Source organism: Streptomyces sp. NBC_01017, from assembly GCF_045162795.1.
In the GTDB taxonomy this organism is placed as follows: Bacteria; Actinomycetota; Actinomycetes; order Streptomycetales; family Streptomycetaceae; genus Streptomyces; species Streptomyces machairae.
This window is the reverse complement of sequence record NZ_CP108683.1, coordinates 171,231-285,985: the sequence shown is the minus strand read 5'-3', so window position 1 is coordinate 285,985 and position 114,755 is coordinate 171,231. Positions and strand designations below refer to the sequence as shown.

The 114,755-nt window shown below is 66.9% G+C and carries 97 protein-coding genes, 1 tRNA gene and 22 pseudogenes (1 of these 120 only partly in view); 49 read left to right on the top strand and 71 right to left on the bottom strand.

The features are described from left to right. Positions 1-369 carry the 5' portion of a PolC-type DNA polymerase III gene (locus OG331_RS01490; protein WP_406190851.1) on the bottom strand. 33 nt of this gene lie to the left of the window's left edge, so 369 of the gene's 402 nt are visible here — the first part of the coding sequence; its start codon is at positions 367-369; its stop codon lies beyond the left edge, outside the window. Positions 370-516: 147 nt separating this feature from the next. On the opposite strand from OG331_RS01490, the pseudogene OG331_RS01485 reads away from it, so the two are divergent. Beyond that, positions 517-1,722 (top strand): annotated as a pseudogene (locus OG331_RS01485) (IS256 family transposase); the annotation flags it as partial. 630 nt (positions 1,723-2,352) lie between these two features. On the opposite strand, the gene OG331_RS01480 reads toward OG331_RS01485, so the two are convergent. From OG331_RS01480 to OG331_RS01445, 8 genes are all read right to left on the bottom strand, one after another. After that, positions 2,353-3,396, bottom strand: a complete 1,044-nt coding sequence (locus OG331_RS01480) for a hypothetical protein (protein ID WP_406190848.1) — start codon at positions 3,394-3,396, stop codon at positions 2,353-2,355. Between the two features lie 121 nt (positions 3,397-3,517). Beyond that, positions 3,518-4,348 carry a thiopeptide-type bacteriocin biosynthesis protein gene (locus OG331_RS01475; RefSeq protein WP_406190845.1) on the bottom strand — a complete coding sequence of 277 codons (831 nt, stop codon included), beginning with the start codon at positions 4,346-4,348 and terminating at the stop codon, positions 3,518-3,520. A 21-nt stretch (positions 4,349-4,369) separates the two neighbouring features. Then, on the bottom strand, positions 4,370-5,614 hold the full coding sequence (locus OG331_RS01470) for a lanthionine synthetase C family protein (RefSeq protein ID WP_406190841.1): 1,245 nt from the start codon (positions 5,612-5,614) through the stop codon (positions 4,370-4,372). Further along, complete coding sequence (locus OG331_RS01465; RefSeq protein WP_406190838.1) at positions 5,611-8,514, bottom strand: lantibiotic dehydratase; 2,904 nt, start codon at positions 8,512-8,514, stop codon at positions 5,611-5,613. The genes OG331_RS01470 and OG331_RS01465 overlap by 4 nt, the downstream gene beginning before the upstream one ends. Positions 8,515-8,598: 84 nt before the next feature. Continuing rightward, positions 8,599-8,781 carry an FxLD family lanthipeptide gene (locus tag OG331_RS01460; protein ID WP_406190835.1) on the bottom strand — a complete coding sequence of 61 codons (183 nt, stop codon included), beginning with the start codon at positions 8,779-8,781 and terminating at the stop codon, positions 8,599-8,601. A gap of 61 nt (positions 8,782-8,842) precedes the next feature. After that, positions 8,843-10,051: a methyltransferase, FxLD system gene (fxlM, locus tag OG331_RS01455; protein ID WP_406190832.1), complete on the bottom strand. Its 1,209-nt coding sequence runs from the start codon at positions 10,049-10,051 to the stop codon at positions 8,843-8,845. Positions 10,052-10,333: 282 nt separating this feature from the next. After that, positions 10,334-10,921 (bottom strand): hypothetical protein, encoded by a 588-nt coding sequence (locus OG331_RS01450; RefSeq protein WP_406190829.1) that lies wholly within the window; start codon positions 10,919-10,921, stop codon positions 10,334-10,336. Between the two features lie 102 nt (positions 10,922-11,023). Continuing rightward, the gene (locus OG331_RS01445; protein WP_406190826.1) at positions 11,024-12,208 is read right to left on the bottom strand and encodes a helix-turn-helix domain-containing protein; all 1,185 of its coding nucleotides are present in this window, start codon (positions 12,206-12,208) and stop codon (positions 11,024-11,026) included. A gap of 116 nt (positions 12,209-12,324) precedes the next feature. Between OG331_RS01445 and OG331_RS01440 the strand changes: the two genes are divergently transcribed. Beyond that, positions 12,325-12,870 carry a flavoprotein gene (locus OG331_RS01440; protein ID WP_406190823.1) on the top strand — a complete coding sequence of 182 codons (546 nt, stop codon included), beginning with the start codon at positions 12,325-12,327 and terminating at the stop codon, positions 12,868-12,870. Between the two features lie 255 nt (positions 12,871-13,125). On the opposite strand, the gene OG331_RS01435 is transcribed toward OG331_RS01440, so the two are convergent. The 4 genes from OG331_RS01435 to OG331_RS01420 all read right to left on the bottom strand — a co-directional run bounded on the left by OG331_RS01435 (position 13,126) and on the right by OG331_RS01420 (position 15,563). Beyond that, entirely contained in the window at positions 13,126-14,040 is a 915-nt protein-coding gene (locus OG331_RS01435; RefSeq protein ID WP_406190820.1) for a replication-relaxation family protein, read from the bottom strand. A gap of 342 nt (positions 14,041-14,382) precedes the next feature. Beyond that, entirely contained in the window at positions 14,383-15,096 is a 714-nt protein-coding gene (locus OG331_RS01430) for a hypothetical protein (protein ID WP_406190818.1), read from the bottom strand. A 132-nt stretch (positions 15,097-15,228) separates the two neighbouring features. Then, a complete protein-coding gene (locus OG331_RS01425) occupies positions 15,229-15,375 on the bottom strand; it encodes a hypothetical protein (protein ID WP_406190815.1) in 147 nt (48 codons plus the stop codon). 23 nt (positions 15,376-15,398) lie between these two features. Further along, positions 15,399-15,563 (bottom strand): hypothetical protein, encoded by a 165-nt coding sequence (locus OG331_RS01420; RefSeq protein WP_406190813.1) that lies wholly within the window; start codon positions 15,561-15,563, stop codon positions 15,399-15,401. A gap of 426 nt (positions 15,564-15,989) precedes the next feature. On the opposite strand from OG331_RS01420, the gene OG331_RS01415 reads away from it, so the two are divergent. After that, the gene (locus OG331_RS01415; RefSeq protein WP_406190810.1) at positions 15,990-16,760 is read left to right on the top strand and encodes a class I SAM-dependent methyltransferase; all 771 of its coding nucleotides are present in this window, start codon (positions 15,990-15,992) and stop codon (positions 16,758-16,760) included. A gap of 694 nt (positions 16,761-17,454) precedes the next feature. On the opposite strand, the pseudogene OG331_RS01410 reads toward OG331_RS01415, so the two are convergent. From OG331_RS01410 to OG331_RS01380, 7 genes and pseudogenes are all read right to left on the bottom strand, one after another. Beyond that, a pseudogene (locus OG331_RS01410) lies at positions 17,455-17,938 on the bottom strand (transposase); the annotation flags it as partial. 75 nt (positions 17,939-18,013) lie between these two features. Then, complete coding sequence (locus OG331_RS01405; RefSeq protein WP_406190807.1) at positions 18,014-18,181, bottom strand: hypothetical protein; 168 nt, start codon at positions 18,179-18,181, stop codon at positions 18,014-18,016. Beyond that, entirely contained in the window at positions 18,178-18,345 is a 168-nt protein-coding gene (locus OG331_RS01400; RefSeq protein ID WP_406190804.1) for a hypothetical protein, read from the bottom strand. The genes OG331_RS01405 and OG331_RS01400 overlap by 4 nt, the downstream gene beginning before the upstream one ends. Beyond that, the gene (locus OG331_RS01395) at positions 18,342-18,533 is read right to left on the bottom strand and encodes a hypothetical protein (RefSeq protein ID WP_406190340.1); all 192 of its coding nucleotides are present in this window, start codon (positions 18,531-18,533) and stop codon (positions 18,342-18,344) included. The genes OG331_RS01400 and OG331_RS01395 overlap by 4 nt, the downstream gene beginning before the upstream one ends. A gap of 741 nt (positions 18,534-19,274) precedes the next feature. Continuing rightward, positions 19,275-19,481, bottom strand: coding sequence for a transposase family protein (locus OG331_RS01390; RefSeq protein ID WP_406190801.1), 207 nt, complete (start codon positions 19,479-19,481; stop codon positions 19,275-19,277). Beyond that, positions 19,478-19,933, bottom strand: coding sequence for a transposase family protein (locus OG331_RS01385; RefSeq protein ID WP_406190798.1), 456 nt, complete (start codon positions 19,931-19,933; stop codon positions 19,478-19,480). Before OG331_RS01385 ends, OG331_RS01390 begins: the two co-directional genes overlap by 4 nt. Positions 19,934-20,030: 97 nt before the next feature. After that, positions 20,031-21,155, bottom strand: a complete 1,125-nt coding sequence (locus tag OG331_RS01380) for a Fic family protein (protein WP_406190795.1) — start codon at positions 21,153-21,155, stop codon at positions 20,031-20,033. Between the two features lie 52 nt (positions 21,156-21,207). Here OG331_RS01380 and OG331_RS01375 point away from each other — a divergent pair. Both OG331_RS01375 and OG331_RS01370 read left to right on the top strand, forming a co-directional pair. Beyond that, positions 21,208-21,306 (top strand): annotated as a pseudogene (locus OG331_RS01375) (IS6 family transposase); the annotation flags it as partial. 72 nt (positions 21,307-21,378) lie between these two features. Beyond that, positions 21,379-22,075, top strand: a pseudogene (locus tag OG331_RS01370) (IS6 family transposase); the annotation flags it as partial. Positions 22,076-22,424: 349 nt separating this feature from the next. On the opposite strand, the gene OG331_RS01365 reads toward OG331_RS01370, so the two are convergent. Continuing rightward, complete coding sequence (locus OG331_RS01365; RefSeq protein WP_406209584.1) at positions 22,425-23,633, bottom strand: PP2C family protein-serine/threonine phosphatase; 1,209 nt, start codon at positions 23,631-23,633, stop codon at positions 22,425-22,427. Positions 23,634-24,121: 488 nt separating this feature from the next. Between OG331_RS01365 and OG331_RS01360 the strand changes: the two genes are divergently transcribed. After that, on the top strand, positions 24,122-24,808 hold the full coding sequence (locus OG331_RS01360; protein ID WP_406190792.1) for a transposase family protein: 687 nt from the start codon (positions 24,122-24,124) through the stop codon (positions 24,806-24,808). Between the two features lie 94 nt (positions 24,809-24,902). Here the strand turns inward: OG331_RS01360 and OG331_RS01355 are convergent, their stop codons facing one another. Then, positions 24,903-25,319, bottom strand: coding sequence for a helicase associated domain-containing protein (locus OG331_RS01355; protein ID WP_406190790.1), 417 nt, complete (start codon positions 25,317-25,319; stop codon positions 24,903-24,905). A 452-nt stretch (positions 25,320-25,771) separates the two neighbouring features. Between OG331_RS01355 and OG331_RS01350 the strand changes: the two genes are divergently transcribed. Both OG331_RS01350 and OG331_RS01345 read left to right on the top strand, forming a co-directional pair. After that, positions 25,772-26,281 (top strand): hypothetical protein, encoded by a 510-nt coding sequence (locus OG331_RS01350; protein WP_406190787.1) that lies wholly within the window; start codon positions 25,772-25,774, stop codon positions 26,279-26,281. A 123-nt stretch (positions 26,282-26,404) separates the two neighbouring features. Further along, positions 26,405-27,100, top strand: coding sequence for a class F sortase (locus OG331_RS01345; RefSeq protein ID WP_406209581.1), 696 nt, complete (start codon positions 26,405-26,407; stop codon positions 27,098-27,100). Positions 27,101-27,164: 64 nt separating this feature from the next. Here the strand turns inward: OG331_RS01345 and OG331_RS01340 are convergent, their stop codons facing one another. Further along, positions 27,165-27,392 (bottom strand): helicase associated domain-containing protein, encoded by a 228-nt coding sequence (locus OG331_RS01340; RefSeq protein ID WP_406190784.1) that lies wholly within the window; start codon positions 27,390-27,392, stop codon positions 27,165-27,167. A gap of 225 nt (positions 27,393-27,617) precedes the next feature. Between OG331_RS01340 and OG331_RS01335 the strand changes: the two are divergent. Next, positions 27,618-28,199: pseudogene (locus OG331_RS01335) on the top strand (IS6 family transposase); the annotation flags it as partial. Positions 28,200-28,301: 102 nt separating this feature from the next. Here OG331_RS01335 and OG331_RS01330 read toward each other — a convergent pair. From OG331_RS01330 to OG331_RS01320, 3 genes are all read right to left on the bottom strand, one after another. Then, positions 28,302-30,938, bottom strand: coding sequence for a hypothetical protein (locus OG331_RS01330; RefSeq protein ID WP_406190781.1), 2,637 nt, complete (start codon positions 30,936-30,938; stop codon positions 28,302-28,304). 36 nt (positions 30,939-30,974) lie between these two features. Further along, positions 30,975-31,922 carry an ISAs1 family transposase gene (locus OG331_RS01325; protein WP_406190779.1) on the bottom strand — a complete coding sequence of 316 codons (948 nt, stop codon included), beginning with the start codon at positions 31,920-31,922 and terminating at the stop codon, positions 30,975-30,977. 559 nt (positions 31,923-32,481) lie between these two features. Further along, on the bottom strand, positions 32,482-32,676 hold the full coding sequence (locus OG331_RS01320) for a hypothetical protein (RefSeq protein WP_274817529.1): 195 nt from the start codon (positions 32,674-32,676) through the stop codon (positions 32,482-32,484). 212 nt (positions 32,677-32,888) lie between these two features. Here OG331_RS01320 and OG331_RS01315 point away from each other — a divergent pair, with 212 nt between their 5' ends. The 4 genes and pseudogenes from OG331_RS01315 to OG331_RS01300 all read left to right on the top strand — a co-directional run. Beyond that, positions 32,889-34,028, top strand: a complete 1,140-nt coding sequence (locus tag OG331_RS01315; RefSeq protein ID WP_406190775.1) for a glutathione-independent formaldehyde dehydrogenase — start codon at positions 32,889-32,891, stop codon at positions 34,026-34,028. Positions 34,029-34,458: 430 nt separating this feature from the next. After that, the gene (locus OG331_RS01310) at positions 34,459-34,965 is read left to right on the top strand and encodes a transposase (protein ID WP_406190772.1); all 507 of its coding nucleotides are present in this window, start codon (positions 34,459-34,461) and stop codon (positions 34,963-34,965) included. Positions 34,966-35,299: 334 nt separating this feature from the next. After that, complete coding sequence (locus OG331_RS01305) at positions 35,300-35,695, top strand: type II toxin-antitoxin system VapB family antitoxin (protein ID WP_406209578.1); 396 nt, start codon at positions 35,300-35,302, stop codon at positions 35,693-35,695. A gap of 94 nt (positions 35,696-35,789) precedes the next feature. Beyond that, positions 35,790-35,918, top strand: a pseudogene (locus OG331_RS01300) (IS6 family transposase); the annotation flags it as partial. A gap of 743 nt (positions 35,919-36,661) precedes the next feature. On the opposite strand, the gene OG331_RS01295 reads toward OG331_RS01300, so the two are convergent. The 3 genes from OG331_RS01295 to OG331_RS01285 all read right to left on the bottom strand — a co-directional run bounded on the left by OG331_RS01295 (position 36,662) and on the right by OG331_RS01285 (position 39,484). Next, positions 36,662-37,861, bottom strand: a complete 1,200-nt coding sequence (locus OG331_RS01295; protein WP_406190769.1) for a S8 family peptidase — start codon at positions 37,859-37,861, stop codon at positions 36,662-36,664. A 541-nt stretch (positions 37,862-38,402) separates the two neighbouring features. Further along, on the bottom strand, positions 38,403-38,714 hold the full coding sequence (locus OG331_RS01290) for a transposase (RefSeq protein ID WP_406209575.1): 312 nt from the start codon (positions 38,712-38,714) through the stop codon (positions 38,403-38,405). Next, entirely contained in the window at positions 38,714-39,484 is a 771-nt protein-coding gene (locus tag OG331_RS01285) for a transposase (protein WP_406190767.1), read from the bottom strand. Before OG331_RS01285 ends, OG331_RS01290 begins: the two co-directional genes overlap by 1 nt. A gap of 534 nt (positions 39,485-40,018) precedes the next feature. On the opposite strand from OG331_RS01285, the gene OG331_RS01280 reads away from it, so the two are divergent. Then, positions 40,019-41,272, top strand: coding sequence for an IS110 family transposase (locus tag OG331_RS01280; protein WP_406209572.1), 1,254 nt, complete (start codon positions 40,019-40,021; stop codon positions 41,270-41,272). Then, complete coding sequence (locus OG331_RS01275; RefSeq protein WP_406190765.1) at positions 41,226-42,005, top strand: IS630 family transposase; 780 nt, start codon at positions 41,226-41,228, stop codon at positions 42,003-42,005. The genes OG331_RS01280 and OG331_RS01275 overlap by 47 nt, the downstream gene beginning before the upstream one ends. Positions 42,006-42,295: 290 nt before the next feature. Here OG331_RS01275 and OG331_RS01270 read toward each other — a convergent pair. After that, positions 42,296-42,579, bottom strand: a pseudogene (locus OG331_RS01270) (DDE-type integrase/transposase/recombinase); the annotation flags it as partial. A gap of 115 nt (positions 42,580-42,694) precedes the next feature. Here OG331_RS01270 and OG331_RS01265 point away from each other — a divergent pair. Beyond that, entirely contained in the window at positions 42,695-43,261 is a 567-nt protein-coding gene (locus tag OG331_RS01265) for a hypothetical protein (protein WP_406190762.1), read from the top strand. Between the two features lie 208 nt (positions 43,262-43,469). Here the strand turns inward: OG331_RS01265 and OG331_RS01260 are convergent. Next, positions 43,470-44,269, bottom strand: a pseudogene (locus tag OG331_RS01260) (transposase family protein). Between the two features lie 230 nt (positions 44,270-44,499). Between OG331_RS01260 and OG331_RS01255 the strand changes: the two are divergent. The 3 genes from OG331_RS01255 to OG331_RS01245 all read left to right on the top strand — a co-directional run bounded on the left by OG331_RS01255 (position 44,500) and on the right by OG331_RS01245 (position 45,961). Continuing rightward, positions 44,500-45,246, top strand: a complete 747-nt coding sequence (locus OG331_RS01255; RefSeq protein ID WP_406209570.1) for a transposase family protein — start codon at positions 44,500-44,502, stop codon at positions 45,244-45,246. Between the two features lie 86 nt (positions 45,247-45,332). Beyond that, positions 45,333-45,554, top strand: a complete 222-nt coding sequence (locus tag OG331_RS01250; protein ID WP_406190760.1) for a type II toxin-antitoxin system VapB family antitoxin — start codon at positions 45,333-45,335, stop codon at positions 45,552-45,554. Further along, positions 45,551-45,961, top strand: coding sequence for a PIN domain-containing protein (locus OG331_RS01245; RefSeq protein ID WP_406190757.1), 411 nt, complete (start codon positions 45,551-45,553; stop codon positions 45,959-45,961). Before OG331_RS01250 ends, OG331_RS01245 begins: the two co-directional genes overlap by 4 nt. Before the next feature lie 250 nt (positions 45,962-46,211). Here OG331_RS01245 and OG331_RS01240 read toward each other — a convergent pair whose 3' ends face one another. The 6 genes and pseudogenes from OG331_RS01240 to OG331_RS01215 form a co-directional block, all read right to left on the bottom strand. Next, a complete protein-coding gene (locus OG331_RS01240) occupies positions 46,212-46,754 on the bottom strand; it encodes a tyrosine-type recombinase/integrase (protein ID WP_406190754.1) in 543 nt (180 codons plus the stop codon). A gap of 221 nt (positions 46,755-46,975) precedes the next feature. Continuing rightward, a pseudogene (locus tag OG331_RS01235) lies at positions 46,976-47,200 on the bottom strand (site-specific integrase); the annotation flags it as partial. Further along, positions 47,197-48,126 (bottom strand): tyrosine-type recombinase/integrase, encoded by a 930-nt coding sequence (locus tag OG331_RS01230; protein ID WP_406190751.1) that lies wholly within the window; start codon positions 48,124-48,126, stop codon positions 47,197-47,199. The gene OG331_RS01230 and the pseudogene OG331_RS01235, both read right to left, overlap by 4 nt. Then, positions 48,123-49,337: a site-specific integrase gene (locus OG331_RS01225; RefSeq protein ID WP_406190748.1), complete on the bottom strand. Its 1,215-nt coding sequence runs from the start codon at positions 49,335-49,337 to the stop codon at positions 48,123-48,125. The genes OG331_RS01230 and OG331_RS01225 overlap by 4 nt, the downstream gene beginning before the upstream one ends. A gap of 149 nt (positions 49,338-49,486) precedes the next feature. Then, positions 49,487-49,573 (bottom strand): annotated as a pseudogene (locus OG331_RS01220) (IS5/IS1182 family transposase); the annotation flags it as partial. A gap of 48 nt (positions 49,574-49,621) precedes the next feature. Further along, a complete protein-coding gene (locus OG331_RS01215; protein ID WP_406209567.1) occupies positions 49,622-50,422 on the bottom strand; it encodes a transposase family protein in 801 nt (266 codons plus the stop codon). 314 nt (positions 50,423-50,736) lie between these two features. On the opposite strand from OG331_RS01215, the gene OG331_RS01210 reads away from it, so the two are divergent. After that, positions 50,737-51,681 (top strand): RNA-guided endonuclease TnpB family protein, encoded by a 945-nt coding sequence (locus OG331_RS01210; RefSeq protein ID WP_406190745.1) that lies wholly within the window; start codon positions 50,737-50,739, stop codon positions 51,679-51,681. Between the two features lie 401 nt (positions 51,682-52,082). On the opposite strand, the gene OG331_RS01205 is transcribed toward OG331_RS01210, so the two are convergent. Together OG331_RS01205 and OG331_RS01200 are read right to left on the bottom strand one after the other, a co-directional pair. After that, positions 52,083-53,258: a PP2C family protein-serine/threonine phosphatase gene (locus OG331_RS01205; protein ID WP_406190742.1), complete on the bottom strand. Its 1,176-nt coding sequence runs from the start codon at positions 53,256-53,258 to the stop codon at positions 52,083-52,085. Between the two features lie 739 nt (positions 53,259-53,997). Beyond that, positions 53,998-54,387 carry an ATP-binding protein gene (locus tag OG331_RS01200; protein ID WP_406190739.1) on the bottom strand — a complete coding sequence of 130 codons (390 nt, stop codon included), beginning with the start codon at positions 54,385-54,387 and terminating at the stop codon, positions 53,998-54,000. Positions 54,388-55,263: 876 nt separating this feature from the next. Between OG331_RS01200 and OG331_RS01195 the strand changes: the two genes are divergently transcribed. Beyond that, on the top strand, positions 55,264-55,602 hold the full coding sequence (locus tag OG331_RS01195; protein ID WP_406190736.1) for a MerR family transcriptional regulator: 339 nt from the start codon (positions 55,264-55,266) through the stop codon (positions 55,600-55,602). 827 nt (positions 55,603-56,429) lie between these two features. Here OG331_RS01195 and OG331_RS01190 read toward each other — a convergent pair. Together OG331_RS01190 and OG331_RS01185 are read right to left on the bottom strand one after the other, a co-directional pair. After that, positions 56,430-56,846, bottom strand: a complete 417-nt coding sequence (locus OG331_RS01190) for a hypothetical protein (RefSeq protein WP_406190734.1) — start codon at positions 56,844-56,846, stop codon at positions 56,430-56,432. Positions 56,847-57,254: 408 nt separating this feature from the next. Next, positions 57,255-57,410: a DUF6131 family protein gene (locus OG331_RS01185; RefSeq protein WP_406190732.1), complete on the bottom strand. Its 156-nt coding sequence runs from the start codon at positions 57,408-57,410 to the stop codon at positions 57,255-57,257. Positions 57,411-57,724: 314 nt separating this feature from the next. Between OG331_RS01185 and OG331_RS01180 the strand changes: the two genes are divergently transcribed. Both OG331_RS01180 and OG331_RS01175 read left to right on the top strand, forming a co-directional pair. Next, positions 57,725-58,261, top strand: a complete 537-nt coding sequence (locus OG331_RS01180) for a winged helix-turn-helix domain-containing protein (RefSeq protein WP_406190729.1) — start codon at positions 57,725-57,727, stop codon at positions 58,259-58,261. Beyond that, entirely contained in the window at positions 58,165-58,776 is a 612-nt protein-coding gene (locus tag OG331_RS01175) for an IS630 family transposase (protein WP_406190727.1), read from the top strand. The genes OG331_RS01180 and OG331_RS01175 overlap by 97 nt, the downstream gene beginning before the upstream one ends. Before the next feature lie 7 nt (positions 58,777-58,783). Here OG331_RS01175 and tnpA (OG331_RS01170) read toward each other — a convergent pair whose 3' ends face one another. Further along, entirely contained in the window at positions 58,784-59,188 is a 405-nt protein-coding gene (gene tnpA / locus OG331_RS01170) for an IS200/IS605 family transposase (protein WP_406190724.1), read from the bottom strand. A 25-nt stretch (positions 59,189-59,213) separates the two neighbouring features. Between tnpA (OG331_RS01170) and OG331_RS01165 the strand changes: the two are divergent. Continuing rightward, a pseudogene (locus OG331_RS01165) lies at positions 59,214-60,438 on the top strand (RNA-guided endonuclease InsQ/TnpB family protein). 12 nt (positions 60,439-60,450) lie between these two features. Here the strand turns inward: OG331_RS01165 and OG331_RS01160 are convergent. From OG331_RS01160 to OG331_RS01150, 3 genes are all read right to left on the bottom strand, one after another. Then, complete coding sequence (locus tag OG331_RS01160; protein ID WP_406190588.1) at positions 60,451-61,671, bottom strand: ISAs1 family transposase; 1,221 nt, start codon at positions 61,669-61,671, stop codon at positions 60,451-60,453. 179 nt (positions 61,672-61,850) lie between these two features. Further along, positions 61,851-62,237: a hypothetical protein gene (locus OG331_RS01155; protein ID WP_406190721.1), complete on the bottom strand. Its 387-nt coding sequence runs from the start codon at positions 62,235-62,237 to the stop codon at positions 61,851-61,853. Between the two features lie 200 nt (positions 62,238-62,437). Then, on the bottom strand, positions 62,438-62,914 hold the full coding sequence (locus OG331_RS01150; RefSeq protein WP_406190718.1) for a DUF5994 family protein: 477 nt from the start codon (positions 62,912-62,914) through the stop codon (positions 62,438-62,440). Between the two features lie 285 nt (positions 62,915-63,199). Between OG331_RS01150 and OG331_RS01145 the strand changes: the two genes are divergently transcribed. Then, positions 63,200-63,775, top strand: a complete 576-nt coding sequence (locus OG331_RS01145) for a DUF5994 family protein (RefSeq protein WP_406190715.1) — start codon at positions 63,200-63,202, stop codon at positions 63,773-63,775. Between the two features lie 1,534 nt (positions 63,776-65,309). Beyond that, positions 65,310-66,056: an FkbM family methyltransferase gene (locus OG331_RS01140; protein WP_406190713.1), complete on the top strand. Its 747-nt coding sequence runs from the start codon at positions 65,310-65,312 to the stop codon at positions 66,054-66,056. 78 nt (positions 66,057-66,134) lie between these two features. Here OG331_RS01140 and OG331_RS01135 read toward each other — a convergent pair. Further along, positions 66,135-67,112, bottom strand: a pseudogene (locus tag OG331_RS01135) (transposase); the annotation flags it as partial. 465 nt (positions 67,113-67,577) lie between these two features. On the opposite strand from OG331_RS01135, the gene OG331_RS01130 reads away from it, so the two are divergent. Then, positions 67,578-68,150 (top strand): hypothetical protein, encoded by a 573-nt coding sequence (locus OG331_RS01130; RefSeq protein WP_406190711.1) that lies wholly within the window; start codon positions 67,578-67,580, stop codon positions 68,148-68,150. Here the strand turns inward: OG331_RS01130 and OG331_RS01125 are convergent. Then, complete coding sequence (locus OG331_RS01125) at positions 68,141-68,536, bottom strand: hypothetical protein (protein WP_406190709.1); 396 nt, start codon at positions 68,534-68,536, stop codon at positions 68,141-68,143. The two genes, OG331_RS01130 and OG331_RS01125, sit on opposite strands and share 10 nt — an antisense overlap. A gap of 84 nt (positions 68,537-68,620) precedes the next feature. On the opposite strand from OG331_RS01125, the pseudogene OG331_RS01120 reads away from it, so the two are divergent. Together OG331_RS01120 and OG331_RS01115 are read left to right on the top strand one after the other, a co-directional pair. Continuing rightward, a pseudogene (locus OG331_RS01120) lies at positions 68,621-70,242 on the top strand (ISAzo13 family transposase). 60 nt (positions 70,243-70,302) lie between these two features. Then, positions 70,303-71,070: pseudogene (locus OG331_RS01115) on the top strand (transposase). A gap of 201 nt (positions 71,071-71,271) precedes the next feature. On the opposite strand, the gene OG331_RS01110 reads toward OG331_RS01115, so the two are convergent. After that, positions 71,272-72,546: an ABC transporter substrate-binding protein gene (locus tag OG331_RS01110; protein ID WP_406190706.1), complete on the bottom strand. Its 1,275-nt coding sequence runs from the start codon at positions 72,544-72,546 to the stop codon at positions 71,272-71,274. A 166-nt stretch (positions 72,547-72,712) separates the two neighbouring features. On the opposite strand from OG331_RS01110, the gene OG331_RS01105 reads away from it, so the two are divergent. The 3 genes from OG331_RS01105 to OG331_RS01095 are packed head-to-tail and all read left to right on the top strand — an operon-like array spanning position 72,713 to position 76,332. Further along, complete coding sequence (locus OG331_RS01105) at positions 72,713-73,219, top strand: helix-turn-helix transcriptional regulator (RefSeq protein ID WP_406190703.1); 507 nt, start codon at positions 72,713-72,715, stop codon at positions 73,217-73,219. Then, positions 73,216-74,022, top strand: a complete 807-nt coding sequence (locus tag OG331_RS01100; RefSeq protein ID WP_406190700.1) for an ABC transporter ATP-binding protein — start codon at positions 73,216-73,218, stop codon at positions 74,020-74,022. The genes OG331_RS01105 and OG331_RS01100 overlap by 4 nt, the downstream gene beginning before the upstream one ends. Positions 74,023-74,025: 3 nt before the next feature. Further along, the gene (locus OG331_RS01095) at positions 74,026-76,332 is read left to right on the top strand and encodes an ABC transporter permease (protein WP_406190697.1); all 2,307 of its coding nucleotides are present in this window, start codon (positions 74,026-74,028) and stop codon (positions 76,330-76,332) included. 32 nt (positions 76,333-76,364) lie between these two features. Here the strand turns inward: OG331_RS01095 and OG331_RS01090 are convergent, their stop codons facing one another. Beyond that, on the bottom strand, positions 76,365-76,802 hold the full coding sequence (locus tag OG331_RS01090) for an ATP-binding protein (RefSeq protein ID WP_406190695.1): 438 nt from the start codon (positions 76,800-76,802) through the stop codon (positions 76,365-76,367). Between the two features lie 432 nt (positions 76,803-77,234). Then, positions 77,235-77,387: pseudogene (locus OG331_RS01085) on the bottom strand (IS6 family transposase); the annotation flags it as partial. Positions 77,388-77,493: 106 nt separating this feature from the next. Between OG331_RS01085 and OG331_RS01080 the strand changes: the two are divergent. After that, positions 77,494-77,747: pseudogene (locus tag OG331_RS01080) on the top strand (IS5/IS1182 family transposase); the annotation flags it as partial. 109 nt (positions 77,748-77,856) lie between these two features. Here OG331_RS01080 and OG331_RS01075 read toward each other — a convergent pair. After that, positions 77,857-80,427 (bottom strand): CehA/McbA family metallohydrolase, encoded by a 2,571-nt coding sequence (locus tag OG331_RS01075; RefSeq protein ID WP_406190693.1) that lies wholly within the window; start codon positions 80,425-80,427, stop codon positions 77,857-77,859. A 359-nt stretch (positions 80,428-80,786) separates the two neighbouring features. Between OG331_RS01075 and OG331_RS01070 the strand changes: the two are divergent. Next, positions 80,787-80,975: pseudogene (locus OG331_RS01070) on the top strand (hypothetical protein); the annotation flags it as partial. A gap of 66 nt (positions 80,976-81,041) precedes the next feature. Here the strand turns inward: OG331_RS01070 and OG331_RS01065 are convergent. From OG331_RS01065 to OG331_RS01055, 3 genes and pseudogenes are all read right to left on the bottom strand, one after another. Beyond that, positions 81,042-81,648: pseudogene (locus tag OG331_RS01065) on the bottom strand (IS200/IS605 family accessory protein TnpB-related protein); the annotation flags it as partial. Beyond that, positions 81,632-82,429, bottom strand: a complete 798-nt coding sequence (gene tnpB / locus OG331_RS01060) for an IS607 family element RNA-guided endonuclease TnpB (RefSeq protein ID WP_406190690.1) — start codon at positions 82,427-82,429, stop codon at positions 81,632-81,634. The gene tnpB and the pseudogene OG331_RS01065, both read right to left, overlap by 17 nt. Before the next feature lie 397 nt (positions 82,430-82,826). Then, on the bottom strand, positions 82,827-84,104 hold the full coding sequence (locus OG331_RS01055) for an IS701 family transposase (protein WP_406190343.1): 1,278 nt from the start codon (positions 84,102-84,104) through the stop codon (positions 82,827-82,829). A 145-nt stretch (positions 84,105-84,249) separates the two neighbouring features. Between OG331_RS01055 and OG331_RS01050 the strand changes: the two genes are divergently transcribed. Continuing rightward, positions 84,250-85,383, top strand: a complete 1,134-nt coding sequence (locus OG331_RS01050; protein ID WP_406190614.1) for an IS630 family transposase — start codon at positions 84,250-84,252, stop codon at positions 85,381-85,383. Positions 85,384-85,493: 110 nt separating this feature from the next. Here the strand turns inward: OG331_RS01050 and OG331_RS01045 are convergent, their stop codons facing one another. From OG331_RS01045 to OG331_RS01035, 3 genes and pseudogenes are all read right to left on the bottom strand, one after another. Further along, positions 85,494-86,771: an IS701 family transposase gene (locus OG331_RS01045; protein WP_406190687.1), complete on the bottom strand. Its 1,278-nt coding sequence runs from the start codon at positions 86,769-86,771 to the stop codon at positions 85,494-85,496. A gap of 69 nt (positions 86,772-86,840) precedes the next feature. Then, positions 86,841-87,497, bottom strand: coding sequence for an IS630 family transposase (locus OG331_RS01040; RefSeq protein ID WP_406209564.1), 657 nt, complete (start codon positions 87,495-87,497; stop codon positions 86,841-86,843). Positions 87,498-87,597: 100 nt separating this feature from the next. Continuing rightward, a pseudogene (locus OG331_RS01035) lies at positions 87,598-87,786 on the bottom strand (helix-turn-helix domain-containing protein); the annotation flags it as partial. On the opposite strand from OG331_RS01035, the gene OG331_RS01030 reads away from it, so the two are divergent. Further along, complete coding sequence (locus OG331_RS01030) at positions 87,739-87,930, top strand: hypothetical protein (protein ID WP_406190685.1); 192 nt, start codon at positions 87,739-87,741, stop codon at positions 87,928-87,930. The pseudogene OG331_RS01035 and the gene OG331_RS01030 sit on opposite strands and share 48 nt — an antisense overlap. A 198-nt stretch (positions 87,931-88,128) precedes the next feature. Next, positions 88,129-89,196 carry an IS110 family transposase gene (locus tag OG331_RS01025; RefSeq protein WP_406190682.1) on the top strand — a complete coding sequence of 356 codons (1,068 nt, stop codon included), beginning with the start codon at positions 88,129-88,131 and terminating at the stop codon, positions 89,194-89,196. Between the two features lie 566 nt (positions 89,197-89,762). On the opposite strand, the gene OG331_RS01020 is transcribed toward OG331_RS01025, so the two are convergent. From OG331_RS01020 to OG331_RS01010, 3 genes are all read right to left on the bottom strand, one after another. Further along, complete coding sequence (locus OG331_RS01020; RefSeq protein ID WP_406190679.1) at positions 89,763-90,473, bottom strand: IS630 family transposase; 711 nt, start codon at positions 90,471-90,473, stop codon at positions 89,763-89,765. Between the two features lie 215 nt (positions 90,474-90,688). Then, positions 90,689-91,291, bottom strand: a complete 603-nt coding sequence (locus OG331_RS01015; protein ID WP_406190677.1) for a transposase — start codon at positions 91,289-91,291, stop codon at positions 90,689-90,691. After that, on the bottom strand, positions 91,216-91,758 hold the full coding sequence (locus OG331_RS01010; RefSeq protein WP_406190674.1) for a winged helix-turn-helix domain-containing protein: 543 nt from the start codon (positions 91,756-91,758) through the stop codon (positions 91,216-91,218). The genes OG331_RS01015 and OG331_RS01010 overlap by 76 nt, the downstream gene beginning before the upstream one ends. A gap of 377 nt (positions 91,759-92,135) precedes the next feature. Between OG331_RS01010 and OG331_RS01005 the strand changes: the two genes are divergently transcribed. The 3 genes from OG331_RS01005 (at position 92,136) to OG331_RS00995 (ending at position 97,041) form a co-directional block, all read left to right on the top strand. Beyond that, positions 92,136-93,638, top strand: a complete 1,503-nt coding sequence (locus OG331_RS01005; RefSeq protein WP_406190671.1) for a helix-turn-helix transcriptional regulator — start codon at positions 92,136-92,138, stop codon at positions 93,636-93,638. Positions 93,639-93,832: 194 nt separating this feature from the next. Then, a complete protein-coding gene (locus tag OG331_RS01000) occupies positions 93,833-95,179 on the top strand; it encodes an IS701 family transposase (RefSeq protein ID WP_406190669.1) in 1,347 nt (448 codons plus the stop codon). Positions 95,180-95,535: 356 nt separating this feature from the next. After that, positions 95,536-97,041, top strand: a complete 1,506-nt coding sequence (locus OG331_RS00995) for an ISL3 family transposase (protein WP_406209561.1) — start codon at positions 95,536-95,538, stop codon at positions 97,039-97,041. 92 nt (positions 97,042-97,133) lie between these two features. Here the strand turns inward: OG331_RS00995 and OG331_RS00990 are convergent, their stop codons facing one another. The 3 genes from OG331_RS00990 to OG331_RS00980 all read right to left on the bottom strand — a co-directional run bounded on the left by OG331_RS00990 (position 97,134) and on the right by OG331_RS00980 (position 100,675). Beyond that, positions 97,134-98,648 carry an ISL3 family transposase gene (locus tag OG331_RS00990; RefSeq protein ID WP_406190666.1) on the bottom strand — a complete coding sequence of 505 codons (1,515 nt, stop codon included), beginning with the start codon at positions 98,646-98,648 and terminating at the stop codon, positions 97,134-97,136. Between the two features lie 807 nt (positions 98,649-99,455). Continuing rightward, entirely contained in the window at positions 99,456-100,415 is a 960-nt protein-coding gene (locus OG331_RS00985; RefSeq protein WP_406190664.1) for an ISAs1 family transposase, read from the bottom strand. Next, on the bottom strand, positions 100,412-100,675 hold the full coding sequence (locus tag OG331_RS00980) for a transposase family protein (RefSeq protein WP_406190661.1): 264 nt from the start codon (positions 100,673-100,675) through the stop codon (positions 100,412-100,414). The genes OG331_RS00985 and OG331_RS00980 overlap by 4 nt, the downstream gene beginning before the upstream one ends. Positions 100,676-100,900: 225 nt before the next feature. On the opposite strand from OG331_RS00980, the gene OG331_RS00975 reads away from it, so the two are divergent. From OG331_RS00975 to OG331_RS00950, 6 genes are all read left to right on the top strand, one after another. Further along, positions 100,901-101,170, top strand: coding sequence for a type II toxin-antitoxin system Phd/YefM family antitoxin (locus OG331_RS00975; protein ID WP_406190658.1), 270 nt, complete (start codon positions 100,901-100,903; stop codon positions 101,168-101,170). 1,233 nt (positions 101,171-102,403) lie between these two features. Continuing rightward, entirely contained in the window at positions 102,404-102,571 is a 168-nt protein-coding gene (locus OG331_RS00970) for a hypothetical protein (RefSeq protein WP_406190655.1), read from the top strand. After that, a complete protein-coding gene (locus OG331_RS00965) occupies positions 102,568-103,005 on the top strand; it encodes a transposase (RefSeq protein WP_406190652.1) in 438 nt (145 codons plus the stop codon). The genes OG331_RS00970 and OG331_RS00965 overlap by 4 nt, the downstream gene beginning before the upstream one ends. Beyond that, entirely contained in the window at positions 103,002-103,634 is a 633-nt protein-coding gene (locus OG331_RS00960) for a transposase (protein WP_406190649.1), read from the top strand. Before OG331_RS00965 ends, OG331_RS00960 begins: the two co-directional genes overlap by 4 nt. A gap of 41 nt (positions 103,635-103,675) precedes the next feature. After that, positions 103,676-103,921 carry an IS3 family transposase gene (locus tag OG331_RS00955; RefSeq protein ID WP_406190647.1) on the top strand — a complete coding sequence of 82 codons (246 nt, stop codon included), beginning with the start codon at positions 103,676-103,678 and terminating at the stop codon, positions 103,919-103,921. 476 nt (positions 103,922-104,397) lie between these two features. Next, a complete protein-coding gene (locus tag OG331_RS00950; RefSeq protein ID WP_406209558.1) occupies positions 104,398-106,860 on the top strand; it encodes a SpoIIE family protein phosphatase in 2,463 nt (820 codons plus the stop codon). Between the two features lie 356 nt (positions 106,861-107,216). Here OG331_RS00950 and OG331_RS00945 read toward each other — a convergent pair. From OG331_RS00945 to OG331_RS00935, 3 genes are all read right to left on the bottom strand, one after another. Next, a tRNA-Met gene (locus OG331_RS00945) sits at positions 107,217-107,290 on the bottom strand. 1,326 nt (positions 107,291-108,616) lie between these two features. Beyond that, positions 108,617-108,754: a hypothetical protein gene (locus tag OG331_RS00940; RefSeq protein ID WP_406190644.1), complete on the bottom strand. Its 138-nt coding sequence runs from the start codon at positions 108,752-108,754 to the stop codon at positions 108,617-108,619. A 64-nt stretch (positions 108,755-108,818) separates the two neighbouring features. Beyond that, entirely contained in the window at positions 108,819-109,031 is a 213-nt protein-coding gene (locus tag OG331_RS00935; protein WP_406190641.1) for a hypothetical protein, read from the bottom strand. A 79-nt stretch (positions 109,032-109,110) separates the two neighbouring features. Here OG331_RS00935 and OG331_RS00930 point away from each other — a divergent pair, with 79 nt between their 5' ends. Further along, complete coding sequence (locus OG331_RS00930) at positions 109,111-109,581, top strand: single-stranded DNA-binding protein (RefSeq protein ID WP_406190638.1); 471 nt, start codon at positions 109,111-109,113, stop codon at positions 109,579-109,581. A gap of 837 nt (positions 109,582-110,418) precedes the next feature. On the opposite strand, the pseudogene tnpA (OG331_RS00925) reads toward OG331_RS00930, so the two are convergent. From tnpA (OG331_RS00925) to idi, 3 genes and pseudogenes are all read right to left on the bottom strand, one after another. Beyond that, positions 110,419-110,670 (bottom strand): annotated as a pseudogene (tnpA, locus tag OG331_RS00925) (IS200/IS605 family transposase); the annotation flags it as partial. 99 nt (positions 110,671-110,769) lie between these two features. Beyond that, a pseudogene (locus OG331_RS00920) lies at positions 110,770-111,036 on the bottom strand (transposase); the annotation flags it as partial. Positions 111,037-111,293: 257 nt separating this feature from the next. Further along, complete coding sequence (gene idi / locus OG331_RS00915; RefSeq protein WP_406190635.1) at positions 111,294-111,839, bottom strand: isopentenyl-diphosphate Delta-isomerase; 546 nt, start codon at positions 111,837-111,839, stop codon at positions 111,294-111,296. Between the two features lie 259 nt (positions 111,840-112,098). On the opposite strand from idi, the gene OG331_RS00910 reads away from it, so the two are divergent. Together OG331_RS00910 and OG331_RS00905 are read left to right on the top strand one after the other, a co-directional pair. Further along, on the top strand, positions 112,099-112,518 hold the full coding sequence (locus OG331_RS00910) for an ACT domain-containing protein (protein ID WP_406190633.1): 420 nt from the start codon (positions 112,099-112,101) through the stop codon (positions 112,516-112,518). Between the two features lie 286 nt (positions 112,519-112,804). Further along, positions 112,805-114,007 carry an IS110 family transposase gene (locus tag OG331_RS00905; RefSeq protein WP_406190631.1) on the top strand — a complete coding sequence of 401 codons (1,203 nt, stop codon included), beginning with the start codon at positions 112,805-112,807 and terminating at the stop codon, positions 114,005-114,007. 83 nt (positions 114,008-114,090) lie between these two features. On the opposite strand, the pseudogene OG331_RS00900 reads toward OG331_RS00905, so the two are convergent. Both OG331_RS00900 and OG331_RS00895 read right to left on the bottom strand, forming a co-directional pair. Beyond that, a pseudogene (locus tag OG331_RS00900) lies at positions 114,091-114,417 on the bottom strand (transposase); the annotation flags it as partial. A gap of 32 nt (positions 114,418-114,449) precedes the next feature. Then, complete coding sequence (locus OG331_RS00895; RefSeq protein WP_406209556.1) at positions 114,450-114,713, bottom strand: integrase core domain-containing protein; 264 nt, start codon at positions 114,711-114,713, stop codon at positions 114,450-114,452. Between the last annotated feature and the right edge of the window lie 42 nt (positions 114,714-114,755).

Sequence of the window (114,755 nt, the reverse complement as noted above, 5' to 3'; positions counted from 1 at the left end):
GGCGCCGGGCAGGCCGGGCGGCACGGCCGCTGCGACCAGTTGGCCCCAGGTCTCGTAACGGGAGGCCATGGCGATGAGGAGCTGTGCCGTGGCGAAGGCGTCGAACGTGGCCCGATGCCGCTGCGCGGGGGCCTCGCTCAGGTCGGGCCTCACGTGCTCGATGAGAGCGTCCAAGCTGTACCTGTCCAGGTCCGGATAGGTGGCCTTGGCGAGCCGGAGAGTGTCCAGCACGCCGACGGGCTGCCAGCTCGGGAGGTGCGCGCTCAGCACGCGGTAGTCGGTATGGGCGCTGTGCGCGCAGATCCATGCCGTGCCCATGAAGGTATGCACCTGGCCCGCGATCTCCGCCCACGCTGGCTTGTCTGCCAAGTCAGATGGCGTCCCTTGTTGTGGTGTAGCCGATCAATGTGAGGGTGTGCGCCTGGGGGCGTACGGCCGCCTGGATTGCGCTCCCTGCCTGGCAGACGGCCACCATGCAATTCTCCCTGGTAGAAGGCCAATTCGACCAGGAGGTGCATGGTGGCCCTGTCCCAGCATGACTTACTTCGGCTGCTGGAGTCACTGCGTTCGGCGGACGGGCTCGAACTCGTCCGTTCCGTGGCCGAGCGGATGCTGCAGGAGCTGATCGAGGCCGAGGCGACGTCGAGGATCGGTGCGCAGTGGAACGAGCAGACCGAGACACGCACCGCGCTGCGCAATGGGCACCGCGACAAGACGCTGACCACGCAGGCCGGTGACCTGGACCTGGCGATACCTAAGCTACGCGCGGGCAGCTTCTTCCCGAGCCTGCTGGAACGACGCCGCCGCATCGACCAGGCCCTCTTCGCGGTCATCATGGAGGCGTACGTTCACGGCGTGTCCACACGATCGGTCGACGAGCTGGTCAAGGCGCTTGGTGCGGACAGCGGGATCTCCAAGAGCGAGGTCTCCCGGATCTGCTCCGACCTGGACATTCAGCTGACGGCGTTCCGTGGCCGGCCCCTGGACCACGTCCGCTTCCCCTACATCTACCTGGACGCCACCTACTGCAAGGCGCGGGTCGCCCACCAGATCGTCTCGCGTGCCGTGGTGATCGCCACCGGCATCACCGAGGACGGCGGCCGCGAGGTACTGGGCGTGATGGTCGGCGACAGCGAGACCGAAGTGTTCTGGACCCAGTTCCTGCGTTCCTTGCGTGAACGCGGCCTGGGCGGTGTCCGGCTCGTGCTCGGTGACCACCACGCGGGCCTGGTCAAGGCGATCCGCAAGGTCATGCTCGGCGCGGCCTACCAGCGCTGCCGGGTCCATTTCCTGCGCAACGTGTTCAGCGTGATCAGCAAGGACTCAGCGGAGATGGTTGCTGCGACCATTCGCACCATCTTCGCCCAGCCCACCGCCGATGCGGTCCGCACCCAGCTGGACACCGTCGCCGACATGCTCGGCACACAGTTCCCCAAGGTCAAGGAGATGCTGCTGGAGGCGAAGAGCGACCTGACCGCCTTCGCCGTATTCCCCGAACGACATTGGAAGAAGATCCAGTCCACCAACCCGCTGGAGCGGATCAACCGCGAAATCAAACGCCGCACCGACGTCGTCCAGGTCTTCCCGAACGACGACGCACTCCTGCGACTGGTCACCGCCGTGCTCTTCGAACTCCACGACGAATGGATCGCCTTCCCCCGCCGCTACCTGCCCGAGGGAAGCATGGACACGATCTACCCCGCCGAGCGCCCCGAAAGCGCCCCGCACTACCCAACACCACCAACACGACCACCGGATGATCGGCTACACCACAAGAAGGGACACGACCCCAAGTCATCGTTGGACAGGCCGTGCACCCGGGTCGCGAAGGAGGTGACCGGGCGGTTCGGGCGCGTCAGCCACGCCTTCGCGGTGCTCTTGTCGGGGTGGCCGTCCCTGATGGGCAGTGCGGCCACCTCGACGAGGTCGGGCGGAGCGGTTCCGTTGCCTTCGACGTCGACGACGAGCAGCGCAGGCCAGGTGCTGAAGTTCATGCGGGGTCGGGTCCGTTCTCCGCCTCCCAGCCGATCCGGGCTCGGCCGTGCTGGCGGTAGTGGTGGGGCTTGGCGCGGTCGTGGCACTGGTAGCCGAACCCGTGCTGCAGGTAGTAGCGGGGCGGCTCGTCCAGTCCCTTAACGACGATGGCACGGTCGTTCACCTCAACATCGCCGACCGCCCCGAGGGCGCGCCTCGCGCTCGACGACCGTCAAGTCCGGCTTCACCCAGGCTTTTCTTACAAGGACATCCCCGCAGGACGGGGAGCAGGAAGGGGGGCAAGGTTTCACGACGGCCGGTCACGTGTGGAGGGCCCGTCGCGGATCACTGCTGGGTTGGCCTGAGTGATCACTCTGTTCACAGTGCGGAGCGTGGCCGGGCGGTCAGTTGTGACACCTTCTGTTCAAGATCGCTCTGCTTCGTTCGTGTGATCCCGCTCCGGGTGGCGAGGCTCCGGCGTATCGTGCGGTCACTCATACGCAAGGCCGCCGCGAGTTGGGCACTCAGTTCCCCAGGAAGCTCCCCCGCTTCGAGTGCGCAGTCGCGCAGAAGGGCATAGCAGTCTTCTGCCTCTCGGTCGGTGGCGAGTGCCGTGAAGAGCGGGTGTGCCAGGGTTTCTCGGGCGGCGTAGCCGTCGGCGGTTTTCATCGTCCGACGGTGCAGTTCTGCAGCCACCAGGCGCGCCGCTGGGTCTTCGGCTGAATCGATCAGCTCCAACGCCGTGAGTCCGAGCCGCGTGTTGAAGACGGCCATGCCGTCCGGGTCCAGGCGTTCGAGGTAGGCGGCCACCAGGTCCTGGAGCGCGCGCCGCCAGGGACGCCCCGATATGCGCTGGCATAGGACGGTCAGGCAGTGCGTGACAGCCTTCTCCCATGACTCTCCGGGCACTGTATGTGCCAGGAGGCTGCTGGCGTGGAGGGTGTTTCCGCTTGTGAGTGCGGCGAGGACGGCAACTTGGCGGCCGTCGAGCATGCGCTGTCCGACACCGTGGTGCATTTCGGCGTGGGCGAGCGCTTCGGCCCACCGGCCAGCACTGGTCAGGGCGCGTGTGCCGTCGGCGAGGAGGACGCTCCACAGCCAGGCGCGGACCTCGTGGCGGTCTTCGGCCGTCTTGGTGAGGCCGGCCGGTATGGAGATGTCCTCGACGTGAGTGGGGGAGTCGGTACTGACCGCGTCGAACAATGTCAGGAGGAGTTGATGACCCTCGTGGGCCTGGCCGGCGCGGATGTGTAGGCGCGCGAGGTTAACGGCCGGTTCAAGTGCGCGGATCGCGGCCCTGCCGGTTAAGGGGGCGGCCTGTAGGTAGGCGGCGGCGTGCTGGTGGCACATGGCGCGGGCGGTGTCCGGCTCTCCGGCATCGGAGGCTATCAATGCGGCCTGGTTGTAGACCACGGAGGCCATGGTCGAGTCGTTCCGCCTTGCTGCGATGTCGGCGGCTTCGGCCAGGTCACGTACTCGTTGGTGCAGGGAGCGGCAGGCCGGACGAGGACGAGCAACGAGGGGGAAGCGCTGGGCAACGGAGTCAGGGAGTTTCCACACGGTCTGTGGCGCTCCTCTCGGCGGTGGGGTCGGGGCCGAAGATGACGGACTTGGTGGCGGCCACGAGGGTGGCCTGCGTGGCGTAGGGCAGGCCGATCCGGTTCCAGGCGAAGAGCACGTGATGGGCCAGGACGTCACGCAGGCCGCGGCGCAGCTGCCCCGAGTTGGCGAGGTGGGCCAGTTCTTTTCCGGCGTCTGTATAGGCGCTTGCCCATTCGGCGGCGTGGGCCAGCGGTCCACCCGCGCGCGTCATGTCCTCTCCGTTCACGGAGAGCAGTCGGTGCACGGCGCGGTGCAGGCGGTGTTGGTTGGCTTGTCCGGTATCGGCGGGCAGTGCGCGGTGCGCGCCGACGCGTGCCCAGACGTCGCCCTGCTCGTACCAGTCCAGTCCGGCGGAACGCATCATGAGGCTGCACAGCATCAGGGAGGTCTCGCGTCGATGTTCGCCGGCGTCGCTCCGGAGAAAATCGACGAGGCACCGGCTGTCGCGGTGGAAGAGACGGTGGGCGGACGCCATGGCTTCGGCTCCGCCGAAGGCGTGGACCTCGGGTTCGTAGATGCTCTCCGTCCACGCTGTGATGTCCCCCTCGGCGATCAGCACGCCAAGGCCCTGGCCGATGCGGTCCAGCCCGCCGGCAGCGGACGCGTAGCGCACGCGCCAACAGGGGCGCTTACGGATGATGAACCACGAGGTGAGGGCGCCTTCGTCCTCGGCCGTGAGCAGGAGCGGGGCGAGTCGGGCCAAGGCTATGGTCTCGGCGCGTTCCCAGTTTGGGAACGCCACGTTGGCCTGGCACCAGGTCGATGAGTTCATGAGGCGGGTCTCCGTGATGTTTTACGCCAGGGCGAGGAAGGTGTCCCAGTGCGGTGCCGGCGCGCTGCCTGTGCCGACGGTGTGCAGGGCGAGGGCCGCTCCGGCAGCTCCGTCGAGGAGTTCCGGGTCGTGGTCGTCCTTGCCGAGCGCGGTGATCAGACGGTCGGCCAGATGGTGCAGCTCCGCAGTGATCTCGGAGTTACCCGTCTCGGTGGCCATCCGCCACCCGGCCTGCAGCAGGCCGGCCATGCCGTGGCACAGCCCGATCTCGGGGAGTCTGTCCAGCTGAAGCGGGTCGCGTAGGGTCGCCAGTATCGCGTTCTCCGCAGCCCACACGCGGGCTGAGTCCTCGAGGGCAAGTCCCGCCAGTTGCTGGGCGCGAGCCGTACCGCTGACTCCGTAGCACCAGGAGGAGCGGGGACGAAGGGCGGAATGGACGTGGTTGTCGGCCGCCTGTTGCCTTGAGATATAGCCCGGCCACCAAGAGGTGGTCTCGTCGCCTTGACGCCATTGGTCTGTCCAAGCACAGATCCGTTCAACCGCATCGACCGTGCCGGGCACGGCCAGGTCGCGCAGCAGTGCCAGGGACAGAACGGACAGGGCGGAGCCGATGCCGTGGGAGAGGCCGAAGTTCCCGTGCCCGCCGGGGTAGTCGGCGTGGGGTGAACCAGTGGGTGCGACGTTCATCCACCATGGCGGTAGTCCGGCCGGATCGCGCCGGGGCTCGGTCAGGCGCACGAGGTAAGTCAGGACGTCCCGGGTGATCTCAGTGTGGGGGTGCCGACTCAGGTGATACGCGCCCAGCCCTGACAGGCCCTGGATCAGGTCGAATTCCTCCATGGGAGGCCGCTCAGCGCGGTCGATGCGCCGGTGAGCCTCAGTCAGGCGGTTCCGGGTGACGGTGAGGGTCGCTTGGTCCAGCTTCTGCAGAAGGCGCAGGTACCGGCTCGATGCGCTGGCCGCGCGGTGCGTGATGAACGCGAGGGCGGGAGCGCCGAAGTACAGGTTCGCGTTGGCCGCTGCGCTGACTTCGCCGTGCACGGCCGTGGCCAGCCAGGTGTGCGCGGTCTCCCAGTCGCCGCGGCCGGTCCGGGCACGCTCGACGTGCAGCAGGGCGATCCCCGAGGCTCCGCCGGCGAGCGACTGCGGCCAAGCCCGCACGCCTTCGGGCCGGCCACCGGGCCACACAGCGCTCGGGGCGGATAGTGCGCCGGCCAGCTCGTCGGCGGTCGCCAGCACAGTCGGGATGGGGGCTGTCGTGGTCACGCTGTCCTCCTTGCTTGTGCCGTCCAGCTCAGGGCGGCAGCTCGAGCCAGGTGCAGGTGCGTGCGTTCCTCGGGCAGTCCGGGCCCGCTCATCCGCACGTGGTGGAGATGCAGCAAATCCGGCAACACGTCGTGGGGGTGTGTGGCCGTGACGGTGAGCGTGTGGGCGTAGGCAGCCAGTGCCGCGCGCCGGGCGGACCAGGCCGCGGTGACACGCTCGTCCAGGACCGGAGGGTCGGAGTTCATCAGGTCGACGGCTTGCCGGTAGATGGCGCGGGGCGGAGCGGCCCGATCGGTGCGTGTGTGGTCTATGAGCCACTGCATCGCCGCGGCGTCGTCGCCGAGCAGGCCGATCGCGATGTCCACTATGCTCGCGGCGGTCACCGCGCGGACGTCCGGGGCGTCCCTTCCGGCTTGGGCGGCGAGTTGGGCCAGAGCGGCCGCGGAGTCGGCGGCGAAATACTGCTCGGCCGCGTCGATCGCTGCGGGGCCGCCGAACCGCGCGGTCTCCGGGTGGTAGGTCTCCACGCCTGCGTGGGTGATCAGGCCGCTGTGCCGAAGCTGCTGGGTCCACTCCCCGATGCGCTCGATGGCCGAGCCGACGGTGCCGGGCGCGCAGATCAGACGGAGGCGAAGGTGGTCGTCGGGGTCCAGGTAGCGGACGAACCACCAGCGGGGGTGGCCCAGTTCTTTGAGCAGGGTCGGCAGGTGCCGGGTCAGGAGAGGGTTCTGCCAGCCGCGGTGTCCGTGGAGCTGGAGGTAGATGCGGTTGCCGCAGCCGGGCAGGTGGCCGTGCTCTCGGCTGACAACGTGGCCCCCTGCCTGGACGGGGACCACGTTTTGCTCTGTGGCCAGGGGGATGACGACCTCGTGGGCGTGACCGCTGGTCCAGCCCAGATCCTCGGGGGCCGGCGCGGGGCGCAGCGTTACCGTGCCGTCGCGGTCCAGGTGCGTGCGCAGGAGGGCCCGGTGTGAGGGCTCCATCAGGTCGAGGGCCATGCACTGGTCGGCCTCACTCAGGTACACCCGCTCAGGCAGCTGCACGTCGCGGCGCCATTGGGCCAGGGCTTCGTCCCACTGCGGCCAGGGTGTCGGCGCGGCGGGGAGGTCGTCACTGGCGAGGAGCCAGCGGGCCGGGGACAGGATCGTGCGTCCGTAGCGCAGCGCGGGCAGGAACGGCAGGTTGGAGGCGGCGGTGCCCCACACGAACCCGGTGCACGGGACGGCCAGTGCGACGGGTGCCTCGGTCAAGAACCGGGCCAGCGGATGCGAGTGGTAGCCCAGGTCTACGGCGTTCAGCAGCAGCGTGTGCACCGGGCGCCGGCGGGAGAGCGAGACCAGGTGAAGCCGTTCGGTGTCGGCGGTCACCGCGAGGTCTGTTACCGGGATGAGGTTGGTGTCCGAGCCGTGGTAGTCACCGAGTGAGATCACCAACTCGGTCGCCTGCAGGGCACGCGCGACGTTCTCAGCACGCACGGACAGCGGGGTGGAGCTGATCTGCGCGACGAGCGCACCTTTGTGTACACCGGGCAGTCCGGCGCTCACCTTGGTCATGCGGCGGAGGTCCTCGTCGTCCAGCAGGCCCAGGAAGCGGCCGGTGGTCGCGCCAGCCGAGCGTGCCACCCCGACGACGTGAAGCGTGAACTCCCCCTGCTCCAGCATCGGAACGCTCGCTGCGTCGATGCGGACGGTCACCTCTGTGCTCGGTTGGACGGCGTGGCCGGGATCTGTGGTGGCCAGCTCCTCGATCGCGGCATCGTCGAGTTCGACTTCAAGGCGGCGTTGCATCCCGGCGGCATGGGCGAGCTTGATAAGTCGTCTGTCACGGTCGGGCAGGGGGGAAGGTGCTGGCGTGGAGGTGGAACCGAGATACCCGGAGGGGTACCCGAGCGCGTCAATGGCGTCCACGACGGGGACGGCCGCCCTTGGCCCGTACCGCTCGAGGAACTGGCCGTGCCACTCGGCCCATCCGGTCAGCGCCGGGCGGGGCGCGAGACGGGTGAGCGCCTTGGCTGCCGCTGCCGCCTCCTGGGCCACCGTTTCCGGGACGACCAGGTCCCAGTCCATCCGCAGGTCGAGCGCGGTCTTTGGGGCCTCGCGTAAATTTGCTGTCTCATCGGGCGCGAGACGCCGTGTGTGGGTGAGGAGGGTGGCGAGCGGGTCGGTGTCCGTCATTGCCGGGCGGAGGCTGGTGATCAGGAATCGTTGCCTGACCAAGCCCCCGAGGAGCTTTTCGATCGTGGCGAGCGGCGTGGTCGGGAAACTGGCGGAGAGTTTGGCGACGAGGTCGCTCCAGAGGATCGGAGTCCGCGCGCTGTTCAGGGCTTCGAGGACCGGTGCTGTCACCCGTAGCTGCACGTGTTCCGGAACGCCGTCGCGTGTGCCGCTGGGACGATGCTCGATCACCACGCACTCGTCGCGCTCGACGATGAGGCTGGAGGCGAGCAGCATTAGGTGGGGCCGCAGTCCGCTGTGCTCCTCGAACTGGTCGACGAGGGCCGTGATCCATGTCGCGTCGGGTCGGGTAGATGCCTGGTGCTCGGTTCCCATGCGTAGCGCGGTGGTGGTGCCTATTCGTGCGGCTGCAACCCCGGCGAAGAGACCGAACGGGGTGGCGCGCGTGTGGGCCCGCAGCAGGTAGCGGAGGGCCGCGAGCACGGTGCGGCGTACAGAAGAGCCCGCCAGCGGCTGGCCGGCACAGATCTGGCCCACTCGCCTCGCAAGGTCGGGGCTTGCGGCTTCGACGGCGGTCGCGAAGTCGGCGATTTGCCAGGTCTGTTGCAGCCACGCCCGCCACGTCTCCGTGTTCGCCGACGGGCCGGTCAGCTCCGGCCAGACCACCGGATGGTCGTAGTTCCACGCAGCCGCCCGGATCACTGCTGCATCAACGAAGCGATACACACACCCTCCTGTGGGTGAGCGGTGCCCGGCCTCGCCCATGACTGAGGCGCGGCCGGGCACCGCGAGAATCGCGGTCTGGTGCTGTTACGGGCAGCTCGTGCATGCGGACGCGCACGTCGAGCCGCAGCCGTCGTTGGTCAGACGGATGAGCTGGTCAGCGGCGGGGCCGCCTTCGACGATCGTGATGTCCAGCTCGAAGGGGTCTGGTCCGGGCGCTATCTGTCCGGCGACCGGCGGAGCAATCGGGTGGTCCAGTTGAACGGTCATGCATGCCTCCTCGGCATTAGGGGATGGTGCGTGCCGGGGCCCGGGAGTGGGCCCCGGAGGCTTAGTGCCAGGACACCGCGAGGATGCCGTGCCGCTTCTGCACGGTGACCTGGAGCGGAGATGACGGGGCAGGACCCGGCAGGTACCTGATCGTGGCTGCTCCCCGACGGCGGTGGTTCTTGGCCCAGCACCGGAGTAGGCCTGTGTACTGGGCCGCGAGAGCTTCGGCCTGCGGGCCGTGGGCGACCACGCCGCTCTCGAAGCCCCCGGTGTCCTGGTTCTCGCGGCGGGTGCGGTACGCGATGCTGTCCTGGCTGACCAGGGCTGGCACACCGAGCAGGGCTGATGCGTCGACGAGCCCGCTGTCGACGACGTCCTTGGACGCGTGCAGCCGGGCGGTGCTCGACAGGTTGAGCGTGAGGTACAGCTCCAGCTCGTCGGGCAGGTCGTAGGCCGCGCCCGACCAGTGCTCCAGCCTGGGAGTGTCCAGGGCGCGGTTCAGTGCCTGCGTGTTGAGGAGTACCTGCTCGTCGTCGGTCTGGACGGCGACGCCGTCCCGCAGCATTGCTTTGCGTTCTTCCTTGGCGGCTCCTTCACCCTGCATGGGTACGAAGCGCGCCAGACGGTAGGAGTGGCTGATCAGGTCCTTGCCGTCGCGGTCGAACGCGATCGAGCGGGTGGTGCCGCGTACGGTCAGCGGGACGACGAGCCGGCCGTTGTCCTTGAGCTCGCTGATCCACGACGGAGGGATGTCCCACGCTGCCGCGGTGACGATGATCCGGTCATACGGGGCGCCGTCCGGCACCCCGGTCTCGCCGTCGGCGAGGACCGTCTTCACTTGGCCGTACCCGGCGTCGTCCAGGCACAGGCGGGCGCGGTCGACGATGTCATGGTCGATGTCGACTGTGGTGACCACGCCGTCGCTGCCTACGAGTTCCTCGATGAGCGCGGCGTTGTAGCCGCCGGAACCGATCTCCAGGACCTTCATGCCGGGCTCGATGCCGGCCTGCTCCAGCATCACGGCCTGGAGATGAGCGGCGGACATGACGCTGATGTCCAGGCCGTGTTCGTCCTTCTTGACCGCAACGGTGCTGTGGAGGTCGTAGGCGAGGCCGAGGGGCGCGGCCGGTGCGAACAGGTGCCGGGGAACCACGGCGAAGGCGGCGGCGACAGGCTCGGACGTGATCGCGTCCTGGTCACGGAGCGCCCGGACCATGTCCGCACGTAGTGCGTCGGGCTCGCGAACAGTCGAGTCGTCAATCGCAGTCATTCGATTACCTGGATTCTGTTGGGGTTTTGGGGCTCGTCGGTGGCAGCCTCGGTCACATCGAGGCCGGTGGGAGTGGCGTATAGACGCCTGCGCTGCATGGCACAGCGGCTGAGCTGTCACAACCAACTCGTCTTGGTGTACGTGTGCCAGTGCGGGTGGCCCTCGTGGCCAGGTGGCTGCGTGCACCGCAATGGCTCGGTCGGTTGCTCCGCCCAGCAGTAGCCCGCGGTCCGTCCAGCGGACTGTTCGGTGCGCACCGTGTGGCGCTCGCCGTAGGGCGGTTCATGCGTCCAGCCCCTCGTCGAGCTTCTCCCGGCCTGCGCCGATCAGACGGCCGACGAGGAGCGGCCGGCACAGCACTGAGGCCGATTCCATCGGCACCGACCAGTACGAGGCGCGGGTGGCAGCGTCCAACTCTTCAGCATCGACGGGTGGTACGCCGAGCAGTGTGCCGCTGCCGAGGACGTCGACGTCCATGGCGCGCCAGTCGTCGAAGTCTGCCTTCTCGCGGTACGTGCGGGGTGTGCTGGCGGGCACGAGCGCGTAGTAGCGGGGGTTGCGCGGGTCGCAGATGACCGGGCCGCCGTCGAGCGCGCTGTTGAGGAAGGCGTCGATTTCGTGGGGCACGACGGTGTTGGCGAGGGCCATGACGAGGGGGCCCGGGAGTCGGACGGCTGAGAAAAGGCATCCGAGCGGCAGCATGGCGACGCCCTGCTCTCGCCATGCCACACGGGCTCGAGCGCGGCCGGTGGCGGGGAGCGTGGAAAGCAGCCAGTGTTCGACCGCGAGGCGTCGGTCTGATGCAGGGTGAACGAGGATCCCGGGCGCGGTCTGTACCGGCCGTAACGCCTGCTCGCTGTGGTCGCTCATGCGCACGTCTCCCCGGTCACGCGTGGTCTGTCTCAACATCTGTGACCGTAGGGGCTGGCATGGGGCACAACGCCTACACATATGTAGGCGTTGTAGGCGCACCTACAAACCGATCCAGGCAGCCATGTGGTGGAGCGTGTCCGGCGTCCGCCGGGACAGATGCACCAGGCCGCTGATCGTCTCGCGGGCGCCGGGGTGATAGCGGGTCTGCTCCGGTGCCGCATGCCGGGCGTCTACAAGGGACCGCAGCGCGGCCTCCGCATGTCCGGTCTCCATCTCCGTGCGCGCCCGGTCGATGAAGAAGTGGGCGCGCCGGCTGGTGGCGAGCGACGGCGGAAGCTTGATCTTCCGGGACTGCTTCAGTGCGGCGTCGTAGTGGCGCATCTCCACCGCGGCAGACATCCTGTGCAGCGCGACGTTCGTCGGGCCGAAGCTGAGCCAGTGGACGTCGGAGGAGTCGCCGATCCGCGTCGCGATCTGCCGGGCCTCCGAGATGTGGTCGACGACGGTGCTCGTCTGCCGGGCCCGCGCCGCGATGACGGACGCTCCGAGGTGCAGTTGGCCGGTGACGGCGAGCGCCTCGCGGGTGGGGTCCGCGGCACCGACGATGCATTGGCCTGAGGAGATCAGGCGCTGCCCGATCGTGTACTCGCCCTCCCGGAAGTAGACGAGCGCGCGCATGTACTGGCGGACCGCGCCCAGGCAGGGATCGGATGCGCGTTCGGCGGCCCACGCCATCCGGTCCAGGGCGACGGCAGATAGGTCGTAGTAGCCGAGCTTGACGGTGATGTCGTGGGCGGTGCGGTACGTCGACGCGAGAGCTTGCCACAGTTCCGTGGACGGCTGCGCCCAGGCGGTGTAGGTGAGTTCGGCGATCGTTCCCGGCAGTGCTCGTGCGGCGTTGCGCAGATGTGTGGCCCGAACTTCGGAGCACAGCCGGTCCGCCTCCTTAATGAGCGCGGGCGTCGGCCGGGTGCTCAGGTCTGGGTTCACTCCGAGGTCGTACAGGTCGAGGGCTTCACGAATCGGCCGGACGAGCTCGGCGAGCCGGTCGCGCTGCAATTCGGTCACGTAGGGCTGCCCCGTGAGGGTGGTGACGTCGATCTTGAGGGCGTGAGCGACGGCGGCAACGAAGTCGCTGGTTGCTGGGCGCAGGCCGCACTCGACCGAGTTGAGCAGGCCATACGAATAGGGGATGCGGTCGGCGAGTTCGCGCTGCGTGAGCCTGGCCAGTTTCCGCTGTTCGCGGATGCGGGCGCCCGTGCTGTCGTCGTCCCGGTTGGGCATACTCGTCTCCGTTCCTAAGGCCACTTGGAACGGTACCCGCGCAGCAGGGCGCGGGGCAGGCGTCCGCCCTCGACTCCATCTGGATCGGGGGCGGTTGCATGTGATCCACTGCCCGCATGACCTCACGGACTCTGTACCTGTTCGGCTCGGCTGCGCCCCCCGTCTTCGACGTGGCGAAGGTTGTCGAGGACGCTCAGCGTCGCGGCTTCGACGTGTGCCTCGGATTGACGCCGACCGCGGCGAGCTGGCTGGACGAGAGCCTCGACGGGCTGGCCGCTCTGACGGGGAACCCGGTGCGGTGGGAGTACAAGCAGCCTGGTGAGCCGGACGTGTGGCCGAAGGCGGACGTGATCCTGGTGGCGCCGGCCACCTTCAACACCGTCAACGCGTGGGCGCTCGGCATCACTCGAGACTTCGTCGTCGGGGTTGTCGCCGAGGGGATCGGCAAGGGCATCCCGATGGTGGCGATGCCGTGTGTGAATGCCGCTTACGTGCAGCACCGTCGTTTCGAGCGGAGCGTCGCCGAGCTGCGGGAGATGGGCGTCGAAGTCCTGTTCGGGGAGGGCGGGTTCGTGCCGAACCAGCCGGGCTCGGGGAAGCCGAATGCGTACCCGTGGCACCTGGCGCTGGACGCCGCCGAACGGATTGCGGAAAGGCCATGACAGCCGTAAGTGATCCGGTGCCCGGGGCGAGAGCCTTGTGCCATGTCCCCCTCCTCTCAGCGCCCGGGCGTCTTGCGCTCTGCTGCGGCTGTGAACGAGGACGTTCGCGCGCTCTGGCCGCATCCGGGCGGGCGGCTTACGGATGAGGAGCGGGCGGCGTGGGGAGTGGCTGTTGCAGGACGAGTCGTCGTCTCCCGAGCAGGAGTGAGGCATATCCGAAACCGTCGGTGGCCTTCTTGGCGTGGGGCCTTGTGATCACAAGTGGGTCCAGGGGCGGGGCTGGCCCCCAGCTAACGGTACCCATATCTTCGCCGAGGGGCCGTGGTGTTCGATGTCTTCGAGGACGGTGGCTCCGAGTGGGACTTCGCGGGCGAGGGCGGCGACGAGTGGGTGCTGAGCGGTCATCGCCTGTAGATCGCTGATCCGGTTCCTCAGTCTGGGCCGGGGGGCGCCGGTGAGTATGAAGAGGACGCGGGGGTAGACGGGGTACCAGCGCAGCCACGCCGGGCCGGCGGAAGCCTGCCTGTGGCGGCCGACGGGTTGGGCTTCGTACCGGAACAGTCTGGCGTACTCGATCAGTTTCACGGCCAGGCGTTCGCTGCTCATGGTGGTGCGGTCGACCTCTACGAACGCGCGCAGTTTCAGCCGGTGTTCGCTGCCGGTGACGGTGTAGTGCATGACGGCGTCGGCTACGAGCCGTTCTCCTTCGCCGATGGGGTGAGCTACTTCCGGGGTCCAGTCCCACGGGCCGTGTTCGTGTCCGAGTCTGCGGGCGTCTGCTGCAAAGGGCAGATGGGTGCGGACCACGGTGAGCGTGTGGGGCGTCTTCAGCGATGCTGCGGTGGTTGAGGTGATGGGGTAGGGCGGGCGGCCCCGCAGGGCAGGGAGGTCGCGGGTCAGGCGTGCCCCTTCGGGGGTGAGGTACCAGGCGTGCGTACGTGAACGGTCCTTGCCCGACAGCGGGGTGAGGTCGACGAAGCCCGCATCCCGCAGCTTGTTCAGCACGCGGGAGAACAGCTGGCGGGAGCTGTCCGGCCGGAGCATCTGGCGCAGCTGGCTGGTCGTGGCCATGCGGTGCAGGGCGAGCGCGGTCAGGACCTGCAGGCGCAACGGTTCGGCAGGGCTGGGGGCCAACTCTGCGGCCGGGGCACGTGATGGGGAACGAGTCATGGGAAGCAGGCAACCCGTCCACTGCGACCCGAGCCCCGACCAAGAGACCCCGACCACGGTTACGACACAAGAACGATCGCGTGGTCGGGGCGGTGGTCGGGCGTGCCCACCGCCGGCCACGAGAGTGCGCGATGGGACATCGTGACCGCGGCGGATGCGCCCACGGAGGCGATGTCGGAAGTTTGGCGATGGCCGGTCCGCAGCAGCTGATGCTGCTGCGGGGCGTGGTGGCGAGCCACGCCATGCCGGCCATCGTGCGACATCCGGCCCGCAAGGGACCAACTCCCCAAACCGGCTGCCGCGTATCTGGGGCGGTGAGCGCAGGCGCGTTCACCGCAGGTTCTACTTCCTGGACCGCTGGGCGGCCTGCTGGAGGATGCGCCGGCGTGTCCACCGCCGGCGTCCCTTCTGGCGCCCTGCTTCGGTGACACCGTCCGTGGTCTTCAACAGCGGAAGGTTGCCCTGGGACAGGCTGCTGGAGAAGGAGCCGATGCTCTTGAACCCCAGCAGGGCGGCCGCCTGGCTCGCTCCCAGGAGTTCGTCGGGGTCGCCGTCGACGGGAACGTCGGGCAGGGGCGGCGACTGTTTGGCCCCGGCGCGTCTTCCGCGGCCGGGCCGGGTGGCCATCCACTCCTTGAGGGTCTGCACCTTCCACAGCTGCCGGCGGTAGGGGTTCTCGGCCGTGCCCTTCACTTCGACGACGTCTGGTTCGGGGAAGTAGCCGGGGTGGTCGCGCACGAAGGTGGTGACCTGGTTGGAGTTCTTGTAGCCGAGATACCTCGAGGCGTCCGCGGCGTTCAGCAGCGTCTCCGGGTCCAGAGAGGGCGGTGTGTGTTCAGCGAGCCGTGCCGGCGCGCGGTGCGCGAACCACTCGGTGACCTCCGCGTGGTCCCACAGGCGAGCGCGGCCGCGCTTGTCGACGGGCTCGGGGAAGGTCTCGCCGGCCGCGTTCTGCTCCTGCCCGGTGTAGAGGCCGCTGATCCTGGAGGGAGTCAGGCCCTGTTCAGCCGCGATCTCGGCAGCGTCAGCCAGGCGAGGCTCATCGCCCGAGGTCACGGCAGAACCGTCCGTCCTGTCAGCAGCGAGCCGGCCAGCCCGACCCGCAAAGCAAATAATGGCAGGAGTTCAGGTTGGGCGTCCAGCCCGCGGCTCAAGGTCGTTGCCGTGGGGCTGCGCTCGCGGCTCGCCTTACTCCTCGGGGATCAAGCAGATACCGCGGCGCGCGGCGTCCTTGGCCATCTCCGCGTAGGCGATGGCGGCCGGTGTCATCTCCCACTCGACCAGGGCCAGCAGCAGGATTACCTCGTCGCGGTCCTGCGAGGCATCACACGGCATGCCGGCTGTCTGCGCGGCGAGCATTAGATCCGTGGTGGGCAGCCGGCGAGACGCGCTGCCACATCCTGGTGCAGATCCTCAAGGCCGCGCTGGTACAACTCGTTCGCCTCGCTCAGGAGCCGCACCAGATCCTCGTCCTGGCTGGCCGGTGCCGCCGCAGCGAGGTCAAGGATGCGCTGGCTCGTCATCAGCAGCAGTATGCCTTTCAGGTAAGGCCCGAGGCGCCCCGAATGCGCAGGGGAAGCGGGCGTGGCCGTTGCGGTTACCGGCGGTCGTGGTGCGCTATGTCGGCCTCACTGCGACGCTCCGTCTTCAGGGCGCCCGGACTGCTCCTGCAAAGCGGTGAATCGCGGTCCGTCGTCGGCAGACGATGCCGGGCTCGAGTGGCCCGCAGGCTGCGGACTGCCGGATCAGGGCGGTGATCCACCAGGCAGCTCAGAGGCTACTCGCCCTGGACTGCTCGTCCTCGGCTGCAGGTCGCCGGCTAGCAGTTGCAGGTGGTAGCGGCTTTCGTTGTCCTCGATAGGGTTGCCGTTTGCCATCGGGGCGTCGAAGGGGCGTGGATGACTGTGCAGTGTGGGGTCGACATGGCACGTAGTCAGGTATTTGGCGAGGTGGCTGAGCTCTACGATGCTGCTCGCCCTGGATATTCGGATGCTCTGGTTGCGGAGGTGCTGTCGTACGCGGCTTTGGGTGACCGTGCGGCGGTGGAGGTCGGCGCGGGGACCGGCAAGGCGACGGTGCTGTTCGCAGCGGCGGGCACGCCGCTGGTGTGCATCGAGCCTGACCCACGTATGGCAGAGGTACTGCGCCGCAACACCGTGAATTGTCCCGGGGTGCGGCTGCATGTCGGCGCTTTCGAGGACTGGCAGCCGGAACAGCGTGGTTTCGGGCTGGTCTTCGCTGCTACGTCCTGGCACTGGACAGATCCGGAGCGGCGTTGGGGCTTGGTGCACGATGCCCTTGCGCCGGGCGGCGCGGTGGCGTTGTTCTGGAACCCGCAGGGGGTCCACGACACGGATCTGCACGCTGCGCTGGCCGATGTCGACGGTCGCCACGGGATTGCCGGTGCACCGCACAGTGAGCTGGCGTCCTCCTTCGGCGAGGTGCCCGGGAGGTGGGGTGGGCTGCCGTCCGGCTGGCCGGAGGACGAGTGCCGCCGCGACGGCCGTTTCACGGACTTTCGTGCCGTCCGGTACCGGCAGGACCAGTACTACGACACTGACCACTACCTGGGATATCTGGCCTCGCTCTCGCGCTATCGCGTCCTGCCCTCCGGCCGGCGTGAGCAGGCCCTCGCTGAGACTGCCCAGGTCCTGAACGCCCACGGGGGCGGCATCTCCATGGCCCTGTTCAGTGACCTCTTCCTCTCCCGGGGGCGGTGAGCCGTGCCCCAGCACCGGGCCGGAGCGCCACGGAACCAACGTCCGCGCCACCGTGACCGCGAGCTGATCCGCCACCAGCTCGGACAGTGTGGCCGCGCACGCCAACAGTCCAACCCAGCTCGAAGAACGGCCGGACCTGGCCAACTGCACGGGCGACACCCGCAGTGCGCCGGTTCTGTGGGAACCCCTGTTGCGCTGGAAGTTGCGCTAGATGTTGCGCCAGGGGGTTGCGGTAGGGGTTGCGTTAGATGTTGCGTGGCCTCGAAGCCGGCTTCCACATCACCCCAGATCAACCCAACAATCAGCCCTGGTACGCCTGTTGACATCCCCTCTGCCGCCGCTCTCCCTGCCCGAATGAGAGAAAGGGTGGGGGCGGGGCTGGGACGGCGCGGCGTGCTTCGGGGATCGGGGGCGATGTGGGTGGTTGTTGCGCGTCGGCCGGTCGGCCGCCGCGCTGGGAGTGTGGGGGCCTGTCCGGCCTGAGCTGGGGGCGGTGAAAGGCAGTGAGAGGCAGGCCACGCCCTCACCCTCGCCTCGATCTTTCGTGACGGTCTGCCGACGGAGTCGGCAGACCGTCACGCGTTCCATGGCTGCTGGTGGGCAGGCCAGTAGCCCGACTGACGTGTCGGGTGGGCGCCGGGTTCCACTGTTCCGGAGACGATGGTGCTGCTCGCAGGGACGGGAAAACTACTGGTCAGACTGGGTTGGGCAGTTTGTGGAGCCGTTCGAGGGCGCTGGTGACGACATTGGTCCAGGGCCAGTGGCGGGCGAGGCGGAGGATCTGGCGGCGGCCGGTGGTGACGAGCTGGCCGGGCCGGGCTGAACAGGCGGAGCCGCAGGCGACGGGGCTCCCAGAGCCGGGGCCTTCACGTTCAGCGCAAGCATCGGCATCCAGGCCAGCAGCTCGAGTGCGATCTGGACGATCTCCAGCCAGACCCTGTTCTACGCGGTGTCGTGCAGGGGCAGGTTCCGCAGGCCGGTGGCGCGGGCAGCCCGGATGCGGTCCTCGGCCCGTGCCCGCAGGCGGTGGCGGAGTTCGAGTGCGGCGATGGGCCGGCCGGTCGTGTTGGTGGCGAAGCACGCGATCCGCATGCCATCGGCGTCCGTGATCCTCAGCTGGGCCCGGGGTGCGGTCGTTCCTTCCGAACGATCTGTCGCATGCCCTTTGGCCGGCCGTCCCTTTTGCAGGCGGGGTGATTGGGCCACGGCCCTTGGTAGCAGAAGCCTGATATGAACGGTGTCTTCAACGGCGCTCAGCCGCAGCCATGGCAGCCTTCCATCCGTTGAGGTACGAAGCCTTCTTCTCGACGGCGGACGGCATGGCCCGCCGCATCCTGTCGATACAGCTCCTCGACGGCGCGGGCGATACACTCGCTCTCCGCGTTGCGCCTGTCTCTGTACTGGCAGTCGCAGTCGGTCATGATTCCTCCACCCTCACGTCCGTGGCGCGCACTGTGCCCCGCACCCCTTTGTCGAAGTCGACGACGCAGACAGCCATGAAGTTGCCCTGGGCGGGGATGAACTTCACTACCGTCCCCTTGTCGCCCTGGTACCGCACGCGGTCCTCTGCTTTGAACTCGGTCATTCGTCTCTCCTCAGTAGTGCGTCACAGGCGGCCACCCCGAAATTGTCGGGGTCCTTATTGAAGGCCTCGGCGATTTCATCGGCCAGGCGGTTGGCGTAGACGTCAAGCATGGCCTCCCACTTCATCCCGTTGGCGTGCAACAGGGCCATTTCGCCCGCTAGTTTCTTTCTCATTTTATCCTTGCCCATCGCTCGGGGTTCTTGGCGGCCATCTCGGCGGTGCGGCTGCTGCACTTACCGAGACCCGCTCCGAGATTTTCTTGGTCCCTCGAACTCGTATGTCCCGTCCAGGTCGCCGTACTTGCCGATGCCTCGCCTGGACGTACGCATGCTGACAAGCTGGTCAGCCACCTAGCCCACTCCGCACCCCTCCAATACTTACTCCATCCCGGTGGGATTTCGCAGGTCAAAGGGAACGATCGGGTCGTGTCCCGCAACGTGGTGTAAGGGATCAAGCGCTGGGCGCTCCGGGTTCGAGGTCCAGGGAGATCTGTGTGGAGGTGGCATTCCACGAAGCCTCCTGGTAGGGCGATTTGGGTGCCCGGTCGGGCCGAGTCACCGTCCCTGGCCTGCGGATTCCAGTGCCTTGATCCCCTACACCTCGTCCTGGCGGGACGCCATCAACGATCGGCGACCCTGCGATCTGACGAAGCCAATCGAGCACATCGGCAGGCTTTGGCGTGCCAGGGCCATTCAAGGATGCCGCAAGCGTATCGACGCCCTCTGTCGCGGCTCCCCGCTACTGCTCCCAGTTATTCAAGAAGCGCCATCTCGTTTCGTCCAAGATTTCCATGCTGTGCCTGCTCTCGAGGCGGAATGCATGTTCATCTCATGCTAGTCAGCTGCCTCCTCATCGCTGTGCCCATTCGGGTGCGTCAGTGGGCAGAATGGCACTGCCAATTGGTGCCGCCGCACACGCCAGGAGCCTTTTCACGTGTAGATCATGAGGGTGAGAATCGCGGTAGCTGCTGACGCGAGTCTGTTCGGGCTGATGCGGGCGTGCCGGCAGATCCGCCATTGCTTGATCCGGGAGATGGGCCGCTCGACGGGAGCGCGCAGTGCTGCGTGGACCTTGTTCGAGGCTTGGTGCTTGTCGGGCAGTTCCGCCTTCGGGCGGCGGTTGACCGGGGTGATCACAGTGCCGTCGGCACGACGTATCCCTTGTCCGCGAGGACCTCGAGGTCCTGTTGCGCGCAGGTGTTGACGATAGCGTGCTTGCGGGCGGCCGTTACGGCGTGGGTGCCGGCGGGCAGAGCGGGCGAGATCCACAGCAGTTTTCCGTCTTCCGCGGTGATGACCTGCAGATTCATGCCCTCGCGGTGGACTTTGCCGCAGTAGTGGCCGGCAGCTGCCACCCGGTCGGACTCCGCCACGGTGCCGTCCAGCAGCAGGTACCCGTCCGCATGATGGCTGGTGAGCGCCTCGGTCAACGAGGGTGCGTGGATAGCGAGTTGCTCGATCGTGTGGTTCACGTAGCGCCAGGCAGTGGCCGTGCTGATGCCGAAGCTTGCGGCGATCTGTTCGAGGGTGTCGTGCTTGCGCAGGTAGACCAGGTGCACCGGGCCCGGTCGTACGGACGTAGTCGGCACTGTCGGCCAGCTTCACAGGACGCGATCACCATGACCAAGCTCTGTAAATCCTGATAGACCGGCACCTCACGGCTGACGGTAAGGCTCGCGGTACAGATCAGTGTGGACCTCCGCATGCACCTTGCCGCGGATCTCCCGGAGAACAGAGCCGCCGGTGTACCGCTGGGTGCGGGCGTGGCCGACAGACTCGATGAGGTCCAGGCGGCGCAGGGTACGGAGGTCGGCCAGAGCCTGGTCGCGGGTGAGGGATTCCAGTTTGGTAGGTGGTGCGCCGCAGGTGCCCCTGGGTGGCGGCGTACAGGGCGGAGACGGTGCGTTCGTCGAGTCGGTGCTGCTCGGCGAGGCGCTCCAGGAGGAACCAGAGCCGGGCCGCCGCTTCGAAACGGCGCTGCACTTCTTGGGCCTGGAGGTGGTGGGCGGTGAGGCAGAACCTGATCCAGGAGGCGGCATCACGCTCCGGCTGCCACGAGGTACGGACATCGCGCAGGGCTGCGTGGTACTCGCGGGTGTTGTACTCGTCCGTGCCGAGCCACTCCTCGATGCTAGAGAACTCGGGGGCGAGGATGCCCTCGCGCGCCAGGACCAGGGTGTGGACGGCGCGGGACATCCGGCCGTTACCGTCGCGCCAGGGGTGGATGGAGACAAGGTTGAAGTGCGCCATGGAGGCCCGTACGAGGGCCGGGGCGTCCAGGTCCCCTTCGGCGAGCCAGTGGACGAGCTCGCCCATCAATTCGGGGACCTGCTCGGGGTCCGGGGCGGTGTAGACCGGTGGACGGCCCGGACCGCCGGAGACCCAGACGCCGCTGGTGCGGTACTCGCCGGGGCGCACGTCGCGGTCGACGCCCCTGGCGATCATGAAGTGCAGGGCCGAGAGCAGGGTGTGGTCCCAGGCGAAGATCTGGAATTCCGCGGCGTGCTGGACGTAGGTGAGGGCGTCGCGGTAGCCGATGACGGCGTTACGGGTGGCCTCGTTGGTCTCGGGGGAGATGTCCCCGCCGGCGATCAGAGTTTCGGCGTCCTCGGAACTGATCGTGTAGCCCTCGATATGGGTTGACCCCCGGACCGCGGCCGCGGTGAGCGACGGAGCTGCCCCTCCCAGCGGCGGGGCTGGGCGAGCCGGTGACGGAACTCGGTACGGAGTGCCTCGATCTCGTCGATGACACGGCGGTCGTCCGAGGTGAGGGGAGGTGTGGTGAACAGCACGCTCGATGCTACGACACACGTAGCATCGGAGTTTCATCCTTTCGGTGGTACAGCGGTAAGAAATCTTTACTGAGCTGATGCTGGAGCGCGGCGTGATCGTCTCCTGCGAGATGGTCCGGCGGTGGTGTCTGAAGTTCGGGCAGGCCCACGCCAGCAGCCTGCGCCGGCGGGGCACTGTCACGTTGTCGGTGACGGGGTTGGGATGACCTTCGGGTTGATGCCTTGGGGGAGGGGAGCCGGCCGTGCCGGATGTGCCGCCGTCGTACAGCAACCACCGGTACCCGGTGGAGGTGATCTCGCACTGTGTGTGGTTGTACTTCCGGTTCCCGCTCAGCTTCCGCGAGGTGGAGGAGCTCATGGTCGAGCGCGGGGTGTCGTCGTCTCCTACGAGACCGTGCGCCGCTGGTGTCTGAAGTTCGGCCAGGTCTACGCCGACTCGCTGCGCCGATGGCGTCCGCAGCCCGGTGACACGTGGCACTTGGACGAGGTGTTCATCAAGGTCAACGGTGTGCAGAAGTACCTGTGGCGGGCCGTCGACCAGAACGGCAGCGTGCTCGGCATCCTTGTTCAGAGCCGGCGTGACAAGGCTGCGGCCGGGCGTTTCTTCCGCCGGCTCCTGAAGACGACCGGGCAGGTGCCGAGGGTGCTCGTTAGCGGCAGGCTCCGCTCCTACGATGCCGCTCACCGTGAGGTGATGCCCTCGGTGGAGCACCGCTTGCACAAGGGCTTGAACAATCGGGCGGAGAACTCCCACCAGCCCACCCGGCAGCGTGAACGCGTGATGAAAGGCTTCCGGTCCGTCGGATCAGCACAACGGTATCCGGACCGCGTCCACCGGGATCTCACCCCACTTCCGACCCCACCGCCACCTGACGACAGCCGGGCCGCCACCGCCTCGAAATGACCATCTGCTTCACCATCTGGAACCACATCACCGGCGGGGCACGAGCCTGCCCGCCACAGCCTGAACAACGGAGCCCTCCCGGCCCAACACATCCTGGCGCATCGTCAACCGATCGCGCCGCCGACAATGTGACAACGCCCTGGGAGTGCATCGGCGGGAGTGGAGCCCAACGGGGCAGTGATCCTGGGTCCCCTCGGGCCGTGTCCCGGACTGGCATGGGTCGTGAGGGGCCCGGCTTCGCGTGTGGCTCGGTCAGGGAGTGCCCATGGCGGTCCGTGGTGAGTGGACCGCCATGGCCGGGCAGCGGGAGCTGCGTGCCGTGGACTTCGTCAATTGTGGTGCGGCGCTCGGCTGCGGCGGGGGCGAAGTGTCTTGGGCTTCGGCTCAGTCCAGGGTGGCGAGGTGGTCGGCAGCGCCCCCGCGCCACTCGATGAGGAAGAGGGTTGCGTCGTCGCTGGTCGTGCCGCCCCGTTCCTCCAGCAAGGCGTGGGAGAGAGAGCGCGCCACCGCCCGCACTCCCTTCTCGGCTCGCTCGATGCTGTTGACCCAGTCGATGAGTTGTTCCACGCCGAACTGCTCCCCGCCGGCTTCGTGCTCCTCGATCAGGCCATCGGTGAAGCACAGCACCCGGTCGCCACGCTGCAGGGTCTGCTCGCTGATCCGGGGCTGTTCACCGCCTAAGCCGACCGGCAAGGTGGTCGCACTCTCCAGCTGCCGGACGACTTGGTGATCGCGGATCAGCAGCGGTGCCGGGTGGCCCGCATTGACCCGTTGAAGGTGGCCGGTTGCGACATTCAGGCGCATCATCTGCGCGGTGACGAAGTGGTCGGGCCCGAACTGGTCGGAGATGGCCCGGTCCATGAAGGCGTACATCTCGGACAGGCCGATGTCGGCGCGTCTGGCGTGACGGTAAGCGCCGATGGCGACGGTCGCCATATTGGCGGCGTCCAGGCCATGGCCCATCGCGTCGATGGTAGCCACGTGCAGGATGTCGTCGTTGAGGGCGTAGTCGAAGCTGTCTCCGGCGACGTTGTAAGCGGGTTCGAGGATTCCGGCCACCGCGACCTGCGGAGTGGACATGGCCACTGGCGGCAGCAGGGACCACTGGATTTCCGCGGCCACGCTCATCGGTTCGCGGCGCCGGGCGAGGAAGAACTGGTCGGTGTAGCTGTGCTTGGTGACCAGCATGTCGGCGACCAGGCCCGCGAGTCTGCGTAGCAGCCGCCGGTCGTCGTCATCGGCGGTATCCAGGGTGAGGGCCATCACTCCCACCTGGTCGCTGCCGTCCAGCAACGGCAGGTACATCCGGACGCCGTCGGCCTGCGGTACCTCCACAGGGGTCGCTTGCAGGAAAGCCGTGCCGGCGTGGGAGTCACCGATCGGCTCGGGCTCGCCGACGGTCAGCCGCCTCCCCGGCAGCGGCACCAGCACCCGCTGTCCGTAGTCCTGCAGGAGGATCGAGACGTCGTGGCCACCGACTCTGGCCACCTCTTCCGCGATCAGCGGGGCGATCAGCTGCGGCGGCATCTCGTGCGCCCGGTCCAGCAGCACCCCCAGCAGCCGCTCACCGAACCCTTCCGACCGGTCCACCATGGCCTTCTCATGCCGCCGCCCACCGTCCGCCACAGCCGCTCCCTTTCACCACAGCAGAGCCGGTTTCGCCTATGCGGCGGTCCCTCCAAGGGGCCGCTCGCCAGGCGGCATGGCCTTGGGCCCGGGGGTTTGGTGCCGACCCGGCTCACCTTGCAGATCCGCTCGTAGACCCACTTACGCGATCTGTACACACGGGTCCTGACCAACCGGTGATCAACCCGCACAGAGTGACGCGGCCGACCAGCCTTACGAGCCCATTACGCCAAAAGCGGCATGTCACACCCGGAGGCCTATTCACGGGGTGGTGGGGCGCCTGGGTTCCTTGATCATCAGTACGGCCCTGCTCGGTAGTCTGATGTCTGCGACAACGTCAGAAGTGAACCGGGGCAGGGCCGTTGAGCTGGAACGTTACGGCAGGGTTGGACAAGGATCAACTGGACGGGCTGGTGGTGCGGGTCCATCGGATACTCATGACGGATCCTGATCCTGTGGTGTCTCCGGCCCGGATGTGGTCACTGGGCCTGTACCGGTCGGTGGTCCTGGTGCTGTTCCTACTGCGGCAGAACCCCGTCCAGGAGGCGGCGGCGGAGCTGTTCGGTGTCAGCCAGGCCACTGTTTCCCGGCGGTGGACGGGGCTGCTTCCGGTGGTGGAGAAGGCCCTCGCCGGGCATGTCCCCGATCCCGTGGAGGCCTCCGCCGGCCGGATCGTGCTCATCGACGGCACCCTGGTCACCACGTGGGACTGGGCGAGCGAAGGCACCACCCTGTTCTCCGGCAAGCACCGCGACACCGGCTTCAACCTGCAGGTTGCGGCCACGCTGTCCGGGGACCTGCTCGCGGTGTCCGAGCCCGTCCCGGGCTCCCGGCACGACATGTACGCCTGGCGCCGGTCCCACTTCCCGGAAACCTTCGCGGAACGGCAGAGCATGGGCGATCTTGGCTACGTGGGCTCCGGCATGCTCACCGCGAGACGCAGACCACCTGGTCAGGAACGTCCCACTGGCGACAACGTCTACAACGGGAGCATCAGCAGACTCCGCGCCGCCATCGAGCGAGCGATCGCACACCTGAAAGACTGGAAGATTCTCGCGACCCGCTACCGCGGCCCCCTGGCCAAGTTCCCCCTCGTTGCCAAAACCGTCACCGCCCTCACCTTCTACAAGAAGGGCTGGTGAGACCCCGTGAATAGACCTCCCGGTCGGAACAGGCGGCTCTCAACTTCGATGCCCAAACAGTGGCTCCCGATCTCACTGTCCGAGTGGCTCTCATTCACCCTGCCGAAAACACCCCGGCCGAGGCCCAGTTGAGTCCAAGGGCGGCGAGCGCGGTGAGCTTGTCGGTGTTGAGCTTCTCCCTGCGGCTCTTCTGGTTCATGACCCAGACTCCGAGTCGGACTTCGGTGCCGCTTCCAGCCGTTCTTACGTGGCCTCTGGGCACCGTCACGTGCCTCTTCCGCTCCTTGTATTGCGCGAGGGCCGCAACGCCCCGCTCGAACGCCCCCGAGCTGGTCTTGGGCGGCTTGGCGGGCTTCTCCTGCTCGGGCGGCGGTGGTGTGATGCCGCTGGCCTCCAGGAGCGGTGATATCGAGGCGGTGCTTAGGGAGATCGGTCCACAGTTGGCCGAGCAGGGCGAAACAAGCGATTTCGCAGATCTCCCGGAGACCGCGCGGGAACACGCACCAGGCATGTTGGTCGGTGCGCGGTTCGGTGACCGGACGACGTTCAGTCAGTGGTCGCTGTGGGTTTGCGGGCCGTGGCCCAGTGTGCAGCCGACCTCGAAGTCAGCACTATCGCCGCTACCCGCTCCTCGTCCGTACTCATAGCGTGCTCCGGAGCGATGGATGAACGAGAAGGGCCGCCAGGCTCCCATCACAGCCTGCAAGTTCGGCTGGCTTCCGCAACGACTCTGCGCTCAATTGGGGATCGGGCATGCCGCTCGCCGCCCCCGCCCCGCACGAGGAGACCTCCTCACCATGCGACAGGTGCATGCCTCATCCGTTCGTACCGACAGGCCTTCACCCGGATACCAGCCCGAGTGGTGGTGCGCGCGTCCTTGGCTGACGGTAGGCACGTTGCCGCCGCGGTCATACGAGCAGACGGCGTGTCAGCTGACGCAGGCTGCGACGGAAGGAATCTTCTATGCGCTCTGCTCGCACTCTCCTGGCAACGGCCACCGCCACGGCCGCCCTCGCGATCGCAGCCCCTGGCGCCTATGCCTTGACTGCTGCCGACCGGGAGGACGACCACTCCTACAGCAGCGACCACGAGTACAAGGACGACCACTCCTACAGCAGCGACGACGAGTACAAGGACAAGCCCAAGGGCAGCATGCACACCGGCGGCGGCCTGCTCGCCACCGTCAACGGCGACGACTGGGACACGAAGGAAGACGAGTACACGAAGGACGACGAGCAAAAGAAGGACGACGAGTACAAGAAGGACGACGAGTACAAGAAGGACGACCACTCCTACAGCAGCGACCACGAGTACAAGGACGAGCACAAGGACAAGCCCAAGGGCAGCATGCACACCGGCGGCGGCGGTCTGGCCTCATCTGGCTCGACGGCGGCTGGCGGGACGGCACTTCTGGCAGGCCTGGGGGCGGGAGCGTACTTGCTGCGCCGGCGCTCCGCCCGCGGTGCCGCTTGACCCTATGACCTGACGCGGCACAGCGTGTGGCCAGACTGCTTCACCTTGAACAGCAGCAGCCGCACGCTGGTCCGCGCCGAATTCGGTGTACTCACATTCTGGCTGATCGGGGTGCGTTGCGGCATGAGGATCCGTTCACTCGTCGACTCGTGGGGACCTTGGCGGGCCGCTATGCCGCGGGGTCTTCTGCTGGCCGGTCTCATGCCTCTAGTACTGGCCGTGTGCGTGCTCGGTTGGGTCGGCTCAGGAAGCGGGCCCTCTCTGCTGGCCCCAGCCCCCGTGGCGAGTCACCGCGCGCGGACCACACTCATTGCCGAGGGCGGGGGTCCGACTCGCAGCCCGTCGCTGTCTCGCTCGGCGCCCACGCGCCTGCTCATCCCAAGCATCGGTGTGGACGCACCATTCACCGAACTGGCTATCGGCCGGTCCGGGCACCTGAAGGCTCCACCACCTGACGACACGAACCTGGTCGGCTGGTTCGCTGCTGGTCCGTCCCCGGGTGAGCGCGGCACCGCGATTGTCGCCGGCCATCTCGACACCAAGACCGCGCCCGCGGTTTTCGCCCGCCTCAGTACCCTGTCCCCGGGCCGAGAGATCAGCATCCGCCGCGCGGCGGGCACTACGGTGACGTTCGTCGTCGAAGCCATCGACAACTTCCCTCGGGACAATTTCCCGGACGATCGCGTCTACGCCGACACGCCCGACGCCCAATTGCGTCTGATCACCTGCGGCGGCAGTTACGACCACGCCAAGAAGCGGTACAACGAGAACACTGTGGTCTTCGCACGACTCAAGCCGCCGCCCGCAACGGTTAGGTGAGAGGAGCCCTCCCGCAGTGCGGTTCGCCACAGCGGACGCCTCTGCGAGCAACAAGTCAAGGTCACTACCTGCGGTCCGCCAGGACCTGTTGCGTCCCGGCGTTGTAGTAGCGCCGCTGGTCAGCCAGCCAGACCCCGAGCGGGAAGCCGGCCCCCGCCGCCTCGTTCTCGGGCATCACGTAGTCGTACGGCACCCGGAGCTGGTCGCCGCCGCTCTCGCGCAACCACTGGGTGGCCGCCTCGATCCCGCGCCGCCAGTAGGTGTTCTCCGGGTCGATCACTCGCAGGCTCACGAACTGTGCCAACAGGGCGGGTCGCGCGGTTCGCTGAAGCGCAGCAGACCCACACAGTGCCACCTCGACCGGGTACCGGTGGTTGCTGTACGACGGCACCACAGGTGACACGACGGCTTCCCTTCCCGGACACGGACACCCCGAAGATCATCCCATGCCCCATCCGGCAACGTGACAGAGTTGTGCTTCTGGTTCCCGCTCAGCTTCCGCGAGGTGGAGGAGCTCATGGTCGAGCGCGGGGTGTCGTCGTCTCCTACGAGACCGTGCGCCGCTGGTGTCTGAAGTTCGGCCAGGTCTACGCCGACTCGCTGCGCCGGTGGCGCCCGCAGCCCGGTGACACGTGGCACTTGGACGAGGTGTTCATCAAGGTCAACGGTGTGCAGAAGTACCTGTGGCGTGCCGTCGACCAGAACGGCAGCGTGCTCGACATCCTTGTTCAGAGCCGGCGTGACACGGCTGCGGCCGGGCGTTTCTTCCGCCTGCTCCTGAAGACGACCGGGCAGGTGCCGAGGGTGCTCGTCACCGACAGGCTCCGCTCCTACGATGCCGCCCACCGCGAGGTGATGCCCTCGGTGGAGCACCGCTTGCACAAGGGCTTGAACAATCGGGCGGAGAACTCCCACCAGCCCACCCGGCAGCGTGAACGCGTGATGAAAGGCTTCCGGTCCGTCGGATCAGCACAACGGTTCCGGACCGCGTTCACCAGGATCCCACCCCCACTTCCGACCCCACCGCCACCTCATGACAGCCGGCCGCCACCGCCTCGAAATGACCATCCGCTTCACCATCTGGAACCACATCACCGGCCGGCACGAGCCTGCTCGCCACGACCTGAACCACAGGCCGCCCCGCCCCCCGTCACGCCCTCAACCGATCACGCCCCCGACAACGTGACAGCACCTTGTACGGCTATAGCCTCTCGGTCGCACTGGTCAGGTCGAGGAGGCCGGTGGCGTCGATCTTGACTCCGCCGAGCCATACCGGCGTGCCTTGTGCTGTCGTCACGGCCAGGTCCCAGGTTCCGTCTTCCTGGTGGATCATGTAGTAGCTCGGATCACCGGTGCTTACGCGGTCCTCCAGGTCGGTTCCATCGGCGGGGAACAGGTACAGGGCCGGTTCGTCGGAGCCTGTCACGGAAACGGTCAGGACGAGGAAGCGGCCAACAGGTTGAGGGAAGGCGTCCCTCCACGGAGGCTCGTCTCCGTACGGCCTGTTACCGGCGTTGCCCAGTACGTATCCGGCGACCTCGAAGAGGTGGTCGGATTGGTCTTCATCCGCGGATTCATCGGACACTGACTCCTCGGCCAGCTCTGGCAGCTCTCTTCTTCTTTCCAGGGCGGTGACTACCTCCTCGCCTGCTATGTCGCGATCACCTTTCTTCGTGAAGTCCAGCCAAGTGAGAGAGGGGCTGTCTTGGTCCACGGGGAAGGGCGTTTTGCCCACCACCAAGAGGATACAATTCGCCGTGTTGACGGCCGGTTCTCTGTAAACGCGAGGATCGAAAGTGAAGTAGCGCTTATCGGGGCCTTCACCGATCTCGTAGACGGGGTGCCCTGTCAGGGTAGTTTTGGCTTTAGGGAGGCTAGTTGCCCACTTCTGCCACGTTGCCATGTCGACAAGCCTGGGGTCCTTTGCCGAGATGGGACCCAGCATACGGTCCTCAGCACCCTTCTCTTGTAGCATGAAGCAATTGTAGGATCCGGTCGGGATGGACGGTCCGCTGTAGTCAATTTGGTCCCAGGTCGCCTCAGACATTCTGTATCTGTATTCTCTTCCTTTGAGCGTCACCTTCCCAATTCCGGTGGCTGCAATGTACTCCCCTGTCGGCATGCCGAATATCCATAGCTGCCTGTTCGGCCTAATATCGACGGTCTCCGCTGTGACGTCGTTGTCTGCCGCATCGGGCTTGATGATCATGGTCTCGCCATCCACGGTCACCTTGACGATGTTGATGGCATTGAGTGGGCTGTCCACGGAGGGCAGTATTTCCGTGGTCCATATGAGGACGGTGTCTCTCACCACCAATTTGAGGACTTTTCCGTCCAGGGTGGCGGTGGGGATCTTCCTGATGAGTCTGTCCCACTCGTCCTTCGTTCTGAGGAGATCGGCCGGTATCTGTGTCGGATCGACGGCCTTCCTGTCGTGTCCGGGTGCTTTGAGAAGGAAGCACTCAGGGGTTCCCGTTCGAACCTTGGTGGCCATGGCGGCTTTGACGAAGTCGCTGTACCTTCCGCGGGCCACCAGGTACTGGACCCCGGCGAATGTGAAGGTGTATGTACCGTGCGGCAGTGATTTGAACGTCGGGGAGGGCAGAGAGTCCAGCCACAGCTTGCGCCTGTTGGTGCGGGTTGTGAGCATGAAGAAGTCGTCATTGCTCACGTCGAACACGTGGAGACCGTCCGGTTCCATGATTTTATACCAGTCCCCGTCGGAGAAATTCAGCTCCTCCGGCATTTTGGGCCATTTGCCAGTCCGGAGGATGCACATCCGTTCATTCTCCGTGTCCCCGACAACGATGAAGGCACCTTCACGTCTGGCTATCCGCAGTTCTTGAACTGCTCTCGAATTCTCTTTCCCGACATCTATGATCTGCCCGATCTTGCTTTTCGGGTTCACTGCAATGATTCGGCCATCGATCATCACCCGCACACAGTTGGTGAACTTCCTCATCTTGCCGGACTGGACCACCAGATCCGGAATTTTCTCCCGCGGTATCCGATACAGCTCTCCCTGCGGAGATCGCAACAGGCCGTCGGCGTACTCCCATTTAGGTAGCGCGATGATCTGCACATCCCTCTTTTCTGCTTTCATCCATGACTTCAGGCTTGCACGCTTGCAGATGTAAAGAACTCCACCAGGATGCTTCGCCAGAAAGAAATCTCCCTCGGCGATCAGCAAGGTTTCCTCGGCCCACACCAGGTCCTTGTTCATTTTGAATTTTGCGGGGAGGAACTTCGAAGCAGGGACAATGTAATCCGCATCGTAGACATGCACCTTCCACAGGCCGGGGACACCTTCAACCGGTGCGACAACTGGAGCAGTCTTCTCCAATTTTGCAAGGGTGCTCTTGATCCTCCTTATTTTGGCGAAGTATTCTCGCTGTTCGGATTCCGTGAGGTCTTTGACATTGAACGTGGATGCGTTGTATGCATTCTTGGCCGCCGCGTAAGCTTCGCGCATCCCTTGCATGGCGCTTTCCCAGTTCTGGGAGAAGGCTACGCATGTGCCGCGCATGTCTGCTTCTCGGAGGTTCAGCCAATCGTCCGCGGCTTCCTTCAGCTGGAAGGGGACATTGACTACCTTGCCCGCCGGGAAGACGTGAATTCGATGTCTCATGAATTCCTCTTCGCCGCCTTCGGGGGACGCATGCGCCTGGCCCGTCAGGATTTCCACAGAGATATGATAGTCCAGGCCCTCCGAAATATAGAAACTCCATTCCTTGTTTTTCGACTTATTTCTCTTCCATTCTCGATTTCCGATCATGATAGTCGGGGGGCTGGATTCCTTTATCGGTTTCTGTATCGGTTCCTGCGATGCGATTTCCATGCCGTCCCTCTCTCATGCCGTCACGATCGGACGACGTCACCCTCCATAAGACCAGCCGACCGCATACCGAGAAAGAAGCCAACAGGAAGCCAGCAAGACCCTCCCGCCTGCCCCCAGATGCCAGGGGTGTTCCAAGGGCGATGCGTTCTCAGGCTGTGAGTCGGGGCATGGCTGTTGCGTGCTGGGGCGTGACCGGTAGTGATCGGCTGCGGCGGCGATGTTGGTCCAGCCTGCTTGGCGTATGAGTCCGATGGCCAGGTTGTGCAGGGTGGCCATGGCGCGGGGTGCGGAGCCGGTGCGTATGCGCGAGGCGTCCTGGCCGAACGTCACGTCTCTGACGTGGTGCAGGGCCTCAACTGACCAGTGATTCTGGACGAGTTCGGCGAGTTGTGCCGGGCTGGCCTGTTCGGGCGGGAGGCTGGTGATGGCGTGGACGGTCTTCGTTTCGGCCTTGCCGGTCTTGCGGTGGGTGCGGCGGCGCTTGACCTCCATGGCCTGGACGGCGTGCGGGAAGAGCAGGCCGGGACGGACGGTGCAGACCTTCAGACGGCGGACCTCGCGGCGGCCGTGCCCGGCACCGGTGGTGCGGGCCTGCAGGGGAATCTGCTTCCAGGGCAGGCGCTGCAGCTGCTTGCGGAGCTTCTTCTGGTTTCCGTTGACCACCAGGACGTAGTGGCCGCCGGCGGCCATGGCGTGCTCGGCGTGGGCGCGCTGAGTGTGCATCGCATCGGCGGTGACGACGACGCCGCGCAGGTCGATCCGGTCCAGCAGTGGGGCGAGGGCGGGTATGTCGTTGCTCTTCGCGGTGATCTGGTGCTGGGCGATCACGGTCTGGCGGGCGTGGAACGCGGCGGTGAGCAGGTGGACGGCCGTGCCGTCGGTGCGGGATCCGCGCACGGCCGTGCCGGCGACGGCCAGGCCGGCCAGGGTGTCGCCGTCTTCGTCGACCGGGTCGGTGGCGTACCGGGCGAGCCGGGCGCCCACGGCGTCGTCCTGGGCGTCGCCGTTCAGGGCCGGGGAGGCGTCCCGGTGTGGAGGCGTTCGGCGTGCTGGAGGTCAGCCCGAGTTGTTCGCGCAGGCCGTAGTCGGTATCGGCGGCGAAGCGGGCGATGGCGGCCAGGGACGTGGCTCCGCCGAGGACGGCGACCAGGCACAGCGTGAGCAGGGAGCCCAGGCGTCCGCCTCTACCGTGATCAAAGCGCCTCCGGGCGCACCCGAACGGCACTCCCGGCTTCGCGACCAACGGCAACGGGAGGGCCGTTTCCCGATCAAGACATGGTCACCGTTCCCCTCGGCACCCCGGAGATCAACCCACCCGCAACGATCAGCCCATCATGCTCAACCGGAAAGGCACCGTCCTACCCCCGTCATGCTCATCCTGAGCGGCAATCAACAACGACCCCGGCGGCCTGACGGCCGCCGGGGTCGTTTCATCCCGTCCCGTCGACAACCAACACGTCGCCTTCGTGCACCTCTTCAGCGTCGCTCAAACCGGCGAGCTCTCGCGCCGGCCCGGACATCACTTCCCTACCCGTGCTGGGAGCTACGCCAGGGTGTCGGGGGTGCCCTCGGGCTGGGTGTCCGCGAACTCCCACCATGCGAGCGGCAGCCAGTCTCCGTCGACGAAGCCGTCGACGGAGCCTCCACTGCCCCGTATGGCCACCCGGGTCCCTTCCGGATAGGTCGTGCCGGACAGGCCGGATACCGGGACGAGGAGCGTGCCGAGACGTCGCGACAAGGTTCTGAATCCTTCCGGAATGGTGTGGAAAAGAGCTTTGCAGCCTCTAGATGCAAAGAATCTCATCATGCACCAGTCTGGAGTGTGAGCCAGGACACAGAAGACCGGTGAGCTGCAGGGCTGGGGACCTCCTCCCGACGGATGCAGCGGGTCCCTCGGCGCCTCCGTTCCCATCTGTGAGCGAACAGCCACATCCAGTGGAAGGTTTCGACATGAGAGCCGTCGTCTACAAGGGACCGTTCGAAGTCGCGATCGAGCAAGTGGAGGATCCTCGAATCCAGCACCCGAACGACGTGATCGTCCGCGTCACGTCCACCGCTATCTGCGGGTCGGACCTGCACATGTACGAGGGCCGCACGGCCGCCGAGCCGGGGATCGTGTTCGGCCACGAGAACCTCGGCGTCATCGAGGAGGCCGGTGACGGTGTGACGTCGCTCAGCCGCGGAGACCGCGTTGTCATGCCCTTCAACGTGGCCTGCGGCTTCTGCAAGAACTGCACAGCGGGCTTCACCGGCTTCTGCCTGACCGTGAACCCCGGTTTCGCTGGCGGTGCGTACGGCTACGTGGCGATGGGCCCCTTCGTGGGGGGCCAGGCCGAGTACGTACGGGTGCCGTACGCCGACTTCAACTGCCTGAAGCTCCCCGAGGGCACCGAGAAGGAAACCGACTTCGTCCTGCTGGCGGACATCTTCCCGACCGGCTACCACGGCAACGAGCTGGCCGATGTGCGCCCCGGTGACAGCGTCGCCGTGTACGGCGGCGGTCCGGTCGGTCTGATGGCCGCCTACTCGGCGATGCTGCGCGGCGCGAGCAAGGTGTTCGTGGTCGACCGGGTGGCCGAGCGGCTGCAGAAGGCCGAGGAGATCGGCGCTGTACCGATCGACTTCACCCAGGGCAACCCGGTGGAGCAGATCAAGGAGCAGACCGCGGGTGAAGGCACGGACAAGGGCATCGACGCCGTCGGCTACCAGGCCCAGGCGCGTGGCGAGGACCGCGAGGAACCGGCGACCGTACTGAACTCCCTCGTTGAGACGGTCCGGCCGACGGGCGCTCTCGGTGTGCCGGGCCTGTACGTCCCGCGCGACCCCGGCGGACCGGACGAGCAGGCGAAGCAGGGCATGCTGGTGGTCGCCATCGGGCGTCTGTTCGAAAAGGGGCTGCGTGTGGGCACCGGGCAGTGCAACGTCAAGCGCTACAACCGTCATCTGCGTGACATGATCATCGAGGACCGTGCGCAACCCAGCTTCGTCGTTTCGCATGAGCTGCCGCTCGACCAGGCGCCGTCGGCGTACGAAAAGTTCGACAAGCGGACGGAGGGCTACACCAAGGTCGTCCTGCACCCGCACGATTGAGGACGTCTGACACCGCCCTGCTCGGCAGCCGGCTGAGCCGTGGCCTGGACCGGACCAGCCGGTGGATGCCCTCGCCGGCTGCGGCCGGCCGGTTGCCGGCTGCCGGCCTTGGCGGAGACGGCCGACGTCGGCGAGCGCAAGGCCGATCGCTGACCACCACGGCGGGCCGGCCGCGAGGCACCCGCCGGGTGCTGTCACGTTGTCGGGGGCGTGATCGGTTGAGGGCGTGAGGGGCCGGGGCGCCACGAGTTTCCCGGACAGGCGTCTGACGGTCTCTTACGCGACGGATCTTCTCCCACAAGGTCGTCGACGTCTGCCGCAAGGCCGGCGCACGATTCTCCCTCGCGGTCGCGGTCACGAAGAAGATCCGTGAGGCCGTCGCGGGCATCGCCGAGGACGCCTGGACGCCGATCAAGTACACGGCCGCCGTATGGGACGCCGAGGAGGAACGCTGGATCTCCAACGCCGAGATCACCGAGGTCCCATTCACCGCGTTCACCAGCAAGAGGAAAGCGTTCCACGCCACCGCCCGGCTGATCGTGCGCCGGGTCAAGCGCCTGAACCCCAAGAGCGTGCCCGAGGGGCAGGCCGAGCTGTTCGGCGTCTGGCGCCACCACGTGATCTTCACCGACAGCCCGTTCCTCCTGGCCCAGGCCGAACCCTGCACCGCGAACACGCCCAGGTCGAGCAGGTCTTCGCCGACCTGGAAGACTCCGCCCTCGCCCATCTCCCCTCGGGGAAGTTCACCGCGAACGCCGCCTGGCTCACCCTCGCGGCCACCGCCTACGACCTCACCCGGGCCGCCGGCCACCTCGCCTCCGTCTTCCACGCCCGGGCGAGGACTGGCACCATCCGCCGCCACCTGATCAACATCCCCGCCCGGATCGCCACCGGCGCCCGCCGCCTCACCCTCCACCTGCCCGAACACTGGCGCTAGGAAGACGACTTCACCGACCTGTGGATCGCGACCGGCCAACGCATGCTCACCTGAACCACGTATTGCGACTGCCCGCCCACGACCAGGAAGACTCTCGGAGACCCCGCATCAGACGGCCACCCGGCACACCGTGCCGCCCGCACCCCGAACGATCACCCCGAACCCGCCCGAAGGCAGTGATCAGAATTCACGCGGTGGATCGAGGTTGAGACGACTCCGCACCTCATTCTGAAACGATCAGTAAGGCCCGTCCACGGGCTCAAGCCGCATAGACGAAGACTCCACGTTCCCAGGGCATTGCCAGCGGGCAGCTTCACCCTCACCGTCGTGGCCACTGACAAGGCGGGTCTCTGTGGACACCGTCGGACGTGGGCGATGTTGGCGATGTGTGATGGCTGCATACATCGCGTACTTGAGGGTGGTGGTGGAGATCTCTGTGACACAGATCGACCTGGACGATGAGGCACTGGCCGAGGCGATGCGCCTCATGGGCTCCACTACGAAGGAGGACACGGTCAACGCGGCCCTCCGGGACTACGCATGGCGCTGGGTGGACACCGCGCAGTACAAGCTCACGCAGCGGGGCCAGCACCGCACCGCGGGGGTCATCGATCTCCTGGTGTGTGCCACGGCAGTACACCACGGTCACGCGGTGCTCCATGTGGATAACGACGTCACTACTGTGGCGGCGGTCCTAAAGGAATTGCAGCAGCAGGACGCACGCGCCTGACGACGGCGACCTGCGGCAGAGCCCCACCGGCTACCAATAGTGCGAGACCGTCTCCTGCTGACGATGTTGTTCGTCTCCAGGGAGGGGAGTCGTCGTGTCGTCCGCGCCGCCGTCGTACAAGAACCACCGGTATCCGGCGGAGGCCATCGCTCACTGCCTGTGGCTGTGCTTCCGCTTCCCGCTCAGCTACCGCGAGGTCGAAGAACTGATGCTCGAACGCGGGGCGTCGGGCAGGTCGGGTACGGCTTCCGCTGGCTCACGAAAGGGGGCACTGTCAACTTTGACAGAGCCCCAGATGATCAAGAAGGAATGTTCCGGTCGAGGCCTGCCTGTAGCGCGCGCCACTCCGGCCCTTCGTTCGTGTATTCAAAGGCGCAGGTCGCAAATCTCCTTCTTGATCATCTGGCAGGCAGTCAAAGTTGACCATGCCAACCAGCCTGTGTTGTCCGCCGGTTGCCGCGCATTGCCCGGCATACGGCCCAGGCGGTGCACTGCGTTCGCCCGCTCGGTCAGGGCGGGCGCGAGGCCCGCGTGGGGCGGTCCTGGCCGTCGCCCGTTCCGCCTTCCCGTATCCCCGGCAGGCCGCCCGCATGATCCGTCGCCGCACCGCTGTGGCAGGGGGCATGCGTGCCCGCGAGAGGCGTCCAGGTGATCACCGGGGTGGCCTGTGGGCAGTGCCGTGCCGGCGGCATCGCCAACCGCGCCGGACGCGGCCCCGGGGACAGGACGGCGCTGTGCAACGCCGTCCTCAGCCACCACTGCTCCGGCGGCGCAGTGGTGGCACATGGCCACTGCCGTGCGCGACCTGTGCTGCGGGCTCGTTACCGGACCGTGCGGCCTCCTCGGCATCCCCGGGCCGGCCGGCACCTGCGTCAGCCGCCGCCGGCGGCAAGCTGGCCCTGGCTCACTGTTGCACCAGGCCGGCCGGGCGGTGGGGCGCCCGTCCGGCGTGGTGTGGGCGGGGTGTTATTCGGTGATCTTCAGGAGTTTGTTGGGTGTGCCTGCTCCGGGGTTGGTGATCTTGTCGGGGGTGGCGCCGTTGGTCAGGGCGGTGGCGACGTCTGCCGGGGTGGCGTCTTGGTGGCCGGCGAGGTAGACCGCGGCGGCGCCGGTGACGTGGGGGGCGGCCATGGAGGTGCCGGACAGGACCTTGGTGCCTTCGTCGCTGTCGTTCCAGGCGGAGGTGATGTCCGAGCCGGGCGCGTAGAGGTCCACGATCTCGCCGAAGTTGGAGAAGTCGGACTGGGTGTCGTCCTTGGTGGAGGAGGCGATGGTGAGGGCCTCCTGGACGCGGGCGGGGGAGCCCTGGCCGGCGTCGGTGGAGGCGTTGCCGGCGGCGACGGCGAAGGTGATGCCGGCGGTGATCGCCTTGCGGACGGCTTCGTCGAGGGCTTCGTCGGCGGGGCCCCCGAGGCTCATGTTGGCGACGGAGGGGCCCTGGTGGTGCTGGGTGACCCAGTCGATGCCGGCGACGACTTGTTCGGTGGTGCCGGAGCCGTTGTCGTTGAGGACGCGGACGGCGACGATCTTCGCCTTCTTGGCGATGCCGTGGGCGGCGCCGGCTATGGTGCCGGCGACGTGGGTGCCGTGGCCGTGGCCGTCGTCGGCGCTGTCGTCGTTGTCGATCGCGTCGAAGCCGTGTGCGGCGCGGCCTTCGAAGTCCTTGTGCGTGATGCGGACGCCGGTGTCGATCACGTAGGCGGTGACGCCCTCGCCGGCGGAGTCGGGGTAGGTGTATTTGCTGTCTCCGGCGGTGTCGGCCTGGTCGACGCGGTCCAGGCCCCAGGACGGCGGGTTCTGCTGCTCCGCGTTGATGGTGAACCTCTTGTTCTGCACGACCTTGGCGACGGCCGGGTCGGCGGCCAGGCGCCTGGCCTCGGTCTGCGACAGGCCGCCGGCCGAGAAGCCGTTGATGGCGGAGCGGTAGGTGCGCTTGAGCGTGCCGCCGTACTGGGTGGCCAGCTCCTGCTGGTCGGCCTTCTCGTCGAGCATGACGATGTAGCTGCCGGCGATGGCGCCGTCGGCGTTCGCTCCGTAGACCGTGCCCTGTGCCGGCGCCGCGGCGCCGGCAAAGGACGGGTACAGCAGGGTGCCGCCTGCGACCGCGGCGGCGGCGGTGAGGGTGGCGGTCAGTCTGATCCGGTTCGGGCGCTTGTGAGTTGCCATGAAGAGGGGTCTCCTCGCCAAGTTTTGTGGGGGGTTGAGCCATCAGCCGTAAAATCTGCGGTGATCTACGGCGGAGGCCGTAACTCATTGATGCGCACCGGCCCTGGAATTCATGTGCCCGGGCCCTGGCCGACGGGGGGTCAACGCGGGAACCGGACAGAACCCGGCCCGCCGCCGCGCCGCCGCCGCTCCTTCACAGATGAGAGTCTCTGGCGGAGAACACGTGAACCTTTGCCGAGTTGCGGTGTCGGACCCGACGGTCCGGGTACATAGGCGCGCTCGGCGCCCGCAGGCGTCAGCGTCCTGCGGGACTCAGGCGCCCGGCGGGGACACACCGCGAAGTGAAGCTGCTCGCCGGTATGCGAATCGGCTGGATTGGTCTGGGTGTTGGGTTTCCGCTTTGCTCAACTCTCCCTGATTTATACCCTCACAGGGGATGTGTCACCCGATGGGAGGGTGCGGGCCCGGATCTGCCGTCACATGCGTGGGAGGGCGTTGATGCCCCTATGGGTGTCAAGCGACGGCTCCGGCGGTGTCGGTGCTATTGGCTGAGGTGTTGCCTGGGACGATTGGGTCGGTAGATCTCTCGTGCGACGTAGCGTTTGATGCAGCGGATGATCTCTCGGCGTGTTTTGCCCTTGGTGAGAGGTCGCTGTGGGTAGTCCTGGGTGCGGCTGTCCCAGCGGAGACGGCTGAGTGTGATGCGGTAGAGGGCTGCGTTGGCCTGGCGGTCGCCTGTGCGGTTGAGTCGGCGTCTTTGGGTCTTGCCGGAGGACTGCTCGACCGGATTGGTGCCGCACAGGGCGGACGAGGCTTCGCTGGTGAGGCGATCGGGGTTGTCCCCGGCCGCGATCAGCGGGGCGGCGGCGCTGTCGGGGCCGCGCCGTACGCGTCGAGCAGACCGGGAGCACAGGCTTTCACCGTCTCGGCTATGCGCTTGTTGAGGTCGTCGATCTCTTCGGCCAGGTGCTGGATGCGGCGGGCGAGGAGCTTGAGGGTGTGGCGGGCTGCCGCGGCCGGCCCTGTGGTGGTCAGGTCGTCCAGTTCGGCGCATCGCTTGACCAGGTGAGGGTTGGTCAGGCCGGCCGGCGCCTCGCGCAGGGCGGGGTCGGCCGAGACCAGGACGCTCTTGAGCTGGTTGATGGCCTGGGTCTTGGACTTGACCGCTGATGCCTTGGCCAGTTTGAACAGTCGCAGTATCTCTGCCGGTCCGTCGCTCGTCTTCGCGGTCGCGGTGGCGCGTGCGGACAGCATGGCACGGGCGGCGGCCTCTGCATCGACGGCGTCGGTCTTGCCGTGGCGGCGCCGGGCGGCCTTGTCGGGCTGGTTGACCTCGGTCACCTCGATGCCTTCGGCACTCAGGTGACGGGTCGGTGCGGCTCCGTAGGAGCCGGTGCACTCAACGCCTGCCCGGCGCAGTATGCCCAACGGGCGGGCCCAGGCGACGAGCTGGCGGTAGCCGTCGGTGGTCGCCGGGAAGCTGCGGCCGTCCAGGGTCGCGCCGAGCACGGTGACCACGGCTGCCGCGTGGACGTCCTTGTGGGTGTCGACGCTGGGCAGGACGTCCTCCGCGGCGTCGGCCGGGGTGTGACATGGTGCACTGGGGTGCGTGATGCTGGGCAAGGTCGCCTGTCTCCTGATCGCCTCGGGAATCGGTGGCCGGCCGCCGGGGCGGGGAGGTCAAGACTGTGACGGTGCCTGTCGCGAAGGCCCCTAATCCGTGGTGAAGGTCGTTCCAAAGGACCGCAGTTGGGCCTCTGGGATGTCTGGCGTGACGGACGCCTGTAAGGCCCCTGGCTGACGAGGCCTCCCGATAGAGCGGCGCCGTCACGGTGGTGGGTTTCACGGGGCATGCGGACGCCGGGCAGACGCCTGAGAATCTCCCGGCCGGGAGGCCTCACGAGAGAGCGGCGCGGTTCCGGCGTCTTCACGTCCCGTGAAACCCACCAGCGCATGCCGTCCGTTGTCGTCGTGGCGCGAGCCCGCCGCAGGGCGACCTCTTGTCCACCTCCTCGAGCCGCGAGCTCTGGCGCAGACAGAGGCCCCTGGGGTGCGCTGGTGTAGCGAACGGCTACCGAGATGGCGGACCGATCGAGTCCTGGGATTAGGACGCCGCGTGACCCGCATGAGCTCGTGAACTGGGAAAACAAGTCGAGGATGGGAGAACGTGTGACTGTGTTCTGCGGGATCGACTGGGCAGAGAGGCATCACGACGTCGTGCTGGTCGACGAGGCCGGCGAACTACTGGCCAAGCGGCGGATCAGCGATGACGCGGCCGGCTACCGGATGCTGCTGGAGCTTTTGGCCGAACACGGTGACAGCCCTGAGTCGCCGATACCGGTGGCCATCGAGACCAGTCGTGGCCTGCTCGTAGCAGTCCTGCGGACCGGCAGCCGCAAGGTCTTCGCGATCAACCCTCTCGCCGCCTCCCGCTACCGCGACCGCCACGGTGTGTCCCGCAAGAAGTCAGACCCGGGCGATGCTCTCGTGCTGGCGAACATCCTGCGCACCGACATGGCTGTTCACCGGCCGCTGCCAGCGGACTCCGACCAGGTCCAGGCAATCGCGGTGCTGGCTCGGGCTCAGCAGGACGCGGTCTGGAACCGCCAGCAGATCGGCAACCAGATCCGCTCCCTGCTGCGCGAGTACTACCCCGCTGCTCTGGAAGCCTTCCTGGCCAAGCAGGGCGGACTGGCCCGCGAGGAAGCCCGCATCATCCTTGCCAAGGCGCCAACACCGGCGGAAGGCTCGCGGCTGTCTCTGAGCCAGCTGCGCTCCGCCCTCAAACGCGCCGGCCGCGTCCGCGGCCTTGAGGAAGAAGCTGCCCGTCTGCGTGGTGTCTTGCGGGCCGAGTACGCCCACCAGCCCGCGGCTGTCGAGAACGCCTTCGGCAGGCAACTTCTCGCTCTGCTGAAGCAGTTCGAGGCAGCCTGCCAGGCCAGTGACGACCTTGCCGAAGCAGTTGATGCCAACTTTCACAAGCATCCCGATGCCGAAATACTCCTGAGCTTCCCAGGGCTCGGTGTCCAGCTCGCCGCACGTGTTCTCGCCGAGACCGGCGACGACCGCAACCGCTTCTGCGACGCCCGCGGACTGAAGGCATACGCCGGATCCGCACCGATCACCCGCGCCTCCGGCAAGAAACACCACGTGGGACGCCGCATGGTCAAGAACAACCGACTCCACCACGCCGGCTATCTGAGGGCTTTCTCCTCCCTGCGCTCATCTCCTGGAGCTCAGGCCCACTACCGTCACCGACGCGACGTCGGCGACTGGCATGCACAAGCTCAGCGACACCTGTTCAATCGCCTGCTCGGACAGCTGTTCCACTGCCTCCAAAAGCGAGTGCTCTTCGACGAGGAACGTGCCTTCAACTTTCCAGTGCCCTCGTCAACGGCAGCTGCCGCTTGACTTCTTCAGATCCCGAGATGTCTATCGGGACACGTCCCCTGCCCGGCGGCAGCAGGTACCACTCCGAGCACGCGGCCGACAGATCAACACCAAGGCACAAGGCCAGTCACGTTGCGGGTCAGGCCACCGCCCGAAGCGGCACCCCACCATCCCGGCGCGTCCGGTGGTGTGCATGGACGAGAAGCCCTACCAGCTCCTCACCCATGTCCGCGACCCCCTCCCGGCCCGGCCCGGCCGCGACGCGTGCCAGGACAGCGAGTACATCCGCTGCGGCACCTGCTCCGTCTTCGTATGGACCGAACCCCTGCGCGGATGGCGTCGAGTTCAGGCACTGACCCGGCGGACCCGGATCGACTGGGCCCGCCAGGTCAAGCAGCTACTGACGGTGGACCACCCCGACGCCGCGACCGTGGTGCTGGTGATGGACAACCTCAACACCCACACCATCGCCTCCCTGTACGAGGCATTCGAACCACAAGAGGCCTTCGCCCCGGCCCAGCGCCTCGAGATCCACCACACACCCAAACACGGCTCCTGGCTCAACTTCGCCGAGATCGAACTCTCCGCGCTGACCCGGCAATGCCTCGACCGCCGGATCGGCGACCTCGACACACTCAACACCGAACTCTCGGCCTGGCAGAACGCCACCAACACCGACCAACGCCAAGTGGACTGGCAGTTCACCACCCATGACGCACGCATCAAACTGCGCCACCTTTATCCCAAGAATTAGCCACGACAGTCTACTAGTGCCCCATGTGGCCAGCATCAACGACCACGGGACCTCTGATCCGCAGGTAGAACCCCGTTCCACAGGCCCGCGTCGGTACTCGGCGGAGTGCAAAGCAAGAATCCTGGTCGAGTACGAGCCGCTCGACCGGCAGGGCAAGGGAGCCCTGCTCCGCCGGGAGGGCCTGTACTCGTCACTGATCACAACCTGGCGCCAGCAGCGCGACCGCGGGGCGAAGACGGCGCTCGCCGCGCCGGCAGGGAGGCCGAAGGCCGACCCACGGGACAAGGAGATCGCACGGCTGTGGGCTGGTGGGAGTTCTCGGCCCGGCTGTTCAAGCCCTTGCGCGAGCGGTGCCCGACCGAGGGCATCACCTCCCGGTGCGCAGCCCCGTAGGAGCGGAGCTTGTCGGTGACGATCACCCGGGGCACCTGCCCGGTGGTGGTGAGGAGCCGGCGGAAGAACCTGCTGGCAGCGGCTGGTTCTGGACGAGGATGTCGAGGACGTTTCCGTCGGTGTCAACAGCCCGCCACAGGCACTTCTGCACGCCGTTGATCTTGATGAAGACCTCGTCCACGCCGCGCCTCCATCCGGGCTATCGGCTCTCGCGCCTCCCACACCTCACACCCCACAGCCTCCAGCCTATACAAAAACGCCACACCACCCACCAATGGACGAATGGGAAACACCACATGCGATACGCGCGCACCGCACTCGCCGCCGCCGCCACCGCATTCCTGGCCCTCACCACCCTCAACGGCACCGCACACGCCAACGACGACCACGGCAACGGTGACACCAACACGAACTGCACCATCAAGAACACCGGCGACCACAACACCGGCGCCTGCGGCAACATCAGTTACGGCGACAACGCCATCACCGGCAACGGACGTGGGGCAGGTTCTGCGCCCGCGCCTCTTGTTATGCATCCGTTCTTCGTAAACGGCAGCCTCTCCGCCCAGACGGTTTTGACTTTGCAGAGCGCGTCTGGTTGCACCGTCGCTCCACCTAACGGCTCGCCACTCACCCAGGAGCACGCATTCGTTGTCACCTTCAACTTCGCGAGTGACACCAACTGCCAAGCTCAGTACTCCGTCAACGACGCGCCATCTGGGGAAAATCTGGGCGTACTCACTGTAAATATGCAGGTGGGCGAAACGTTCGGGGTTGACATCATCACCTGCAGTTCCACCACCGCTAGAGTTTCCTGCACTGGAGGCGGAACCTTTCGGAACGCCATCACAGTGAGTGACTAGTGGCTCTGGGTCTGTCCAGCCAACAGCTCTGCCAAGATTTTCGTAGGCATTGATCGGGGCTGCGTGCGCTCGTGACGGATCGTCAATCTGGTTGCAGGCTGGGGGTGTGTATGAGGTCGAGTTGGAGAAACCCCAGCCGGATGACCTCAATCGTCAAAGCCATCCTCACCCTCGAAACTCACCGCTGAACAAGCTCAGTGAACCTCTTTCATCCTGAATAGTCGCAGGTCAGCAGCGTGTGGATGGCTTGGACGGTGCGGCTGACGCGGCGGGTGGAACAGCGCGCCTGGCGGAGGATCCGCCAATGCTTGAGTTGGGCGAAGGCCCGTTCGCCGGGTGCTCGGAGACGGGCGTGATCACGGTTGAACTGTTGGTAGTGCGGTGGTTGTTCGCGGTGGTGGTAGTACGGGGTGCGGACGGTGGCGCCGGCGCCTTGGTAGGCGCCGTCCGCGAGCACAAGGATTTGTCGGGTGAGGCAGGCCTGGACGATGCCGTGGGCACGGGCCGCGGTCAGATCGTGCGTCCTGGCAGCGCGCGGGAGAACCACAGCGGTGCGCCATCACCACGTGCGATGACCTGTACGTTCATGCCGTGCTTGCGGTGCTTTTGTGAGTCGTACGGCTCGTCCGCTTTGACGCGGTCGGTCGGGATCAGGGTGCCATCGGCGAGGACGAAATCGCCCTCGCCGAGCCCGACCAGGGCTTCGCGCAGACCCGGCGCCCAGGCTGCCAGGACGTCCAAGGTTTCGTCCACGTACCGCCAGGCCGTTGTCTCCGAGACTCCAAACCTGGCTCCGACCTGCGCATACGTCTCGTTCTTGCGTAGGTGGGCGAGTGCAAGAAGGGCCTGCTTGAAGCAACCCAGTTTGCGCCAGGGCGAGTTGATCTCCTGGCGGTGTTCATAAAGCAGCCAGGCGACATGCTCGACGAGTTCGTGCGGGACATCGAGCGTGGCAGAATACGGAACCAACGAAGCCTCCGTCGGCGGCGTGATGCGTGAGAACACCACATCAACGACGGAGGCTTCGTCATGTTCCGATCAGCATCTCTGACCCGCGGTTTCACCCTTCAAGGACCAGGATGAAAGGGGTTCACTGAGCCGTTTTCATCCTGTCTCTGGGGGGGTGAACTGGCAGGTCAGTGGGGGTGGGTAACGAGACGAGGCCCCTGGTCGTTGCGGTGGTGTTCTCTACGCACCACGCATCGCCCGAGGAGCCTCGCTTGGTCCCGTATCGTGCCATGGTCGACGTACCGCATGAGTTGGTTGAGCACGTTTCCTGGCTCATCTACGCACGAAGGTGTGAACGCCGTACGAGGTGGCCGAAGCTGGGCTGCTTCAAGCGGGCCTTGCTCGCCCTGGTGCACCTGCGTAAGAACGAGACGATAACCGCGCCGGCGGCAGGCTTCGGTGTCTCGGCAGCCACTGCGTGGCGCTACGTCGACGAGACCCTGGACGTCCTTGCGGCCTGGGCGCCGGGCCTGCAGGAAGCCCTGGCCGGGCTGGGCGAGGGCGACTTCGTCATCGTCGACGGCACCTTGATCGCCACCGACCGCGTCCACGCGGACGAGCCGTACTACTCCCAAAAGCACAAGCAGCACGGCATGAACGTCCAGGTGATCGCACGTCCCGACGGCACACCGCTCTGGTTCTCCCGGGCCACGCCAGGACGCACCCACGACCTGACCGCCGCCCGTGCTCACGGCATCATCCAAGCCTGCCTCACGAGACAGATCCTGATCCTGGCGGACCGCGCCCACCAGGGCGCCGGCGCCACCGTCCGCACCCCATACAAGAACCACCGCGAACAACCCGCGCGCTACCAGGAGTTCAACCGCGATCACGCCCGGCTGAGGGCGCCGGGCGAACGCGCCTTCGCACAGCTGAAGTCCTGGCGACTGCTCCGGCGGGCCAGATGCTCCACCCGCCGCATCGGCACCATCGTCCAAGCCGTCCACACGCTGATGACCTGCAGCTATTCAGGATGAAAACGGCTCAGTGAGCCGACGCATGGATCGGGAAATGTTGGTGATGTATTCTTCTATATACATCATCAACATTCTAGGGGTGCTGTATGTCTGTGACCCAGATCGACATCGATGACGATGCCTTGGAGCGGGCCATGGCTCTGGCTAACGTCCGGACCAAGAAAGAGGCCGTCAACCTCGCTCTTGTCTTCTACGCCGAGCGACAGGAGCGTGCGGCGCGCATCCGCCGTCACTTCGAGCGTGCGCGTGAGTGGGGAGCCGTCGAGGACGCCGAGCATCTGCACCGAGCGGAGAAGCAGAGCCGGTGATCTACCTGCTTGACACCTCCGGCCTCGTCAGACTGCTCCGCGATCCGAGACTGCAGTCGGCCTGGTACGACGCGATCGATGCCGGGGCCATCGCATCCTGCTACGTGCAACGCGCCGAGTTTCTGTACAGCGCCCGAGACGGTCGCGAGTACGACGAGATCGCGGAGATGTTCTCCGACCTCTACCTCGATGTCGCGGTTCCGAAGAACGCGGGGCGTTGGATCAGTGCGGTCCAATACCGAATGGCCCGGGCCGGGGAGCATCGCAGCGCCTCGGCAGTGGATCTCGTCATCGCCGCTACCGCCGCCCACCACGGCCTGGCTGTCCTCCACGACGACGCCGACTACGGCACAGTCGCCCGGCACGCGTCCGACCTGGCGGAGCACAACATCCACAACGTCGTCTGAAAGGTCGTTTTCTCCCGTTGTTTCATCCCGGAATCTGCTGTTTGGTCTGCGGTGTCGGGTCGCGCCGGGAGATGACGTTCCCGCTGGTGGGACGGCGGGCCATGAGGTCGGTCATGGCGATGTGGATCATGGCTTCGGAGCGGACGGACAGGGTCTCGTACTATTCCGCGCTTCGAGTTATCCCGAGCTGACACCGACCGTGCAGGTCAGCGGAGTTGCGAGGTGCTGGTGCTCGGCATAACGGGCGCGGTCAGAGGCTGTCGAGGAAGGCGAGGACGGGGTCGGGGGCGGTGTAGCGGCCCGGCTTGCTGTCGGGTGGTGTGGTGCGGGCGAGGGCTCGTTCCTTGAGCGTCATGTCGGCGTGGAGGTAGATCATCGAGGTTTCCTGCGACTCGTGGCCGAGCCAGAGGGCGATCACGGAGGTGTCGGCCCCTGCGTGCAGCAGGGACATCGCCGCGGTGTGCCGAAGGGTGTGGGGCGTGACGTTCTTGGTGCGGAGAGACGCGCAGGCCACGGACGCGGCGGCGGTGTGCTTGGCGACGAGGCGGGCGACGGCATCCGGGCTGAGCCGGCCACCGCGGTGGGTGCAGAACAGCGGGTCGGTGGGGTCTCCGCCGCGTTCGGCGAGCCAGCCGCGCAGGACGGTGACCGTGTGGCGAGTGAGCGGGGTGGCGCGGTCCTTGCGGCCCTTGCCGTGGCAAAGGACGCGCGGGCCGCGTCCCAGGTAGATGTCCTGGAGTTGGACGCCGGTGAGTTCGCAAACGCGCAGACCGGTCTGGACGGCCAGGTGCAAAGGGTGTGGTCGCGGCGCCCCCACCAGGTGCTGAGGTCGGGTGCGGCCGGCAGGGCCTCGATCTCGTCCCGGGTGAGGTAGCAGACGTCGCGTCGCTCGGTGCGTTTGGAGGGGATGGCCAGCACCTGCTGGATCAGGGCGGAGTACTCAGGGGACCGGAAGGCCGCGTATCGGAACAGCGAGTGGATCGCGGCCGGTCGCGCGTTGCGGGTGGTGGTGCCGTTGCCCCGCGTGTTCTCCAGGTGTGTGAGGAACGCGCCGATCAGGGCGGCGTCGAGGTCGGCGAGGTCGAGGTCGGTGGGCTGTTTGCCGGTCTGCTGGCTCGCATAGCGAAACAGCAGACGGATGGTGTCGCGGTAGGCGACGACGGTGTGGCCGCTTGCCTGGCGCTGGTGGGCGAGCCGGTCGGTGAAGAAGCCCTGGACGAGGGGTGCCGGTGAGCTCATGGGAGATCTCCGAGGAAGGCGTCGAGCCGGCCTGCGGCCAGGGCGAGCAGTTCGGGGGCCGCCTGGAGATACCAGTAGGTCGAGACCGGATCGACATGGCCCAAGTAGGTGGACAGCAGTGGAAGTTGTGCCTGGACGTCCGTGCCGGTGCGGTACCAGTTGAGCATTGTGGCGATGCAGAAGGTGTGCCGCAGGTCGTGGATGCGGGGCTTCCGGCCGCCCGCCGCTGGACGGATGCCGGCAGCGTCGCGGAGCCGGGCGAAGGTCTCGGGGACGTGATGGGCGTCCAGGCGATCCCCGCGGGTGTTGACGAAGAACGCCGGGGTCGACACCACGGGCTGGAGCAGGTCGCGCCGCTGGTCGTGGACGTGCAGCGCCTGCATCGTGCTGGGGTGCACGGGGACCTCGCGGGCCTTGCCGAGTTTCCCCGCCCGGATAGTGAGCACCCCGGCGTCCCAGTCGACGTCGGAGCGGTCGAGTCCGCAGGCTTCACCGACGCGCATGCCAGTGGCGGCCAGCAGACCGATCAGGGTGGCGTAGTTGAGCGCCCGCAGCGGATGGCGGAGCCCGGTGGCGGCCGCCATCAGTGCGACGATCTCGTCCGGGGCGAACAGGTGCGGGGCGATGCGGCGATAGCGCAGGGGCATCAGATCCGGGTGCGGAATCTCGGTGGCCGGGTCGAGGGCCTGCAGATGCCGGGCGAAGATCCGTGCCACGGTGAGTCGCTTGTTCCAGGAAGCCGGGTTCACGCCGGGCGCGGTCCGCGTAGCCCAGGCCACCGCCAGGTCGGTGGTGATGGTGATGGCGCCGACGCCTTCGAGGTAGCTGATGAAGTCCATCAGCATCCTGCCGTGGCCCTCCAGCGTGAACCCCAGGTTCCGCCGCATGGTCAGGTAGTCCCCCGCGTGCTCGCGCAGACTGGTCATGACGCCTCCCCGGGCCAGGGCCGGGCCAATTCCCGCAGCCGTACTCGGTCGACCTTGGCGTAGATCGCCGTGGACAACTGGGACCGGTGCCGCAGGACTTGGCCGACTTCGGGCAGGGGTGCTCCGGCGGCCAGCAAGTCACTGGCCACCGTGTGCCGCAGCCGATGGGCGCCCAGCCGCGGCAGGCCGGTCCGCTTGCAGCCACGGGCGACGAGGGCACGGATGCCGCTGGCGGTGACGGACTGGCGAGGGGCACGCCCGGAGAGAAACAGGCGGCTGGTGGAAGAGTCGGAGGGACGGCCGTGCATCAGGTAGTCAGCCAGGGCCTCGCCGACGTCGGCCGGCAGCGGGAGGCGGTCGGTGAGCCCGCCCTTGCCGCGGATGGTCAGTTCACCGGACCGCCAGTCGACATCGTTGATCTCGATCGCGGCGGCCTCGCAGGCACGCAGCCCGAGCCGCGACAGGACGGTCAGGACCGCGAAGTCGCGCCGCCCGGCAGGGGTGCTCCGGTCGCATCCGGACAAAAGCGTGTTCACCTCGTCGGCTGTCAGGCGGCCCGGCAACGTGGCGAGTCTCCGGTTCGCCACCGTGGGCACCGCCCCCGCCAGCGGCCTGCTGATGCGGCCCGTGACGAACAAGAACCGCAGCAGTGACCGCAGACCGGTCACCATCTTCTTGGCATCGGCGGTGCTGCGGCACGCAGCCCCCTCCAGGACGAACCGGGTGACGTGCTCGGCGGTCAGACCGGCCAGGCCCTGCGCCAGCGGCAACGGCACCGTGGACAAGAACGCCCGTACCGGCGGCAGATAGCGGCGGACCGAAACCTCAACCACCCCACGCTCGTCCCGCAGGTACTGCCGGTACTCGCTCAGCAACACCCCCACCTCGCTGTCGTCGACGGGCACCAGGGCCTCCGGCACTGCCCCGACCGAGCGCAGATGGGCGAGGAGAGGAACGAGAGCACGCGAGCTCGTTCGCTTCCGGTAGTCCCGCCGACGAACGGCGAGGAACTCCGCGATCACCGGCCCTGCCAAGGCTTCCGGCTCCACGCCCCGGGCACCCATCCACCGGCTCAAGTGGGCCGTGAGTTGCATCAGCTCACAGGAAGACTTGGGGGTGTAGCCCTGGTGCAGCACCGCGGCACACAAGCCGACCGCGTACGGAGCCAGCGGCCCCGTCACCACTACTCGCGACGGATCACGCTCATACATGACCGCCCTCCAGACTGGGCTCCCAACCAGTCAGGCAGTCCAAGCCGCAGAACGCGACCCCTGCATTATTCCGACCGCCCCGTACCCGTTCACCGCCTCAGCCTGCGCGGTTCGTGTCAGGTCGGGATAACGCGAAGCGCGGAATAGTACGAATTACTCCGAGCTCGGAGTAATTCGTAGTCGCGGGCCAGTCTGCGGTGGAGCATGAGCCAGCCGTAGGTCCGCTCTATCGCCCAAGCACACTGAGTCTTTGCCAGTAACGGATCATGACGTTGCGTGATTGATCAGATGGTGCGGTCGTACTCGAGCTGGAGCAGGACGAGGGCTGCGGCGGCGATCTTCGTGATGCGGCTGGGGTCGAGGCTGATCCGGCGCAGGGCTTTGAAGGTCGTCTTGAGCAGGGAGCTGGCGCGCTCGCAGACGCCGTGGATGCCGCGGATGACCTTGTTGTACGTCTGCTGGGCCTCGGTCAGCTCGCTTCCGGCGGGCTTCTTGTACGGGTGTCGGAAGCCGTCGCCGGCGTTCTCGTGGCCGAGGTCGGCCAGGGTCGGCATGTCCAGCTCGGCGGCGATCCGGTTGAGGGCGTCAAGCAGACCGTGGTGGCGGGCGCAGGTGGTGTCGTGTTCGCGGCCCGGGCGGGCCGGTGAGACCCGGATCGGCCGGCCGTCCGGGGTTGAGATGACCTGCACGTTCCCGCCATGGTGCTGATGTTTTCCGGACCACCAGAGGTCCGCGCCGTTGGGGCCGGGAGCGGCGACGCGATCCGTGCGGACGACGGTGCCGTCGAGGTTCAGATGTGTCAGCCCGGCGGCCTTCGCGCGTTCCAGCGCAGTCGCCAGGTCCGGTGCCCCGGCCGCCGGAACGGTCAGTCCTTCATGGAGGTAACGGTAGGCGGTGGAGGTCGACAGGCCGTTGTCGCGGGCGAGTTGGGAAACGCGGGCGTTGTCGATGAACCAGCGCAGGACGAGCACTGCCTGCCGGAAGCAGCCCGGCGCACGCCTGCCCCTGCGGGTTCTGGCCGCGATGCGGTGGTCGCGAAGCAGCCGAGCCAGGTGCTCGGCGGTGGACCGCTCCACGTCGAGCACCGCGGTGTAACTGGTCGACACGTGAGGGCTACTAGCTGCTGTGGAGTCCATCAGCGAATCTCGGCCTTCGTCAGGTTCTCTTGATCGTTGGGGTTGCTGGTGTCGGGTTGTCAGCGGGGGCAGGTACGGTTCTTGGGGTGATCACGACGCATGCCTACCGGTTTGCGCTGGACCCGACGCCGCGTCAGGCCGGTGCGATGTCCGGCATGCCGGCGCGGCTCGTGTCGCCTACAGCTGGGGTCTGGCCGTGGTGAAGGCGGTCCCGGCGTGAGGCGGAACGCTCCTACGGCATTGCCGAGGCGGAGTTGACGCCTATGGTGTCGTGGTCGATGTACTGGCTGCGCAAGGCGTGGAACCAGGCAAAGGACGCCGTTGCCCCCTGGTGGGCGGTGTGCTCGAAGGAGGCGTACGCCACCGGTCTTGACCGGCTCGCGTCTGCGTTGAAGAACTGGGCCGCGCGGATCAAGTCCGCGACCGTCGGGCAGGAGGCCGAACGCTGGTTCGTCTCCTTCATCGTGGAAGTCCAGCGCGTGGAGCGTCCGCCCACCCGGCCGGATGCGGTGATCGGCGTCGATCTCGGGGTGAAGACCCTCGCGGTGTTCTCCGACGGGCGCCCGGCCACCGAGAACCCGAAGCACCTGGCCGAAGCACAGCGGAAGCTGGGCCGCCTGTCCCGTACGGTCTCCCGCCGCCGAGGGCCCGACCGGCGCACCGGACAGCAGCCCTCGAACCGGTGGAAGCGCGCCGACGCCCAGCGCAACCGCGTGCACCACCGCGTCACCGCGCTGCGCCGGGACGGCATACACAAGCTCACCACCTCCCTGGCTGGGGAGTACGGCACCGTGGTGGTGGAAGACCTCAACGTCGCCGGCATGGTGAAGAACCGGAAGCCGGCCCGCTCGATCGCGGATACCGGGTTCGGTGAGATCCGCCGGCAACTCGCCTACAAGACCGCCTGGAACAGCGGACGGCTCGAAGTCGCCGACCGCTGGTTCCCCAGCTCGAAAACGTGCAGTGCCTGCGGCAACGTGAAACCCAAGCTGCCGCTGCGGGTACGCACCTACATCTGCGAAGACTGCGGATTGGTCCTGGACCGGGATGAGAATGCCGCACTCAACCTCGCCGCACTCGTGAAGCGGCACGTCGCCGGGAGTGGCCCGGAGACAGTAAACGGACGTGGAGCCGACCGTAAGACCCCGCCTGGCCGGGCAGGTGGCCATGAAGCGTCTGCCCCGCACCGGCGACCCCTGCCCGGGTAAGACGGGGACCTTCGTCCAGTAATGGGCGAATCACTGCGATTCACTGAGAATCCAGCGAACGGTGGCGTAACTAGCTAGCGACGCCGAGGCCGCCGGGTGGGCCACCACGATGGTGGCCGGGGCGGAAAGGCCAGTCCGGACATGCCCCGGGCCCTGGGGGAGAAGAGATCCCCGGGGCCCGTTGTATGGAGTCGTGCGATTCAACGACGGTGCGGTGTTCGCGTCACGCGGTTGCTGGCTGCGGCACTTCCAGGGCGTCTGCCACTTGCGCGCCATTGCGGCCATCTGTGGTGGGAGCGCTGAAACCGCAGCCCGCCACCTACCGCAGGCCTGCTCAACGAACAAGCGCGGACGGCGAATACGGATGCGTCACAGACCTTCTTGGATCAGGAGCGCTCTGGTCATCCCTGCTGCTTCGTGCGGGCGGTTGAGGCTTGCCGAGTGTCCGCGCCGGAGCTGACGCGCCGCTGGGTCTCCTGGGGGCCGTGCCAGTCCAGGCACATGGCGGTGACATCGTCTTCGAGCCGGCCGCCGGCAGCGTCCCGGACTGCGGATGTCAGGGCCATTGCGGTCTCCCGCGGGTGCAGGCCCCGGGTCCGCTCCAGCAGGGCGGGCAGGTCGACCTTCTCTCCGTGGCGCTCGAGCATGCCGTCGGTGAACATGAGCAGACGGTCACCGGGGCGCAGATCGAGGTCCTGAACGCGGTAGGGGTGGGGTGTGAGCTCGGACAGTCCGAACGGATGGTCCACCTTGCAGGGGATCACCTCCACAGTTCCCTCGCGCATGCGTAGTGGCCAGGGGTGGCCGGCGTTGACGAGCTGGGCGTGTCCGGTGTGGAGGTTGATGCGCAGCAGCTGCCCGGTGGCGTGACCGTGGCCGTGGTCGATGAGTGCCTGGTCGGCCCGGTGGGCCTGCTCGGCCAGGCCGGCTCCTGCGCGGCGGGCGCCGCGCAGGGCGCTGACCAGGACCGTGGCGGCCAGGGCGGCGTCGATGTCGTGGCCCACGGGGTCGGTCACCGACACATGCAGGGTGTCACGGTCCAGGGTGTAGTCGAAGGTGTCGCCGCTGAGGTCTTCGGAGGGCTCCAGGTTCCCGCTCAGGGTGAACTGTGCAGCCTCGCACGACAGCGACGGGGGAAGCAGCTGGTACTGGATCTCTGCCGCCAGTGTGGGCGGCTTGGAGCGTTTGCCCCAGGTGTAGAGGTCGGTGAAGCGCCCGTTGGCGATCACGATGTACGCCAGGAGGTGGGCGGCTTCCCCGACCGCATCAAGGACGTTCTCGCCGGGGTCGGCGGGCAGGAGTAGTTCCAGCAGGCCGATCGCATCCCCCCGGTTGGTGACCGGCATGATCACCCGATGTCCGTGGCCGGTCGCCTCCTGATACAGCCGCTGGGTACGGATCACTTCCTCATAGACGCTGCCGAACATCGGGATCCGCTCCGCCTCCCGGCCACCCTCTGCAGGGGCGGTGGACAGCCGCGCTACCGCCTTCCCCGTCAGATCCACGATGAGGAATGAGACCTTCGTGGCCTCGAAACGCTGCCGCAGGTCCTCTGCGACCACGTCGACGGCCTCCACCGGTGCTGCTGTCTCCGCTGCCGTCAACACCCGGGGAAGACCACTTTGCCCACCACGCACGACTGCGGTCCCTTCCACCAGCCCCCTCCTACCAGCATGGGAACCGCCGCTAAGAGCGTCAATTTGTGAACACCCACGGTAAGCAAGGACGGTCACGGTCATGCGCTCGCGGAATCGAGAAACTCTGCAGGCCACAGGACACACACCGGGGCTTCTTTCCGAACCCCTGCCCGCGCGAGTAGCCAGCGCTCGGGTTGCTCAAGCCTGGTGACACCGGAAGAGAGGGGTGAGGGCCCGGGGCCGGGCGTTTGGCTAAGCCGGGCCCTCACGAGGAATCGCGCATCCGCGGGGGGACGGATGTTCATGGCGCGACGACCAGCTCAACGACGCGCACGCCGTCCAGGTAACTCACCACGGCCGGTCGGCCGGTCGGCCGGCCGGGTGGGCATGGCAGGGCACGGTCACCGGGTGTGCCCGCGGAAGGTGATCACCCACCGCACCCGGGGTTCGTTCCGCCCGGGCCCGCCCTGCAGCGGGAACGAGGAAGCCATCGAGGGCCAACCGGCCCTGGAAGGCTTGTCCCGTCTGCTCTTGTTGTTCGACTGGAACACCCCGACCTTAGACCTTCGCCCCGTCCTCCAGCCGCTCTGCGCCGGCTCTGGGGACCGTCACCGAGCCCGAGCGGGGCTTGTACTGCGTCCGGGCCGCAACGCCCCGGGTCGGTGCCGGCCCATTGGTCTTACCGGGTGAGGAGGGCGCTGACGGTCTTGCCGCCGGATGGCCGGCTGGTTACCGCGGTGGCGCGGGCGAGGCGGTTGACCATGGGCCAGCCGAAGCCGCCGGTGCCGCCGTTCAGGTCGGGGGTGCGCATGTGGGGGGCTTGCGGACTGTGGTCGTGCACGGCCACCTCAATGCTGTCCGGGTACGCGGTCAGGTTCAGGGTGCAGGTGCCGCCTGCGTGGCGCAGGGCGTTGGTGACGAGTTCCGAGACGACCAGGATCACGGTGTCGGCGGCCTCGGCCGCGATCGGATGCACAAGACCCTCGAGGAAGTCCCGGACGCTCTCGCGTGCGTGGGCGGCGGATGTCGTGGAGCGGGCGGGTGCGACGTCGATGCTCATCGTGTCCATCAGGTCACCCCGGTCTCTGAATCGTCCGATGCCCGGACTCGTCTGCGTGTGCTTGTGCCCTGCCTGTGGCCCGCTAACCGGGAGGTAGCGGTTCCTACGCCCGCTCTGGTCGCTGTTCGAGGTCGATTACCTCGCCGTCGAACACGCGGAAACCTGTGTTGGCCGGAGTAGACATTGGGCGGTGTTGTAGTTATGGTTTCTCTCGTAGCCCAGAGAGACAGCAGGGCCTGGCAGAGATGAACTGCCAGGCAGCAGTACCCGCAGTACACGTAGTTGCAGTACGCAGGACGGTGCGGTGGTGGAGTTTCGAAGCCAGGCTTTTGGCAGGACGGCGACGGGACTGAGGACCGGATCGGGTGGCCCGCAGTGATCAGGGGCCGCCGTGAGCAGTACCGCAGTAGCAGTTCAGTAAGTGCAGTTCGCAGTACCCAGCAGTGAAGTCAGTGAGCAGCACCTCGGTGAAGGCGTTTGCTGCGGACGCGCGCACCGGGAAGTTCGGCAGTGGGGTGCTAAGCCAGAGCAGATGCAGGACAGGCGACGGGGCTGGCTGCCGAAGAGTGACGCTTAGTCAGGTCACCAGCAGTTCGCATCACCAGTAGTGCAAAGCAGTACATCACCGAGGGAAGAACGGAGGAGCCCCGCGCCATCAGGATCGCCCGGGCGTAATCGCTGAGCCCGGGTACCGCAGGACATCGATAGTGAGGTGGTCTCCGGTCAGGCAACCGCGATCCCCGCGCCCCCGACAGCATCTCGGTCGGGCTAGCGGAAACAGAAGGCCGGCGCAGTACCAGGGCCGGCAGATGGTGTAGCAGTTCCTTCGGGGCCCTGGTGCCAAATGGCACCAGGGCCCCTCCACGCGTTCCACAGAGAGGTGCAATGACAGCAGACGACTCGTACGGCCGTCTCGACGACGACGACTACCCCGCCTACACCATGGGCCGGGCCGCCGAACTACTCGGCACCACGCCGAACTTCCTCCGCGCCCTTGGCGACGCCCGACTCATCACCCCGCTGCGCTCCGCAGGCGGCCACCGCCGCTACTCCCGCTACCAACTGCGCATCGCCGCCCGCGCCCGCGAACTCGTCGACCACGGCACCCCGATCGAGGCCGCCTGCCGCATCGTGATCCTCGAGGACCAGCTCGAAGAAGCCCAGTGTCTCAACGCCGAATACCGCCGCGCCGCCGGCTCGACGGCCGTGGCCCGGGAAAGCTGAGACCTGCAATCTCCCAGCACTTCGCGGGTGCGTCCCGCGCATGCTGCCCGGGACGCACCCGTTCTGAGCACCATCGTTCTCTACGATCGCCACCCGGACGCAGTAACGTGACGTCACGCCGCCTACTCCGGACCGTGGCTTTATCGAGCACTGACTGTTGTCAGCGAAGTTGGCCGGGCTGCTCTTGAATTGAGCCGTCCTTGGGACCGTCGTGAGCCCTGCCAAACCGGCTCTATATCTCCGGCCGCTCCATTTCACGCACCCACATCTGCCAACTATGTTCTGCGTCCACCCGCTGCCAGCCGTCCGGATCAGGCCCGTGCTCGAAGAAGCGGTACCTCCACGATGAAGCGACCTCGGAGAACCCCGAGCCGGGCCGCTTGCGGCAGTTCACCACCCAGCTCAAGGACAAGCTCCTGGAGGCCGGCGCCACGATGGGCGTCCCGATGGCCGAGCAGGCCCTCGGAGCGCTGGTGCAGTAGCGCCCCGCCGTGCAACGCCACGGAGCCCCGGGAGGTATGCCCTCCTGGGGCTCCGGCCTTCGTGGACGCTTCAGCGTGCGAAGCCGCTTCCCTACGCCGCCCAGCCGAGTCCGAGGCCAGCCAGCGCCTTCAGGGACCCCGTCGGGGGACCCGCATTCAACGGGCGCTTGTTCTCGAATCCTCGGTTCGCGTGAGGTGCTCGTGGTCCTGGTCGTCGTCGGCGTACGTGAAGTCGATGACGTACTCGAACGTGGCCGGGGTCGTCCGCCGGCACTCCGGGCGATGCCGACGGGGGGCGGACCCCGCCTGCCTGTCACCCCTACCCGAGCTCACCGGCCGCCTGAGCTAATTCTCTGTATCCGGGCCGTCCTTCTTCCCGAACTGCTGGTGCCAGTGCTGGAAGTCGATGCTCCGCCACGTCACGCCGGCCTCGATCTGCTGCAGGCTCAGGCCGGTCTCCTCGGCCAGGTCCTCGGGGCTGACGCCGTGCGGATGCTGTTGCATCGCCCGGGCGATCTTTCCTTGCCAGAGTTCGGCGTCCACGAACGGCCGGTGTTTGTACTGCTCAGCCAGTTCAGCGAGGTGTTGACGCGAACAACCGACGATCAGCCGCTTGCCGTCAAACTTGGGGTCGACCGTGATCGACGATGAGTCCGGGACTACCGCGGACCACCTCGCACTGTCCCAGGTCACGTCCCCACACAGGTCACACAGCTCAGGCTGAGCTTCGTCGCTGCCGTCCTCCGGCTCGCTCTCCGTCACCGCACCTGTCTATCGCTCACCCCTATCAAAGGCCGCCAGACGCTCCGGCTCCAGAAGTAACTTCTTTACGTACGCGCCCGGTTGTTGGCGTACACGTGAGCGAACGTGCCCAGTCACGTACGGATGGATGAACGTGCTCAGTTCTTGAGGTGCTGAGAGCTCTTGGTGCGCGATCGACGGCGACGTGGTGGAAGTTGTGGTGTGGGATTCCGATCCGGTGCTGCCGGTGGTGCGGGCCGCTGGTGCCGGCCGGGTGGGCCAGCACGGTCTGAAGACCGTGAGGGCAGCACCGCTGACGGCGTCAGTACGCAGGCTGCAGCCGTCTGTAATGGTTGGCGCCTTCGTGTCCTGGCTGCCCCATCCGGTTCGGCGGGCGGCACGACGCCGAGGCGTGGGTCAGAGAGAAGGTCACCAATAGTGGCGACGGCCGGCGACAGCGTGTCCCATGGAGCCCATGATCCACAGGACCGCGCCGATGACCGTGAGGATGATTCCGATTGTCCACAGGATCGCTATGCCGGTGATGAGGCCGACAGTCAGCAGAATGACGCCGATGAGGAGCATGACAGCCTCCGGTGCTCAATGGTGCCGCTTTTACTGTGGACTGCAACGTCGCGTATGTAAAGGGAGTCCCATCGGCGTGGGAAGCGGGGATGCGCAGTCTGCTTTGATATCTCCTGTGCCGCAGGTCTACCTTTAATCTTGGCCAGTGCTCCGGCGTTTACGCCGGGGGTGAAGGCCATCTCAGGACTGCTCTGACCCGTGCTGTGGGCACGGGTCCGAAGTGTTGCCCTCAGCCCGTGGGGCGCTTCTGGTTCTCGATGTACTGATCTTTGATGCCGTGCTTGATGATCTGGTCAGTTCGGCATACCGGATGCATGGGGACTCGAACTCGCAGGCTGCTGAGCCCAGTTGAGCTGGAGCGGCGGCGCATGCAGGCGGCGGACTTATTCGAACAAGAGATGCGGCAGGTCAAGGTCGCGGAGGTGCTCGGGGTGACGCCGCAGGCAGTCAGCCTGTGGCGTCGGGCATGGGCCGAAGGCGGCCGTGAGGCCCTGCTGTCCAAGGGGCCGGGCGGCAGCTCGTATCTGAGCGCGGCGCAGGAGCGGGAGCTGGAGGATTTTCTTCGGGCAGGGCCCACGACGCACGGCTGGGAGGACCAGCGGTGGACGCTGGCGCGGATCGGCCGGCTGATCGAGGAGCGCTTCGGCGTCACGTACGAGGTCTCGGGGGTGTGGCGGTTGCTGGACCGCCTGGGCTGGTCGTGGCAGGTGCCCAAGGTGCGGGCCGTCGAGCGGGACGAGGAGGCGATTGCCGCATGGCGCACGGAAACGTGGCCGGCGGCTTCCCATCCGCGCAGGTCAAAGCCGTCGGCGGGTGGGTTTGCTTCGAGGACGAGGCCGGGGCCTGGCTGAACGGGCCGGTCCGCCGCAGCTGGGGCAAGGCCGGGCAGACGCCGGTGCTGAGGCTGTCCGGGAAACACAACGACAAGATCAGCATGGTCGCGTGGATCTGCTTCAAGGACGGCGAAGATCCCCGGATGATCTACGCGATCAAGCCGTCGGGCGGCTACCGGAAGAAGGACTTTCCCCGGTTCCTGGCCCTGCTGCACCGCCGCCTGGACGGCCCGGTCACCGTCATCTGGGACAACTACTCCAGCCACATCAGCAAGCACGTGAAGCAGTACGCGCACAAGCAGGACTGGCTCACGATCATCCAGATGCCGTCCTACGCCCCGGAGTTGAACCCCGTGGAGCTGCTGTGGGCGCACGCGAAGGAGAAGCTCGCGAACCGGGCGTTCCGTTCGATTCACGAGCTTCACCGGGCCGCGAAGAACGCCCTGCGCTACATCCAGCGCCATCCCGAACTCCTCCTGGCATTCCTGGCCGGAACCGGCCTCGAACTCACCCCGCCAGCATCAAGCCCGTAGTCAAGGATCAGTACTGCTTCACGACGGTCAGGGGCGCCCCGCCGCAGCTTCCGGCGAAGTACGAGCCGGACCAGAAGTGACCGCCCCACAGGTATCGGCGCACGTGAGCGTCGTGCTCCTTGCGCAGCAGCCGTGCGGATACGCCCTTGAGGGAGTTGACCAGCTTGGAGAGCTGGACCTTTGGCGGGTAGTGCACGAGGAGATGTACGTGATCGTCCTCGCCGTTGAACTGTTTCAGCTCGGCCTCGAAGTCGGCGCACACCTCCCTCATGATCTCTTCGCAGCGCGTCAGCATGGCGTCCGTCATGGCCTTGCGCCGGTACTTCGTGACGAAGACCAAATGAACGTGCAGGTTGTAGACGACGTGGCGGCCGGTGCGTACATCGGGGTTTGGTTTCCAGCGTGGTGACATGAACCAAGTATGTATGATGATCGCTATGCAGCTTCGGTATGGGTTCCGCCTATACCCGAACGGTCCTCAGCGCTCGGCGCCGGCCAGGGCGTTCGGGTGCTCGCGGGTCGTCTTCAACGACGCGCTCCGCGTCCGCGAGGACGCCCGCGCCGCCGGGCTGCCGTTCATCACATCCGGCGAGCTGTCCAAGCGGCTCACCGCGTCGAAGAAGACGCCGGAGCGGGCATGGCTCGGTGGAGTGTCCTCGGTGATCCTCCAGCAGTCCCTTCGGGACCTGGACACCGCGTAGCGGAACTTCTTCGACTCCCTCAAGGGCAAGCGCCCCAAGATAGGGGCCGCCCCGCTTCAAGAGCCGTAAGGACAACCGGCAGGCCGTACGGTTCACCGCCAACGCCGGATGGAAGATCACTCCCGGCGGGAAGCTGCGCCTGCCGAAGGTCGGCGATGTGAGCGTGAAGTGGTCCCGCTCCCTTCCCTCGGTCCCGTCCACGGTGACCGTGATCAAGGACGCGGCCGGGCGGTACTTCGCGAGCTTCATCGTGGAAACCGACGCGAACGAGGTTCTGCCCGAGGTCACGCCCAAGGTCGGCATCGACCTGGGCCTGTCCCACTTCGCGATCCTCTCCGACGGCACGAAGATCGACAGCCCCCGCTTCCTGCGCCGGGCCGAGAAGAAGCTCAAGGCGGAACAGCGCCGCCTGTCCCGCAAGGCCAAGGCCGGCAACAACCGGACCAAGGCCCGTATCAAGGTCGCCCGTGCCCATGCGCAGGTGGCCGACGCACGGCGCGAGTTCCACCACCAGCTCTCCACCAAGCTGATTCGCGAAAACCAAGCGGTCGCGGTGGAAGACCTGGCGGTCAAGGGACTCGCCCGTACGCGCATGGCCAAGTCCGTGCACGACGCCGGATGGTCGGCGTTCCTGGCGATGGAGTACAAGGTCGCCCGGTACGGGCGCACCCTCGTGAAGATCGGCCGCTTCGAGCCGACCTCTCAGGTGTGCTCGCAGTGCGGCGTCAAGGACGGCCCCAAGCCGCTGCACATCCGGGAATGGACGTGCGGGGCGTGCGGGGCCGTCCTCGATCGGGACATCAACGCGGCGGTCAACGTCGCCAAGGCGGCTGGACCAGCCGTTTCAGCCTGTGGAGCGCAGGTAAGACGGGCATCCGTGCCCGCACAGCGCGATGAAGCAGGAACCCACCCGAACGCAAGCCGGACATCCGGCAGCCAGACGGGAATCGCCCTCCATTAGGTCAGGGCTTGATCAAGTTCCGTAGGTGTCGCGGTTGTTGATGATGCCCAGGATCGGGAGTGCTCGTTCGGGTTCGTCGCGGATGGCCCGGGTGGTCTTGGCGATGTTGTTGGCTCCGAGGACCTTCAGCACGCCGATGGCGAGGTTGCGGAAGGTCGCCATGGCCCGGGGCGCGGTCCCGGTGTGGACGGTGGAGGCGTCCTCGGCGAAGGTGACGTCTCTGATGTGGTGCGAGGAGTTCTCCACTCCCCAGTGCCCGCGAATCGCGGCGGCCAGGTCGGCCGGGCAGGCCTGGTGGGCGTCCAGGCTGGTCACGGCGTAGACGCTCTCACGACTCTCGCGCCGGCCGGTGAGCTTGCGGCGGCGGTGGATGCGGATGGCCAGGCGGGCGTGGGGAAACGGGATTCCGCCGAGTTCGTCGGCGATTCCGCAGGTTTTGATCGAGCGGGACTCCCGCCGGCCGTGCCCGGTCCCGGAGGCGGTGTGCTGGACGGCGATGTCCCGCCAGGGCAGGGCCGCCAGCCGGCGGTGGGCGGTCGGCTGGTTGGTCTTGATCACGGCGATGTAGTGCGCTTTCTTCGTCTCGACAAGCCAGGAAACGTTCGCCTTGACCGAGTGCAGCGCGTCGAAGGTGACGACAGTGCCGGCCAGGTCCAGCGGCTCCAGCAGCGGGCGGAAGTGGGTGGTCTCGTTCGTCTTCGCGCCGACCTCCACCTGGCCGAGGGTCACGACTGGGCCGTGGGTGACCACCGACAGCAGGTGCCGGCGTGCCGAGGTGAGACGGGCCGAACCCTTGAGCGCTTTGCCGTCAAGGGCAAGGACGCGCAGCCGCCCGGGCGCGGGTGCCGCCGGCTGCCCCGTGGCCCTGGTCGCGGTGCCGGTGACGGCGTGGTGCCGGTCGGTCAGGTAGGCGCCCACCGCCCGGTCCAGGGCATCACCGTCCACGGCGCCCAGCGCGCGCCCGATCGTCACGGGCGAGGGGGTGCGCCGCCACCCGAGCAGATGACGGCGGATACCCAGGGCCGCCAGTAGCCTGCCCGAGGCCCTCGCACCCCATTCGGCGAGCTCGTCGATGCTCTTCGCTCCCGAGACGACCGCGCAGGCACACACCAGCAGGATCGACGTCAGCGAGTACCACCGGCCCCGCCGCGAGCGTGGGTCGGGGATGGAGTCGAAGTAGGGACGCAGGTCGGCGACCTGGCCGACGTCCAGCGACCCCAGATTCCCCAGCACGGCAGGGATCGGTGAAGATACAGCGGCAGGCACGGGCCACCTCATGATCATCGGGCGTAAGACACCACAATGATCACGAAGCCCGTGCCTGCACTGCTATCTACCCCTCACGCAACAACTGCCGCGAGCATGGAACTTGAAGCCGCCCTGCCATTAGGTGGGCGAGGATTTCAACCGACTCAGATCTCCTCTGCTTGATCTCTAAGGAACTGGGTGGTCTGCCAGGCCAGAGTGTGTTCGATCTGAATGATGCTCAGCCCGCTCTCTTCAGTGAGTTGCTCCTCGCTCACGCCCGCTGGGTGAGCGCGCAATACCCGCGCGATCTTGGCCGCCCATAGTTCTTCTTTCACGAACGGTCGGCTCATATAGACACAGCGCACCAGGTTAAGGTGTTCCTTGCAGCAGGCGATCAGCTGCCGCACGCCGTCCAGATCTGGCTCAGTCGGGTGCAGCACGGACGTGTCGGGAACCAGACCGAATACCTGCTGGCCCGCCGTGACAGGCAGTCCGCAGTGTGCACACAGCACCGGCGAAATTTCCGACCAGCCCTCAGGAGAACACGTCACCCTTCCTATCTAACGCCGCTCGCCATCGGCCGCACCTGCATACCTCAACCGAGCACCCGGTTGACGCACGCGCGAGCAGCTCAACGCACGGCGGGACCGCAAGGCCAGGCTCGAAGGCGCCAGAGGCGTCTCGGCCACCCCTGATCGGACCCGGTCTGGCCATCCGCTCTTCAGCGTAGTCCCAGGTCAACGACCTGGGACTACGCGGGTTCGGGTGTGTTGGCGATGAGGATCTGAGCGGCCTGGGTGTTGTTGTCGGCGCGGACGGCGCGGGCCATCGCTTCGCGGGCGGCGTCGGCTGTGGTGTCCGGGGGGACCACCAGCAGGGCGAAGTGGTCGTTGTGGCCGCGGGTGATGAGGACGGTGTCGTCGCCGACCGAGTCGGAGTCGAGGTGCACGATTTGGTCGTCGATGACCAGGCGGGTGGGGAGGCCGTTCCAGGCTGACGCGTCCACGCCCACCCGGGTGATCGGTCCGAGGTGCCCGGTCAACACGCTGATCAGGGAGGGCAGTTCGGTCTCGATGTCGCGCGTGCGCGGCCACCACGCGCCGTCCAGGAGCCCTTCCCGGGATTGCGTGGTCTCCAGCCGCAGCAGGGCTGCGCCCGGTTTGACCGCCTGGTGGATCGCATCGGGCAGGAGCAGCGGGGGCGTGTGGGGGAGGTCGGAGTCAGCCATGGAGGTCCGCCCGTCTACGGGGTGCGGCAGTGTGTCCTCGCAGTTCGACGCCGGCGCCGGTGCCCGGTCGGCGACGCGCACGAGCCCGCTGTCGTTTCACGATACTCCCGCCGCCCGCTCCACCGTCCGCCGGAAATTACCTGGTCACGCGGGTCATGGTCCGCTGAACGGGCGTACAGTGGAAGTACCGGGAGTACTTCGCACACCGGCTTCCACGCGGGTGTCATTTCCGGCGACCACGAAAAACCGGGCTGTCGACGGACAGCCCGGGGGCAGGTCCGCATCATGACCACGACCCTCGAGTGGACCGCGCCCCGCGACCTCGCCGCAGAGTTCCCGGCACGCTTGTCCCTCACTCCGAAGACCACCCTCGCCGGCCGGCTGGACGGGGCCTGGTGGCCCTACTCCCGCGACCTCGAAGGCGAGCTCCCACCGCTCGTCGCCGCCCTGGAGGAACCCTGGGGGCGCATCACCCGCGTTACTGTGAACCCCGCACGCTGGCCCGTGGTCCCGCACATGGTGCCCGTGGACGGGCGCAAGTTGCACGTGGGCTGGTTCACCGAGCAGGACCCCGACAAGCTCATCCTGCTCTCCTACACCGTCGGGCGCTGGGACCTCCTCGTCATCCCGCCCGAGACCGCACCCGCAGCTGCGGCCCGCCTGATGGTCGCCGCAGCGATCCCGGGCAGCGTCCTCACCGCAGGCGTCCTGATGACCAACGAAGCCGTCATCGGGCGCGGCATCCGTGACGCCCTGCGCCGGGAAGCCATCTGGGAGGGCGAAGGCGGAGCCTGTATGTCCCCCTTCGGAAGCCCGATCGGACGAAGCGCCCTCCCGCTGCCCGAAAACGGCTGGAGGTGAGCTCCATGGAGACCCTCGTCATCATCGCGCGCTCGCACCACTGCTCGGCCAGTAGCCGTCGTACGGAGCGGTATTGACTGCCGAAGCTGACTCTTGCCAAGGCACCGCCCAGGGGCTTTGGTATAGAACGGCGAAGCGAGCGGGCGGAGTAGAATAGGGGCAGGGCACGAGAAGTAAGAAGACCGCGAGATTTCTCGGTCGTTGCCAGACCGCACCGGCGCTCGTCCGGATCCACCCGCCCTTCGGATGCAAAGTCGCCGGTGGCCAGAAACATGCACAAGGCGCGAAGCGAAAACGTGAAGGCGCAGGTGGAGATCGACCGGCATCCTTACCAGAGAGTATCGCCGGAACGGAAAAACCTGATGACCCCTTCCATAATCCCCCTCAATTACAGTGCTACGCATTCCCACAGGTGCACGTGCCGCACATACGCCATCCCACGCTGTCGAAAGAAGAAGTTCGTAAGGCGCCTAGATGCCGACCTGCGGTCGAAACAGCACGGTGCCCGGGTTTGGGATTTCACGCAAAACGAGTGGAGCTACGTTCTGGAGCCTGTCTATGATTACGGCCGCTCTTTCATAAATGAGGCGGCCACGGTCGCCACCTTCATATGTGGTTCCTGTCTGGAAAATGAGCGAGAGGAGTTCCTGAAGGAGCACCCGGAGTAAGCGGCGATCTCTTGGTTGTAACTGGGTTGGTTGTTGGGGTCAGATTCGGTTGTGGGTAAGGCGTCCATCGAAGGCGATGTCGAAGGCACTCAGCGCGGTCTTCCAGCGCATGGGTCAGTGGGCCTGGCCCTTGCCCGTGGAATCGAGGGACATGAACGCCATGTAGAGAGCGTCACTTGTAGCACTTTCCAGCCGTCTGCTTTCCAATCCGACGCAATCGAAATCACCCTCTCGTCCAACCTAACGTCGAGATATTCATCCAATATTGGTCTATCTGCGTACCTATAGCCTGCGGTTTACACTTGAGGCATCATATGGCCCAAGTGGGCTTTGTTCGGCATACTGACGGGCCTTCTGCGGATCTGGCATGCGAGGTGGCCATCAAGAAAATGGTCTTGCTGCCGGGCGAGTTCGAGCAGGAACTGGCGAACCGAATCGCGACGGTCCCGAGACCCGTAGTCGGCAGGATGTCTAGAGAGTCATCCGCGAATACCGACTCCCCACGGGCGTGCGACTTCATTTCTCGACGACACTTCCCGGGCCGCAGGCCGGTAAGTGCCTCCCGAAGTGAGTAACAAACGCCTTCGGTTGAGACCTGCACAGCCAGCGGAACCCGTCTACGAGGTGGGGCTTCACCTGTCTGTCAGGCCAACTGGCTTGTTCGACCACCAAGCTGGAAGGCTCACTCCGTCGGCCCTATGTCCAGCGTGCAGGGAGGCCGTTCGGCGGCTCCTGAGGGACGCTGGACTTCCGCTCGGCCGTACACGCCTGTGGCCGGACGGACGCCGACCGCGGGCAGGCTGTGGTGGGGCAATGCAGCCTCTGCTTTGGCGAAGGTGCCCGGCAAACTGACTTGGGGGATGCTCATGATCGAGATCAAATACGCGGACAAAATCTGCCGTTTCGATGACGAGGGCGTGGATCCGGAGCATCCAGGCACCATGTACGGGCCGATGATCCAGGGAAGGTTTTATGAGCATGCCTTTCTCGATTACATCGCCTCATTGGAGATTCCTGGCACGTACGTCGACGTCGGTGCGTGTATCGGCACCCACACGGTCTTCTTCGCGCTGTACTGCCCGTCCGGCCGGGTTTACGCCTTCGAGCCGCGCTCTGTGCAGATGAGGCGCCTGCGACGCAACGTGGAGCTGAACCAGGTGCAGGGCCGGGTGATCGCCTCCGAATGGGCGCTGTCCGACCGCAAGGGAAGGGTCGAAGTATCCCTGGATCGGCGCAACCATGTACTCCGTACTCGCCGGCTGGATACGCTGGTGCGAGAGCCGGTCGCTGTCATCAAGCTCGATGTTGAGGGCATGGAGGCGCAGGCGCTCGCCGGTGCCCGGCGTATGCTGCGGCGTTACCGGCCGCGGGTGTTCGCCGAAGCGCATACCGAAGAGGATGTGGCGCGCATCCTTGCTGTGCTGGAGCCGTACGGCTACCGGGCCACCGGGCGTGTCTTCAACGCCTCGCCCACCTACGAGTTCGTGGCATCACGACGGGCCGATAGCCGGGGCAAGGTGGCGATGCGGCGAGCTGTACACGCCACCCCCGCTCCCGTGAAGCGCATGTTGCCCAACGGCGTGCGTCGTCTCGCCCGTCGTGCGCTGCGCTGATTTGTCATCTCGAGGCCCTGCGCGGCTGGGTCAAGCGTGCCGAGACCGACGACGTCATACGCCCTGGCACCACCGGCCCCGACGCCGCCCGGATCGCCAGCGGGCATCGATGTCATCGCCGCTCAGGCCAGTGGCTGAGGACCACAGCCAGACCGGCTTCGGGTCCCGGTCGCCGGGCAGGTACTCAATGGTGAGACGGATCAAGGTGCCGTGCAGGATGGGGAGTTCGTCGAGCTGAGCGATCCAGGCATTACGGCGGGTGAGGCGGGGGTGGAGGCGGTCCCATGCCTGCGCGGCGGTCGCTTTGCCGTAGCGGGTGGTGTCGGTGACGGTGGTGCTCTCGGGGGTGTGCCAGGTGTCGGGCTTGGCCAGGGTGAAGGGGGCGCCGTGCAGGCGGGGGCGGCCGCCCTTCGGGGTGGAGCGGGCCGGACCGGCGTCGCGGGCCAGGACCCTGTCGGAGCGCAGGCGGCCGACCAGCTCGACAGGCAGGTCGGCCAAGAGGTAGGCGAGTCGGGGTGCGTCGTAGCCGGCGTCGGTCACGATCAGGATGTCGGGATCCCCGGTCTTCCAGTGTCCGGCGTCGATGATCCGGGTGACGACCTCGCGCAGCTGGGTTGCGGTGATTTCGGCGGCGTCATCGGCGGGGCCGAGCCGGACGGCGTCCAGCAGGGCCGTCCAGGAAGTCCGGCCCGTCTCCAGGGCGGCGACGAAGGAATAGGGCCAGCCGGGCACGAGCTGGTCACTGCTGCGGCCCGACCGTCCGTAGACGTGGCAGAACAACCGATCCGGACTGGTGACAGCGTCGGGACGCAGCCACGGGGAGACATCAACAGCGAGCACGATCCGCCCATCGGCCGCGCGGGGCAGTGGCATCGAGGCGAGTAGGTTACGAAAGGGGGCCGGCTCGAGCCATCCGGTGTTCAGCGCGTCGTACATCGCCCCGTGACCACGCTGCATCTCCGCCGTGAGCGTCAGCTCGGGCAGCGAGGTGACCGGCCCGTCCGCGCACAACACCGCATCGGCCAGCTCGAAGAGTGAGTCCGCACGGGTGTACAAGCAGTCGTAGAACCCAGCACGAAAGAACGGCCGCTGCGTATGAGTCTCCCCGTCGACGCGCCCGCAAGCGAGGCATTGAGCGTGTTGTCCCGCTTTCGGGTCGCTGAGAGACTCCGGCGCGCCACCGTCACGGTGCGTCAGGACGCGCACCCCAGCCGGCGCTACGGCGGCGATTCACCGCCGCGAGCTGGCGGACGCCAGCCAACTCCGCCTCGCGGCGCGGCCGGTACCCCCGGGGTCGGCGGTGGCCGGCAAAGAGCTTGCCCTGAGAGCCCGGAGCGGGCTGGCCTGATCCTGTCTTCCGCTGCGGGCAGACACCGGGCGGCGGGTTTGGCCTGTGCGGGCATGAGGGATGCATCGGCCGTGTTCTCGTTGCCTGCGCCCTCGCGCTCGGAGTCTCTGCGCCGGCAGTTCTCTGCCGACAGTTATGCCCCCCTGCCCGGACTTATCAGCCCCGCAGGACTCGTGACGCTCAAAGGAGAGGCACGAAGGCTGGAGGCCGACGCGGCAAGGCGGGACTTCCGCATGCCGTGCATGGCGGACAGCCCCCGGCACATGACCACGCTCGGCGGACACAAGATCGCCCACGCCTCACCGCTCATCACAGCCCTGTATCAGGACCGGGATCTGATGCGGCTGCTTTCCCTATTACTGGGTGAGACGGTCGTCGCCGTCCACGACCCCGTCGAACGGCACGTCCTGAACGTCCTGCACCGCCCCGGCGACACCCACGGCGCGCACACCGACGACTACCCGCTTGCCCTGGTCCTCTTCCTGGAAGCCCCCTCGCATCCCGCCGACGGCGGACTGCTGGAATTCCACCCCGGCCGCCGGGACCTCGGCGCCCTCGACGCACCCGGCACCCGGCACGCGCACCACCTGCCCGGGGACGGCTACCTCTTGCGCAGCGACCTCACCGCCCACCGCGTGACCCCGCTCGGGCGACCCGGTCCGCGGCGGACCGTGCTCAACTTCGCGTACACCACGCCCGGCCGCCAAGGCGCGACCACCTCGTCCGCCTCCCTCCTCTACAGCTGAGGCCCCGTCCGGCCAAGAACAGACACAGCCCAGGAGAGCCGGGTGTAGCGGGTGGTCATCCCGCAGGAAGCGGTCGCGACGGGCACCGGGCCGGGGGACGGGCTGGTGGCCAGCCCCGGTTCTGCCACATGCCCCTCGTTGATCGGCCTCATACACGGCATGACGCCCCGGCGCGCGTTGGAGTTCGCCCATCGCGGCGGCACCCGCAGCCGTACGAACTGAGTGAGCGCGGCCGGGTCGCGCTCCTCACTGAACCGCAGCACCCCGCAGGCCTTGGCGGACACCTGTAGCTCGTCCTCGTCCTGGCCCTCGTCGACGTCGTCCTCGCCGTTCCGGCCCAGGCCGTCGACTGCCCGACGGCTGTTGCGTACGCGGGGATCGGCCAAAGCCTCGATGGTCTCCGTGTCGTGTGCGCGCAGCGGCCGAGGATTTTCGCGAGGTCCCGTACGCGTCCTCATCCGGTCCGAGGAATACCGGACGATCAGCGTGGCAATCTCCCCCGCGCCAGGGGGTGTTGTTTCCTCACCTGGATGAGCGGCAACGACGGCTGCTGATGGCCTCAGAGGCCCGTGTTCTGGGACACGGTGGTGTTCGGGCCGTCGTGCGGGCGGCGTCGGTGAGTGAGACCACGGTCCGCAAGGGTGTGTCCGAGTTGGAGGCCGGCGAGGGGCCTCTGGGGCGGGTGCGGCGGCCGGGCGGAGGCCGCAAGAGGGTCGCAGATCTCGATCCGGGGCTGCGGCCGGCTCTCCTGGCACTTGTCGAACCGGACGAGCGAGGCGATCCGATGTCGCCGCTGCGGTGGACGGTGAAGTCGACCCGCACGCTGGCGCGGGAGCTCGCCCGGACCGGACATAAAGTCAGTGCGGACACCGTCGCGGACCTGCTGCGGGAGGAAGGCTTCAGTCTGCAAGCCAACGCCAAGACCATCGAGGGAAGCCAACATCCCGACCGAGACGCCCAGTTCCGCTATCTCAACGAGCAGGCCCGTGATCACCGGGACGCTGGCCAGCCGGTGATCAGCGTGGACACCAAGAAGAAGGAGCTCGTCGGCGAGTTCAAGAACAACGGCCGCCAGTGGCGGCCTGCGGCTGATCCGGCGCCGGTGAACGTCCATGACTTCGCCGACCCCCAGCTGGGCAAGGCCGTCCCGTACGGGATCTACGACCTCGTGGCGAACACCGGCTGGGTCAACGTGGGCACCGATCACGACACCGCCGCATTCGCGGTGGAATCGATCCGCCGCTGGTGGTGCGGCCAGGGTCAGACCGCCTACCCACAGGCGACGCGACTGCTCATCACCGCCGACGCGGGCGGCTCGAACGGCTACCGCACCCGGGCCTGGAAGCTCGAACTCGCCCGGCTCGCGGCCGAGACAGGACTGACGATCACCGTGTGCCACCTGCCGCCGGGCACATCGAAGTGGAACAAGATCGAGCACCGGCTCTTCTCGCACATCACCATGAACTGGCGCGGCCGCCCGCTGACCAGCCATGAAGTCATTGTCCAGTCCATCGCCGCGACCACCACCCTCACCGGACTGCGTGTCATGGCCGAGCTGGACACCAACGTCTACCCCACTGGAGTCCAGATCGGCGACGCGCAGATGGCGTCCCTGCCACTGACCCGACACGCCTTCCATGGCGACTGGAACTATGCCCTGCACCCCCAGCCCTGCCCAGCCATCCCAGCACCCCGGGCTCCGCAGAAGCCGGCCCCGGAGTGGGATCACGCTCTCCTGTCTGACCCCGCCCTGACCGGCATGTCCCGGCAGCAACTGAGCGACCTCACCAACACTTTGGCCCTCCATGGCGACGTCAAGCGCGGCCGCCCGCCCCGGCTCGCCTTCCCCGACCAGGTCCTGGCAGCCGTCCTTCACCTGCGGGTCGCCCTGGCCGCGGAACCCCTCGCCGTGCTGTTCGACAGCAGTCGGACCGCCATGCACCGCACCCTGCTGAAGATCAGGACGCTGCTGAAGGCGCACAGCATCGTCATCCCGCCGGCGGCCACTCTGCCCTCAGCGCTCACAGCCCTCCAGGCTCGAGTTCGAGCCCTGAGCAGCGACTCCAGCAGCATGATCAAGACAACGTGTTAATGATCTGCAAGCCCTAAGCGTTGTCCCGTAACTCCTGGTCAGGGATGAGATGATCTTGGTGTGGCTGGTGTGATCACGGCGTCGGAGCCGTCCTGGATAGCCCCGTTCACGGGGCTGAGCCCGCGCTGCTTCGGCAAGTTGGTGACCGCTGTACGGCGCGAGCATGTGGCCGACGTCCACCGCGGACGGCCGTGGAGCCTCCCGCTGGAGGACTGAATTCTGCTGGTCGCGGCGTACTGGCGCACGAACTTGACGATGCGCCGGCCGGCACCCCTCTTCGGGATCTCGAAGTCGGCCGCCGACCGGATCATCGACCACCTGGGTCCGATGCTCGCGCTGCAGCCGCGCAAGCGGTTCCGTAAGGACACCGTCCTCATCGTCCACGGGACACTGGTGCCCACCCGAGACCACACGATCGCCGAGCAGTCGAAGAACTACCGCTATTCCACGGCACATCAGGTGGTCATCGACGCCGATACCCGCCTGGCCGTGGTGGTCGGCCGGCCTGTGCCGGGCAACCGGCATGACTCCCGCGGCTGGGAGGAGTCCGGCGCCAAGGCCGCCGTTGGCAAGACGATGACCATTGCAGACGGCGGCTATCAACGAACCGGACTGGTCATCCCGCACCGCCGACGCAAGGGCGAAGAACTCCCGGCCTGGAAGGAGGAGCACAACCGTTCCCACAAGCAGGTTCGCGCCCGGGTCGAGCACACCTTCGCCCGCATGAAGGGATGGAAGATCCTGCGCGACTGCCGCCTCAAAGGCGACGGCGTCCATCACGCCATGCTCGGCATCGCCCGCCTGCACAACCTCGCCCTCGCCGGATAGGCGAACAGCCGACACCACGGCGGCCATGCCTCTCTCAACTCCAAGATCGTTACGGGACAAGCCTTCGGCGTGATGGACTACGGCACATCGACAGATGGTCGACGACTGCAGGCTGTTGTCGGTCGGACACTTCGGCGGGCCTATGCAGGCCGAAACGATCCGGTGCCGGTGGCGGATTCGCGAGTGTCGGTTTCGGCGGAGTTATCGCTGCCGGGTGATGGCTTCAAGTTCCCTCTGTAGCCGGACGATTGCGTCTTTTGGTGTCTCTCGCTGGGCCATCGCGTCCTGGACCACGGCCTGGACCACCAGATTCACCTGGTCGTAGCGGGGGGACTTGGGTCGCGGCTTTGCGGATAGCACGGCCTCGCGCAGGGTGGGTAGATAGGGGTAGCGCCGTATGAGGGCGGGGTCGCTGTAGAGGTCGGCCCGCACGGGAGGCAGGCCGCCGTCGGTCAGCACCTGTCGTTGGACACGGTCGCTGGTTAGGTACGCCAGGAGGTCAGTCGCCGAGGCGCGGTGACGGGAGTTTGCGTTGATCGCGAGGTTCGAGCCGCCGAGGATTCCAGCTGCGTGGTCCTGTGTGCCGGGCAGTGGCACCACTCCGAACTTGCCCGCAACTTCGGAGTCCGCTCCGCTGGCCAGTGCGTGTACATAGGGCCAGTTGCGCAGGAAGAGCAGTCGGCCTGCTTGGAAGGCTTTTCGGGATTCCTCTTCCTTATAGGTGAGAGCTTTTTTGGAGATCCAGCCGTCTCGTACTCCGTGGGCGAGGTATTCTATTGCCTGGCGGGCGGCGGGCGAGTCTACTGTCACTCGCTTGCCTTCGTCGGCCAAAATCGCGCCGCCTTGGGATTGCACTGCCTCGGCGGCATTCACGGTCAGTCCCTCGTAGGGCAGAAATTGTCCGGCATATCCGTCCAGCCCATACTTCGGCGCCACGGTTTTGGCCAGGCGTTCCAGCTCGGCCCAGGTACGGGGCGGTTTCTCGCCTTCCCTGTCCAGGATGTCCTTGCGGTAGTAGAGCAGGCCGGCGTTGGTCACATACGGCAGCGCGTACAGGCGCCCGCGGTAGGTCGCGGTATCCACGACGGGCGGAAGGAAGGTCTTTATCGGGAAGCGGTCGGCGTTGAGCGAGGAGATCCAGCCTGCGGCGGCGAACTCTGAGGTCCAGGCCACGTCAATGTTGAGGATGTCGTAGCGTGCGCTGCCGGACCGCAGGCTGGTGGACATCTGCGCCCGGACCTCGTCAGCGGCTTCGGGCAGTTCGATGAGGGTGGCCTTCTCCTTGGGGTGCGCCCGGTTCCAGCCTTCCAGGACCCCGTTCAGGTACTTCGTGAGATCCCCGCCGGTTACCAGGGTCACCGGCCCTCTGCTGGTGTCGGGCTGAGGTTGTGCTCGTGTGGCTGTGCAGCCGGCGTAGCTCGTGCTGATGAGGGCGACCGCTAGTAGCCCCCTGCCCGCGGCACGCGTCCACCGCATGGCTCCTCCTGATGCAACGATCACCAATTGCACGGTGATCGAGCTATCTAACGGTTAAGTATATGCGGGATACTGGACGTCGTGCAGGCGTCCGGAGACCTTCAGCCCGCCGGTAGGGCGGGCTACCCAGGTACGACCTTACGTCGGGGAAGGGAGGCGGGCGAGAGTGCGTCTGGCTCTGCTGGCGCTCCTGGCCAAGGGACCGGCTCACGGCTACCAGCTCAAGCGGGCGCTGGAGGACCTGCTCGGTGCCGCATACCCCCAGCCGAACATCGGGCAGATCTATGTGACCTTGGGCAGGCTGGAGAAATCGGGTCTGATCGAGGGCGAGGATGTCGCTCAGGAAGCCCGTCCGAACAAGCGGACCTATCAGCTGACACCAGCGGGGCGTGAGGCGGTGGCCGCGTGGTTTGAGGAGCCCACCGACGAACCCCGGGTGCGGGGGGAGTTCTTCATGAAGATCGCTCTGGCGCCGGCATCGGGGGCGGCCGATCAGATCGCCCTGATCAACAAACAGCGCCGCCACTATCTGAACGCTATGCGTGATCTGTCGAAGCTGGCTGCGGCCGAGGACCAGGAAAACCGTGTGGCGCAGCTGCTGATCGAGGGCGCTGTGCTGCATCTGCAGGCGGACCTCGACTGGTTGGAGCGTTGTCAGGAGGAGCTGGAATGAAGCGCCAGGCGCCTTCCGGGACCGGTGAGGATGACTCTGCCACAGGCGGGAAGCAAGCCACCGAGGCCGAGCAACTCCTGCGCGCCGAGGGCCTGGTCAAGACCCACCAGGCGCAGGGGGCCGCCGTCAGGGCTGTGCGTGGGGTGGACCTGAGTGTCGCGCGCGGTGAGTTCCTGGCCATCACTGGCCCCTCCGGGGCCGGAAAATCCACGCTGCTCCACCTCCTCGGTGGTCTTGACCGTCCGGACCAGGGCCGGATCTGGATCGAGGGCCGGCGTACCGACACCTACAGCGAGGCCCGTTGGGCCCTGCTGCGCCGGCGCAGCATTGGGGTCGTCTTCCAGTTCTTCAATCTCGTCTCACAGCTGACCGTGGCCGACAATGTCGAGCTGCCGGCGCTGTTGGCCGGGCACAGTCCCTGGCAGGCTCGAAAGGCTCGCGCGGAGCTATTGGCCGATCTGGGTCTGGAGGGCAAGGAGAACAGCACGCCAGGTGAGCTGTCCGGCGGTGAGCAGCAGCGCGTCGCCCTTGCCCGGGCCCTGGTCAACCATCCCGCTCTGCTGCTCGCCGATGAGCCGGCCGGCAGCCTGGACAGCAAGGGCACCCGAGAGGTGCTACGGCTGCTTTCCCGCTTCCACGAGCGGGGCCAGACCATCGTGCTCGTCTCCCATGACGCCCGGATGGCCAGTGCTGCCGACCGGGTCATCAGCCTCTTCGACGGCCGGATCAGCGACGACGTTGCGCTGAGCCGTGAGGGACCTCGCCCAGGTGGGGTTTCCGGCACGCTGGAACTCGGGGAGTGAACCATGCGTGCCATGGTGCGTTGGGTGCGGGCCGATCTGCGCGAGCACCGCGGAGAGGCATTGTTCCTGCTGCTGGCGACCGCCGGAATCGTCGTTTCCTTGCTGCTCGCCGGCGCCCTTCTCAGCTACGCGGCCAATCCCTGGCAGCGGGTCTTCACCCAGTCCTCCGGCGCACACGTGTGGATGAAGACCAAGGCAGGCGCCGACCCCAGTGTCCTGGGCCGGCTCGACGGGGTGCAGGCCGTTTCGGGTCCGTTTCTCACCGCGCCCGCGACCGCAGGCCTGGCTGGCAGCACAGCGGCGGTGCAGATGCGTGCCGTTACCGACAAGCCGCCACGGGTGGCCCGGCCGCTGGTCACCGCTGGCCGCTGGCTGGCCCCCGGCGCTGAGGACGAAGCGGTACTGGAAAGTTCATTGGCCCGTGCCCTTTGGGCCGAGCCTGGCGACCGGGTGAGCGTGCGCGTCAAGGGCGAAGCCGCCCACTCGCTGCGCATCACCGGTGTCGCCGATATCGCGGAGTCACCTTACGAGCCGGGGGAGGTCCCGGGCGTGATGTGGGTGTCCACCGCCACGTTCCGCCTCATGGAACCTCAGAAACAGCACGAGCAGATCATCGGACTAAGGCTCGCCGACCCCCAGGACTCCGGCTACGTCATCCAGCGTGCGGTCACGGAGCTCGGCGCCGACCGGATCGCCGATATTTCTACCTGGCAGGATGCCCGGGCCGAGGCACGGGGAGGCGACCGGCTCCTCGGGCTGCTGTTGGGCGTCTTCGGCGTGGGCGCACTGCTGGCCGCTGCACTTGCTGGGGCGGGTGCGGCCGGCACCAGAATCCGCAGCTCGCTGCGGGATATCTCCGTGCTGAAGGCGATCGGTTTCACCCCGGCGCAGCTGATTCAGATGTTTCTGGCCGAGTACCTGGCACTTGCGGTGCTGGGCATCGTCGCAGGTGCGCTCGCAACTGAGCTACTCGGAGCCCGTCTGCCCGGCCGGGCTGGGGAGGCGGTTCAGCTGTGGCAGGCACTCCCCGGTCATATCTGGGTGCCGGTCGGCGTGGTGGCCGGAGCTATTGTCTTGATCACTGCAACGGTCGCGTCAGTGGCATGGCGGGCAGGCCGTGTACCGCCCGTTCCGGTAGCCCGGGCCGCTGTCCCCTCCAGCCGGCGGATGTCCGGAACTGCACGGCGCGCTCTGGGTCTTCGTTTGCCTCCCGCCCTGGTTCTCGGCTGGCGCAGCGCTTTCCAGTTTCCCCTGCGTGCCTGTGCGGCGGTGGGGCGCTTGGCTGTTCCCCTCCTGCTGATCACGATTGCGCTCGGCACCTGGACGACGCTCGACCGGTTTGAGAACGATCCTCAGGACGTCGGGATCGTTGCAGCGCTCACTGCCCGCGGCGACGGTCTCGATGACGCGTCGGTACGGCGTTTGCTCAGCGTGGATCCAGCGGTGGCGGGTGTCTATCCCGGTGTCGATGTAGCGGCGCTGGTGCCGGGGCAGACCGGCACCATCACCCTGCGAGGTCTGGGTACTGCAGACGCTCCGTATCCGTTCGCCGTGAACGAGGGCCGGGCGCCCGACGGCCCCGACGAAGCCATCGCAGGGCAGGGGCTGCTCGACCTCCTCGATGTGAAGGTCGGGGACTGGGTTCGCATGACGGTGGGAGGCAGTCCCCAGGTCCTGCACATCGTCGGACGCAGCATCGAGCCGGAAGACAGTGGACGGGTCATCTCTGCTTCCCTGCGCACGCTGCAGGAAAGCGATCCCGCGCTCCGACCGGACTTCTACGCTCTCGTGCTCGAGCCGGGCGTCGCTCCGTCGGCTGTCAGGGACCGGCTCAACGAGGGGGCGGGCGGGCGGCTGGATATTCGTGAGAGCGCGAACCCTGTCGGCGAGCTCAGCTCGGTGCAACCGGTGATCGCTGGCCTGGTCACTGTGCTGGCGTTGATCGGCCTTGCGGAACTGTCGACCACCATCGCTGCCGGAGTGCGGGACCGCCGCCGTGACCTTCTGGCGCTCAAGGCCATCGGGCTGACACCGCGGCAGATCGTGGCGGTCATCGTGGCTGGTACCGGCTTCATCGCTTTGGCTGCCGCCGTAGTCGGCACAGGCCTGGGTGTTCTGGCGTCCCAGTGGCTGATCAATCTGCAAGGCGCTTCCAGCGGCATCGGTTCGGGCATCGCCCAGCCACCGCCGCTCTTCGCTCTGCTGCTCTTGGTGGCGGCCGCAGTGGCTGGATCGGTCGCTGTATCGATTCCGCCTGCGGTGCGCGCTGTCCGGCACCGACTGGCTGACACCCTCAGCGACACTCTGTGACCCCAGAGCACGGAACCTGCCGCTTTTGGCTTCTAGGCAGCCGGAAGGATGCGCTGAGCCGGGACTGCCCTGCTGACCCTGAGGCCGGCACGACTTCGCCACCTGTCCGGTTCTGCAACTACGTCAATCCAATCTGCCAGGCAATCGACGATGCCGAGGCCGCGGCCGTGCTCTTCGTCAAGGTCACCACAGTGCGGGTGCGGCACACGCGAGGCAGAACCGGTGTCGACCACGTCGATGCACAGAGACTCAGCCGACAGGCTCACGCACACCGTCATCTCGGCGCCACCGTGCTGAGCCGCGTTACCGGCCAGCTCGCTGACGATCAGACATGCGGTGTCCCGGTCCGACTCGATGACTCCCCAGCTCCTCAACAAAGCGGCGACGAAGTGCCGGACGGTGCGGACGCGGCATGCTTCCGCCGGGAGCGCCATCATCGCCTGCTGCCGGCGGGTGTCCGGCTCAGGCACGTCAGCAACCGCAACATGTGCTGCTGGCACCGTCCGGCGCGGAAGGGGATGGAACCTGCGTGATGTGACGACACCGGCTCGTATGGAATCCATGACATGCCTCGCTGACCTCTTCAGCCACCGGTCGGGAGCCCTGCGCCTCTGATGGCGCGCACTGCTCGGCGACACCGGGCACGCGCCACTGGAATGGCTCCCCCCGACTCTCGGGAGTCGATGGTCCGTACGGGAGCTCCATACATACATGTTAGGTATGGAGCTCCTTCGCCGTCAATGCACCCACGCAGTAAAACTCGCAGGAAACCCGGCAATGACGCAGAGAGGCCGCCGCAGGAATAGGTCAACATGTATGTAAGGTGCTGTCACGTTGTCGGGGGCGTGATCGGTTGAGGGCGTGACCGGGGGCGGGGTGGCCTGTGGTCCAGGTCGTTGGCGGGCAGGCCGGTGCCGGCCGGTGATGTGGTTCCAGAGGGCGAAGCGGATCATCATGTGGTGGCGGTGGCGGCCGGCGGTCGTCAGGTGCCGGTGGGGGCGGAACCGTTGTGCTGATCCGACGGACCGGAAGCCTTTCATCGCGCGTTCGCGCTGCCCGGGTGCTGTCAGAAGCCGTTGTCCTATCGATCTTGAGTGCGGAGTGATCGAAAGTGGCCGGTCGGCGGGTGATTTCGTCGTGGCCGTGCATGAAGACAGGGCTCCTGGTGCAGTTCCCGATGCGCTGCTTGCCGACCGCGGCTACGACCACGACAAGTACCAGCGACTGCTCTGGAAGCGCGGCATCCGCCCGGTCATCGCCGAACGAGGCGCGGAGCACGGCTCCGGCCTGGGCGCCTGGCTGCACGGCTTCGCCGCCTGCGGATCCGATGGGAGAGACGCGACGACATCCATGAGGCCTTCCTAGGCCTCGCAACCTGCCTGATCACCCACCGACATGTCCGACGCCCTTGTTAGGAGTTCATAGCCCCAGGAGGCGATCTCGTCGGCGCCAGCTTGCTCGGCGAACCTGTAGAGGGCGCCGGGCGGCGGCAACGCCCGCCGCCCGGCGGTACCGGGTTCGCAGTCAGAGGGTGGAGAGGGCCACGTACTTGTTTCCCCATGCATCACCCGGCGTGATGACGACGCGGGCGTAGGGGAAGCCCTTACTGGTGGAGGTGGTGGCCTGCTGCCAGTCGTTCCACGAGCCGTCGGCCATGCGGGTGACGTACCAGACGTTGCCGTCCTGACCGACGGCGGCGACTCGGACTGAGTTCTGGCGGTAGTAGGTGTCGAGGGCGATGTCGACCGAACTAGCGGCCATGGTCGGGCCTTTGATGCCTTGAACCTGACGGAATCCGGTGAACCGGCCATCCGGGTAGCGGATCTGGTGGTAGACGAGGCCGTCGAGCCCGATGGCGAGGATCTGAGACGAGCCGTCGGACATGCCAACCATGGACAGGGCCGTACCGGCGAAGGCCGGGGTGACGCTATAGCCCGCGAGGCGGGTCCAGCCGACCCAGGAACCGTCGGTGCGGCGGATGTTGTGGTAGAGACTGCCGTCGAGCCGGTAGGTCAGCACCTGCGTGGTGCCGTCAGGCATTCCCTCGGCGGCGACCTTGGCCGCCCGCCACGTGGGCGACCCGTCCGTCCCGGGCACGGGCTGGAAACCACTGAACTGTCCAAGGCGGCCTGGCATGCTGGCATCACCCGTCTGGTGGTAGAGGATGCCGTCCATGCCGGTGGCGAGGTACTGGGTGGTGCCGTCGGGCATCCCGGCGAGGTCGGCCGTCTGGAACTTGAGGTCGGCCGCGCCGCCGGGGTTGGGTACCTGGAGCCACTCGGCCCACATGCCGTTCCATCTCATAACGGTGAGGTACAAGTGCTGGTCGTCGCCGATGGTCAGGGCCGTCTTGCGGCCCGGGGGCGGGGGAGTGGCAAGGGATACGCTCGCTGCGGCGAAGCGCTCCGTGTAATGGGTGATGCCCGGCAGTGCTCGCTCGCTGGTACCGCTGGTGCCGAAGGGTATCTCGGGGGTGGCGTGCCCGCGCAGGCGGATGGCGGGAACGTTCGGGTCGCTGACGGTGGGAGTTCCGTAGAACCAGATGGGGTTGGTGAAGGCGACCATCTGGCTCAGCACGCTCCAGGAGGGCTCCATGCGGCGGACGTCGACGCGGGCGAACATGGAGGCTTTGCCCCAGCCGCGCCAGCGCAGCACGCCACTTCCGCCGGCGTCGATCTGGATGGAGGCCATGACGCCCCACTCGGTGACGAGGGTGGCCACGGTGTTCGGGGCACCGGAGATCTTGGCGACGACGTCCACGGCGTCGAAGAAGCCCAGGGGCAGTGTCTCGCCGGGGCCGGCGCTCGTCCCGCGGGCGCTGGCGGTGAAATCCACCGTCACCTGGGACGACTCCGCCACATACAGCCTGCCCCGGCGTATCGCGTCCAGCAGCGCGGCCTTGGAGAGGGTCTTGGCGCACACCACGTTCTGGGGCGTCCCCACGAGGCCGTCGCCCAGGGAGTGGGCATCGCTGTTGCCCAGGCCGGGAACCCGCTTGCCCGCGCACAGCAGCAAATGCCAGGCGATGAGGTTCAGCTCGTCGTCGCCCGTCCAGGGTCGCGTGCCGGACCCAGGGGCCCCGTTCCACACCTCCATAGCGTCGATCTTGTCCAGGCCCAGGCCGAACTCCCAGGCCGAACCGAACGCCGGCGTCATAGGGTGGGCGGCGATGACCAAGCCGCCCAGGCCGCGCACCTGCTGGACGTTGGCGTCGAACTTGCCATCCGACGGTTTGTATCGCCAGTCGATCCAGTCGCCCTGGGGGATGCCCACCGCCAGCCAGTGCCCGTGCCGGGTCGTCACCTCCTCGGCGTTGATCACCAGCATTCGTTTGGGGATGTTGCCCCTCCAGGACACCCCAGCGGCATTGGTGTTGTGGTCGGAGATGGCGATGAAGTCCAGATCGGCGGCGTGGGCGTCAGCGACCCGCTCGTCCACCGTGCGCTGGGAGTCGGAGTGCACGGTGTGCATGTGCAGGTCACCCCGATACCACCCCCAACCGGTGTTCGGGATGCTCGCGGGAAGTACGTCGTAGGGAGTGGTGGTGGGCAGCGGATCACCGTAATCGAGAGTCACGTCCACCTGCCAACCCATGCCCTTCAGTTCGGCCACCATCGGCCCCAGGATGATCGACCACTTGCCCTGCTGGATGGGCCCCGGCACGTAGCCAGGGGTGGCGTCCGCGGCCGACAGCGTGAACTCCTTCCGGGCGCTGCCCGAGTAGCCGCGAAACTCGGTCGGCCCAAGGATGCCGATGTCCATCACGTTGTTCCAGGTACCGGGAAGGCTGGGACTCGTCTGCGGCTCGAAGGAATAGCTGACCGAAATGCGCTGCACACCGGCCGGAATGTCGAGCTCTATGGAGATCCACTGGTCGAACCCGAAGGGCGCAGTTCCCTTGTAAGTCGTCGTCTCCTTCTGACCGGGCGTGCCACTGGTGGCGGCACTGGCGATGCTGGCCGGGACCAGGGTGGCCACACCCCCGGCAGCCAGGAACGCACTCCACCGCAGCAGGCTACGACGACTGACGTCCTCGGCCTCGGCGGCGGCCCTTGAGGGCAGCTCGTGAATCTTGTCGCAGCGCCGATCCCGCATCGCGTCTCCTTCAACCAAGGCGTGAGGCACACAGATTGAGGCCGCCATGTCCGACGGCTACTGTCCGCGCAGGTAAACTGACCACACTGCAGGTCTTGTCCTATACATGCCAGAAGGATTGCATCGTTGCAGTCATCGAGCGCACTAACAAGGGCCAAAAAGGCAGGGCTGCAGGCGGGTGAAGAGGCAGTCGTTCAGGCTCGGCGCCCGCGGGCCGCTCGCTCTCAGGTGACGCCCTGGTTGTCAATCTCTTGGAGGCGTGGAGGACTTCCTTATGCGGTTGAGCCTGCTGGTGCGAGCGTGACCGGACTGCGGTGACGGCTCGTTCGGACTCCACCGGCGCCAGTCCGCCGGCCGTGATGTACCTGCGGCGCGTGTCAGAGAAGTCTGTGATCGGACAGGTGCTGTCCGGGAACAGATCCGTGTGGCTGTACTTCCGGTTCCCGCTGTCGTTTCGCGAGGTCGAGGAGCTGATGATCGAGCGCGACGTCGTCGTGTCCTACGAGACGGTGCGCCGGTGGTGCCTGAAATTCGGACAGGCCTGCGCCAACGGCCACACCACTGCGGCCTGGTCAAGCGCCTCAGCGCGGATCTTGTCCTGGGACCAACCGTTCCTAACCAGTGTCCTGGAGTGACATTTGCTGCCGGCTCCCGGAACTGCGCGCATCGCGAACGGTGTTTGATGCGCTGGTCTCCCGCGTTCGCTGTGTCTCCGTCCGGCTGCGTGCATCGTGTGCATACTCCGTGACGGGTGGGCGGGTTCCCTCACGCCCTCGTGCGTCTGGTCCGGCCTGGGCGGTCCGATGCCCCGCAGTATCGCTGTGGTGCTGCGTGGGCGGTGCCGTCCGTCGCCGGATGGTGCCCGAGGGCGCGTCGCCCGGTCGCGATGCCGGCGGCATCGTGGCGGGACATCTTTCGCTTCTTCGAGGTGAGGGGCTTCTTCCAGTGCTGATCGCCCCACATCGACGTGTACGCCGGGTCCACGGCAACGATCGACAGGCCGTGTTCGGACGCCATGGACACGAGCCGGGCCTTGAGCTTGCCGGTCGGGATGCCCGAGATGAGCTGCCGGAAGCGCTTACGTCTGCCGTGCTTCTCGCGGGTCTTCTCGGCGGCGAAGTCCAGGTTCTCCAGGCCGATGGCTTTGACGCCGCACCGGTCGGCCCAGTGCAGCAACTGGCTGATGGCGTGCCGGATCTGGGCGTCACGGTGGTCTGCGCTCCGCGATCGAGCGGGCCGGCTTCCGGTTCTTCACCATGCCGGCGACGTTGAGGTCTTCCACCACCACGGTGCCGTACTCCCCGGCCAGGGAGGTGGTGAGCTTGTGTATGCCGTCCCGGCGCAGCGCGGTGACGCGGTGGTGCACGCGGTTGCGCTGGGCGTCGGCGCGCTTCCACCGGTTCGAGGGCTGCTGTCCGGTGCGCCGGTCGGGCCCTCGGCGGCGGGAGACCGTACGGGACAGGCGGCCCAGCTTCCGCTGTGCTTCGGCCAGGTGCTTCGGGTTCTCGGTGGCCGGGCGCCCGTCGGAGAACACCGCGAGGGTCTTCACCCCGAGATCGACGCCGATCACCGCATCCGGCCGGGTGGGCGTACGCTCCGCGCGCTGGACTTCCACGATGAAGGAGACGAACCAGCGTTCGGCCTCCTGCCCGACGGTCGCGGACTTGATCCGCGCGCTCCCCGCCTCGATGAGGCGGCCGAGCTTGCATGTGGACTCGTGTGTCCTGATCCGCCCCAGCACGGGCAGCACCACATGCATACGCCCGTCCAGCCGGATCACACCCGTGGTGAACCTGACCGAAGGCGTGGCCTTCCGCTTCGACTTGAAGCGCGGGAAACCCATCCGCGGGCCCCTGCGCCTGCCCCGCTTGGAATCGGCCCAGTTCTTCAACGCAGACGCGAGCCGGTCAAGACCGGTGGCGTACGCCTCCTTCGAGCACACCACCCACCAGGGGGCAACGGCGTCCTTTGCCTGGTTCCACGCCTTGCGCAGCGCGTACATCGACCACGACACCGTAGGCGTCAACTCCGCCTCGGCAATGCCGTAGGAGCGTTCCGCCTCACGCCGGGACCGCCTTCACCACGGCCAGACCCCAGTTGTAGGCGACACGAGCCGCGCCGGCATGCCGGACATCGCACCGGCCTGACGCGGCGTCGGGTCCAGCGCAAACCGGTAGGCATGCGTCGTGATCACCCCAAGAACCGTACCTGCCCCCGCTGACAACCCGACACCAGCAACCCCAACGATCAAGAGAACCTGACGAAGGCCGAGATTCACTGATGGACTCCACAGCAGCTAGTAGGACTCCGTTAGGTTGCTCTGGCTCTGGGGTTTTGGCTGGTGGTGGATGTTCTGGGCAGGGGGCGGTGGCAGGTGGTGCAGGTGCCGGTCCAGCAGTTCAGCAGGTCCTGGATGGCGTCGAGGGTCTGGTAGAGGGTGAGTTGGCTGTATCGGCTTTTGGGGCCAGTCGCTGTTCGGTGAGGAACGCGTGGGCGGCGGTGACCAGGGTGACGTGGTGATGCCAGCCGTTCCAGGAACGTCCCTCGAAGTGGTCCAGGCCGAGGCCGTGCTTGAGTTCCCGGTAGTCGTGCTCGATGCGCCAGCGGATCTTCGCCAGGCGGACCAGTTCGGCGATTGGGGTGTCTGCGGGCAGGTTGGACAGCCAGTAGCCGGTGGGTGCTTCGGCGCCGTCGGGCCATTCGGCCAGCAGTGTGACCTCAGGCAGGACGCCGTCCCAGTGGCCGTGTGAGGCGAGGGCGGCGGCCTGGGCGAGGCGTTTGGATTTGATCCCGGCGGGCCGCACCTGCAGGGACAGGAAGTGTGAGCGCAGCGGTCCGCGGGATCCTTCCCGCCAGGTCACCTCGGTGAAGGCCTGCCGTCCGTGGCCGGCCACCAGCGCGGCCACCGGAGTCGGCCTGTCGCGGTAGCGGGGCTGCGGCTTGCGGCCGTTGCCGGACCAGGTGGGGGCCATGGGCATCGCATCATGCGGGTGGACGGTCACATCCGAGCGGATCGCCACCACGTAGTCGATGCTGCGATGTTCCAGGCCGTCGCGGAAGTCGGCGTTCTGTCCGTAGCCGGCGTCGGCCACCAAAACCGGAGGCACCAGACCCCATCCGGCCAGCTCATCGATGGTGTCCAGGGCCAGACGCCACTTCTCCCGGTGCCCGATCTCGTCGGGCATCCCGGTCTTGCGCCGGCGAACCGGATCGTGCGCCCACTCCTCAGGCACGAACAGGCGCCATTGCAGCGGACAGGACGCCGTGTCGGAGACCGCGTGCACACTCACTGCGACCTGGCAGTTGGCCTGCTTGCCCAGCGCCCCGCAGTACTGGTGGGCGACCGCCACCGACATCTTCCCGTCCTTGGGAAACGACACGTCATCGACCGCCCACGCGTCCGGACCGACCAGCGGCACCATCCGCTGCGCAATCCGCCGCCGCACCGGCAGCGGATCCCACGTCGACTGGTTCACGAACTGCTGCAGATTCTGCTCGTTGCCGTCCGGCAGCCGCTGCGCCATGGCCTGGATGGACTTGCGGCGACCGTCCACCATCAGTCCCCGCAGATAGCAGTCGCTCTTGGCCCGCTGGTCCTTGCGCGGCACCGAGGCGAACACATCAGCCACGAATAACGCCAACTTCGCCCGAGCCCGGTTCACTTCATGTGTATCCACACCTTCAGCGTTCCCCCAAACAGGACCGACAGGCAGACATAACGGAGTCCTACTAGTGCCGCATCAGAGAACCTTTGCCCTGTGGTGATGTGACGCGCCGTTCGGATGCTGGTCCGGACGGCGCGGTGTCGGCCAAGCTGTCTGGGTGGCAGAACGAGTACGCGTCCGTGAGATCGATGACGACGAGGGGCAGCGCCTGCTGCGGATCATCCGTAGAGGCACGGGGTCGGTGGTGACCTGGCGGCGGGCCCAGATGGTGCTGCTGTCCGCGCAGGGCATGCCCGTGGTGAAGATCGCCGAGGTGACATTCACCAGCGCGGACCGAGTCCGGGACGTGATCCACAACTTCAACACCGACGGCTTCGACTCGCTCTACCCGAAGTACAAGGGCGGTCGGCCCAAGACCTTCACTCTCCCCGAACGCCGGGAGATCAAGAAGACCGCCAAGTCCAAGCCTGCCGAGCACGGCCTGCCGTTTTCGACCTGGAGCCTGGCCAAGCTGGCCGACTTCCTGGTCGCCGAGGGGGTGGTCGACGACATCAGCCACGAGGGCCTTCGGGTTCTGCTCCGTGAGGAGGGCGTCTCGTTTCAACGCATAAAGACCTGGAAGACCTCCCGCGACCCCGACTACGCCGCCAAGAAAGCGCGCGTCGAGCACCTCTACGCCATCGCCGACGGCGAGGTCATACCCGACGATGGCGAACCAGAAGTCGTCTTCTGCCTTGACGAGTTCGGCCCGCTCAACCTCCAGCCTCACCCCGGCCGGCAGTGGACCGAGCGCGGCGGGAAGCACAAGGACCCCGACCGGGAACCCCGCCCCCGCCGACGGGCCACCTACACCCGCCCGCACGGCGTCCGCCACCTCCTCGCCGCCTATGACCTGGCCCGGGACAGGCTCTACGGCCACATCAAGCCGAAGAAGAACCGGACGAGGTTCCTGGAGTTCTGCCGCTACCTGCGCAGCCTCTACCCGGCCGAGACCCGGATCGCGATCGTGCTCGACAACTTCTCCCCGCACCTGACCACCAAGAAGGACACCCGCGTCGGCGACTGGGCCACGGCCAACAACGTCGAATTCGCCTACACCCCGACCAACAGCTCCTGGCTCAACCGCATCGAGGCCCAGTTCACCGCCCTGCGCTACTTCGCACTCGACGGCACCGACCATGCCAGCCACAAGGAGCAGGGCAGCATGATCCGCCGCTACATCATCTGGCGGAACAAGCACGCCGCCGACGAACGCCTGCGCAAGGTAGTCAACAGGGCGAACGTTGCCTGATACGGCACTAGTAGGACTCCGTTAGGTTGCTCTGGCTCTGGGGTTTTGGCTGGTGGTGGATGTTCTGGGCAGGGGGCGGTGGCAGGTGGTGCAGGTGCCGGTCCAGCAGTTCAGCAGGTCCTGGATGGCGTCGAGGGTCTGGTAGAGGGTGAGTTGGCTGTATCGGCTTTTGGGGCCAGTCGCTGTTCGGTGAGGAACGCGTGGGCGGCGGTGACCAGGGTGACGTGGTGATGCCAGCCGTTCCAGGAACGTCCCTCGAAGTGGTCCAGGCCGAGGCCGTGCTTGAGTTCCCGGTAGTCGTGCTCGATGCGCCAGCGGATCTTCGCCAGGCGGACCAGTTCGGCGATTGGGGTGTCTGCGGGCAGGTTGGACAGCCAGTAGCCGGTGGGTGCTTCGGCGCCGTCGGGCCATTCGGCCAGCAGTGTGACCTCAGGCAGGACGCCGTCCCAGTGGCCGTGTGAGGCGAGGGCGGCGGCCTGGGCGAGGCGTTTGGATTTGATCCCGGCGGGCCGCACCTGCAGGGACAGGAAGTGTGAGCGCAGCGGTCCGCGGGATCCTTCCCGCCAGGTCACCTCGGTGAAGGCCTGCCGTCCGTGGCCGGCCACCAGCGCGGCCACCGGAGTCGGCCTGTCGCGGTAGCGGGGCTGGGGCTTGCGGCCGTTGCCGGACCAGGTGGGGGCCATGGGCATCGCATCATGCGGGTGGACGGTCACATCCGAGCGGATCGCCACCACGTGGTCGATGCTGCGATGTTCCAGGCCGTCGCGGAAGTCGGCGTTCTGTCCGTAGCCGGCGTCGGCCACCAAAACCGGAGGCACCAGACCCCATCCGGCCAGCTCATCGATGGTGTCCAGGGCCAGACGCCACTTCTCCCGGTGCCCGATCTCGTCGGGCATCCCGGTCTTGCGCCGGCGAACCGGATCGTGCGCCCACTCCTCAGGCACGAACAGGCGCCATTGCAGCGGACAGGACGCCGTGTCGGAGACCGCGTGCACACGCACTGCGACCTGGCAGTTGGCCTGCTTGCCCAGCGCCCCGCAGTACTGGTGGGCGACCGCCACCGACATCTTCCCGTCCTTGGGAAACGACACGTCATCGACCGCCCACGCGTCCGGACCGACCAGCGGCACCATCCGCTGCGCAATCCGCCGCCGCACCGGCAGCGGATCCCACGTCGACTGGTTCACGAACTGCTGCAGATTCTGCTCGTTGCCGTCCGGCAGCCGCTGCGCCATGGCCTGGATGGACTTGCGGCGACCGTCCACCATCAGTCCCCGCAGATAGCAGTCGCTCTTGGCCCGCTGGTCCTTGCGCGGCACCGAGGCGAACACATCAGCCACGAATAACGCCAACTTCGCCCGAGCCCGGTTCACTTCATGTGTATCCACACCTTCAGCGTTCCCCCAAACAGGACCGACAGGCAGACATAACGGAGTCCTACTAGTAGACTGTCGTGGCTAATTCTTGGGATAAAGGTGGCGCAGTTTGATGCGTGCGTCATGGGTGGTGAACTGCCAGTCCACTTGGCGTTGGTGGGTGTTGGTGGCGTTCTGCCAGGCCGAGAGTTCGGTGTTGAGTGTGTCGAGGTCGCCGATCCGGCGGTCGAGGCATTGCCGGGTCAGCGCGGAGAGTTCGATCTCGGCGATGTTGAGCCAGGAGCCGTGCTTGGGCGTGTGGTGGATCTCGAGGCGTTGAGCCAGGGCGAAGGCCTCTTCTGGTTCGAAGGCCTCGTACAGGGAGGCGATGGTGTGGGTGTTGAGGTTGTCCATCACCAGGACCACGGTTTCGGCGTCGGGGTGGTCCACGGTCAGTAGCTGTTTGACCTGGCCGGCCCAGTCGATCCGGGTCCGTCGGGACAGTGCCTGCGTGCGACGCCATCCGCGTAAGGGTTCGGTCCATACGAAGACGGAGCAGGTGCCGCAGCGGATGTACTCGCTGTCCTGGCACGCGTCGCGGCCGGGTCGGGCGGGGATTGGGCCGCGGACGTGGTCGAGGAGCTGGTAGGGCTTCTCGTCCATGCACACCACCGGACGCGCCGGGTCGTAGGGTCGGGCATAGACGGCGAGGACGTCTTCCATCCGGGCTGCGAACTGCGCGTTCGCTCGTGGTGGGATGGTCCAGCACTTCTTCAGGTGAGGGCGCAGTTCCGTTTTTTAAGACCCGGCCGATGGTGGAGTGGTCCAGATCGGGGATGTCCTCAACCAGTGCGACGTGCTTCTCCAGTAGTCGCAGCGACCACCGCGCATAGCCTGAGGGCGGCTGGGAGCATGCCATCGCGATCAGCCGGGCTTCGACCTCGCCGGTCACCGGCGAGGGCACCGGCGGCAGGTCGCGTTTCTTCCGTGCGATCGTGGCGTGAACATCGCCACCGGTCTCGGCGAAACGCTTGGCGACCAGCCGCAACGTCTCACCACAGACGCCGAGCCGGGTCGCGATCGCCTCTTTGGAGTCCACCTCACCCACCGAGGTGTCCAGCGCGAGCAGCACCCGCGCACGCATGATCATCGAAGCAGTGATGATGGTGCCGTGGTCCTCCGCCGGGTCTGACCCACATCGAAGCTGACGCCCACGGGCTGTCATGTCGGAGAACTGTCGACTCGCTGCGGGGGGCCACCACGCACACAGCCGATCGGGCGCTCGTGACCTGATAGGAGCTTGGGCTAGAAGCCCCCGTCACTGCTTTGTCCGCCGCCCGACCGGCGTGTGCTGCCCCTCTTGCCAACCCGGAAGGACAGCACCTCCATCATGGCCGATCAGCGCCCGGACGTCTTCGGAGGCGTGGACACCCACGCCGACACCCACCATGCCGCCGCCGTCGACCCCATCGGCCGGCATCTGGGCGACGCTCAGTTCCCGACCACGAGCGAGGGTTACCGCGCCCTGCTGGCCTGGCTGCGCTCTTTCGGGAGCGTGCGCGCCGTCGGCGTCGAGGGCACCGGATCCTACGGCACCCAGCTCGCACGCGTCCTGGCCGCTTCCGGCCTGCAAGTGTTCGACATCAACCGGCCTGACCGGCGCATGCGCCGCCAGCTGGGCAAGTCCGATCCCATCGACGCCTATGCCGCCGCCGAGGCAGTCGCCTCCGGACGTGCGGGCGTCATCCCCAAGACCCACACCGGTGCCGCCGAGGGGCTGCGGGTCCTGCACAACGCCCGCACCTCGGCCATGAAGGCCCGCACCCAGGCCATCAACCAGATCCGCAGCCTCCTGGTCACCGCGCCCGACACCCTGCGCAGCCAACTGCGCCCTCTGGCAGCAGCAGACCTGATCAGCGCATGCGCCAGGCTCCGACCGACACCGGACCTGGCCGACCCCACCGCCGCGGCCAAGTTCACCCTGCGCCGCCTTGCCCGCAGATACCAGGACCTCGGGCGTGAAATCAGCGAGTATGACGCCGAGTTGACCACATTGGCGGCTCAGGCCGCGCCCATGCTCTTGGCCGTGAACGGCGTCGGGCCCGAGACCGCCGCCCGCCTCCTGGCGGCAGTCGGCGACAACCCCGAGCGCCTGCGCTCCGAGGCAGCCTTCGCCCATCTGTGCGGCGCCGCACCTCTGCCGGCCTCCTCCGGCCGCCGCGACCGCCACCGGCTGAACCGGGGAGGCAACCGGTCCGCCAACGCAGCCCTCTACCGCATCGCGGTCGTCCGCATGCAGCACGACCGCCGCACCCGCGAGTACGTGGCCCGACGCACTGCGCAGGGACTGCAGAAGAAGGACATCATCCGCTGCCTCAAGCGCTACATAGCCCGTGAGGTCTTCAGAGCCTTGACCTGCACGAACATCACGACGGCCGACCTTGCACAGGCCGCTTGACAGGAAATAGGAGCTTCTCCGCGAACACCCGTCGTGGTCACCCGGACCAATTCCTCACGGTCCTGCGTGGTCAGCCTGACCGGCCGCTTCTTCTGCGAACCCATAACAACAGCCCTGTCTGACAAGCGAGAAGGATCTGACAGATACCAGCCTCCCAGACATGACACAACTAAGCAGCGACGACCTACTAGTTCACCGGCCACCAGGCGGACGATCTCCTTCCCCGCCCGATCGTGATCGAACCGGGCACGGGACAACAGGTGCTGCAGCCGGTGAGGGCCCGGATGTCCCAACGCCTGCCCGAGCGTCCAGCAGTTCCGCGTGTCCACCTCCAGCAACAGTCCGGCGACCAACTCGGCGGCTGTCGCCCGCGTTTCACGCCGTGTGAAACAGCCCGCGACGGTTGCCATGACCCTCCCGAATGTCTCGCCCCACGTCTGCTCCGCTATCGTGGCCTCCGCGGCCACCGTGTCTTGATACGTCGTCACAAACGTTCATGATCGCGGTGGCCGTCCTCATGCCCGCACGCACCCCCGACAAGACACTGACCAGCCCAGACGCTGGAACTACAGCTGCCGTGTCAGTAGCTGTTTGACCTGGCCGGCCCAGTCGATCCGGGTCCGTCGGGACAGTGCCTGCGTGCGACGCCATCCGCGTAAGGGTTCGGTCCATACGAAGACGGAGCAGGTGCCACAGTGGATGTACTCGCTGTCCTGGCACGCGTCGCGGCCGGGTCGGGCGGGGATTGGGCCGCGGACGTGGTCGAGGAGCTGGTAGGGCTTTTCGTCCATGCACACCACCGGACGTGCCGGGTCGTAGGGTCGGGCATAGACGGCGAGGACGTCTTCCATCCGGGCTGCGAACTGTGCGTTCGCTCGTGGTGGGATGGTCCAGCACTTCTTCAGGTGAGGGCGCAGTTCCGTTTTTAGGATCCGGCCGATGGTGGAGTGGTCCAGATCGGGGATGTCCTCAACCAGTGCGACGTGCTTCTCCAGTAGTCGCAGCGACCACCGCGCATGGCCCGGGGGCGGCTGGGAGCATGCCATCGCGATCAGCCGGGCTTCGACCTCGCCGGTCACCGGCGAGGGCACCGGCGGCAGGTCGCGTTTCTTCCGTGCGACCGTGGCGTGAACATCGCCACCGGTCTCGGCGAAACGCTTGGCGACCAGCCGCAACGTCTCACCACAGACGCCGAGCCGGGTCGCGATCGCCTCTTTGGAGTCCACCTCACCCACCGAGGTGTCCAGCGCGAGCAGCACCCGCGCACGCATGATCATCGAAGCTCCGCGAACACCCGTCGTGGTCACCCGGACCAATTCCTCACGGTCCTGCGTGGTCAGCCTGACCGGCCGCTTCTTCTGCGAACCCATAACAACAGCCCTGTCTGACAAGCGAGAAGGATCTGACAGATACCAGCCTCCCAGACATGACACAACTAAGCAGCGACGACCTACTAGTACTCAGCTTGAACTCGTAGACGCCGGCTGGTGGATCACGGTGGTTCGATCACCAGGCCGGTCTCGGTGAGGCAGCCGTTGATCAGGTCGGGCCGGTACTGGATCTTCTTGAGCTTGCGCTTGACGATGCGGACGAGGCCGCCCAGGTCGGCGGTGACGAAGTTGGCGATGGAGCGTTTCAGGAGTGACCAGACGCCCTCGGTGGGGTTCAGCTCGGGTGCATACGCGGGCATCTGGACCACACGCAGCCACTCCTGGTGTTCGTCGGCGAACTCCTTCATCTGTGCACACAGGTGCACGTTCAGGTTGTCCCAGCACCACACGAGCGGCGCGTGCAGCTGCTGGTGAACGGCGAGGATCAGTTCGCGGTACTCGTGCCAGGCGAAGCTCTTGGGCTCGCCCTTGCGCCCGTGATAGACGTGCAGCCGGTAGAAGAAGTGCGGGCGCTCGCCGGGGCGGAAGCAGACCGCGCCGGCCACGTTGACCCGGCCGGAACCTCTGCCACGCACCCTCACCACGGGCCGTGCCCCGCGCGGGGCCCATGTGCGGCCCTTCGGCGGCCTCAGGCCCTGCCCCGCCTCGTCCTCGAAGCAGATGTAGGCGCCCAGGTCCGCCGCACTGGTTTTACCTGCGGCCACACCTCCTGCTTCCACACCTCGATGGCCTCCTCGTCCCGCTCGACGGCCCGGCGCACCGGGACCTGGCACGACCAGCCGTGGCGCCGCATCAGCTTCCACACGCCCTGCACCGTGTAGCCCACATGGAACAGCCGCCCGATCAGCGCCTTGATCCGCTTCAGCGTCCACCGCTGGTCGTCGGCGAATCCGTGCGCCGGCGGGCCGCGCCGCAGTTCTGCTTCCAGACGCGCGAACTGCCGCGCCGACAGACGCTCCGGCGACACCGGTCCCCTGGAACGCAGGGCCTGCACCCCGCCCTCGCGCCACCGCTGACGCCACAGCCGCACAGTGCGCGGCGCTACCCGTAACTCCGCCGCGACCGCACCAGAACTCTCGCCCTGCTCAAATAACTCAGCGGCCTTCAGCCGCAGTTGTTCACGTCGTTCCTGCTCGGCAGGCGTATACCCGCCCCTCTGCGCATACCGCATGCACCTGCCATACCGCAGGGATCAAGGACCGTCACGCCCTCTCGGCGTCTACGAGTTCAAGCTGAGTAGCCCCCTCGACAAGTCATTTCGCCGAGCAGGTTCCGCAGATACCGGCGGGTGCACGGTCGACCACCCGGTCACGGACTGCGGCCGGACATCGGAGACGGGAGGCTGGTTCCACCGTCGTGCAGGCCCCTCGTGACCAAGGCCTGTCCCGGCCGGTGGCGATGCATGCCTCCGCACCCGCCGCCGGGAGGGACGCGACCTGTGCCCGACATGCTGTCCGCCCGGAACGCGGGGGCGGGACTGCACCGCATTAGGTTGCGGGCACGCCTCGTCCGGCCAGGCTGAGGATGCAAGCGTGAGAGGTGCAAGCGATGGAGACCTGGTTCAACGAGGATGCCGACGCTCTCGACAGTCTGATCAGCAACTGCGGGACGGGGCTCGTTCAGGCCACCGTGAAGGATGTCGCCGGGTTCTACGGTATGACCGAGGATGCGGTCAGGCAGTGGCTGGAGTCGATATTTAGGAACTCCACCCATGACGCCGTCGAGCAGGCCAGTGCAGATGTGATCAGGACCGAGGTGAACGGCTGGGACAACGCCGCCTGGAGTAGATGGCTGCGGGAGGTGTGCATCCAGGCCGGCTACCCCATGACAGCGAATCCGCCCTCCGGCCAGGGCGCGTTTCCCGGACCGGTATCCGCCCCGCAACCGCAACAGCAGATCCAGGGAGCGGGCTACGTCTGGACACCCGATCCGCCCCCACAACCCGCGCCCCCGCCCGTCCACCCCCACCCCGCCACACACGCCTGGTCACAGATGGACGAAAACGTCCTCATCCACTGGCTCGACTGGCTTGCCCAGATGGACCAGCAACCCACATGGGACACCATCGCCGACGGCCTGGCAGCGTTCCTGGCAAGCGAAGACATCCACGACGACCCCACAGCCTGGTGGACCACAGCCTGGCAGTCCCCCGACGGACGAATCGCATACCTGCGGCAATACCAGAGCCGGAAGGCCGACCTGTCCGCCCTCGATGCACAAATCGCCTACGCCTGGCAATCAACCCAGTGGGCCCTCGCCAACCAGCAGCAAACCCAAAACCAGCCCCAGGCCCAGCCACCCGCATACACCTGGACCCCCGACCAACAGACCCAGCACTACCCCCAGACAACCCCACAAACCCACCCGCCGGCACAACACCCGCAGACCCACCCCCGAAACCAGCCCACACCCCACCCGGCTCCACCACCCTCAAGCGGACAACCCAAGCCCCTCAAGCGGAAACAACCCCCACCCGACCCCAACCTCACTGAACACAAAAGCAACCAAGGTAAACGCCAACGCCCCGCCGTTGGCGAAAACGATTTCAGCCGGAGAATTTGGAAAGTGCGCGAGGAGGCAGGCCTGACGCAGAAGGAGCTTGCAAAAAAGGCGAGTCTCGGAATCCATTTTATAGCGAAAGGCGAGTCCGGCATCTACATCGATCCGGGCACGGCACGCCGCTGGATCCAGGCGGTGACAGACAACACAAAAATCCAAGAAAAGCTTCAAACGCTCTATAATGCAATATACCAAGACGGTAGGGATCCCGCAAAGCTGGCATTCTGGGAACTGATGCTGCGACTCCGCGAGAATAGGGGATTCTCGCGAGTAGAGGTCGCAGTTGCAGTCGGCGTAGGGAACGCGACAATTTCGAAATGGGAGAGTGGGGCGGTGATGACACCGGGAATAAAGGGCCAGAACAAAGTTAACATGTGGATCAACTTCCTGACGGCAGGACTGAAAGACAGGGAAAGCGTCCGCAGGGAGCTACGCCAGCTCTATGAGAGGGAAGTGGCAACGCCGGGGCGGATGTTTTTTTGGACCGACTGAAGGTATCCATTCAGTAGGCTGTGACACGGCAGCTGTAGTTCCAGCGTCTGGGCTGGTCAGTGTCTTGTCGGGGGTGCGTGCGGGCATGAGGACGGCCACCGCGATCATGAACGTTTGTGACGACGTATCAAGACACGGTGGCCGCGGAGGCCACGATAGCGGAGCAGACGTGGGGCGAGACATTCGGGAGGGTCATGGCAACCGTCGCGGGCTGTTTCACACGGCGTGAAACGCGGGCGACAGCCGCCGAGTTGGTCGCCGGACTGTTGCTGGAGGTGGACACGCGGAACTGCTGGACGCTCGGGCAGGCGTTGGGACATCCGGGCCCTCACCGGCTGCAGCACCTGTTGTCCCGTGCCCGGTTCGATCACGATCGGGCGGGGAAGGAGATCGTCCGCCTGGTGGCCGGTGAACTCGCCGGGCAGGACGTGGTGTTGGTGGTGGACGAGACGGGCGATGCGAAGTCCTCGACGGAGTGTGTGGGAGCCGGACGGCAGTACTCGGGTGCGATCGGCGGTGTCGGTCTGTGTCAGGTGGCGGTGCATCTGGCGGCGGTCTCCGCGACCACGAAGGTGATCATCGACCGGGCCCTGTATCTCCCGGCGGACTGGGCCGCGGACGAGGAACGCCGCGAGGTCGCCGGGGTGCCGGAGGAGGTCGGGTTCGCGACGAAGCCGCAGCAGGCGCTGTCCATGGTCACCGGCGCACTCGCCACGGGGATCGAGGCACGCTGGTTCGCGGGCGACGAGGTGTACTGCGGGCGTGAACTGCGCCGGGGCATACGCTCACTGGGTCTGGGCTACACGGTCGGCATCGCCGCTACGTACCAGGTCACCGACGGGGGCGGCCGCCGGTGGGAGGCCCGCAAACTGATCAACAAGGTGCGTCCCGAGCAGTGGATGCGCCGGCAGACCGGACACGGCACCAAGGGCACCCGCGAGTACGACTGGGCCTGGCTCGACGTCCGCCCCGACGACACTCCCGACGAGAACGAGAACGAGAACGAGAACGAGAACGAGAACGAGAACGAGAACGAGAACGAGAACGAGAACGAGAACGAGAACGAGAACGCGGCCGGGGCGGGGACGAGCGTGCTGGTCGCGCGGCGGCACCGCTACACCGGCGAGGTGTCCTACTTCCGCTGCTGGGCACCCGGCGACGTCGCCCTCGCCACACTGATGGAAGTGATCTCGCGCAGGTGGCGGATCGAGGAAACGTTCCAGCTCACAAAGGGCTTCACCGGGCTCGACCAGGGTCAGGTGACCTGCTGGAACTCCTGGATGCGCTGGTCACTGTTCTCCCTGTTCGCCGCCGTCGTCCTCGCTCTCACGGCCGCAGCCATCCATGAGGGCTCCGAGCGGCAACCCGGACTCGTCCCGCCGACCTGTCCCGAGCTCATCCGTCTCCTGCGGGCCATCGTGCTGCCCCCAGCCGCCCGCGACCGTGATCATGTCCTGCGCTGGATCGCCTGGAGGCGCCGTCACCAAGCCGTCGCAACCGCCTGCCACCAGCAACGACACCGCTGCCACGACCAGCCGTGATCAAGAACTACAGCTGCCGTGTGTGATCGCCTTCGTCGTCTGACGATGCGGCCGGTTGCGGGTGGCTCTGTCACGTTGTCGGGTGGGGCATGGGATGATCTCGGGTTGTCCGTGTCCGGGGAGGGCCCGATCCGCTTCACCATCTGGAACCACATCACCGGCCGGCACCGGCCTGCCCACCACGACCTGAACCACAGGCCGCCCCGCCCCCGGTCTCAGCCGGTCACGCCCCGGGCCGCCAGCGGGGAATCGAAGGGCTCTGTCAAAATTTCGGCTCTGGCCCGTAATCGGTGGTAACCAAGGGTGACGGGCGCCGTTGGTGTGGTGTGCGAGATGTCAACGAGCTTGTGGCTGTGGTGTTTTCGGGCCTGGCGGCGCTGGTTGTGGAAGATGTGTCGGACGAGGGTGACGTGATCCGGGTGACGGCGCGGACCCGGGATGATCGGGTGCCGTGCCCCGTGTGCGGGGTTCCGACGTTGAGAGTGCACGGCTTCCATGGCCGGACGCTCACGGATGTCCCGGTGGACGGGCGGCGGGTCGTCGTCTCGGTGCGGCTGCGGCGTCTGGTCTGCCCAGAGCCCGGCTGCCCGCGGCAGACGTTCCGCGAGCAGGTACCGGGCTTGGTGGAGCGCTACCAGCGTCGTACCAACCGCCTCGCCCGTCAACTCGGGTCTGTGGTCAAGGAGTTAGCGGGACGGGCGGGCGCCCGCCTCTTACGCGTCCTGGCCTTCGGCGTCTCCCGTTCGACGGCTCTGCGGACGCTCATGCGCCTGCCCATACCGCCGCTGCGCGTGCCGCGGGTGGTCGGCATCGACGACTTCGCCCTCAAGCGCCGGCACCGCTACGCCACGATCGTCATCGACGCAGAGACCGGCGAGCGGATCGATGTCCTGCCTGATCGCAAGGCCGAGACGGTGACGAAGTGGCTGCGTGAGCACCCCGGCGCCGAGTATGTCTGCCGTGACGGCTCCGGGTCCTACGGCGAGGCGATCCGCCAGGCCCTCCCCGAAGCAGTGCAGGTCAGCGACCGGTGGCATGTGTGGTCCAACCTGTGCGGCAAGGCCCTGTCCGAGGTCCGCTCGCACACCGCGTGCTGGGCGAGCGTGAACCCGGCCCGGCCGGGCGGTGTGCGCGAGCAGACCACCCGGGAACGCTGGCAACAGGTCCACGACCTGCTCGGCAAGGGCGTCGGCCTGCTCGAATGCGCCCGCCGCCTCAATCTCGCCCTGAACACCGTCAAGCGGTACGCCCGCCTGAAGGAGCCCACGCTGGAGCGTCGCGCACCGCAGTACCGGCCCACCCTCGTCGACCCCTACCGCGACCACCTCCGCGCCCGCCGGGCCGCCGACCCGGCCGTCCCCGTGCAGCAACTGTTCCGGGAGATCCAGGAGCTGGGCTACACCGGGAGCCTCAACTTGCTCTACCGCTACATCACCCAGGGCCGGGCCGAGGGCGACAAGCCGGTCACCACCCCGCAGCGCTTCGCCCGCCTCATGCTCACCCGCCCCGAGAACCTGCGCGACAAGGACACCGCACTACTACGGGAACTCACCGAAGCCTGTCCGGAGATGACCGAACTCGCCCGCCTCGTCGGCGAGTTCGCCGGGCTCCTGACCCCAGCCGAGGGCAACGACGCCAAGCTCACCGACTGGATCACCGCGGTTCGCGCCGCTGAACTGCCTCACCTGCACTCCTTCGCGAACGGCCTCGAGCTCGACCGCGCCGCCGTCGACGCCGGACTCACCCTCCCGTACCACAACGGCCGCACCGAGGGCGTCAACACCCGCACGAAGAAGATCATGAGGCAGATGCACGGCCGCGCCGGCTTCCCGCTCCTACGCCAGCGGATCCTGCTCCAGTGATCAACACGAAGCGTTACCACCGATTACGGGCCAGAGCCAAAATTTCGGCTCTGATAAGATTTTCGTAAGCGTTGATCGTTGGTTGTAGTCGATCAGTTGAGCAGGATGCGCTGGCGAAGGAGAGCGAAGCCGGCTCGTCCATAGGTCTGGCGCTTGAGGAGCTTGGTTTTGTTGTTGATGCCTTCGGTGGCTCCGTTGCTGTGGGGCAGGTCGAGGCCGGCTTGAACGGCGGCGCGATCTTTCTCCAAACCGCGGACGAAGGCGTGCAGGGCGGGGAGGTCGTCGCCTTTCACGGCCTTGATCCACTCGGCCAGGGCCGCGTGTTCGGCGGCGGGGTGCTCGTGGTGGGCCAGGAGCTTCGCGAAGGCGGTGACGTGGCTGGTCAGGAGCGTCATCTCGGGGCAGCCGGCGGTGAGCTTGTCGCGGTGGGTGCCCGGTTCCTCGGCCAGGTGGTCGGGATCGGTCATGATCCATGAGGTGAGGCGGCGGACGGAGGGATCCGAGAGCGCCTCCTCGGCGCGTCCCTGTTCGAGGTAGCGGGCCAGGAGGTTCGGGCTGCCGGTGTATCCCAGGGCACGGATTTCCGCGAGGAGGATGGTCGTGGCCACCGGTCCGGCCGTGCGACGCGTGCGCAGGTGATCACGGAAAGGATCGACCAGGCAACGCCGGTACTGGGGCGGACGGACGAGCTGGGCGGGGTCACCGATGCGGGCGTACCGTTTGACGGTGTTCAGCGCGAGGCCCAGGCGTCGGCCCGTCTCACACAGACCCACGCCCGACTCCAGCGAGGCGTGCACGGCGGCATGGGTCTGCAGGACACGCGCGTTACGTGAACCGGGCGTTGCCTCGGGCGGCTTCGCGCGCCAGCACGCGGCGTGCGCGGCCACCGTCTTCTCCACCGCGGCAGCGAGGTTGTGCCACAGGTGCCACCGGTCGCTGACCTGCACCGCGTCGGGCGCGCCATGCCGGATCGCCTCGGCATAGGAGGCTGAGCCGTCCCGGCAGACGATCTCCACACCGGGATGCTCGCGCAGCCAGGCCGTCAGCGTCCCGGCGGTCCGGTCCGCCAGCACATCCACGCGGGTGTGGGTGAGGACATCGATCAGGATCGTGGCGTAGCGGTGGCCGCGCCGCAACGCGAAATCATCGACGCCGAGCACCCGGGGCACCGGCAGTACGGGCAGGGGCAGAGCCATCAGCATAGTCAGCAGCGTGCTGCAGCTGACCAGTTGATGCAGGTGAGAGACCATCCGGGCGGCGCCCTTCCCCGCGAGCGCCGCCGCGACCACCCCCAGCAGGCGCTGCAAAGCGGGTGTGCGTCTCTGATACCGCACGCTCAGCCCCTCGGCCTGCTCCACGAAGGTCGTCTTCGAACAGTCGGGGTTCTCGCAGTACAGACGGCGTACGGACAACTCGATCAGGACCGGACGGCCACCGACCGCCTCATCAGCTACGTAGCGCACATACCGGCTGTGTATCCAGTCCGAGAACCAACCACACCCAGAACAGGAGACGGACACGTCATCACGCGTACGTGCCACCACTCGGATCAACACCGGGCCGGCCTCAACTCTTTCGACCTGCACCACGGCCAGCTGTGGCAGCAAGACATCCAGCTCGACATCACACACCACCACCCTGCACCCACCCTGACGGGCTGTCACCCCTCTCAGCCCAACGATCAACGCTTACGAAAATCTTGTCAGAGCCAAAATTTCCGTGAAACCGGTCACGAGGTTGATGTATCGGTGACGCTGGGTGGTCGACGGCTGGCGGCACCGTCCTGCAGGGAAGTGGGCACGTGCCCCGCCACCCCGGCAGCCTTGATCAACGGACAGCGACGCTCGCCGTCCGGCACCACCAGTAGCGGTTTCCGGACCTGTCCGGCACTCATGCCCGAAGCCGCCCCGGGCCTGTCTGTCCACTGACGCGTTGCGTGATCCTGCACTACTTCAGTTCCGCCGGGCCGCGCGAAAAGCTCAGGAGCCCGCGAGCCGGTAGTTGGGGAGAGGGCCCTGTCCACTCACGGTCAGATCATCGAGGCGCTGGTACGCACTGCTCAGCAATCTCGACCCCGAGGCCCGAAGATGGCGAAGGATCAGATGCGGGAAGGAGGCGCGGAGCGCCGAGGCCGCAGCGTGGCCCGATACCCGTCCCCGTCCGCTGAGTGCGGACGAGACCGCACTGCCGCCACGTCTGCGGGCGAAGTCGGCGCGAAGCGACAACACTCACTTCGGCACACCCGCCCCTAGACTTCAAAAATTGACCACACGTCAGGACGCGCGAGGAACGCGGAACCCCGACCCGTCGGTGCGGGCCACAGCCCGGCCCGATACTGCCGCTGGAGCAACCCAACCAGCACGAAGAGATCCTCACGACACGCAGACCCCCCGCTATGTTCTTCCAGGGCTTGATCAAGTTCCGTAGGTGTCGCGGTTGTTGATGATGCCCAGGATCGGGAGTGCTCGTTCGGGTTCGTCGCGGATGGCCCGGGTGGTCTTGGCGATGTTGTTGGCTCCGAGGACCTTCAGCACGCCGATGGCGAGGTTGCGGAAGGTCGCCATGGCCCGGGGCGCGGTCCCGGTGTGGACGGTGGAGGCGTCCTCGGCGAAGGTGACGTCTCTGATGTGGTGCGAGGAGTTCTCCACTCCCCAGTGCCCGCGAATCGCGGCGGCCAGGTCGGCCGGGCAGGCCTGGTGGGCGTCCAGGCTGGTCACGGCGTAGACGCTCTCACGACTCTCGCGCCGGCCGGTGAGCTTGCGGCGGCGGTGGATGCGGATGGCCAGGCGGGCGTGGGGAAACGGGATTCCGCCGAGTTCGTCGGCGATTCCGCAGGTTTTGATCGAGCGGGACTCCCGCCGGCCGTGCCCGGTCCCGGAGGCGGTGTGCTGGACGGCGATGTCCCGCCAGGGCAGGGCCGCCAGCCGGCGGTGGGCGGTCGGCTGGTTGGTCTTGATCACGGCGATGTAGTGCGCTTTCTTCGTCTCGACAAGCCAGGAGACGTTCGCCTTGACCGAGTGCAGCGCGTCGAAGGTGACGACAGTGCCGGCCAGGTCCAGCGGCTCCAGCAGCGGGCGGAAGTGGGTGGTCTCGTTCGTCTTCGCGCCGACCTCCACCTGGCCGAGGGTCACGACTGGGCCGTGGGTGACCACCGACAGCAGGTGCCGGCGTGCCGAGGTGAGACGGGCCGAACCCTTGAGCGCTTTGCCGTCAAGGGCAAGGACGCGCAGCCGCCCGGGCGCGGGTGCCGCCGGCTGCCCCGTGGCCCTGGTCGCGGTGCCGGTGACGGCGTGGTGCCGGTCGGTCAGGTAGGCGCCCACCGCCCGGTCCAGGGCATCACCGTCCACGGCGCCCAGCGCGCGCCCGATCGTCACGGGCGAGGGGTGCGCCGCCACCCGAGCAGATGACGGCGGATACCCAGGGCCGCCAGTAGCCTGCCCGAGGCCCTCGCACCCCATTCGGCGAGCTCGTCGATGCTCTTCGCTCCCGAGACGACCGCGCAGGCACACACCAGCAGGATCGACGTCAGCGAGTACCACCGGCCCCGCCGCGAGCGTGGGTCGGGGATGGAGTCGAAGTAGGGACGCAGGTCGGCGACCTGGCCGACGTCCAGCGACCCCAGATTCCCCAGCACGGCAGGGATCGGTGAAGATACAGCGGCAGGCACGGGCCACCTCATGATCATCGGGCGTAAGACACCACAATGATCACGAAGCCCGTGCCTGCACTGCTATCTACCCCTCACGCAACAACTGCCGCGAGCATGGAACTTGAAGCCGCCCTGATGTTCTTCGCGGTCCTGCAAGAGGGCCGCCGGCCTCCGGGCCCGGCAGGTGTAATGTAGGTGTACTTTAGATTTATGTCGAGTACATACCCGATCGCCGAAGCCCGCACCTGTCTGGGTGACCTCGCGCGCCGTGCTGCCCAGCACGAGCACATCACCCTCACCGACCGGGGTACACCCGCTGCCGTCCTGATCTCTCCAGCGGAGCTGGAAGACCTCGAAGACGCCCTTGCCGTCGCGCGCCTGGAGCGCGACAGGGCTCTGGGGATCACTTCGGCTCCCGTCCCGCACGTCGAGGCGCGTCTCACGCTCCTCGACGCGGCAGGCCGCCGGAGCGGAGAGTGAGCTGGAGCGTTACATGGGAGCCCGCGGCTCTCAACGAAGCAGCCGGCCATCTGAAGGCCGACCCCGCCGGCGTGGATGCACCGCTGCACGCCACGGACCGGCTCGCGGATGATCCGACCCCCGAAGGCTCTCGCGCGTGGGGAAGCAGTCACCGGCGTTTGCACAGCGGCACGTGGAGGATCCTGTACCGCATCGACACCCAGAACAGCACGCTGCACATTGAGCATGTAGGACACACCGGCTGACGGCCCGCTGGATCGGCCGGTGGGGCAGTGGCTGTCCAACCGGCGCCGCCCTGGTGCGCTGGAGGGCCATCCCGAGTGGAAGACGGCACTGGAGGCCGTGGACGAGGACTGGAACCCGTCGTGGCCGGCCGAGTGGCAGCGACACTACGCCGCGCTACGCGAGCTCGTGCGCGACGGGGAAGGCCCGCGGAGGTCCTGCCCGGCTTCAGGACCACGGCATGGACATCGGGAAGCGGCATCAGCGGCCCGCGGGCGCCGTCGCCTCGCCAACGACGTGGCCAGAACACGAGGCGGCGGCGCAGCGGCGGGGTGCCAGAGCGGCCAGTGGCCCGGAACCCGGCCGTAGCGTTCCGCCGCCACTTCGGCAAAGCAACGGCAGATTTCACCGCCGTCAGCCTAATCACCAGGTCGATATCACTATCCGGCAGACCCGCCAGAGAAGTCCATCGTCTGGCCGCCCCCTCGCGCACGGAAAGTCGCCGCAAAGTGGTGCAGGAGTGTGGCACTGGGGCAGGCTTGGGCCGGTTAGATCGAGTCAGTGGTAGACCCCGTTCCTCGGGTTTCATATGGCGCCTCCGGTATCTCGCAGTGCGGTACGGCAGCGGTTCGCCCGGCTGGTGCGTGAGGTCGCCAAGTTCGGTGCGGAGCGGGGCTCCTGGCCGACCTCCTTGTGTTTAACCTGGCGCGGCATGTGACCGACCGTCAGTACGAGCTGCGTACCGGGCTTTTCCGTCACTTATCCAGCTTGCCGGTGGAGAAGTCGCGCGCGAGCAGGCCCGGGGCCGGCGGGGCCGCCACCTCAGGCACGGTGTCCGCTGCCTACGCCGCAGGTGACAAATCAGCGCAGCGCTCGACGGGCGAGACGACGCACGCCGTTGGGCAACATGCGCTTCACGGGAGCGGGGTGGCGTGTACAGCTCGCCGCATCGCCACCTTGCCCCGGCTATCGGCCCGTCGTGATGCCACGAACTCGTAGGTGGGCGAGGCGTTGAAGACACGCACTTCCGCGGCGGGCTCGATGCGGGCCGTCGGCCGCGCGGGCAGTGACCGCATAGGAGCCTGCTGCCACCTGGCGCTCGTCACAGTCCTGTCCTCCCGCCCGGCCGACGGTCTCGCGCTGACCGCCGTCTCCTGGGAGGGGAACCGACAGCCATGACCAGCATCCTGCAGGCCGAGCCGATCGGGAAAGTCGTCGTCGGGGTCGACGCCCACAAGTACGTGCACACCGCGGTTGTCGTCGACGTCGTCGGCGGTACCCAGGGCACCCTCAGCGTCGCCGCCGACCGGGGTGGATACGAGCAACTCGTCCAGTGGACCGCTCAGTTCGGACAAGTCCTCGGCTTCGGTGTCGAGGGCACCGGCTCCTACGGCGCTGGTCTCGCCTCTCATCTGCGCAGACACGGCCATAAGGTCATCGAGGTCAACCGGCCCGACCGCCGGGTGCGGCGCCGGCGCGGCAAGTCTGACCCCATTGATGCCGAGAACGCCGCCCGTGCTGTCCTCGCGGGCACTGCGACCGCGACACCGAAGAGTGCCGAAGGCACGGTGGAGATGATCCGCGACACCAAGATCGCCGGGATACGGCCGTGAAGTCCCGCACCCAGGCCATGGTCACCCTCAAGGCCCTGATCGTCACTGTCCCCGACGAGCTGCGTGAACAACTTCAGGGACTGTCGAAGATGATGCTCATCGAACGGTGCGCGGGACTGCGTCCTGGCCAGGTCACCGGCGTCCTGGCCTCGGCCAAACGCTCCCTGCGGTCGTTGGCCCGCCGCTGGCTCGCTCTCGACGAGGAGATCAAGGACCACGACCGCCTGCTGGGTGAGCTCACCCGCCGGCAGACCCCCGAGCTCGTGGACTCCTTCGGGATCGGCGCGGATACGGCGGCCGAGGTCCTGGTTGTAGTCGGTGACAACCCCGAACGCATACGCTCACAGGCGGCGTTCGCCAAACTCGCCGGCGTCTGCCCCGTCCCGGCGTCCTCCGGCAAGACCGACCGGCACCGGCTCAACCGCGGCGGCCACCGCCAGCTGAACTCCGCGCTCTACCGGGTCGTCATCGTTCGAATGCGCTTCCATCAGCCCACCATCGACTACGTCGCCCGGCGCACCAGCGAGGGCAAGACAAAGAAAGAGATCATCCGCTGCCTCAAGCGGTTTCTCGCCCGCGAGATTTACCAGATGGTCAAAGCCCGGCCCGATCCTGCCAAAGCGGCTTGACGAACTATAGGAGCGTCAATGCCCTGGCGGAGAAGCTGTGGATGCTGATCAAGACCGAGTGCATCCGCGGACGGACCTTCGACACCAGAGCCGAGGCGAATCTCGCGCTCTTCGAGTACATCGACGGCTTCTATAACCCCCACCTTTCGTCCCAACTCATCGTGTCAACCGGGGCGTTGATCCCACAGACGATCGATGCGCTCACGCCGGCGGGGCAAGCGACGGCTATGACTTGCCACGAGGGCACTGGTGACTTCGGGCTGAGGCTGGCCGACTTGGTGTTATAGACAACAAGTCCTACAGCGGTCACGCTGGGTGTTCTCGATCAGTGTGGGGCCACGGGGAACCATGCGGAGAGTCGAAGAGCTGCGGGGCCCGGTAGACGGTCTTGTCGAAGGCCATCGGTCGGCCACCGCGGGTTCCGCGACGCCTGCGGTTGGCGGTTTGATCGCGGCGTCTGGACTGGCACGCCGACCGCTGCGCTCTGTTTGCACTGTCGGCGGATCATTAGCACCGTCGGAGCAGATCCGGGTGATCATGAGCGTGGGTGACGCTCAGTAGCCGTCAGGTATGGGATTGCGGTCTTGTGTCCGGCCCGTACAGGCGCTCCGTACCGTCCACCGTCCACGGTTTGCGATCTGGCCGAGGTGTCCCGGGGATCCCAGGCGTAACCATAGCGGCGACGGATCCTGCGAGGTGTGATCGATGCGTCTCGCTGGGTTGGGCTTGGGGCCGACCTGTGCACACTGGAACTGTGCGCGAAATGCTCGTCGGCGGGATGGCGGAGCGTGAGGATCTGCTCGCTGCAGCCGTCGTCGAAGCCGTCGAAGGTACCGGCGCGTACGCGGGGAGTGTCTTTCTCCGCTCCCGCGACCGTCGGTCGATCGTGCTCGCCGCGACGTGCGGGGTGCCGCCTTCGCTGCTCGGTGGCTGGCACCTCATTCCGGTGAGCAGTCCCATCCCAGTCGCCGCAGCCTACAGCTCTGGGCGCACGGTCCACCTGAGCGACGCCGACGAGACGATGCGCCGGTTTCCTCAGCTGGCGGTAGCTCTGCCGCATGCCTTCGGCTCCTGCTCCGTGCCGGTGGGCTCAGGTGAGGAGACCTTCGGTGCGCTAGCGATCGTCTGGGCGGCATCACCAGGCGGCGAAGGACTGTCCAGGGCCCAGCGCCGTCGCGTGCGGGCCATCGCCAAACGGCTCGGTGCCTCCCTCGCCGATCTCCGCGCCCGCACCGGCGATCCCGTTGAGTGCGACCCGCAGACGATTCCCGTCGAGACCCCAGCTCCGTCGGAACCGGCCGTGCGGGTCGGCCTGTTCGACTGGGACCTCGCGAACGGCACCATCACCGTGGACGACGAGCTCTGCGCGATCTTCGGTATCGCCCCCCGTGCCTTTGACGGACGAGCCGAAACGCTGGCTTCCTGCTTGCACCCCGGCGACCGAGCGGCCCTTCGAGCGGCCGCCCGCGCGGCAGCCGCCGGGGACCGGATCACATCGCGGCGCCTGCGCATACGGGATCGCAGGAACGGCGGCGAGGGGTATCGCACGGTCGATTTGTGGGGCCGCCAACCGGAGGCCAACGACGCGCGGGCACGCACCCACCTGCTCGGCACGGTCGTCGACGCACAGGCCGGCAGCGCCGCCGTCGCCGCCGTCGAACGGCTGCGGGACGGGGTGTTCTCCCTCGCCCCCGACGGGCGGGTGACCTACGCCAACCACAGCGCCCTGCAGCTGCTGGGCGTGCGCGGCAACGCGTTGCTGGGCCAGTTCCTCTGGGACGTGCTGCCATGGCTGTCCGATCCCGACGCCGAGTACCGGCACCGGTCCGCGATGATCTCGCAGGCGCCGGTCTCCTTCCTGGCCTGCCGACCGCCCGACCAGTGGCTCGACTTCTCCCTCCATCCGGAAGCGGACGGAGTAACCGGCCGAGTAGTGCCCTCCGGTCATCCACCCTCGACCTCAACGCCACCAGTCTCCTCGGCCGAGACAGCAACCCCTGCCACACCGGCGCGACTGGGCGTCATGTACCACGTCCTACAGCTGGGCAGCGCGCTGACCGAGGCGGTCACCGCCCGCGAAGTCTGCGAAGTCATCTCCGACCAGCTCCTACCCGCCTTCGGAGGCCAACAGCTGGCGATCTACGTGGTCCGCGACGGAACGATGCGTCTGCTCTATCACACCGGCCACCACGAAGACTTCCTCGACTGGCTGGAGGGCGTACCGCTGCATGCCCGCCTGCCCGGTACAGAGACACTGACCTCCGGCGCTCCACTCTTCATCGAGTCGCAGCAGGACCTCTCCCAGGGCTACCCGGGCATCCCCACGGGAGAAGTGAACTCCTGGGCGTATCTGCCACTAATCGCCTCCAGCCACCCTGTCGGCACCTGCGTCCTCGGCTTCGACGAGATCCACCGATTCACGGAGAAGGACCGCGGCGTCCTCACCGCACTCGCCGGGCTGATCGCCCAGGCCCTGGAACGAGCGCGGCTCTACGACGCGGAGTCCGCCCTCGCGCACGGCCTGCAGCAGGCGCTCCTGCCGCACCGGCTGCCCGTAGTCCCGGGTATCCGCACCGTCGCGCGCTATCTGCCCGGCACCAGCGGAATGGACATCGGTGGCGACTGGTACGACGTCATCCCCACCGGCAGTGGGGTCTCTCTCGTCATCGGAGACGTGGAGGGGCACAGCATCGCCGCCGCAGCCACCATGGCCCAGCTGCGCAGCGCCGTACGGGCCTTCGCAGCAGTAGGCCATACGCCTGGCGATGTGATGGCGGGCGCCAACCGAACCCTCATCGACCTCGACCCCGGGCTGCTGGCCAGCTGCTGCTACATCCACCTCGAACCCCACGGCCACCCCGCCTACGCCGTCACCGCCGGCCACCCCCCACCCCTGCTCCGCCGTCCCGACACGACAACCAACGCCCTTGAACTGGACATCGGCCCCCTCCTCGGTGTGGATCGAGCAAGCGCCTATCCAGCAACCCGGATCGACCTGCCACCAGGGTCCGTCCTCGCCCTCTACACCGACGGACTGGTCGAGGAACGCGGCGCCGACATCAACGTGGGCATTGACGGCCTGCGAACATCACTGGCTCACGCCGCTGCGGACTCACTGAACCAACTCGCCGACCGGCTTCTGCACAACGCCCGGGCCTCCTCGAACCGAACCGACGACATCGCCCTGCTGCTCACCGAGTACGTTCCCGTCACAGCGCCGAGGTGACACCTGATCACGGTGTCGCTCTGCGCTGGCCCGGCAAGACGCTTAGCCAACACCGAACTCGCCTGCGGCCCTGATCAGCGTCTACAGCTATGGCCGCACCTCCTTACCGCGTCCACCCGCCACCGACTTTGCAGGCCGAGCGAGGACGGTGGCGCCGGGAAGGGAGGCCAGATGCTCGGCTGTACCTGGCCGAGCCCGGTCGACTTCCCCTAACGTTCCTTGCCGACGTACACGTCGCCTTCGGAGGGACGGGTGCGATCAATAAGGGCGAGGGCGTCCGCGTGGTTTTCCGGGTCGGGTTCGAGCGGATGCAGACGCAGTGAAGGCCCGGTGGATACCGGGCCTTCACATGTGAGTAGCGGGGACAGGATTTGAACCTGCGACCTCTGGGTTATGAGCCCAGCGAGCTACCGAGCTGCTCCACCCCGCGTCGGCACGGTGAACTGTACGGCATCGATCCGGCTGGACCGAATCGACTTTCGCCCGGAGGTGATGCAGCTCTGGGCTCTACCCAAAGCAGTGTCGGTACGGATAGGGGCCCGCTCGTGCAGACGCTTCAGCCGCGCCGTGAGCAGGTGCTGGGCGGTGCGCTCCCGGGCCGAATCGGAAGCCTTCGTCGCAGCAGCAACTGCATCGGGGCTGTTCGGGTTGACACGAAACCAGCGGCGGTTCTGCTAGGTCGCGTACGCCCGCCGCGCCTCTGCCTCAGCTTCCGGAGTGCGGCCCAGCCATCCGAGGGCGCTGCTGCGGTACTCCGGTAGCGCCCGCTGAACCGCCTGGAGCTCGGCAAAGGCGAGCGCGGACGCAGCCAGGATCGGGTCCGCGTCCAGCTCGCCCGGCTCCAGCAGAGCCAGGAACTCCCGGCGGCACGCTCGATGTCGGATTCCAGCGATGCCCGGACATGGGCAGTGACCGCAGCGACTCGTTCGCGTCGTCCAGGGCGGCCGACCATGTCGGGGCGGCCGACCATGTCGGGGCGACCAGGCCAGCCTCCACGATCGCCGCCTCGGTCCGGCGCCGGAAACCGCACGCCTCGCACAGGCCGGCCGACCATTCCTGCCCGCAGTCCTCGCACGGCAGGGCCTGGCGCACCGCGTCTGCGGCAGCCGCGGCATGGCGCTCGCGCTCCGCCCGCTCCTGGGCAGCCGTGCGGGCCGCAGCTCCGCGCGGGCCCGCTCCCCCCGCCGCACGAAGTCCTCCGCCTCGATGGCAGCTTGCTCACGCAGCCGCTTCTCGAGGACCCGGCGACGCTCGCCCTCGGTCAGGCCAGGCAGCTCCCGGTCCACCTCCGCCGCGATCTTCGCCCGCCGAGCACGCCGGATGTGCACCACGTTGCCGCAGTTCTCGCACTCGCCGCCCGTGTCCAGCCGGGTCCCGTCATCGCACCGGCGGTCCGAGCACCCCTGCCGCTGCACCAGGCCACGCCGCATCAGCCACGGGAACGGGCGGTCAACCAGGGCCTCGCCGCCGGTCTCCTCCAGCCGGTCAGTGCACCGGTCGGCCAGCAGCTGCGGGGCCATCTCCGGCCGCATCAGCATGCCCGCCAGCCGGGTCAGTTCCGTCTACGCCGCCGCCTCCACCCGGCCCCGTCTCGTCCGGACACGCGACCAACTTGACGCGCATGACGCGCAGCCCGCCGAACAGCACATCGATGTCTTCGACCGTACGCAGGCGCATCACACCAGCACGAGAGACCTGCTCGGCACCCTTGCGGAGCATAAGACCAGGATGCGCCCCGATACTCCGCCAACACACCTCAGGCGTGCAGCACCGCACCCCTGCAAGGCAGTGCACGGACCTCGTCAGCCTCGTCCGGGCACGCCACCAACTGGGCCCGCATGGCGCGCAGCCTGCCGATCAGCACGCCGATGACTTCGACCGTACGCCGACGCATCACACCAGCACGAGAGACCAGCTTGCGACCCTTGCGGTGCATAATCTGGTGGCTGCGCGCTCTGCTATGCGCGGCGCGAGGTCTGGGTGGCGGCCAGCAGATTCCGGATCTCGGTGGCGCTCTTTCCGGTGCGTTCAGCGATGCGAGCGACTGGTTCCCCGGCTCGGTACGCGGTGACGATCGCCGCGGTCAGGTTCCGGCGGGCCGCGTGGACGGCTTCCTGCGCGTCGCGCAGGGTCTGGGCTGCCGTCTCCAGCGTGTGCTCCTCGCTTGTCATACGGTCATCGTGCCAGCCGGGCCGCAGGGCCGGTACGGTGGGCGTATTCCGATCAGCAGGCGGACAAAGGGGTGGCGGTATGGCCGGCGAGACGCTGGTGACGGTGGTAGGCAACCTGACCGCCGACGTGGAACTGCGTTACACCAACTCCGGTATCCCGGTAGCCGGGTTCACCGTCGCCTCCACGCCAAGGACGTTCGACCGGGACCGCAACGAGTTCGTCGACGGAGAACCGCTGTTCCTGCGCTGCTCACTGTGGCGACAGGCCGGCGAAAACGCCGCCCAGTCGCTGTCCAAGGGGATGCGCGTCATCGTCCAGGGCCGCCTCAAGCAGCGCACATTCGACGACAAGGAAGGCCAGCGCCGCACCGTCGTCGAGATCGACGCCGAGGAGGTCGCAGCCTCACTGACGTATGCCACCGCGACCGTCACCAAGACCTACCGCGCAGGAGCGCCCGCCCACAGCGGGCCCACCCCGACGGACAAGCCGGCGTCCGCTCCCACACAGTCACCGCCGAACCAAGCGCCCGCCGAGCCGCACCCGTTCTGACCAGGAGCTGCTCAACCCCAGAACGCGTGACGCGGATCATCCAACAGGGCCAGAGCATCATTCAGCGACGGCACCACCGGCAGGTGATCACAGGGATACCAACGGCCGTTACGGTTCGCCCCCCGCCCCCCGAAGACGTCGCTGCCTCCCTCACCCATGCAACGGCGTCCGTCACCAAGGCTCACCGGAACGCGGGTGCGTCATCCGCTCCCGCCTCGGGCGTCCGGCGCCGTAACCAAAGTGTCGAGGCGCACGCGCACCCGTTCTGAGCGGCGAGCACGTGAGGGATTAGCGCGTCCCATCGCTTGATCTTCGCAGGGAGTCCCGGTCGTTAGGCCGGGCGGGAATGCGATCCTCGGGGCGGAGGCGCGAAGCGCCGGAGTGCTCTGTGCCTCCGTCTTGACGGTTAGGTTGGACCTGAGTTCCGCAGAAGTGGAGGCGTCCTAGTCCACGAAAATCCCTGCTGACCTGCACGAATGCAATGTTGATCTAGATGGGGGCGTGTCACTAGGACTAGGGACACGCGCAGGTCAGCGCGTTGCCGCCATCGGTCCAGCGCCTCACTTTTGTTGGCGACAACGAGGTGAATTGCCCTGATATGCAAGCATCTCGCCTCGGTGGATGCTCGCAAAGGCAAGCCGCGTGGTGCGCCCCAGGCCGGTAGCGTGGCGCCTTGCAACGCAACGTCCCAGTAGTGGACTTGACGGGTCCGGGGCCGCTGACCTGCAGTTATGTCAGCGCCTAGGGGCACGCCCCGTCGCCATGCCGCCGCGCATTCCCGCAGATCAGACCCCCTTTTCGTGGACCAGGACAGCCTCGCTTCTGCGGAACCCCGGTTGGACGCTTCTGGTTCTCGATGTAGTTCTGGACGATGCTCAGCGGTGCGCCGCCGCAGGAGCCGACGAAGTACGAGGGTGCCCAGAACACCGAGCCCATGCCGATTCGGTTGATCCGGCCGGTGTACTCGGCCCGCAGGTATCGGGAGCTGACGCCTTTCAAGCTGTTGACCAGCTTGGATAGGGCGATCTTCGGCGGGTAGTGCACCAACAGGTGCACATGGTCGCCCCTCACAAGCTGGGTGCATACGCGGCCGCCCCCTTTCCCTTCGCTGAAGTCCGAGGGGAGAGCCATGGCCGTGCCGTGGTGGCGTCCAAGGCTGCCTTCGACCGGGCAGTGTTCGCGAGGGAACTCCACGTCGACGCGCCTGTCGTTCACGCGGGGCGCCTTCACCGCGACCGGCCCGGCAGTGGTGGTCACCGTCCGTTCTCGATGATGGCCGTTGCGGACCACCAGACGGCGGCCGATCTCGTCCCGCTCACCGGCCAACTCGGCTATGTACTGGTTGGCTTCGGCCTCCAGGGCCGCGGCGAGCATCCGCTGGGCACCCTCGCGGACGATGTCGTCCATCAGGGATCCGGTCTCGGTGGTTCCATCGTTGTTGACTACGCTGAGCACGGGCGTGCCTTCCCAACTCGCGCTGCAACGCGGGTCTACTCGGTGACCTTGCGTCGATCACTCGGGAAGGTACACCCTCCGCCTTTCGCGAAGCACCCCTCCCGAGACCGATCCACAGGTCTTGAGCATTGCTCCCCTTCCGGCCCGCTGCCGGCTTCCGTGTGCCTGTGCACCCGGTGTGCCCGAATGGAAGTCGAGCGGCGATGCGGCGGACCTCGGTGGACGCGTTCGGCCCACCGGCCCCGGCAGGACGGGGGTCACCAGCCGCCGTTGGGGACAAGGTCGAGGATGGCCGGTCGCGCCGCGTTGAGGACGACCGGGAACCATGCGGAGAAGGGGTGGGTGTCGCGGAGTTCGCGTAGCTGGTCCGGGGTGACGAGGCGGATGTCCGCGACTTCCTGCGGGTCGGGCTTCGGAGCGGCTGTGTCGACGATGCCGGTGAAGAGGTGGTTGTATTCCTTCTCCACCAAGCCGGTCAGCGGGTCGGGCAGGTCGTAGGTGACCGTGCCGGCTTCCTGGAACCGGACCGGTGCGCAGCCGAGTTCTTCCGTGATGCGTCGGACAGCGGCCAGGAAGGGGGCTTCGCCAGGGGTGGGGTGGCCGCAGCAGGTATTGGACCAGACTCCGGGTGAGTGGTACTTGTCGAGTGCCCGCTGCTGCAGCAGCATCCGGCCGGCCGCGTCGAAGAGGAAGGCCGAGAACGCACGGTGCAGGCATCCCGTGCCCTGGTGGGCCGACAGCTTCTCAGCTGTTCCTATGGTCTGGCCGTGGGCATCGACCAGTTCCAACATCATTGCGCTCATGCTGTTCGCAGCGCCTTTCGATATTTGGGTTTCGAAAACGCCGGACCCTGTCCGTGGGTGACATTGAACGCCACGGGGCCATGCCGATTTTGAGCCCACTGGACGGCATTTGTGCTCTTCAGGAGTGCCTGATCAGCCTCCCGTCCGGTCCCTGATCACGACGAGGCATGCTCGTACGGTGTGCCCGGCAGGTCTGCTGTTCATCGGCACACGGTGGCAGCGCCCGACACCGTGATGAGACTCGCCGACGGAGGCCGTTGTGGAACGCCATCGACTATCGGTCCTGTTCTGTGACCGGCCACGGGCTTTGGCACGGATTACCTCGCTTCTCGCCCAGCGGGGGTACCTGGTCTGCGAACTCGATACTGAGGCGACGGGGTCGGCGCGGATCCGCCGGGCGAGTTTTGTCGTGGAGCGGGAACAGGTGCAGTCGCTGCAAGTCGTCGCCCAGCTGGAGAAGCAGGTTGATGTGCTTCGGGTCGATCTGCTGTCAGCCGCAGACGCGCAGAGCGAATCCCTGGGGCTCATCGCAGAGGCAGCTGGGGCAGACCGCTCGGCAGGCCGTGACGTGTGCGCCAAGGTGGGGAGGGACCGGGCAAAGCTGTTCATCGAGCGTCCGACCCCGATCACTGCGTCCAGCCAAAGAAACCGACGGACCGTCACGAAAGATCGAGGCTAACGATCATCCCACAGGCCATCCGCATCAAGTTGACAGTGCCCTTCGACGGCCTCGTTCTCCACAACGGTCTCGCTCATCAGGCGTCCTTAAGAATGTTGGCGGTCCGGGAGGACCGGGTGTGGCTGATCGGGCGTTGCCCTCGATGGCTCCAGGAGAATGGCCGCCCGGTCCTCCGGGACGCTCCGACCACTGATTGAGAACTGCGGTCATCGCTGGTTAAGGACCTGTCGGCGGGGTGTTCTTCGGGCCATGGAAATGACGGCCATGGAGGAACGGAGCGACGGGCTTGAGTGCGTCTCATGCACGGATATGGGTCGGCATCGACGCTGGCAAGGGGCACCACTGGGCGGTCGCCGTCGACGCCGACGGAGAGACGCTGTTCTCGACGAAGGTCATCAACGACGAAGCGCAGATCCTTACCCTCATCGACACGGCCCGCGAGCGGGCTGACGAGGTGCGGTGGGCGGTGGACATCTCCGGCCGGGCATCCACACTGCTGCTGGCCCTGCTGGTCGCTCACGGCCAGCAAGTGGTCTACGTGCCCGGCCGCACGGTCAACCGCATGTCCGGCGCCTACAAGGGTGAAGGCAAGACCGACGCAAAGGATGCCCGCGTCATCGCCGACCAGGCCCGCATGCGCCGGGACTTCGCCCCGCTTGAGACACCGCCGGAGCTGGTCTCCAGCCTCCAGGTGCTGACCCACCATCGAGCGGACCTGATAGCCGACCGCGTCCGGCTGATCAACCGTCTCCGCGACCTGCTGGTCGGCATCTGCCCCGCCCTGGAACGGGCCTTCGACTACTCCGCGGCCAAGGGCCCAGTCGTCATGCTGACCGAGTACCAGACCCCGGCCGCCCTGCGCCGAATCGGCGTCAAACGGCTGACCACCTGGCTGGAACGCCGCAAGGTTCGCGGTGCCGACACGGTCGCGGCCAAGGCCGTGGAGGCCGCCCAGTCCCAGCAGATCGCGCTGCCGGGCGAGAAACGCGCCGCCAAGCTGGTCTGCGACCTCGCCCACCAACTCCTGGCCCTGGACGAGCGGATCAAGGACAACGACCGGGAGATCCGCGAGACCTTCCGCACCGACGACCGCGCCGAGATCATCGAGTCCATGCCCGGCATGGGCCCCATCCTCGGCGCCGAGTTCGTCGCTATCGTCGGCGACCTGTCCGGCTACCGCGACGCCGGCCGCCTGGCCTCCCACGCCGGCCTCGCCCCAGTGCCCCGGGACTCCGGCCGCCGCACCGGCAACTACCACCGGCCCAAACGCTACAACCGCCGCCTGCGCTGGCTGTTCTACATGTCCGCGCAGACCGCAATGATGCGACCGGGCCCATCGAGGGACTACTACCTCAAGAAGCGCGCCGAGGGGCTGCTGCACACCCAGGCCCTGCTCGCGCTCGCCCGACGTCGGGTCGACGTGCTCTGGGCCATGCTGCGTGACAAGAGACTGTTCACCCCCGCCCCGCCAGTCACGCAAGCGGCTTGACACGATCATTGAGATTCTCCTTGATCATCGGATCCGCCGTTGATTAGGCCCTGTCTCACATTCGGTGGTGACGGAGGGTGTTGCTATCCGAGGAGGATGCGGTGGCGGAGGAGGGTGAAGCCTGCTCGTCCGTCCATCTGGCGGGCGATCCGCTTGGTCTTGGTGTTGACGCCCTCGGTGGGGCCGTTGCTGTAGCGGAGTGTGAACGCGGCGATCACGGCGTCGAGGCCTCGCTCCAGCCCTCGGGTGAAGGCATGCATGTGCGGCAGATCGGCAGTGCGGACCTGAGTGATCCAGAGCTCGAGCGCGTCGGCGTTGTCGGGGTGAGGCTTCAGCAGCTGGGCGAAGTCCCTGATGCAGACGGCGAGTTGGGTCATCTCGGGGCAGACCGCGATGAGCCGGTCCAGTAGGTGTCAATCCCCAGAAAGCGTGGAGGACTTCCTTATGCTGCTCGGTCCTTGTGCTGGGCCCGCGTCCTGGCCTCGATAACGGTTCGTTCGAACTCCACCGGAGCCAGTCCGCCGGCGGCGCTGTGCCTGCGGCGCGTGTTGAAGAAGTCTGTGATCCACGTGGCGATCTTCAGCCGGGCCTCGGCGCGGGTGGCGAAGCGGTGCCGGTGGATGTACTCGACCTTGACGACCGACGAGTGGAACGATTCCGCGGCCGCGTTGTCCAGGGCTGATCCCACACGCCCTATGGACTGCACCACGCCCAGCTGGGAACAGAGGCTGCTGTACGCCTCGCTCGT

Bases quoted from the DNA above. Each gene is read 5' to 3' on its own strand.
- OG331_RS01480 (WP_406190848.1), bottom strand. From the start codon at position 3,396: ATGGCCTCCGTGGTCTACAACCAGGCCGCATTGATAGCCTCCGATGCC.
- OG331_RS01475 (WP_406190845.1), bottom strand. From the start codon at position 4,348: ATGAACTCATCGACCTGGTGCCAGGCCAACGTGGCGTTCCCAAACTGG.
- OG331_RS01460 (WP_406190835.1), bottom strand. From the start codon at position 8,781: ATGACCGTTCAACTGGACCACCCGATTGCTCCGCCGGTCGCCGGACAG.
- fxlM (WP_406190832.1), bottom strand. From the start codon at position 10,051: ATGACTGCGATTGACGACTCGACTGTTCGCGAGCCCGACGCACTACGT.
- OG331_RS01450 (WP_406190829.1), bottom strand. From the start codon at position 10,921: ATGAGCGACCACAGCGAGCAGGCGTTACGGCCGGTACAGACCGCGCCC.
- OG331_RS01445 (WP_406190826.1), bottom strand. From the start codon at position 12,208: ATGCCCAACCGGGACGACGACAGCACGGGCGCCCGCATCCGCGAACAG.
- OG331_RS01440 (WP_406190823.1), top strand. From the start codon at position 12,325: ATGACCTCACGGACTCTGTACCTGTTCGGCTCGGCTGCGCCCCCCGTC.
- OG331_RS01435 (WP_406190820.1), bottom strand. From the start codon at position 14,040: ATGACTCGTTCCCCATCACGTGCCCCGGCCGCAGAGTTGGCCCCCAGC.
- OG331_RS01425 (WP_406190815.1), bottom strand. From the start codon at position 15,375: ATGCCGTGTGATGCCTCGCAGGACCGCGACGAGGTAATCCTGCTGCTG.
- OG331_RS01420 (WP_406190813.1), bottom strand. From the start codon at position 15,563: ATGACGAGCCAGCGCATCCTTGACCTCGCTGCGGCGGCACCGGCCAGC.
- OG331_RS01405 (WP_406190807.1), bottom strand. From the start codon at position 18,181: ATGACCGACTGCGACTGCCAGTACAGAGACAGGCGCAACGCGGAGAGC.
- OG331_RS01400 (WP_406190804.1), bottom strand. From the start codon at position 18,345: ATGACCGAGTTCAAAGCAGAGGACCGCGTGCGGTACCAGGGCGACAAG.
- OG331_RS01395 (WP_406190340.1), bottom strand. From the start codon at position 18,533: ATGGGCAAGGATAAAATGAGAAAGAAACTAGCGGGCGAAATGGCCCTG.
- OG331_RS01365 (WP_406209584.1), bottom strand. From the start codon at position 23,633: ATGGTGGACCGGTCGGAAGGGTTCGGTGAGCGGCTGCTGGGGGTGCTG.
- OG331_RS01355 (WP_406190790.1), bottom strand. From the start codon at position 25,319: ATGCCTGGTGCGTGTTCCCGCGCGGTCTCCGGGAGATCTGCGAAATCG.
- OG331_RS01350 (WP_406190787.1), top strand. From the start codon at position 25,772: ATGCGCTCTGCTCGCACTCTCCTGGCAACGGCCACCGCCACGGCCGCC.
- OG331_RS01345 (WP_406209581.1), top strand. From the start codon at position 26,405: ATGAGGATCCGTTCACTCGTCGACTCGTGGGGACCTTGGCGGGCCGCT.
- OG331_RS01330 (WP_406190781.1), bottom strand. From the start codon at position 30,938: ATGGAAATCGCATCGCAGGAACCGATACAGAAACCGATAAAGGAATCC.
- OG331_RS01315 (WP_406190775.1), top strand. From the start codon at position 32,889: ATGAGAGCCGTCGTCTACAAGGGACCGTTCGAAGTCGCGATCGAGCAA.
- OG331_RS01310 (WP_406190772.1), top strand. From the start codon at position 34,459: ATGGGACGCCGAGGAGGAACGCTGGATCTCCAACGCCGAGATCACCGA.
- OG331_RS01295 (WP_406190769.1), bottom strand. From the start codon at position 37,861: ATGGCAACTCACAAGCGCCCGAACCGGATCAGACTGACCGCCACCCTC.
- OG331_RS01280 (WP_406209572.1), top strand. From the start codon at position 40,019: ATGGGAGAACGTGTGACTGTGTTCTGCGGGATCGACTGGGCAGAGAGG.
- OG331_RS01265 (WP_406190762.1), top strand. From the start codon at position 42,695: ATGCGATACGCGCGCACCGCACTCGCCGCCGCCGCCACCGCATTCCTG.
- OG331_RS01255 (WP_406209570.1), top strand. From the start codon at position 44,500: ATGGTCGACGTACCGCATGAGTTGGTTGAGCACGTTTCCTGGCTCATC.
- OG331_RS01250 (WP_406190760.1), top strand. From the start codon at position 45,333: ATGTCTGTGACCCAGATCGACATCGATGACGATGCCTTGGAGCGGGCC.
- OG331_RS01230 (WP_406190751.1), bottom strand. From the start codon at position 48,126: ATGACCAGTCTGCGCGAGCACGCGGGGGACTACCTGACCATGCGGCGG.
- OG331_RS01225 (WP_406190748.1), bottom strand. From the start codon at position 49,337: ATGTATGAGCGTGATCCGTCGCGAGTAGTGGTGACGGGGCCGCTGGCT.
- OG331_RS01210 (WP_406190745.1), top strand. From the start codon at position 50,737: ATGGTGTCGTGGTCGATGTACTGGCTGCGCAAGGCGTGGAACCAGGCA.
- OG331_RS01200 (WP_406190739.1), bottom strand. From the start codon at position 54,387: ATGGACACGATGAGCATCGACGTCGCACCCGCCCGCTCCACGACATCC.
- OG331_RS01195 (WP_406190736.1), top strand. From the start codon at position 55,264: ATGACAGCAGACGACTCGTACGGCCGTCTCGACGACGACGACTACCCC.
- OG331_RS01185 (WP_406190732.1), bottom strand. From the start codon at position 57,410: ATGCTCCTCATCGGCGTCATTCTGCTGACTGTCGGCCTCATCACCGGC.
- OG331_RS01180 (WP_406190729.1), top strand. From the start codon at position 57,725: ATGGGGACTCGAACTCGCAGGCTGCTGAGCCCAGTTGAGCTGGAGCGG.
- OG331_RS01175 (WP_406190727.1), top strand. From the start codon at position 58,165: ATGGCGCACGGAAACGTGGCCGGCGGCTTCCCATCCGCGCAGGTCAAA.
- tnpA (WP_406190724.1), bottom strand. From the start codon at position 59,188: ATGTCACCACGCTGGAAACCAAACCCCGATGTACGCACCGGCCGCCAC.
- OG331_RS01150 (WP_406190718.1), bottom strand. From the start codon at position 62,914: ATGGCTGACTCCGACCTCCCCCACACGCCCCCGCTGCTCCTGCCCGAT.
- OG331_RS01145 (WP_406190715.1), top strand. From the start codon at position 63,200: ATGACCACGACCCTCGAGTGGACCGCGCCCCGCGACCTCGCCGCAGAG.
- OG331_RS01140 (WP_406190713.1), top strand. From the start codon at position 65,310: ATGATCGAGATCAAATACGCGGACAAAATCTGCCGTTTCGATGACGAG.
- OG331_RS01110 (WP_406190706.1), bottom strand. From the start codon at position 72,546: ATGCGGTGGACGCGTGCCGCGGGCAGGGGGCTACTAGCGGTCGCCCTC.
- OG331_RS01100 (WP_406190700.1), top strand. From the start codon at position 73,216: ATGAAGCGCCAGGCGCCTTCCGGGACCGGTGAGGATGACTCTGCCACA.
- OG331_RS01095 (WP_406190697.1), top strand. From the start codon at position 74,026: ATGCGTGCCATGGTGCGTTGGGTGCGGGCCGATCTGCGCGAGCACCGC.
- OG331_RS01075 (WP_406190693.1), bottom strand. From the start codon at position 80,427: ATGCGGGATCGGCGCTGCGACAAGATTCACGAGCTGCCCTCAAGGGCC.
- tnpB (WP_406190690.1), bottom strand. From the start codon at position 82,429: ATGTACGCGCTGCGCAAGGCGTGGAACCAGGCAAAGGACGCCGTTGCC.
- OG331_RS01025 (WP_406190682.1), top strand. From the start codon at position 88,129: ATGGCCGATCAGCGCCCGGACGTCTTCGGAGGCGTGGACACCCACGCC.
- OG331_RS01020 (WP_406190679.1), bottom strand. From the start codon at position 90,473: ATGATCATGCGTGCGCGGGTGCTGCTCGCGCTGGACACCTCGGTGGGT.
- OG331_RS01010 (WP_406190674.1), bottom strand. From the start codon at position 91,758: ATGCGGTATGCGCAGAGGGGCGGGTATACGCCTGCCGAGCAGGAACGA.
- OG331_RS01005 (WP_406190671.1), top strand. From the start codon at position 92,136: ATGGAGACCTGGTTCAACGAGGATGCCGACGCTCTCGACAGTCTGATC.
- OG331_RS01000 (WP_406190669.1), top strand. From the start codon at position 93,833: ATGGCAACCGTCGCGGGCTGTTTCACACGGCGTGAAACGCGGGCGACA.
- OG331_RS00975 (WP_406190658.1), top strand. From the start codon at position 100,901: ATGTCGAGTACATACCCGATCGCCGAAGCCCGCACCTGTCTGGGTGAC.
- OG331_RS00965 (WP_406190652.1), top strand. From the start codon at position 102,568: ATGACCAGCATCCTGCAGGCCGAGCCGATCGGGAAAGTCGTCGTCGGG.
- OG331_RS00955 (WP_406190647.1), top strand. From the start codon at position 103,676: ATGCTGATCAAGACCGAGTGCATCCGCGGACGGACCTTCGACACCAGA.
- OG331_RS00950 (WP_406209558.1), top strand. From the start codon at position 104,398: ATGCTCGTCGGCGGGATGGCGGAGCGTGAGGATCTGCTCGCTGCAGCC.
- OG331_RS00940 (WP_406190644.1), bottom strand. From the start codon at position 108,754: ATGCGTCGGCGTACGGTCGAAGTCATCGGCGTGCTGATCGGCAGGCTG.
- OG331_RS00935 (WP_406190641.1), bottom strand. From the start codon at position 109,031: ATGACAAGCGAGGAGCACACGCTGGAGACGGCAGCCCAGACCCTGCGC.
- OG331_RS00930 (WP_406190638.1), top strand. From the start codon at position 109,111: ATGGCCGGCGAGACGCTGGTGACGGTGGTAGGCAACCTGACCGCCGAC.
- idi (WP_406190635.1), bottom strand. From the start codon at position 111,839: ATGAGCGCAATGATGTTGGAACTGGTCGATGCCCACGGCCAGACCATA.